The following is a 115,343-nucleotide window of genomic DNA, read 5'->3' as shown; positions in this document are numbered from 1 at the left end:
TCACCGATATCGGTGTCGGAGTTAGCTGAAATCGAACCGACTTGCGCGATTTCTTTGCTTGTTGTCGTTGGTTTAGCCAGGTTTTTGATTTCTGCAACGATGGCGACAACAGCTTTGTCGATACCGCGCTTCAGGTCAGTTGGGTTGAAACCAGCAGCAACGTATTTGAAGCCTTCGCGCACGATTGCTTGAGCCAATACTGTTGCAGTAGTTGTACCGTCACCAGCGTTGTCTGACGTTTTGGAAGCAACTTCTTTAACCAGTTGCGCACCCATGTTTTCCAGCTTGTCTTTCAGTTCGATTTCTTTCGCAACTGAAACACCGTCTTTAGTAACGGTAGGGGCACCGAAGCTGCGCTCCAGAACGACGTTACGGCCTTTAGGGCCCAGAGTGACTTTAACTGCATTTGCCAACACGTTAACGCCGTTGACGATCTTAGCGCGTGCGTCATCACCAAAAATTACTTGCTTTGCTGCCATGTTTATTCTCCTGAATACGGTTGAATATGATGTGTAGATCAGCTTAAAACTTGGTTAAACGCGCTATCGCATCTTGCCGAATCGCTTCAACCTGCCTACACAATGCACAATGAATTACTTGCTTTCGACGACGGCGAACAAATCTTCTTCGCGCATTACCAGCAGTTCTTCGCCTTCGATCTTCACAACTTGACCAGCATATTTGCCGAACAAAACGCGATCGCCGACTTTAACTGCCAATGGACGTACTTTGCCGTCTTCCAAAATTTTGCCGTTACCGATGGCCAGAACTTCACCTTGATCCGGTTTTTCAGCTGCTGCCTCTGGCAGAACGATACCTGATGCGGTTTTAGTTTCGATGTCGAGACGTTTAACGATGACGCGATCATGCAAAGGACGAAGATTCATGTGTGACTCCTTCAAATTCAACAAGTTATGATTTTTGCAGCAACATCGCAGCAAACAAGACTGCACCGATTAGTTTGGCTTTTACGATGCGCCGCACAGAAAAAGTGACTAGGCCAGGGAGATTGTTAGCACTCTCACCTAACGAGTGCTAAGTATAGGGGTGGTTAGTTGATTTTTCAAGAGTGGATATTTTTTACTTTTCTTTTTATTTTCCTACAATGCCGAATTGCCCTTGGCGGTGACACTTTTAGCCAACGCGGAATGAACGTCCGATCTCTTAATTGATTAATGACAACTACGTTGCAGTTGTTTTATATCTATATGAGCTGCTCAAAACTCAAGAGCGTACCCGCAGCCAAGCCGCTACAATTGCCAACCGATGCAATGATTGTCGGATTAACTCCTTTGCAAAAGTGTGAAATCTCCATTTTTTAAGGTCTCAGCATGAGCTTACGTTTTTTTTATAGTCTTAAAAATCTGCTTTTCCATACCCATCCGCGTCTGGTCATCGCTTTCATCTTCGGCATCGTCATTTGGGCCTTACAGCCGCACGGATCGCCGATTACGCGTGGGTTAATTAGCTGGAATGCCGGGGTTTGGGGTTATCTGATTACCGTCTGGTGGATGATGGTGCGGGCAGGATCGGAGCAAGTAAAATGCCGCGCCGCCATCGAGGATGAGAACGACACCACGATTTTGGTGTTGATTTGCATCGCCGCGAGTTCAAGCATCGTCGCGGTCGTTTTTGGGTTGTCTCAGGCGAAGGATTTTTTGCCGGGCCCGAAAGAAGTTCGCTATTTATTCACCGGACTGACCGTGCTCGGCTCATGGTTTTTAGTCGCAACCATGTTCACGTTGCATTACGCCCGGCTGTTTTACAGCGCGGATGAGGATAAGCTGCCGTTGCGTTTTCCTGATGAGGAAAAGAATCCGGATTACTGGGATTTTCTGTATTTCTCGTTCACGTTGGCGGTTGCGGTACAGACTTCAGATGTCAGCGTGATGACCCGCTCAATGCGCAAAGTAGTGCTGGTTCAGTCGGTGCTGACATTTTTGTTTAATTCGGCGATTTTGGGGCTATCGATCAATATCGCGGCGGGTTTGATTTCCTGATCTGAATAAACGTCAGGCTAAAAGTCAGGCGTTTTCTGCTGGTTCAACCTTTGTCTCATTATGATTAACGGCCATTTTCAGGCCGGTTCATATGAATACTTTTCCAAAAAAAACGGACAGCCGAGGCTGTCCGTTTTTGTGCGCTACATCTTGTTTTACGCAGAGGCTTTACTGCCAGCCATACCGCTTCGCATACCAACCCTTCATCATCTGCGTCAGCACTGCATACGCGCCCAAAATCAGCAACAACCAAGGGAAATAGCTCAGTGGCAGCGCTTGCAGCTTGAAGTAATGCGCTAGCGGCGACATCGGCAGTAAAATCCCTATCGCCATAATGATGACGGTCATGCTCATCAGCGCCCACGAAGCACGGCTTTGGAAGAACGGTATTTTTCTGGTCCGAATCATATGCACAATCAGGGTTTGCGATAGCAAGCCTTCGATGAACCAACCTGACTGAAACAGCGTTTGATGTTCGTTCGTATTGGCCCCAAAGATGTACCACAGCAACGCAAATGTCGCGATATCGAAGATCGAGCTGATCGGCCCGAAAAAGATCATAAAACGACCGATTTCCTTAGGATCCCAACGCTGCGGTTTTTCTAAAAATTCCTTATCCACGTTGTCGAACGGAATCGTGATTTGAGAAATATCGTAAAGCAGATTTTGTACGAGCAGATGCAAGGGCAGCATCGGCAGGAACGGCAGGAAGGCACTGGCAACCAGTACAGAAAAGACATTCCCAAAATTCGAGCTGGCCGTCATTTTGATGTACTTCAGCATGTTTGCGAACGTCTTGCGACCTTCTAAAACGCCTTCTTCCAGCACCATCAAACTTTTTTCCAGCAGGATGATATCGGCGGCTTCTTTAGCGATATCGACCGCTGTATCGACCGAAATACCGATGTCTGCTGCGCGTAACGCCGGGGCATCGTTAATGCCATCGCCCATGAACCCGACTACGTGACCATTGTCATGCAGCCTGCGGACGATGCGTTCTTTATGATCCGGGCTGAGCTTGGCAAATACCGTGGTTTTTTCAACCGCAATGGCGAGGTCCGCGTCGCTCATATTCTCGACATCGGAACCTAGCAGCATGCCATCGACAGTCAATCCGACCTGACGACAGATTTTGGCGGTGACCAGTTGGTTATCGCCGGTCAAAATTTTGACGGTAACGCCATGTTTTTTCAGTGCATCCAGCGCTGGTTTAGTCGATTCTTTCGGTGGATCGAGGAAGGCAATATAACCAATCAAGACCAGATCCGACTCATCGGCAACGCCATACACTTCCTTGGTCGGCGGCAAATCTTTGGCCGCAACCGCAACCACCCGTAAACCTTCCGCATTCAGGCTGGCGGTGGTCTCGTGAATTTCTTTGAGCAGCTCGGCAGTGAATGGCACGACAGTGCCATTGTGACGGGCATGCGTGCAGACAGAAACGATTTCCTCAACCGCGCCTTTGCAGATCAATTCATGATGATCCTCACGCTCGCTGACCACGACCGACATGCGGCGACGCTGAAAATCGAATGGAATTTCATCGACCTTGCGATAGGCCGAGGCCAAGGCCATTTCACGTTGGAGTTCTGCGTGGTCAAGGACGGCCACATCCAGCAGATTTTTCAGACCGGTTTGATAGTGGCTGTTCAGATAAGCGTATTCCAGCACTAGATCATCTGGCTTACCGAGAATATCGGTATGACGCTCAAGAAAAATTTTGTCCTGTGTCAGCGTGCCGGTTTTGTCGGTGCACAGCACGTCCATTGCGCCAAAATTTTGAATCGCATCCAGGCGTTTAACGATCACTTTTTTACGTGACAAGGCAACCGCACCCTTAGCCAGCGTCGAAGTGACAATCATCGGCAGCATTTCCGGCGTCAGGCCGACTGCTACGGAGAGACCGAATAAAAAGGCCTCAACCCAATCGCCCTTGGTAAAACCATTCAGAAAAAATACGATCGGCGTCATGACCATCATGAAACGGATCAATAGCCAGCTGACTTTATTTACGCCCAACTGAAACGCTGTCGGCGTGCGGTCGGTCGCGGTGACACGTTCGGCTAGTGCACCGAAATAGGTTTGATTGCCAGTGGTGACAACAATCGCGGTGGCCGATCCGCTGATAACGTTGGTGCCCATGAAGCACAGATTATCCAGCTCCAGCGGATTGCCGACATCCTCGCCGCGATGCACGATAAATTTTTCAACCGGCAGGGATTCGCCGGTCATTGCGGCCTGACTGATAAACAAGTCTTTGGCGGTCAACAAGCGCAAATCGGCCGGGATCATGTCGCCAGCAGAGAGTTGCACGATATCGCCGGGGACTAGTTTTTTAATCGCCAGTTCAATCCGTCGCGCGCCTTTGGGATGCAGCGTAACGTCAAAATAGCGCAACGCCTCATCCGCAATATCCGCAGTCAGATCGTGACGCAGAACCGTCGCGGTATTACTGACCATTTCCTTGAGTTTGTCGGCCGCATTGTTAGAGCGCGATTCCTGCACGAAGCGCATCAGCGTCGATAGCACAACCATCGTGCTGATGACGACCGTGGCTTTCATGTCTTCGGTCGCAAACGACACGGCGGCCAGCACGGTCAGCAGTAAATTAAACGGATTCTTGTAGCATTGCCACAAATGCGCCCACCAGGGCAGCGGCTTTTCGTGCTCGACCTCATTCGGGCCGACTACCAGCCGAATCGCATCTGCTTCGGCATCGGTCAGGCCGTCGCTCCGACTATGTAATTGCTCAAGCAATTCCGGCAGCTCAATCTGCGCCGCCTTCAGCAAATGCTGCGCGAGCGTTGCGGGCACTTCATTTGGCGTAGGTGTGCTGCTAAACATATCGCCACCAAAACGGCGAAAATGCCGATCCATGCCATGGGCGTGGACAAACCTGACGAAGGTATCTTTCAAGAGATTCAGATTCATGATGTTATTCTTTTTTCTATATATTTCGGCTGCCGCTGACCTGATCTGCTAATGCAATCCTGCATCCTGAAAGTCGTAGCACGTTCAATCAAGATGCCGGAAGGTCATCGCTAAAATCTCTATATCGCCAGTCAATGATGGAGGATCGATGCGCGCCTTATTCTGCGTGCCTGTATTCCATCGTTGTCTGGCCAGCCTTTTGCTCAGACGAAGATTTTAGGGATTCCCTTAACTGGACTAACTGCCAGGTTTAACGGCCTGTCATTGATGTGGATGACAGACATGTGTAATAAAGACAAAAGCCTTAAGACGCAAGGCTGCAAACTGAAAATCCGGGCAGTGATGTTTTAATGACAGAACAAGGGATTTCGACGCCTGCTATGCATGGCATAGACGAGTGCGTCGTCATCCTTTGTTTAAATAGTCCATGCAAGATTGCAATAGCCGTCTAATGACCAAGGGATAATACTCTCGTGGTTCAAAACAGCCATTTTTTGTTGCTGCACGTAAATGTTATGCAGCAGCGCTAATGCAGTCTTACAGCAATATTTAGGTGGAAATCTGTGATCAGCACGGTCTAAATAGCTTGATTAACCAGCTATTTGGCAACGTTGATCATTGGGATACCATCATTCGCCAACGGCGAGATGACGGCAGGGGAAGAAGCCTGCGTTATCTTGCCGAGACGTGGCCAGAGCGGATCTGGCAACAACTGTCACTCGAACAAGTGCCCATGAATGGGGCTCCATAAAATGAAAACAAGCGGATGTTAATACTGACGCAAACGGCGGTCAAGAAAAATTGTGCAGCACGGCATGGGAAAGCATCTGAACGTCTATGTCCGTGATTTTGTGTTGTTTTTAGTAAATTTATAAATGCCTGCAAGTATTTCATTTTCAGCAACACCGCGGATTAAAAGTAGTCCTGTTAATTATCTTTTTATTCGTCTTCTAATTCGGCCTCAACCTTATACAAAGGTAATCTAACCTTGCGTCTTGCTTATCGTTAACTATACTTAAAATATAAATCAAAAAGACGGAGACAGCCATGCAACATTTAATCGTCACGAACTTGATTTTTTTCGTCCCTATGGCGCTGTGTGGATTAGTACTCTTTTCCGAAGTGCCGGTGCATTCCAAAGTAGTTCATGGTGGTCTATGCACGGTGGGCCTGGCGGCTGGCGCATTACTGGCAATGTTTTTGCTTCAAGCCATCTCGGTATTGATTTGACGTGCAATTTGTTCGGCATTCGCTGCCTGTCAGCTGGAATTGCAAGCATACGTCATTGCTCATAGGCCTGTCGACCATGCTTTCTACCAAAGGCGGACTTTCCGTCCTTGCGCCTTGACGCTTTCAAAATAATCGTCTTTCCGTTCCGTTTAATAAGTCGCATTCTGGGCTTAGATTGATCACGTGGGATAATCCCTCACGATTTTCTTTCTACCTGATGCCCATGCCGAACAAATTCCAATCTGCCGTGATGCGTGCGCTCCTTGTTAGCGCTGCCTTTTTCTCCCCGTATTCGATTAGTCACGCGCAAGAATTGATGTCATCCTCGTCGCCGACGTTGCCTTTAGCGGTGACTGCAGCGCTACAAGAAGCGGCTATTCCTGCGCAAAACGTCGGTATATATGTGCAAGAAGCCTCAGCCGGAGGCAAAGTTGTCGCCGCCAACAGCATCAGTACACCTTTTAATCCCGCCTCGACCATGAAGCTCGTCACGACAGACGCCGCGCTAGAATTGTTGGGCCCAACCTATAGCTGGAAGACCACCGCCTATACGGATGGCCGACAAGTTGGTACGACGTTGCAAGGGAATTTGATCTTTAAAGGCGGCGGCGACCCAAAATTGGTATTAGAGAATTTCTGGCTATTTTTACGCCAGATTCGTGCTAAAGGTATACGCGATATCCGCGGCAACGTGGTCCTTGATCGCAGTATGTTTGACGAAAATGCCTATGACCCTGCGGCGTTTGACGGCGACCCTCTAAAGCCATACAACGCCGGTCCTGATGCTTTGTTGCTGAATTACAAAACGCTGACTTTCCAATTTGTGCCCGATGACGCGACTGGCCTGATCCGTGTCGTAGTCGATCCGCCGATGGCCGGTTATACCGTCATTCCTCCGCGTTCCGCCAAGGGCGCTTGTGGCGATTGGCAGGGGAAGTTGCAGGCAACATTTGATGAAAACGGCGCTAGTTTTAACGGCACGCTGCCTGCATCTTGCGGGGAAAAAATCTGGTACGTGAATCCCTACAAAATGAGTTCCTCGCAGTATTTTGGCAACGTATTCCGGCAAATGTGGACCGATCTTGGCGGTACGTTGAGCGGTACCGTCAAGTCTGGGGTCGTCCCGGTGGGCACGCGCTTTATTGCCGAATGGAGTTCAGTCACGCTGCCCGAGGTAATCCGCGACATCAATAAATACAGCAATAACGTGATGGCACGTCAGACTTTGCTGACGATTGCCGCCGATATCCTGAAACTTCCCGCGACGCCAGAACGAGGTGCCCGCGCCATCCAAAGCTGGCTTGCCAACAAGGGCATAGACGCCAGCGATCTGGTGATCGAAAACGGTTCGGGTTTGTCGCGTAATGAGCGCATCTCGGCCCGTACGATGGGACGCATTCTGGCGTCCGCCTATCAATCGCCGACGATGCCGGAATTCATGTCATCGATGCCGTTGGTGGGGTTTGACGGCACCATGCGCAATCGTTTGAAGGGGCAGGGGATCACGGGGCAGGCGCATATAAAAACCGGGACGCTCAACGATGTGCGCGCAATTGCCGGCTATGTGCTGGCGGCCTCGGGAAAATATTACGTTGTCGTGTGTTTGATCAATCATGCCAATGCCGCGCGCGGGCAGGGCGTGCAGGATGCTTTATTGCAATGGGTTTATGAGAATGGTTAATGTGAATGGTTAATGTAAATGGTTAATGTAAATGGTTAATACGGTCGGTTGCCACAAATGTCTAGTGTGAGCGCTTACGAAAGCGCATCTCACAGCATCAACGGCCGATCCGATATTTCATTGTGCTTGCCGTCTTTATCCGGAAAATGTGCGGTCAGCAAATGATTCATTTGCTCGATCGCCGCCAGCGTACTTTCATGAAACGACCCATTCGCAAATTCTTGCGTCATAGTCTGACATACGGCTAGCCAATCGGTGGACGGTATGGCACGGCCAACTGCCCGGTCTGTGATGATCTCAACTTTATGGTCGGCAAAGTTGACGTACAGCAGGACGCCGACATTTTCTTCGGTATCCCACATCCGGTAATGCGCAAAAAGCTCATGCGCGCGTTGTCGGGATGTGACGCCGTTCAGCACTGCTTGCAGATTCAACGACGCCTCCACGATCATTCTGGCCTCAGCTCTATGCATATGCTCACCTTCCGCAATTTTGGCTTGAACGGCTTTCAGCGTTGAGGCAGGAAATGCCTGCCGCACAGTATGCTTGGTAGTGATCAAATGTCGATACAGACGCGTGATGGTCTTTTTCATTACCAATTCCCCGAGGCGCCGCCGCCATCAAAACCACCCCCACCACCACTGAAACCGCCGCCGCTACTGCCGCCACCAAAACCGCCACTAAAACCACCTCCGCCGCCACGGCCGCCTTGACTTAATACGCTGCCGATAATCACGCCCGCCGCATTCCCCCAAACGTTGCTGTTCAGCGTGTTTCCTGAGCGCCCGCTGCCGCCACCTCTACGTGAAAGCAGCGTTATCAAGACTATAAATCCGATGAATAGCAAAGGCGCAATCGCGGCAAAGATACTCGATCCGGCTTCTTGTTGCTGCGCTTGCTTTTGTGCTGCTGGCGGCAAAGACTGCTGATCCAGAATCGTTGTCAGCGCCGTCACGCCAGCCGTCAAACCGGCATAAAAATCACCTTTTTGAAAGTAGGGCGCAATCACGTCTTGCAATACCCGCTTTGACTGCGCATCGGTTAATACGCCTTGCACGCCGCGTCCCGACTCAATGCGCAAGCGCCGCAAGTCGTTTGGATTGTCTTTCGCGACGATCAGAATCACGCCATCATCGAGACCTTTGCGGCCCAGCTTCCACGCATCGGCGACCCGTATGCTGTAATCCTGGATGGCCTCGGGTGCCGTGGAACTCATCAGCAGCACCGCGATCTGGCTGCCTGTGCGTGCCTCGTAATCGCTCAGCGTCGCCTCCAGCGTAGCGCGCTGCGCGGCCTGCAACATGCCAATTTGATCGGTAACGTGCCCTTGTAACGGTGGCACTGCCACCAGCTTACCCGTCTGAGCGTTGGCCGCCGTTCCCATCAATGTGAAAAGGATCAACCCCAGCATGACGAACAGATGCAAAAGCGGCGAGCGCAGTGTCCGGTTATGGCAAGCGCTGGTCGACGTTACCGACGGTGACATTATTTTTTACCGCCAAAATCAACATCGGGCGAAGTCGAAATCGCTTTTTCGTTATCGACCGTGAACGATGGTCGTACCGAATAACCCATCGCTTTCGCCGTCAGATTCGTTGGAAAACTGCGCGCCAAGACGTTGTACTCTTGCACCGCGACGATATAACGATTACGTGCGACTTTGATGCGATTTTCGATGCCTTCTAATTGCGACTGCGCATCGCGATAAAGCCCGTCAGCCTTCAACTGCGGATAGTTTTCAGAAACCGCCATCAAGCGCGACAACGCGGAAGATAATTGCCCCTGAACTTGCTGAAATTTTTCCAGCGCAGCCGGATCGTTGAGCACCTCCGGCGTTATCTGAAAACTTGTCGCTGCCGAGCGCGCCTTGGTGACGGCTTCAAAAGTAGCTTCTTCATGGGTTGCATAGGCTTTCACGATTTGCGCAATTTTCGGTACCAGATCGGCCCGGCCCTGATATTGATTCACCACCTCGCCCCAGGCAGCTTTCACGGCCTCATCTTTAGTCTGGAAATCGTTATAACCACACGCGCTGAGTAATGCCGCGATGGCGACTATCGCCAGCCACTTAACAGTTTTATGCATAACAACTTCCTTTGGAGAGTAAATTGGCGGAAAGGCCTTTGCTGCACGTTAGCAAACTATTGGTCAGTGCTCAAGCGTTAATAAAGCGTAAATATATATCGTAGACCGGTTGTAGCCTGAAGTTAGCGTTGATATGGCGAATCGGGGCGTTCATGCCCAAATGCTGTTATATCGACAGTCGTCGCAATGATAGAGCTAACTACTGCTAGCAAAGGGCGCAACAAGTTACAATGTCGACGTTCGTATTATTAGGGTTATACCGTGACTTTCATCGATAAATTATCCGCAGCCTGGACCGCCAATAATTCGCTACTTTGCGTCGGCCTGGATCCGGATGTTAATAAAATACCATCGCATTTGCAACATCAGCCGGATGCGATTTTTGCTTTCTGTAAAGCAATTATTGACGCAACCGCCGATACCGCTTGTGCATTCAAGCCGCAAATCGCCTATTTCTCTGCATTGCGTGCTGAAGATCAACTGGAAGCAATTTGCGACTATATCCGTAGCGCGCATCCGACTATTCCTATCGTGCTGGACGCCAAGCGCGGCGATATCGGTGCAACCGCCGAGCAATACGCCCGCGAAGCCTACGAACGCTATGGCGCAGACGCCGTCACGCTCAGCCCCTATATGGGATGGGATTCAGTCGCACCGTATATGGAATGGAAAGACCGTGGCGCGATAGTCCTGTGCCGCACCTCCAATCCGGGTGGTTCAGACCTGCAATTCATGACAGTCGACGGCAAACCGTTATATCAGCACGTTGCCCGCCTGGTGGCGGATAAATGGAATACCAATGGTCAATGCGCCTTGGTTGTCGGTGCAACGTTCCCGGACGAACTAGCGCAAGTGCGCAGTATTGTTGGCGGCATGCCTTTGTTAGTGCCTGGCATCGGCGCGCAGGGTGGCGATATTCAGGCGACCGTAAATGCAGGCAAAACAGCCAACGGCAGCGGTATGATGATCAATTCATCACGGGCAATTTTGTACGCAAAAGCGGATGAGGCTGCTGGCGAGGATTTTGCTGCTGCGGCGCGGCGTGTAGCAATCGAAACCCGAGACGCGATTAATCGCTTTCGTGTCTGAGTCTCGTTAAATATCGCTCAAACTAATATCTCAATAGTAAGTAAAAAAGCGGCGCTGGCATTCTCAACGAATGTCAGCGCCGCTTTCATTTTCTGCTCAGTTCCCTGTCAAATGGTCAGAAAATTGACCGCAGTTTAAAAGGTAACGTCAAAAATTATCTTTTAGTTACTTTAAGAAGCGCAACAAGCCTTGCAATGAATGCGCGACCGTTTGTTCACGAATTGCGTGACGATCTCCGTGAAACACCAGGCGTTCAGTATGGGTTTGGTGACCGAGCGTCCAGCCAAAACAGACCGTACCGACCGGCTTGCCCGGAACAGCGCCGCCCGGACCGGCAATGCCAGTGGTGGACAACGCAACATGCGCACCGCTATTGGCAAGTGCGCTTTCGGCCATCGCCGCTGCGATTTCTTCGCTGACAGCGCCATGCTGCGCTAGTAATGCCTCTGAAATATCCAATAGTTCAGTCTTCGAGGCGTTGGAATAGGTCACGAAACCACAATCGAACCATTCGGACGATCCGGCGATATCGGTAATCGCTTGAGAAACACCGCCGCCCGTGCACGATTCGGCGGTTGCCAGCAGCCAGCCTTTGGTTTGCAACGCCCGACCTACTTGTTCGGCGAGGTCCAATATTTGATTCACTTCCACGCTGGTGTCCATTGTTGTGCTCCTGTTTTTATCTAGTCGGTCAATACATACTGCCACTTGTCGCGGACAGATGCAATCGGTGACGTAACGAAATGGAGAACAGTTTGCTTTTTGTTCAGGCCCAAAAAATACGCCAGAAAGCGAATGCCAGCAGCGTATAAAATGCGGCCAGAATGTCATCCCACATGACGCCGAATCCACCCTTGAAATGTCGATCAAAATAGCCAATCGGCGGCGGTTTCACCATGTCAAAGAAGCGAAACACAATGAACGCCCAGAATTGCGTCCATAACGGCGCAGGCGTAACCACCACCAACACCAGCCAAAACGCAATAATCTCATCCCATACCATGCTGCCATGATCGGCCACACCAAGATTGCGGCCGGTGCGTTGACAAGTCCAGATCCCGACTACAAAACCTGCTGCAATAATCACCAGCCAGTTCAACGGCGTGAAGTACTGCGGCCAGCGTGTAGAGAGCACCACAAACGTCAGCCATGCAAACAAGGTCCCAAAAGTCCCCGGCATAATCGGCGACAAACCGCTACCAAAACCCTGTGCAATGAAATGGGCCGGATGAGAAAGCATAAATCTGGCAGTGGCTTTTACTTTGGTTGGACGCGCCGCAGAACTACTTGCGGGACTGTGCGGCGGCGCTGCTGATTGTGGATTCATGTTGTACGGAAGTGGTCAAAGGAAGTCAGTTGTAAATCAAGTAATGCGCCATTAGCATCGATAAAACGTAAGCCAGAGAGCGCTTCAATGCAGCCGATCCGGGTTACTTCGGTGCCAGCGCTACGCGCCGCCGCCAGAACGGCATCCCGTTGGTGCGCGGCAGCCGTAAAACATAACTCATAATCATCGCCGCCCGCCAACGTAAATTGGCGTTGAAATGCTTGCGCCTGGGTCAGAAGAACCGGGCCGGGCGGCAGGCTATCTACCGCCAGAGTAGCGCCGACGCCAGAGCGTTGCAAAATGTGGCCGAGATCGCCCACCAAGCCATCGGAAATATCGATCGCCGCATGGGCAATGCCGCGCAACGCCATACCCAGCGCGACGCGTGGTGTTGGCTGATGCATCCGCGTCGCTGCGCGGGCGTGATCGTCGCCAGTCATGTGAAGATCGGCCGAAAACTCATTGCGGTAACCCGCCAGCGCCAGCCGTGCATCACCCAGCGTGCCCGAGACCCAGATATCATCATCAACCTGCGCAGCATCTCTGCGCAACGCCTGTCCCGGCAAAGTTTCGCCAAAGATCGTGATACAGATATTCAATGGCCCTTTAGTCGTATCGCCGCCGATCAACTCACATGCATGCGCATCCGCCAGCGCCAGCAAACCGGCAGCAAACGGCGCTAACCATTCGGCACGGGCTTCTGGCAACGCCAGCGCCAACGTAAAACCCAGCGGTCGCGCGCCCATCGCTGCAAGATCGGACAGATTTACCGCCAGCGATTTATGGCCCAGCGTGTAGGGATCGACATCAGCAAAAAAATGCCGCCCGGCGACCAGCATGTCTGACGACACAGCCAGTTGCATACCCGCGGTCGGCATCAGCAATGCGCAGTCGTCACCGACGCCAAGCGCAATGGGACCATCGGCGCGAGGCGCACGGGTGAAATATTGAGAAATAAGATCGAATTCGGAGAGCATCTTGGGATTGTACCGAATGGCACGTTGAATGGAATATATTCTCATTCACACAGCAGAAGCTATGCGATTAGAAAGCGCCGCCGATTGATGTAATCGCAGAAGGGGCGGCGGATTGGGCTAAAGCGTAAAAAGTAATTCTCTGCGAGCGATTTAGTGTGTGATTGTGAAATGTGAGTGAGGTATTAATGTCATTATAATAACTATGGCAAGCAGCTAAGCGGCGCTCTAAACTGCAGAAATCGATGATTTAGACGCGACCACTTACATCACCACTGCGAATGGGAAAACAAAAGAACCCAAAGCATCACTGCAAATCGATTAGTTTTTGATGAACACCACATCCCACACGCCATGACCAAGTTTTATGCCGCGATTCTCGAATTTAGTCACAGGACGATAATCAGGACGCGGCGCATAAGTCTCCGCCGTGTTTTTCAGCGTAGGTTCAGCGCTCAAGACTTCCAGCATTTGCTCCGCATATTCTTCCCAGTCAGTAGCACAATGCAAATAGCCGCCCGGAACCAGTCGCGACGCAAGCAAACTCACCAGCGGACCTTGAATCAGGCGCCGTTTATTATGGCGCGCCTTGTGCCATGGGTCAGGGAAAAATACATGCGCCCCAGCCAGCGAGTTCGGCGCAATCATATGCGTCAATACCTCAACCGCGTCATGCTGAATGACGCGTTGATTAGTCAGCGCTTGCTCACCAATCAGCTTTAACAAGCTACCTACACCCGGCGTGTGCACTTCGACGCCGATAAAATTCTTCTCCGGCATGCCAGCCGAAATCTTCGCGCTGGTTTCCCCCATCCCAAAACCAATCTCAAAAATCGTTGGCGCAGAGCGCTCAAACGTCTTATCCAGATCCAGTATCGCCTTGTCATAAGGCACACAAAAGCGCGGCCCCAACTCCTCAATCGCCCGCGCCTGCGCAGTCGACAGCCGCCCGGCACGCGTCACAAAACTACGTATACGACGTTCCGTTGGATCATAAAAAAGGGGTTTGCGTGGAAAGTTTTCTGACATGCTGATGGGCGATTAAATATAGATGAGTAAGGCGGCGGATGCGGTGCCAAGCGCCAAATTATGGCTGGAATAGCCTAATACTAAAGCAACAACGATGACATTCAACAATAAAAACGGCACCTAAAATGCAGGTGCCAGTCATGACCTGGAGCGGGTGAAGGGGATCGAACCCTCGTCTAAAGCTTGGGAAGCTTTCGTTCTACCATTGAACTACACCCGCGATGGACGCATTTTACGCGGGATTTGACGGGGTTTGCAAACTTGAAAGATGTTTGAGGGGATGGGGAATGTGATGGCCGATTTCTTTGGGGTGTGATCGCATGGTTGTTCCCATAGGCAAAAAAATGGCGCTGCTACAACCTTAGGTAAGTCAGTCTTTTTTGAATCGAATGCTTGGAAGCACTTTTACTAGAAAATTAGCCATCATTCCTTTTGATCCCGGTTTGCAAACATCGCATCGACGCGTTCTTCAGCGCTCTTCATATCAAAAATTATTGAGGCGTTCACGAAATCATAAAATAACTTCCAATACATAGGAGACAAATTAATCCCTATCGAGAAATTTTTTCCTGTTTGAGCGCGTTGCGTGTAGTAGCCAAACATATAGAATGCTAATGAAGCGTCGATGTAATCGGAGCGTACTAAGAAAGCAATTTCTTCAAAAAAAGTTAAAAATTTTCGTTTTTTATCCCACATGGATTCATCCGCCAACTGTGGCGCGTCAGAATCGATAAGGCATAAAATTTCGTACAATTCTGGATTGTCAAATAATCTACGATGCTGATCGAGAAAAAAATCTGTTTTTTTTAGTTTCAAAGCCGATTTTTGATCAGAAATTTCTTTTTCGCGCTGTTCTTTAATACGCTTTAACTCAACAAATACTTTTTTAACTCCAATTAGTCCGATGGCGATAGTTACCGCAATTCCAAGACATTGCCAAAAATCTTTCCAATCGGACATTGGTCTGCAGATATTGGTGAAATAAACGCAGTATTCCATTGTTAGGCCTCATGTATCTCGGTAACATCGAGAACTATGTACCGCTTGACCTTCGACTGCGCGTTGGTGACTGCTCGGACCTGAAAGCTAAGTTTTCCCCCTTCGCCCTTGAGTCTCTGTTGCATGGATTTCACAAGAAGCGATTTCAATCGTTGACTTGGATCTTCTACTGCTTGAAATGAAACAGTATGTTTTAATTCGTCATCGTAAAGTCGGCCAAACCCACTAAGAATACTGAATTTTGTGACATTACCTGTAATATTTTGACTTTCCGATGCCTCCTTCAACGTCGACACATATAGCAGCGTATCGCTATCAAGTGTCATTATGTCGCCTATTCTGGGGCGTGCCAAAATCATTGTCATGTTTGAGTCAGTTTTGATAGGCCTTTGCAATTTGGCCATCGATGACTCAAGCGCATCGGCGATCTCGTAAATTATCGCATTATCGCTATTAACCAGCTTTTTTAAATAAGTACTTGATGGCTCGTACTCAACGCCCACGGCTGTTGACCAGCACCAAGTTAAATAATCCCAATAGTGATTAGTAATTACGCTATACCCTATTCGTTCGCACACGCTTCCTTCAAACTTAATATTTACCTGCTCCTCGAAACAACCTTTTTGGGACGCTTGGAGTTGGATCGAGACTCCGTTGGCATGATCGGCTTGCTTCCTTATCTCTTCCTCATTAGCGAAAGAATGTGAAACGATATTCAGTGAGCGAGCCAAGCCTGTTATCGCTGCGGCGGCATCGTAAATTGGTAAACGTCCTTCATCGGCATCTCCCCCCTCGAAACGGATAGTCAGACTCAATTCTTTCATTCACGATCACCTGTTATTGTTTTTTTCACATGTTAAGTGAATTTATTATATTAATATGTACAGCAGCGATACGCTGCCGATGTAACGGTAAAGAACCAAGATTTTGGATAACGTGTCGCTGCCACCGTTGAATTCAGCTCGATATAGGTGGCGAGGTTAGTGAATTACGAAGCAGTTTGTTTTCAGTCTATCAAAACCTTGTTGTAATTATGCAATTAATTTTTCGATCAGATATCTACGATGTGGCTGCAATTCCTGAATTTTCTCAGCTAGATTGATCAGTTCTGGTGGAGGGGGTATGCACCAAGCTTCGCATCATGCAGGGGGACCGTAATTTATCAAACTGATCTCGCTATCGCGTTTACGACGAAAGATTGACAAAGGTCAAAATTTGCAAGATCATGTGGTTGACAAATTCACTTATTTGCAAGGAATCCAATGATCGCGATGCAACCGTCAAGCTTTTACCCCGGACTTTCAGATGATCGACTGCGGACCATTGCGTCGCGCTTATTGGATGTGCGGTTTTCTACGATGCAGGAGTTGAATTCTCCATTTGATGATAATTACACGCGCGAATCAACGGTGTTTGGTCGATCTAGAAATATGCTCTTGCATTTGGGAAAACAGAAAATCCCTTGGTTGGATATCAAGCATTCCGGAATGGATGTCACGATTGGCATCGATTCTGTCCCTTGCAGGTTTTTTCGCGACTATGTCGATAATCCCGAAAAGCGTGGGTTTTTCAAACGTAACGCAGTCGATTGCCTTTTTGATATCGATGAAACCCAACCTGTCATGTGGCGTTTCGTAATTGAGCGAGCCCTTAACGAAGACGACGAAGATCGCGTGTTCTTTATCGGTTATAACGTTTATCACGAAAAAGTCGCCGAATGGATGTATCAGAATTCGACTCCTACACTCCATACCGTCGATAACCTGACGCCAGCACCCGCATTGTTGATGCCAGCAGAAATTGACATCCGTGACGACGAAGCTGCTGTGAAGACTTCAACCTCAATTTAGAAAAGAAGTGAAATTTAAGGTTAATGATGGAAAACTTCAACGGAGCAGAGCTTCGACTCGCCCGTATTTTCAATGGCTTTGCGTTAGAAGAAGTCGCCGAGCGAGTTGATAAAACACGTCAGTACATGCATCGCCTGGAAACTGGACAGGCGATGCCCACAGTACAACTTCTTGCACAGCTTGCGGCAGTACTTCAGGTCGAACCCCCCTTTTTAACTAATGTGCACACGTTAATGATCGAGGAAGACCAATTTCATTTTAGAAAGTTGTTCACGACTAGGGCTATGATTAAGCAGGTCGCGATGGCCAGAGGAGAACTTACGGGACGTCTCGTGACGTATCTCGATAAAGAGTTGAGACTGCCCGAGATTCGGATTCCCGATATTTCTGATATCTCAAGTGCCGATGATATTGAGCGTGCGGCAGAACAGTGTCGCCGCGAATGGGAGTTGGGACTGGGGCCCATCACCCACATGAATCGACTTGCGGAAAACGTGGGGGCGGTTATAACGAGCTTTGCTTCGGTTTCCAAAGAAATTGACGCGTTGTCTGTGGCTGTACGCCGCCCGATTATTGTTCGTAACGAAGCCAAAGAAAGCATTTGTCGCCAGCGATTTGATATTGGGCACGAGCTTGGACATTTCGTGTTGCATACGGGTGTTGTGACGGGTGATCGAATTACTGAGGGACAGGCAAATCGATTTTCGGGAGCCTTGCTTATTCCACGTGCAATGATGGCGAAACTGTTTCCGAAGCTTCGTGGTTCCCGCTTAGACTGGCAGGGGATTAGTGAATTTAAATTAACGTGGAAGGTTAGCAAGGCTGCGATTTTGTACCGAGCGCGCCAGCTAGACTTGATTAACGATGATCAATACCGAAGTGGTGCGATTACTTTGCGTCGCACCGGTGAAGCTAACGGTGAGCGCGAGGACCATTTAATTCCAGTTGAAGGTCCGGAAATGTTGTCACGTTCCTTAACTTTATTGGCGGATAAAAAGGGAATTTACGCTGAAGATATTGCTTGCGCGATGCAAGTGACGCCGTCATTTATTCGCTCGGTCGTCGGATTCGATATTCCAATGCGGCCGCAATTACAATCATCCAAAACTACCCCGCGCCCAGACTTGCGATTGGTTGGCTAAATTTTGAACGAAGTTATCGATATTATTGTGGCAAGCAAAGGGCGTTCATTTGGTTACTGCAGATTAGCCAATTACCCCGCTATCTAATTGCGTGGCTTTGTGCCAATAAATTGGTGATCCCGCTGTTCAAAAAATAGATTCAGCTCCGACTTGGCCAAAAAGCAGACAGATTGTCTGCGTAGACCTTTCGAATGCCGAATGGGCAAATAAACACTTTGGGCTATGAGGTTTCGTCATCCTGCGTTGGTTACCTCATTGATCTAGTGCAATGAGGTCAAATCTACCGACTGCATGCAGATGCGAAAATGTACAGCTAACGTAAATTACAAAATGGGGCCAAACGACGGAGCAATTTCACAACTTAGGCAGTAATGTTGTCAATGCCGCGCCCATTACAAAGAACACCAGATTCACTGCGATAGAAAGCCAGAAAGCTTTATTACCTTCTTTTTTTAATTCCCCCCTAAGCGTCTGAGCAACTGCCTCAACTTCAGAGCCTTTAAGTTTCGCAAGTTCCTCGTAACGCTCCACGTCGCCCCGGAGCTTTTCAACCACGCTGTGACGCTTTGCGATTTCACGTTCAATCTGGGACGTGAGTTCGCTGGCCTCTCTGAGCGAACGGGTCAGCCTTTCGATACGCTTCTGGGGAGTTTCACCAAATTTTTTCTTTAGTTTTTTTTCCAACTTTAGCAGTAGAAATTGGAAGCCAATCGCAACGGCCCCACCCACAATCGTGATTCCGAGTATGGGGGCAAAAATCAACGGCGAAAATGTTGTAGTCATGTGTTTAAGTAATGGTTGCGAATGGGCACTATAACGCAAACATAAAGGAAAAGTTTTTGCGGGAAAGACTCTGGACAGAAAAAACACGCGATTGAAGTTATATTTCAGCCGCCAGTTGTTTTGCCCTGGCGTAAGACGCCATTGATGGCACACGCACTACGTGCATGTGCGAATTTGATCAAAGCAATCACGCGTTGGAGCTACGCCAAGGCATGAATGCGTCGCTCAACTTCAGCTACCTTTCATCCCAGCTTCCCACCTAATTTCCAGACAACTATCTATTTGTTTTATTTAACTAATATCCAGGCGATGTTGTCCGGATCCGGAAACATGTCGATAGTTATCTTCCGTAAATCTCACGTATAACTGACTTGCTGTTTTTTTATAGTGATAGATGGAATTGCGTTGTCCGTGATGGCAGTTCAGCTGATGATAATTTTTCTTGGGAGTACTGAGCTGGCCGTCAACGGAAAGCGATTGAATGATGCTCTGCAAGCGCACCGTGGGACATTGTAGCAATCAGGAATTTTTAATCAAAACAGAACTATGGATCAAGACGATTTCGCAAATCACCCACTTTTACGGATGCTGAATAACCTGCTGAATATTCTTAGCATCATTCTCGTTGTTGTTGGCTTCGGCCTTTTGATCTGGTCAGTGCCGTGGATATGGAAACACCGTAAAAACGCATCGTCCGAAATAGAACGGATTTTTTGGACCTGGAAACTGTTATCCAGTTGGTTCATGATCTATGCGATTCTGTTGTTCGTGCTTCTGTGCATTGACAACAATATTCTGCATCGGAATCTTGAGAACTGGTGGCTAACTGTCAGTTGGATATTCACGGAGCCAGTTTCGCATTCCGGCTCAGTGTACCTGGACGTATTCTTGCTCTTGATTTTTGGCTTCGTGATGCTGATGACCGATGGCATGTTCGGCAAAGTAACTGACAGTGGTTATTACAATCCTCCGGCGCATGTTCAACGACTCCGGAATATTCGAGATTTAGAGAAACGCATTGCCGAAGAACAGGAAAAACCACCGAGCAAAGATTCCAGATTCAGTCAATGGAGTCCCGAAGAACGAGAAAAACGAACTAGGGGATGGGAGTTACTACTTGAACGCTTTCATGAGGCATTGGAGTACGAGAAAAATAACTAACTGTATAAATTGTAATTTGATCTGACGTAAGATTTCCAAACACGAAGGCCACCGATCAACTCAAAGCGGCGAGCGAATGGCCTGCTAAAAAACAGACGTTCGCCGGAAATTTTATGTTAACTCGATCACATAGGTCATCAGTGCGACCTAATGAATTAGCTTTAGAACTCATGTCGAGTCTTGTTTTAACAGGAGCATACTTTTATCTAACGCTGTCTCAGCCATCCTTTTTTCCTTGAGTTCGGCTTCAGTCATGGCTTCCGCTTCTAAACGATACAGTTCATTGACTAGCAGAAATTCCCTTAGCTCCGTATCAGATCCACATTCAATTTCGCGATGAGCTCTGGCATTGCGAAATGCCATAAAAGTTGCAATGAACAGATTGGCTCGTCCTTTCAATTCGGCCTCGTCAGGCACATCCCATCGAAGAGGAGAGTCGTCTGATAAAAAAACTTTGGAAAACAATTTTGTGCTTTCGCCAGTCAATCCAGTTCGCTTGCGAAGTGTGTCTTCCAAACGTCGATATGCCGAAATTATTGCTATGTCCGCGTTTTTATGAAAATTTACAGCCAGGTCAATGATGCGTTCATCAATTATGCCAAAGGGGATCGCGAATGGATAATGACGCGATAGATGTTTTCCGGGAGTCTCCAAATCTCGGCCTTGATCGTGCACATAGTCATACCATCTACTAGGGCGAACAGGATTTCGATTTCTAATAGAGTCGATGTCGCTTTGTAGTAGGCAGGAGTATCCTAGCCTTTCCATAAATGGGCCATCAACCGTGTACTCTTCAATTTCTACGTTATGCCGATATAGCAGCATTAGTGCAGAGGCTAAACCGCGTGGACCTTCGCCAGAATAACCTGAGCTAAACCCATCCTTGATGGCAATCATGGTGTCATATTCGTCAGCGAGTAGAAAAGCGTGATTTGAGTCGTAACTAATCAAGAATGCGTGAGTGATCAATTCACCGCCATTTATCAGCAGAGTGATGGCCTTAATGCAGGATAAGGTGATGCCGCTTAGGCCCAAATATTGGATGCCCGCAAGGTCGCTGCTCAAAAGACGCTGAGATTTCATTTTCGTTGTTTAAAGAAAGTGGATAACTCTGCCTCAAATAGCAGTTGTTTTTGTTAACGTTTGTTTACAAACAGGCCGTGAAATGGAGTGACACTACCACGAGGTAGAGCATTATGCCGCACCCCATGCATATTGAAGTCTTCATTCGCTTCGCTTGTGAAGGAATAGTGGACCGTGTCGTTTAGTCTTTACCGTTGCATATGAAAATATGCGTCAACATTCTTAGAATTTGTCAGCCCACGCGTCCCAGAATCCCGGTGCGTCGTGATGAGCGTTTCGCTGCAATGCTCAAGTGTGTAGCAGTGGATCCATATGCTCGGTAATTTTATCATTCCATCCGGATTTTCTCAAATTCGGTTTACTCATTTTTTATCTCTCCAGTTTTTATTGTTTGAGCGTTGAAATTTCAGATTCACGCCGTAGGACTACCAATAACAAAAAAAAAGAAACGTCAAGAGCAGAACGGCGAAATGCGTACTTATACGTTGAGGATAAATCTCTCAACGTGTGCTCAAAGCTGAATGCAAAAACAAAAAAAGACGTTCAAGGAGAGTAAAAATGGCGATATACCACCTGAGTGTAAAACTCATTACACGAACCGCCGGATGAAGTGCTACCGCCGCCGCCGCATATAGAGCTGGCGAGAAAATTCACGATAACCGCACTGGTCAAACCTTTGATTAAACCCGTAAAAAAGAGGTGTCATATTGTGCCGTATCTTCGCACCGCCTAATGCACCGCAATGGATGAAAGACCGTGAGCCGCTTTGGCATGCCGTAGAGCAGTCAGAAATCAGAAAGGATGCCGAAGTGGCCTGTGAAATCGAAGCCGCCTTACCGATTGAATTATCCCCCCCCACCGCACATTTTTTGCTTGAGCGATTTATGCATACTCAGCTCACCAGCAAAGGCATGATTACCGATGTCGTCATCCATAACAAAAAGGGAAATCCTCATGCTCGAATTTTGCTGAGTACTCGTGACATCAATATCACCAACGACGGTTTTGGAAAGAAAAATCGTGACTGGAATAGTAAAGAATAATTGGAGGAATGGCACGAGAAGTGGGCAAAACATTGCAACAGAAGACAATCCATTGCGTCCAGTAAAAACCGAATAGACCACCGTAGTTTACAAGACCAAAGACTAGACCAAATTCCGACCGTACATGTCGGCGCAAATTGTCATGGGATGGATAAACGAGGTGTGTCACCTCAAGACGAAAGGAACTCAATGCACTGATCAAGGAGAAAAATATGCGTAAGGAAAAAGTAAACAATTTATCGCTTCATTGAAATTGGAAAATGAAGCCAGCCCAATCTGGCAGGAAGTTGTCCAAGCAAAAAAATCCAGGTATTTATTTTTGAATCCGACCGATTTAAAGAGCAACAGAAAATACCGTGAAGCGATTTTTGCCAGAACCTACATTCCGATTCTGTTGGAAATATTTGCAGACGATTGCACTGGAGTGGACGAGATTGAGACCGAAATCGGCACATGCTTTCAAATCAACCTGAATGGCGGCGGAAAAATTTATGACTACGGTAGCCAAATAAAAATAGCGAGTGGTACAGAAGAAGAAAACAAGCTGGCGGTAGAAAAAGGATGGCCGGGACTTCACTTGACTGGTAGCGAAGAATTTAAATCACAAGTATTTCTGGAAGCAGTTTTGTCAGGTGCATTCTACCCCGAACAAATCACAGGTTATAGACTGAGCAAAGCCGATCTTGAAGTCGTACGCGATTGCAAACCAGCGTTGAAGATTGCCAACGACACCAATATCATTAAGAGTTATGTCGTTGAAAAAACGGACGAAAGCGGTGCTGATGGTGCTGAGCAGGTTCATCTTCCGTGATTAAAAATTTGATCGCTCCAAGTGGACTGAATATAGCCGCCACCGATTTCCAGACCCCGCTTGTTCAAGCCCTGACTAGTGATATAGGTCTTATGGATGGTGTTGGAGGTATCAAGGGGGCTGACCGAGTGCAACACGAACATAAAAGTCGCTTTTGTCAGCGTGAGCCATATTGATAGCAGAAAAGTCAGAGCAGCGACGTTTCGTCTCAGTACGGGCACATTGGTTGATTATAAAGAGCGCTAGTGCACCCTCAAAACAGGTGAGAAAAATGTCTCAGTTAACTGGGATGTTGCAACGCAAGATGCGAGCGCTGCATCAGCATGTTACAACGGCATATCAACTTTAGTTCTAGCCGTTTTCATGGCTGAAACAAGCTTCCTGGAGTGTCGTCATGCCATACGTTTCATTGACCAATCCGCAGACCAACCATTTTGAGCGGGTGCGTAAAGTAATCGAAGGCCGCAATATGAATCCGGGAGCGGATACGGCGCGGCTCGCTTTATCCTACCGACGCGCGTTAGAGGATTACCATCTCGATCCTGGCGCCGTCATCGGCCCCCGCATTCTGACCAGTCAGGAATTGCGTGATATCCGGCAAGGTGAGGAGGCGTTGCTTTTAGCGTCCGGTGAATGTCTGCCGCGTTTGCATGACATGATTCGTGAGGCTGGCTATTGCGTGCTGTTGAGCAATGCAGATGGTGTCACGATCGATTATTGTGTAGACCACGACCATCGGAATGAATTCAAACGCGCAGGCTTACATCTCGGCTCTTGCTGGTCAGAGGGCGAGGAGGGAACCTGTGGTATTGCGGTGACTCTTCTGGACAAGACACCCATCACGGTACATAAAACTGACCATTTTCGCGCTACTTTCACCGGGCTGACTTGCAGCGCTGCGCCCATCTTTGCGCCCGAGGGCGAATTGATTGGCGTGTTGGATGCATCGGCGGTGCTGTCACCCGATAGTCGCGACAGCCAGCGGCTGGTCAACCGATTGGTGCAGCAAAGCGCGATATGGATTGAAGATGCATACTTCCTGAAAACCAACATGCATTGCTGGATTCTGCTGGCGCACCACAATCGGCATTTTGTAGAAGCACAGCCTGAAATTCTCATCGCAGTGAATGGTGACGGCAACGTAGTAGCTGCCAATCGTTGCGCCAAAGCGCGCGTGCCGGAACTCGCTGGACTGGGAGGCCCACTGTCACGCGCATTGCCTCGTCATGTAAGTGAATTGTTCGACATCCGTGCGGAGCAGTTATTCGCTATGCGCCCTGGACAGAACCTGCTGTCACTGCGGCTTGCTGGCAATACGTATCTGTATGCACGTGTTCGTACGCCACTGCAACGCAACGTCGCCAAAAAACACAATTTAAATCCCAAAAATACAAACGTTGCCAGCGTGCTGCTCGACGAAGACGATATTGTCGAGCGGACCCGTATCGTCGCCGCACTGACGCAGACCCATTGGACGCCGGAATTGGCCGCAACACTGCTCGGCATCTCACGCGCGACTTTATACAGACGACTGGCATCACTTAATATCCGGCCGCCCCATCGGCAATAACGCATTTTGCGACTTCAGTAACTTTTAGTAATTTAGTTATTATTTTAATAACTACAACAAACTCGTCCATTTTCGTTCCAAACCAACCATTAACTTGAAGGAGATTGCATGACTACGGAAAAAAATAAGCAAACCATTGCGGCCATTCTGGAGCAACTTGAGACGGCGATGCGCGTTGGGGATAGCAGCGCTGCAGCAAATTTGTTCGAGACAAATGGCTACTGGCGCGATTTGGTGATGTTCACCTGGAACCTTAAAACCATGGAAGGCCGCGAGCAAATCAGCGCGATGCTCGATGCCCAGTTGGAGGCGGTAAAACCGGTAGCCTTGCGCTTGTCGGAAAATGACGATCCCACCGAAGCCGGTGGCGTGACACAGAGCTGGATCAGTATCGAGATTAATGTCGCACGCGGGGTTGGTTTCATACGTGTCAGGGACGGCAAGATATGGACCTTGCTCACGACCATGTCCGAGCTGAAGGGGCATGAAGAGGCGAAGGGCCATCAGCGACCAATGGGTGCGACCCACGGTGCAACTACCAACCGCAGGAGCTGGACAGAGGATCGCGAATCGGAGTTGAGCGAGTTAGGTTATTCGCGCCAACCCTATTGCCTGATCATCGGAGGTGGGCAGGGCGGGATTGCACTTGGCGCAAGGTTGCGGCAATTAAATGTTCCTACCATCATCATTGAAAAGAATGAAAAGCCCGGCGATAGCTGGCGCAAACGTTATAAATCGTTGTGTCTGCATGACCCGGTCTGGTACGACCACATGCCGTATATTCCTTTCCCTGAAAACTGGCCGGTATTTACGCCGAAAGACAAGGTTGGCGATTGGCTCGAGATGTACACCAAGGTGATGGAACTGAACTACTGGGGTTCAACCACCTGCGAATCGGCTAGCTATGATGAGGTCAGCGGTGAATGGACTGTACAAGTTAATCGTAAGGGCGAACAAATTACGCTGCGACCTAAGCAGTTGGTGTTGGCGACCGGGATGTCAGGCAAGCCCAATTTGCCGAAGTTTAAGGGTATGGATGTATTTAAAGGAGAGCAGCAGCATTCGTCAGCACATTCGGGACCAGATGCGTATGTCGGCAAAAAAGTGGTCGTGATCGGTGCCAACAATTCCTCGCATGATATTTGTGCAGCTTTGTGGGAGGCCGGTGTGGATGTGACTATGGTACAGCGCTCTTCGACCCATATCGTCAAGTCAAACTCATTGATGGATCTGGCACTGGGCGACCTGTATTCGGAGCGCGCAGTTGCTGCGGGCATGACGACATCAAAGGCCGACCTGACCTTTGCCTCGCTGCCGTACAAAATCTTGCACGAATTTCAGACGCCGATTTTCAAGGCGATCCGTGAGCGTGACGCAGAATTTTATGCGCGGCTGGAAAAAAGCGGCTTCATGCTTGATTTCGGGGATGACGACTCCGGTCTGTTCATGAAATATCTACGTCGTGGTTCAGGTTATTACATCGACGTGGGTGCATCGGAGTTGGTGGCCGATGGCAAGATCAAATTGAAAAGTGGCGTCGATGTCGTTGAGCTAAAAGCACATTCGGTATTACTCAGTGATGGCACCGAACTGGAAGCCGATCTGATCGTGTATGCCACTGGTTACGGCTCTATGAACGGCTGGGCTGCCGACCTGATTTCACCTGAGGTTGCCAATAAAGTAGGTAAGGTCTGGGGCCTCGGCTCTGCTACTACCAAAGACCCAGGACCGTGGGAAGGCGAGCAACGCAATATGTGGAAACCGACCCAGCAAGCGGCACTCTGGTTTCATGGCGGCAATCTGCACCAGTCGCGCCATTACTCACAGTATTTGTCGCTGCAATTGAAGGCGCGTATGGAAGGCTTATCTACGCCGGTATATGCGCTGCAAGATGTGCATCATTTGTCCTAGGATGCAGCTCCTCAAACTTCATCGAAACTGAAAAGGAAAATCGTATGAGTATTTTTGGAAAAGTAGCCCTCGTAACTGGTGCCGGCCAAGGTATCGGAAGAGCCATTGCCTTACGTTTAGCGAAGGATGGTGCCGATATTGCTTTGGTTGACGTCAACGAGGAAAAAATAGCGGCCGTCGCAAAGGAGGTCACCGCACTGGGACGAAAGGCTACAGTATTTGTGGCCGATGTATCTCAGCAAGATCAGGTGGCAAAGTCAGTCGATTACGCCTCGCAGGAGCTGGGCGGGTTCGACATCATTGTGAATAATGCCGGCATTGCTCAGATCGCCCCATTGCTTGATGTCACTCCCGCGCAAATCGACCACATCCTGAAAATTAACGTTCAGGGCGTGTTGTGGGGTATCCAGGCGGCCGCCAGGAAGTTCAAGGCATCGAATCAGCGCGGAAAGATTATCAATGCCTGTTCGATTGCCGGGCACGATGGTTTTGCCTTGCTTGGTGTTTATTCTGCCACCAAGTTCGCCGTGCGTGCGCTCACGCAAGCCGCCGCCAAAGAACTGGCTAGCGACGGCATCACCGTCAACGCTTATTGTCCAGGTGTGGTTGGCACCGACATGTGGGTTGAGATCGATAAACGTCTGGCTGAAATAACGGGTGCGGAAGTGGGAGCCACGTACAAAAAATATGTGAGTGGCATCGCCCTTGGGCGTGCCGAAACACCGGAGGATGTGGCTGGCTTTGTCTCGTACCTGGCGGGCCCAGATTCGGACTATATGACCGGGCAGTCGCCATTAATCGATGGTGGTTTGGTCTACCGTTGATCGCCCGCATCCCGAATTACCGAAACAGGTAATGGCGCGTGCCGATATCGATCATTTTTGCTGATAACTAATCGAATAGGTAATTCGTCAAAAGCTTGCACTACTTTCGTTACACCCCAAGAACTATTATGGAGACACAATTATGAGCAACGAAGCATTGATACATCAAGGCAGCATGAAGGCAGCGGTATGGCATGGACGGAACGATATTCGCGTCGAAGAGGTCCGTGTACCGGACCGGCCCGTCGCGGGATGGGTAACGATTCGAGTGCATTGGTGCGGAATCTGTGGATCGGATTTACATGAATATGTCGCAGGTCCAGTTTTTATTCCCGTCGACCATCCTCATCCTCTCACCGGTTTGATGGGGCAATGCATTCTCGGTCACGAGTTCAGTGGCGAGATTGCGGAACTAGGGGCTGGCGTTACGGGTTTCAAGGTGGGCGAACGCGTTACCGCCGACGCCTGCCAGCATTGCGGAAAATGCTATTACTGTACGCATGGTCTATATAACATCTGCGAAAATCTCGCATTCACCGGCTTGATGAACAATGGCGCGTTCGCCGAATATGTCAACGTCCCGGCGGAGTTGCTCTATAAGCTTCCAGACAATTTTCCGACCGAGGCGGGAGCGCTGATCGAACCCCTTGCGGTTGGCCTTCATGCTGTCAAGAAAGCCGGTAACATTGTCGGCCAGACGGTTGTGGTGGTTGGTGCGGGTACCATCGGACTATGTACGATCATGTGCGCGAAGGCCGCTGGCGCAGGGCGCATCATCGCACTCGAAATGTCGTCGGCGCGCAAGAAGAAGGCGCTGGAAGTTGGTGCCAGTATCGTTATTGATCCGAACGAGTGCGACGCAATCGCGGAGGTCAAGGCGTTGACCGGTGGTTATGGCGCAGACGTATCGTTTGAGTGCATCGGGAATAAATCCACCGCCAAGCTTGCAATTGACGTGATTCGCAAAGCCGGAAAATCCGTGATGGTGGGAATCTTTGAAGAACCAAGCGCTTTCAATTTCTTCGAAATCGTATCGACCGAGAAAGAGATCATTGGATCGCTCGCTTATAACGGCGAATTCGCGGATGTGATTCGTTTTATCGCTGACGGTCGAATCGATGTTCAGCCCCTCATCACGGGACGGATTTCCCTCGCTGATATTGTGACGCACGGCTTCGAAGAATTGGTCAACAATAAGGATGGCAACGTCAAGATCATCGTCAAACCAGTCGCCGACTGAGTACCTGACGCTCGTTCACTCCAATACGCCACGTCAATCGACGTGGTCACTTTCCTATTTTCCGGTCTGCAAGTATGCGCGAGGCGCAATCGCGTCTCTGGCATGCTTCGCGACCGGGTTTACATAGTACTGGACATGTCTGTCATGGAACCCATTAGCCCTAACATTGATGTACAAGAGAAAATCTCGTTTGTATCCACAGGATTAGTACTCCGGTCATTCACGTTTTCTCTGGCCGTATTTTTGATCGTGCATGCCATAAGCCTCGGCGTATGGCGTCTGTTTGTCGACTCCAGACTGGCAGTCTGGAAGTACTCACCTCAACCGTTTGGCATGTACCTTTTCTGGGGAATCCTGGTTCTGGTCTTCATCGGTTTCAACTTTAATATGGCAGGATTTTCAGCTTTGAAGCAGCCTGTTCGAGGCTGCGTCGCCACCGTTTTGACATTTGCGCTTGCCTTCCTCCTTCCCGCTACGCTCGTCTATGGCTACGGCGCATTGGATTCGGCATTCAGCGCAGTCGGGGGCACCGGCTATGGCGCAGTCGGCCTTATCGTGCTGATCGGTTTCTATGGATTCGGCATATTGGCGACAGGCATGGCGGGATGGCCATGGTCCGATAGTGGTTTGAGCCCGGTGCTGTCCGGTTTTGCGCAACTGGTCAGCGGATGTTGTCTTACAGGACTTGGCTATTTTCTGCTGATCTATCCCAGCATATCAACCGCTTCTGCGCCTCACGCGATACTGCTTCCTTTGCCTGTGGCTATCGGCTGGTTCTATTCCGTTATCGTCGCGTGGCTGACGACTTTCCTCATTTTTGACAACTGGCCGTGGAGTATGCTGAGGCGAAAAAGCCACATGGCGCTCGCCGCGTTGGTCGGCAATTTCCTGCTGGGAACGGCACTCTATGGCGTACATCTCGCGTTGCTCCGCTGGGTTCTCATTCCTCCTGATGCTATCGAAAAAATTGGTGAGATGTTCCCAAGTTGGCCAGCACAACTAGGCGTGTGGATCGCGTTCTGGTTGATTTTCTGGGCTAACGTTGCGGGCAACTGGCCGAACCGCTTCGGCATGGGGACAAACCGGGTTATACGCGCGGCATCGTGCTGGAGTCTTGGTTTGATCTCTTTTGTAGTCTATACGCGATGGTTTAGCGCAGCGGTACTACATGAAGCGGAAATTGTTCCCGGCTTTGGCGGTGATCCACTCACCTGGGTCGACCTTCTCAACTATGTCATGTTGATCTATGTCGTTTATTTCCAGTTTTACGGCCTATCCAGAAAGTAGTACTCTCTTAAGCCCAAAGTGCAACGTCCTCTAAAGCAGTGATGTGTGAACCTATTCACAGCATGACATAGACTACATTGGAAGTATTGAGCACAAGTTTCACGTGAAGGTTAATACGTTCGATGCTAAGACCATTGATTTGTGGGGGAAGAGGTGACAGGAAAGTTTATACCTTTTATGCAACTTTAAGCCCTCACTCTCAATTTCGTCCTGAGGCAAAAAAGGAAATAGCTGCAAGCACTCTGGTGGTGCATGTACGGCTTCAACTATAAATTCTACGTTAGATTTCCACCTAAATTTCCGGGCAACTATTTATCTGTTTTATTTAAACAATAGACGGCGACGGTTGTCATGAACCCGCACAATAAGCCGAAAACCATCTAATATAAATTGCACGTATAACAGTCCTGTTGTATTTGTATAGTGATGGATGAGCTCCATTATCCGGACTATGGGATTCGTATTAATTTATATGTGGTAGATCGAACTCGAGCTTACTTGCTCGAAGATAGACCTTAGATTGTGAGTCTTGAAGTAGTTTGTACTTACGATATGGGAAACGATGCGCCTTGTGATGTCTTGCGAAGAATAATCGCATCGCCTAGCGCTCCGAGTGCCTCTTGAATAGACGCAGCAATATTAGGAGTTGAAATCATTCCATCTTCATCGAGTTTGGCGCCGAGTAGTGGAATAGAGATTGATGCTGGTTCAACGATTATTGCGGCCATCGTCTTAAGCGTCTCGCGTAAGGCATCATCGGCATGATGCGCGCGCGGTGAGGTATTTAGCACGGCGACCAGTTTATAGGCAAAAGGCTCAAAACTCACGAGCCAATCAAGCGCGTTCTTAATAGCTCCGGTGACGCCATGTGCGTACTCAGGACTTGCGATCATCAAAGCGTCTGCAGTAGCTACGCTGGCGCGAAAATCCGTGACATTACTTGGCAGGCAGTCTTCGTGGTCGGGATTGAACAGAGGTAAATCCTTGATGCCGTTGAACACCGTCACAGACATATCGTGCGGAGCCAGCGCTGCTGCAGCGCTTAGTAGAGCTGAATTTATGGACATAGCACGTAGGCTGCCTGATAGCGCAAGTATTTTCATAACATCTTTGATTGGCAGGTAGTAAACGAAATCAGATAATGGGAAGGCAATCCGTAATATTATCTTTTTAGTGGCTTGATATTTGAAAGAAATTGCCAAGGATACCTAAAAATTTTCGATGTTGATTTCCCAGATTTGAGTCGTAAGTGCTAAACAGAATGTAATTATTTCTCACGGTGCTGTTAGCTATGAGACTGCTGGCCAATCCTCCAAATAACGTTCCCAGTGTTCGAGCTACGTCATCCTGTTTATTGGCTTCCTGAGTGATTGTTTGATGAATGTGCTGCTCATAGCTGTCTAGTTTTGGATTTGTAAATGCCAACAACCCTACAATCGATAGCACTACGATGGTTGATGATAGTTTCATTCTTCGCTCCTAGAATCATAAATTACGGCAATAGTTGTCCGGATCGCGTGTTATCCAACATCCTGTTGCAATTGTTTGACCAGTTCTTCGACAAGATAGCGACAATGCGGTGGTAACTCCAGAATTTTTACTGCCAGATTAATCACATCTATTGCTCCGCCATGCTGCCTAGTGAATTTGGAATCCCGCATATTGTGCTGCTTGCCGCAATGCAAAGCCACATAAAAGGCCGGAACATAAAAGGCGAGATATAGCTGCGTACTTAAATCGCGGCCCATATGTTTATTTGCTGGTGACATGGACCTATACTTTTGTGCGTGTCGGACCGTGTCAGGTCGTGATGCGCCATGTAAACCAACCAAAGGAATTTCTTGAAAACAAGCCTCTCCATCGATTTCGACGAAATAATCGGAAGACTGGATACTCAAATTCTGACGACCCTTAAACCCGAAATTGTCGAAAGCGGTGTCGTCCGAAGAGAGCCGATACTGATCGGCGTCCTGAATGAGAATGCCGCGCTTTACCGCATTATTGGCACCAAAGACGAGGCACAGTTTGTCGAGGTACGCGATCAACTGCTTAGTCTTGGTTTGTACAAGGACATTAAAGACAAGGTCTATCCAATGAATGGTTTTGATGCCATTTTCAGGACACCTTGACGCCAATTTTTTCATCTCAGTCTGATTTTTTTTGCGCCACATTCATCGTGCTTTTTATCGTGTTTTCCTTATTTCAGGGTGAGTAATTTCCGCCGGCCTGATATCAGGCATCGCGGGACCAACGTAGTTTGGCATTGCCCTGTACCTCGCCACGATGTTGCGGCGCGGACCGTATTTGTCGTCATGTCAGAACGCGCGCACGCCGGTGTAGCTGTCGCGTTCTGCTCTTTGATAACGGTGGCCGTCTCCTAGCTGGTGGTTGATGTAAGTGGTGGCCAGGTCTTACCGGAAATAGTTTGGATATGGCTGGCGGGGGCGAAGATCGGAGTGTCATTTTTAACGGTGGCTACAGCGTCGTATTTTTTGCCGGGCCGACGCAGGAAGGCGGCATCGATTTCGCGGGTCTGGTCGATGTGTTTGACGGCGACATTGCGCAAGGCGTCTGCGATCCCGGCTTTGAGTTCTTGTCGAAATGCGATCACTTCAATGATCGCGCCTAACGTGGTGTCGTGGAAGCTGTGTTCTTCTAATTGTCGGAAGGTGTCGATCAGGTTGGCGGTGCGGGCGCGGAGGGTGTCGGGTGCATGGCCAGCCCGGAACGAGCAAGGAATTGGTGATTGCTAATTGGGATGTGGGGAGTTGCGATCAGCTATTTTGAATGTTGTTCTTACGCAAATATTCGGTAGCCCAGTTTCTAGTCAGCTAACTCAAAGAATGTGACGAGGTTCCCATCTGGGTCAAGAATTGCAAACTCTGTGCTCCCCCAAGGAGTGGTTTTCAATGGCGCGTTTGGATGAACTATCTCTTGGCTGGAACATTGGGCATACAAGGATTTGATATTCCGAATATTTACGCGGCAACCGGTGGCCTCGGAAATTCGCTTGTCGGTACATGCCCAAAAGTGAATTTTCACATTACCGCGAGACACGATGCCATATTCCCCTTGAGATACATAGTGGGCGTCGAAACCTAGCTTGGAAACGAAGAAATTGACAGAACGTTGAATGTTTAGAGACGCCAGCACGGGGACCGCCGCAACGAAATCGATAACGCTGTTCATTTAGACCTTCCTTAATGGATGAAATGTTCGCGTATCTTTGCGTGTAAGCACGCGCTACACAACAGGAGGAAGCAGGGCTGTGCAAATGACCTTCTGGCCGATTGCTTACAGGTCGCTTTCGACTCAGCGCGGACGACCAATCTGTTTCGAATTTTATTCTTAGTCGTATCCCTTGAAATTTTGCCTTTGACAGTCGTGCGCCATATTCTGAGCTTGAGTGATTTGTTGCGTTGTCATTTGCTCCTCCACTCTGTCGAGATTCCTCCTAGAGTTGACAAAGCCGAGCACAACACCAAGATCGAACCACATATGTGCGCAAATCAATGCACTAAGTAAGAAGCTCGTGAAGTTGCTCTGGTATCGAGCTCATACGGTCTCACTGTCAAATAATTTAGTGCCATTTTAGCGACAACCATTCAGCGACCTCTCCTGGCCTAGTGCGGTGAACCAAGCAATTTAGCGAAAGCACGCAAAAAATTTGTTTTGGTTAATCTTATAGTTGATAATTGTAGCCATGAACGATACCCAAAACCGCCCCCCACTTCCTGATCGGCTCTCAGTCGATCCTCGTAGCCCTTACTATAATGCAGCTATATTTGAACATGAGATTGGTATTAAGCTCAACGACAAAGAGCACTTCAATGTTGAGGAATATTGCATCAGCGAGGGATGGATTAGAGTCCCGGCCGGAAAGGCGCTAGATCGGAAGGGCAACCCCTTAATGACTAAAGTAAAAGGCGCGGTCGAACCTTTCTATCGGTAGGTGCTATTCTTTGATTAACATTTCTTAACTTCTTTTATTGTATGCAAGGGCGTGTGCGCTAACGTTTTTTGGATAGCGATTACACGTCCGCTTTTGGTCCGGTTGTGGCTGTTCAAGCCACAACCGAGTAACGCTAGCGCATGATTGTTGCGGCAAATTTTTGATGATGGAAGGCAGCAAGTTCAATGCGAACATGAGCTCTTGCTACGTCAAAACATGATTACTTTAATCAACTTCAGCTCTCTCTCTTTCTTTAGATTTCTACCTGAATTTCCGGGCAACTATCTATTTTTTCAATCAATAGACGGGGACAGTGCCAGACGTGCGATATCTCTGGATTCCAGCACGAAACGGCCAGATCCGCGCCGCATCGCGTTGAGCATGGCCTGACCGACCTCTTCCGTAGTCACGACAAAGCTGGGAAATAAGCTTTTCATCACGGGCAACAAGGGTCTTGTCAATTTGTAGAAGCGCCGATAGCTTGACGTTTTCGATTGGATACCATGCAAGGGCTGAATGATGGCCGGGCGGAATAGGTATACACCGGCGAAAGGTAGTTTCTTTAGTGCATTCTCAGTCTGCCCTTTGACCCGCGCCCACATGCTGCGACCGAGTTCGGAGCTATCGGTGCCAGCACCGGATACATAGATAAAGGTCATCGCTGGATTCAGCTGGACCAATACGTTGGCAACAGTCAGCGTGAGGTCGAAAGTAACGTGCCGATAGGCTGCCTCGCTCATTCCAGACGAAGATACGCCCAGGCAGAAGAAGCAGGCATCAATCCCCCGCAACTCGGGTTCAAGCGAGGTCAAATCGAACAAATCGTCCCGGACCAACTGGCGGACCTTTTGGGACGCCGATTCGATTGTCGACCGAGCCAGCAAGATCACCTCCTCTACATCCGGCGCGGCAAGGCACTCCCGAAGCACACCCTGACCAACCATCCCGGAAGCGCCTACGATCAATACTCTCATTGCAATATCTCCTGATTTTGCTGCATGGTACGCCAACTGGACGGGGTCTTTCCCTAGTCTGCCAATCTGCTCCGCTCAGGCATACGGGCAAGGTGGATCAGAAGCCATTTCGTATACGCTGCGCCTCCCCTTGTGCCAGAGAGTTTACTTCTAAGTCATCACTAGCATTAAAGCCATCTCCGAAAACGGGGCGCAGGGTTTCTCAACCGAAACATCTATAGTGCCGAAGAGTAAATATATTAAACGCAGACATTGATTTTTCCAAAAGTTAATTACAGTGGTGTGACGAAGGGTTAACAACTAAATGCAGTCTCAGATTTGCCAGCCGAAACTGTCGCGTACTCCTTAACGGGCATCACTTCAAGACCTGACATTGTTCATTATCACAACGCATCACAAGGGCATCGCCGTCGTTGCAGGAGAGCGTATAAGTTCGAATTCTGGGCCTTTGCCGGTGAGGATGGCATGTGGTGCACGCGAGCAAGGTTGCGCTTGCGGAAGGTGTTTAGTCTGATAGGAGCATTGGCGATCTGTCCCTGAGCGCCATGTCGTGAAATTCATGATGCGGAAATTCTGGAACAGTTATTATTATTGTAGTAAGCGCCGGCGATATAAATTAGTACGCATACGCCACTGACTAATTTGATCCATTTTTTTGCACTTGGTCATGAACATAGCAAATGCAAAAATAGATCAAACGAAGATGCCATTTCAAAAAGGAAAAAATGAAGCTCCCCATCTATCAAATTGACGCTTTTACGAATGAGGTATTTAAAGGTAATTCTGCCGCAGTAGTACCTCTTGAAAGTTGGCTGCCAGACGCCGTGATGCAAGCGATAGCAGTTGAAAATAATCTCTCTGAAACAGTATTTTTTGTTCCTGGCGCTGAAGATACCTTCGCAATACGATGGTTTTCGCCACTCAAAGAAATTGATTTTTGTGGGCATGCAACGCTCGCGAGTGCGTATGTCATATTTGAAAAAAACAAAGATATGCCGGTCATTAAATTTTTGACTAAAGCAGTTGGCACCTTGTCTGCAGTCAAATTGCAAGATGGGTCGATAGAAATGAGTTTTCCGAAACGCAGCCCGGAACAATTGGAAACGATACCTTCAAGTCTGCTCGAAGGACTATCCATCAGACCGAAAGAAGTTTTGAAAAATCAGCAGGCTTACTTCGCGATTTATGAGAACGAACAAGAAGTAAAGGATGTTGTACCAGATCTGCGAAAGCTCATTGAACTTGGTCCGTTGGGCGTGGTGGTGACAGCTCCCGGGGACGATCATGATTTTGTTTCACGTTATTTTTGGCCTGCCAATGGTGGGGAAGAAGATCCAGTGACAGGCTCAATTCACGCCGGCCTTGCGCCGTTTTGGGGTAGCAGGTTAGGGAAAAATAATCTTGTAGCACTGCAAGTATCACGCCGTACCGGATTACTGAGATGCCGTATTGAAAGTGATCGTGTTTATGTTTCAGGGGCAGCGGTTCAATATATGGAGGGAGTGATTGACATCCCGTCAGCCTAATCGCGTACCCGGTGATTTTTAATCTGTCTGACCTGCTCGCTGAGGTGATGTGATTTAGTCGCTTTAAAGGCATCAGCAGGCGTTCACTGGCGTCGGTGGCGGAGACGCTGCGCGTGGTGCGCGTCAGCAGACGGATGGCCATCCGGGTTTCCAGCGCGCGTATGGTGTGGCTGAGCGCAGACTGCGACACGCCTAGTTGCGCGGCGGCGCGTGTAAAGCTGCCCTCGCGCGCGACGGTCACAAAGGCTAGTAAATCGTTGAAATTTTCACGTGCCATTCATGAATCCTTCTCATAAGTCCATGCCGATAATAGCATCTAATCACAACAGTTCTGGCGCGCTAAACTGCTTCCATACCTTCACAGAATGCAAAGGAAATGCAATGGAACTCAAACGCGTAGGCACGATTGCTTCGATGAAAGGCCCAGAGACTAACTTTACCGGGCAGGTTCGGGTAGAAATGCTGAATACGCCGCTCGCACCGGCCCGTACTTCCTGCGCCAGTGTCACCTTCGAGCCCGGCGCCCGCTCTGCCTGGCACACCCACCCACTGGGCCAGACGCTGATCGTCACCGCCGGTTGTGGCTGGACCCAGTGTGAGGGCGAACCGATCGTGGAAATTCGTGCTGGCGACGTGATTTGGTGCCCGCCTGGGCATAAGCACTGGCATGGAGCGACACCGACTACTCCTATGACGCATATCGCGGTGCAGGAGGCGCTTGATGGCGTCGCGGTGGTCTGGATGGAAAAAGTCAGCGACGAACAATATCTGGCGGGAACGGTTGCTGCATCCTGTTGAGCCGCAATCCTGGACATCCAGGTTAAATGGATCAGGCACGAAAGGGAATGTGAATGAAAGGCGTTATCGTAGTCATCGGATCGGGATCGATCGGGCAGGCTATCGCCCGTCGAGTCAGCGCAGGAAAGCACGTTATCCTGGCAGATTTGCGTGAAGAGCACGCTAACGCCGCCGCAAAAACTTTCAGCGAAGCCGGATTTGAGGTAAGCACAGCCGTCGTCGATGTCACTTCACGTGAGGCTGTCCACGCGCTCGTCGAAATGGCCGAGGCATTGGGTCCCATCACGGGTTTGATCCATGCCGCAGGTGTTTCTCCGACGCAGGCATTGCCCGCCCATATTCTGAAGGTCGACCTATATGGCACGGCACTCGTACTTGAGGAGTTTGGTAACGTGATCGCTCGCGGTGGCGCGGGGGTGGTGATCGCGTCGCAGTCTGGGCACCGTCTTCCAGCGTTGACCGCGGAGCAAAATAAGGTGCTGGCAATCACACCAGTTGACATAATGCCGGATAGCCGTAACTCAAGGATAAAGGGTAAGTGGGAGATCGTTTTAAAGTACGCGAGAAGGTGTATGCAGTTTTCGCTTGATTATGTTGCCCTTGAACTGTTTTCAATCAAGGAGATTTAATGGACGCATGTTTCCTTGCTCATGAATATAAATGGGCCAAATAGTACAGAAAGCAGCAATACTTCAGCGCTAAACACAAACCGCTTGCTTATCCTTCACCGATTCAATTTTAGGCTCCAGCCATCCTCTATATTTCACGATGGTGCCAGTAAGAGGATGTCGGATTTCTACATTGAAGCAAAATTTACCATCTTCGCAAAATTCATACGAATCTCCGCCAGGGGCCCAAGAGAGCGGAAGCAGTATGCCGAGAAAATTCCAGCTGCGGACGATGAAGCGCAATCGGTCTTCATCGATGACGATTGCTAATCCGAACGAGAGCGGGCCAAAGCGTTCGCGCAAAAGTTTATCTGATCTACCTTTGCCCAAAGAGAGTTTGCTGGCGAATGATCGTCCGCCGAATGTGCGTTTCCATACTTGCATATCGGGATGTGATATCGCTGTGAAATCGACTGCGATGTTGTGACCGGCATCAGGGAAGCCGAGCATTTTCGCCGCAAGTATGTCATCCATCTTGCCGCGCTCAACACTGGCTAATCTGGTGAGGTTGGATAGCTTGCCCGACATTACCGTCGAGAGCCGGTAATATGGGCAGCCTTTGTCAAGACGCGTCGAAATACTTCGCTTACTAGTTACCCCCAAACTAAAGGCGAATTAGCACTAAGGACAACGCTGGATCGTGCGCTAGGCCTGATCGTAGGTTAATGCCGGGCGCCAGTCAGTCCCGCGTCCTTCTGGCGTGAGATCTAACAAATTCCACAAAGGCCAGAACGCATCGACATGCCGGGGATCCTGACCGGGATTGCGTTGCGCGAAGAGAAGTTCGGTGCAGTAGGTGTGATAAATCTGGCCCTCACGCTTTACGAATACGTTGAGCACGGGGTTCTGCCCTCCGTTTGCGGTTTCGCCGTGATAATCAGTGTTGAAGCTATTGTGCGCTGAGGATAGGAGAGGGAGTTTTTGCCATCCGCGCTCTTGTGCAAATGCCTGAATGCGCTGAATTGGCGACTTCGCGACGACAGCAAAGTTAACGCGTTGGAGCACGTGCGGCATGGCCCCGTTTAAGCCGTCAAGAATAGATGTGCACGACGGACACGGACGCTGCATGTTCGGGCTGTACATGAAGCTGTAAATGAGAAGGCTATCTTTGCCTTCTTGAAATAGCGCAGATAATCGGACTTTTTTTCCTGTATCGGAAGAGTCGGGATCGATGCTGGCTTGCTCGAAAACATAATCCTCTTTTAGCAGGCCGCCAACGGGCATTTCTCTGCGCAACTCTGCAACTTTTTCTACTTGCTTGCGGAGATCCAGCTCCGCTTGCAATAGCGCATCGCGCGCTACCCGATACTCGTTGCTTTCGCCAGGGAAGCGGATTGAATGAAGTGAAGTTTCCATTGCGCACTCCTACGGATGAACGTTGCGGGGACAACCAGCTTCTGAGGTCTTTCCAAACCAGTATAAATCAGCGCAAGAGAAGAGCAACCCTACTATCTCGACACCAAATATCGGGCGTCGCAACAATAAATGTCTGTAGCAATCGCACTACATTGCCAACGGTAACCGTATGACTAAGCAGTACCCAACTCAATGTGATACAGCGCCCAAGGGCATAAGGAAAACCGTGCTGATAGCGGTCGCGACATCATGTCGGGAAAGCGATCTGGTGCATAAACCGCCCATAACGGCCCCAAACCTCCGAGGGGAATTGGTTGCCCATCGAGATGCGTGGCGACAATAAAACCATATTTTCGTATGTCTGCCAACGCGATTTGCACGACATACCCATCGACGGCACGTAATTTGACGGTTGTGTTGCCGGGTAACACGGCACCGGCAGCGGTTGCGATTACATCGTTTAACAGCGGACCTCGCAAGGCGTGCGCTTTAGCGTCGTATTCGAATGTCGGCGTTATTTCAACAGCGGGCAAGGACGTCAGGGCGGAGAAATTATAAACATAGGCCTTGTCGAACTGTATGTTTTGCTTGTGCATCATCTGATCCAACGCCGGATCTAATGCGCCGCGATTACCTTTACCGATTGCACCGCTGATTGTCAGTAATGTCGGGCCATTTTCTTTGCGTGATTCTGTTCTTTTTTTGGCAAAAGTCGGGACCGTGGCAACACTAAGTGCGGCGAAGATAAATTTTCTTTTTCTCACGCTGATCTTCCAATCGTCTGGTGGTTAGCTGGCGTTCGTCGCTACATTGCGCTAGGCCAAAGATAGAGGGATTTTACGCCACTTGAGGCGGGTTCTGTGGGATCGCTATAGCTACGATATAACTTCTAAAACGGTTAATCTTCAGCGTCGTCATGCCTTGGATTGACGCCGCAGGGCATCATATTTCGACCACTTTCTCGATCCGGCGATCCGGAATCAGCCACATGATCGCTACCAGAACATACATCGCCAGCGCGATCCAACGATTGACAAAAGAGAGTGGGATGGCGACAGCATAAGCCACGACTGATAACTTACCTTTTATGTCGTTGCCTATCGCTTTGGCGAGTGGTGAATCTGCTCCGTGAAGTCTAATCAGGCTGCGACTCAGGATGTAATAAGCAATACCAGCCATTAGTAGTACCACGCCATACAGCGCAGTGGGCACTTCGGAAAAGTGATTTTCGCCCATCCATCCGGTGGCAAACGGGATCAGGGACAACCAGAATAGAAGATGTAAATTCGCCCAAAGCACCGGGCCACTGATTTTTTGTGTCGCGTGAAGCATGTGGTGGTGATTATTCCAATAGATTCCGGTGTACACAAAACTGAGGATGTAACTGAAGAATACCGGGTAGATCAACCGGAGCGATGCCAGGTCGTCGCCGTGCGGGACTTTCATCTCAAGCACCATAATAGTGATGATGATCGCGATCACGCCATCGCTGAATGCTTCCAGGCGGCTTTTACCCATTCAAATTTCCTTCGTTAGTTTATAAACAACGCAGGAAACATACTAACCGATTGTGCCGGTGAGAAACCGGTCTATGCAATCGCAGTGAGAGAGGGACGCAAGCTATCTGATACGTGAGGAGTGTTCACCACGAAAGTAACTGCTATTGATCGTGCACATACAGCGTACGTGCACGACATTGACCAATGAACGCGGCTTTTGACGTAGCCGCAAATCACCATTTTTTTCCTAACTCTTCCAGTCCGGCATTTTTTAAATCATCCGGCGTCATGACTACTTTGAATTCCACGCTGGCGTTGAAGGTGAGAAACCATGGCTCAGCAAACATGGGAATTTTGGACGGGTCGTCGACATTCACGAACAATAGGCCTGATCGTTGCCCGTGCTGTTCGGTAAAGTAAGCAGCCTCTGGCTTTAGTTCGTCCATGATGCGTCCCATTTTTTTGCTGACGGAGCCGTCCTTGATCGCTGCATTAAATTCAGCATTGGGAAATTTGACATTTAATAGCATGCGCATAATTGCCTCCTTATAGATGGTGTAATTACCCTGATAAAGGTATCGATCAACCCATATAAAACTGATTTTCAGTTTAGGATTTCTGCGTAAATTTGCGACCTGTCATTTGAATTTTAGTGTGGTGAATCAATGCGGATGTAGAAGGCAGGACGATAGTGTCGTTGAACGGCTATCTGATCAACAATCGTGAACGCAATAAGATACCGTTGTCGCCAAAAGTTGAGCACGGTTGGTGGTATCAATTCTATTTTGCAACTGAGCGCGGTCGGGCGGGTTATGAGGCCAATCGACGCGAGTTTGGGGATCTAATCTGAAAGGCGCATTCGCCGAAATGGGACTTCAACGAAGCCACGTTTAATCGCTCGGCAGCGTCCGTCGACAATGCTGATTACATCAGCATTGTTAGCCATAGCGCGCGTGCAGACCCGCACCGTTAAAGTGCATCCCGTCTTGCTATGACGGTGAGAGTTTGTCGGTGTGAATGACGATGGTGGTAATAGGGCTGCTATCTGAATAGCAAAACTAACACCAAAATCAAAATAATTGTTCCGATACCTATATACATATGACCTCCGTACGTTGGTTAATTCATTTCCGGATATGCCACCAAAAACGTTGCGTTATATCTGCGAAAACGTCGTACTTACTATAACGTCTGAACTTCAACTGCGGAGTAGGATGACGACCTTTTACGTTGTAGGAAAGCGCGAGTGTTTCAGCGCGGCAATAGCTTAGATTTTTTCTTTGCAGACTCTTTTGAACAAGCACAAAGAATAATGTTGGTATTTGTTCTTGAAGCGTTGTTTCCAACGTTTTAAATACTCTTCTGTAGCTTGGTTTTCCTCCGATTGAATAAGACTTTTATTATTCAATATCCCGATCCTCCGAATTACATTTCTGCAAAATTCTTTGTCAATTTATTCTGGCTAAGCCAGTTTTGTCGTTTTATTGATTTTTTCTCTCAAATTAGCTATTCATGCCACTACTTATTTTCAGAAAAAATTGTGCGCGGTGTTGGTTGTATTCGTTATAGGGAAATAGGCATTAAATAGCCAAAAAAATCAAAAAATATAATCATTAAAGTTAATGTTGTTTGATAAGAAGTTGGGAATGGAAATCGATAAATATAACAATAGTTAACATAAATATTTAAATGAAAATAATTTCCGTGTGGTAAGGTCCACGCTAATTATAAAAATTGAATTTTAGGCAAGCTAGTTATTAGCGGGAAAATGGAATGTCGCTACGCTTTCAATTTAACCCAATCTTAATGCAATCTTAATGTTATATAACCCGTAGAGTAGGGCGTGTTTTTATGAGTATTAATTATTTTTCTCGTCGGTTTTTCCCCGCCATCGTTATCGGCCTAATTTTTCTGGCGGTATTGGCATCCAACATCAGCCATGCTGCCACCGTGACATTAGCTGGGCTGGCTTATTCGGGCGACAGTAAGTCGATTGCAACGCGCTTCCCCTATACCAAGCGTCTGGAACTGGCGCAGGCCACTGGCGGCAGTTCGCTTAATAAGCAACTAGCGCAAATGATGGCTAAAGCTAAACCGGCTAATTTCGAGCTTCAGCAGCTTGCTTTGTCCGAATTAAAAGGGCAAGACCAGACGATTGTGCTGGCGTTGGTGATTACGGGCGAAACCGTTTCTGCCGAGCGATTTGGTAATATTGCCAAGTTGTTAACGCAAGTACGCGCCCAAGCGATGTTTTTTGACTTTAAAAGTATGACGGTTTTACGTACTTATCCGTTTAGCTTTAGTCATTTGGACGTGATTGATCACTATCCGAGCAAGAATGAAATGAACGAACGGTTTCAAACCGTTTTTTATGGTGATCAAGGTAAGGCCGGGATTCTTGCCCGTTTCGCTGATGCGGTAAGCAGCGCAACCATTCCCACCAACGTGCCGCGTTTTATACAGGTCACCGACGTTAATATCGGGGCGGAAGCGCATCCGGTTTTATCCAAGTTGGTCAAAAATGCTAATGGCGAAGAAGAAACGCTAGTCGCTGATTTGTTTGCGGAGAGTTTATCCAGCAAGACCGGGATTCCGGTGCTGCCTTTCTCAAAAGGCTATGCGATTGGCAACGTGATGTCCATGCGGATTGCTGATGGCGATGTCTATAACCTTAAATTACCTGAGCCGGATTATGCGATTTCATTATCCGTGCCGCGCTTTAAGAAAATCAAAAGCGGTGAGGCGGCATCAGGTGCCAGTTATATTTTCGGCGCTTATAGCCATGTAACGATCAAAGAGCCGGTTTCTGGTCGCACTTATATGGATGCCGATTTCAAAAATGGCGAAGTCAAATTAGTCCCGGCCTCGCAAGACACGATCGACGATTCTCCCGCTTACTACGATGCATTAAAGGGGTTGTTTACCAAGCTATCGGGCAATCTGGCCGGTACACCTTCTGATTGGCTGAAATCCGCTACGGCTGCTTCAGATATTTCGCAACAAATTAAAACAACGCAAGAACTACTCAAATCATGCAAATAATCCGTTCGCTATTTTTATCTCTTCTGCTGCTGACAAGCACATCCGCCATGGCGGAAACCGCCAGCGCTAAAGGCCAGGCCACCGTCAAATACAACACTTCGTTGTTTAGTTCTAAAGTGAGTGCCGAAGACAAAAGCAAGGCGTTACTACAGGCGCAATTAAAAGCCGTGGATAAATATTATGCCGAAGCTGGCGATTCACAATCAGAAAATCTGGATGTGATTCGCGACAAAATCAAGGCTGATCCGGATCGTTACCTGTTGGAAACCGCGATTTTGAGCGAAGAAGATCGTCCTGATATGAAGCAATATTCGGTCACCGTTCGGGTCACGCTGAATGTATCGCAATTGCGCAATGCGGTGAAATCCAAATCTGCCGTTGCCAATTCGAGTAGCGGTGAGAAATCGAAATTAACCTTTATTTTCGTATCGCGCCAGACCGACAGCGCGCAAAGTTTCGATGACAAAGTTTATAAAGGCATCGAAGTGAAAGAGCAGTCTAAGGGGACGCGCAACTCTGGCCAATATCGCGCTTCTGTAGAAACAGGCGGCAGCACTACGCGCAAGGCGACTAAAAAAACTTACACCATTTTCCCAAGCAATTATCTGAAAAGTGTCTTCAACGGTGTATTCGCAAGCGCTGGTTTTAAAGTCGTTGACGCTGCCTATCTTGAGCCGTACAGCAAAGGTTTGTTGAAGATTAAAAGTGTAGAGAGCGATTTCAATTCAGGCAACGATCTGCAACCGCAAACCGAACGCAATGTCGCCATGGGCCTGCAAAACGCGCAAGTGCCTTACATCGCTTATGGAACGCTGGACGTGCGTTTGTCGGATACAGATCCTGCAACCGGTTTGTTCCGTGTATCCGTCGCCGCGACTGGCAAGGTATTGGATGCGCGTGAATCGATTCCTGTCACGGTCGCCGAAGTCGGCCCGATTCAAAGCGCTGGCTTGGGTCCTACGGAAGAAGAAGCCCAAACTAATGCACTGAAAAATGCCGCCGATAAAGTGGCGAAAGAATTGCTCAGCCAAATGACCGGCGCAGGAATTCGCTAACTGTATTCAATAAGACTGATCAATAAGCCTATCGTCAAACTGATTGATTAAGCTTATTGATCAAGCTTATTGATCAAGCTTATCAACACCATTTTTGAACTGGTTTGTATAACTAGTCGCTTCATTCTCACCCCTTATTTTTTCACCCAATAGGATCACCATGCAAAAAAATATCATTGCTTTAAGTTTGTCGTTGGCCGTTGCCCTTCCTTTGTCAGCGAGTGCATTTGATTTGTCGGGCGCTATCGGTAGTGTCACGGGCAGTAAGTCAGATTCCGGCTCTGGTGGTGACGCTGTGGCACAACAAGATGCTTTGGTAAATTCTTATGTCGCGGCGAATAAAGAAGTGCTGACCGCGCAATACAAGATGGCAAGTGCGCTGGGCGCAAGCGACGCGGCTGCGTTAGCCAAGGCGGAGGCGGCAGCGCTTGGCTCCGGTGCGACGGTGGATAGTTTGAGCAAAGCCGATAGCGTGCAAAGCGATGTGTCAAAAGCGATCACCGAACGTCAGAACGCCGTGGGTAACAACATGGATGCGGCGGCTAAGAAAGAGTACGCTTCCGGTCTGGCATCGCTAGGCAAAGGGGTCATTCAGTACGCCGCAATGACCACAAAATTTAATGCGTTTAAAAATGCTGTTTCATCGGTATCGCCGTTAGCGTTGACGAAATTGAGTGCCGGTGCTTACGTTGTTAAAACCTTCCCAAGCAATAGTTCAAATTTGCATAAAACGTTGACACAAGCTGTGAGCTTTGCAAAAAGCAATGCCATTCCTGTGCCTGCTGATGCGACTAGTGCGTTGTAAGAAGAAGATATTTTGAAGTAAGAAATGATCGAGTTGTTCGGGCAACCGTCCAATAATCAACATGAAGAGGTTGTACTGTATGAAGTTGCCTGAAATTCTCTGTGCAGCTGGCTTGATATTGTCAGTTGCTGCTTGCTCAAACGATGAAGCGCCTGCGCAGCCGGAGGCGGCTTCTGCAAGCGCCCAGGTTGCTGCTGCACCCGCGCCAACGGCACCAACCAACGCGATGCCGGATGCTGGCAAATTGACCAGCGTTGCTACTACCGCGACGGGAATTGGTCCTAGCCCTGCCGACGCGGTGGATGAGGCGATCAAGCTGGCGATTAAACAAGTCAATGGCGTGACGCTTGATATGAGTTCCGAACAGTTTCGTTCGGTGCTGGCGGTTGCCCTTGGACGTGATTCAGCGCAGCTGCAAGCAAAAGCTTTTTCTGATCACGTAGCGCAGCAATCGAACGGCGTCGTTACCAGTTTCAAAATTACGAAGATGGAAGAGCCGTTCTTAAAGGGCAGTCTTTCGTTCATAACAGGCGGCCAATTTAAGGCGACGATTGAAGCTAATATCGCCAAATTCGATGCGCCGGCGGATACCAAAAAACTTAAAATCGTAGTTGGTCCGATTCGTTTTGATGCGCAGTCTTTCAAGGTCGCTGGTGCTGCGGTGCCTTCTGAAAAAGTTGCCTCTGAGATTCGTCAGAAGATTCTGGACGCACTGACGAATACTGGGCGTTTTGCTGTTTTAGATCGTGAATTGGGCGGTGATATACAAAGCGAGCTTGATATGATCAGCGCCGGACAAGCGCCAGCCGCTGAGCTGTCAAAAATGCGGCAGTCCGTCAGTGCCGATTTGATCTGGACCGCAAAAATCGATGCTTTTTCTTATCAGAATAAGCAAGGAAATTGGGCGCTCTCTCAGCGCATTATTAACGTTGCGACGCGTCAAGTGCAATTGTCCAGCGTTTTGCAGGGCAACGTTAGCAATCCGCAGGCCGATAGCCAAGGTGCCGATAGTGCGGTTCAGACACTCGAAACAGGGATGGTCAGCAGTGTGGTCAGCGCCATTCTGATGCGCACATTCCCGATTACGGTGGCCTCGCGCGATGGTAATAATGTGGTGCTCAGCCAGGGTGGTCAATCGGTCCGGGAAGGTATGCGTTACCAGTTAGTCTCGATGGGGGCGGAAATCAAAGATCCGCAAACCGGCCAATCTTTGGGGCGTACTGAGTATGATTGTTGCGAAGTGGTGGTGGATAAAGTAGGGCCAACGATGGCGCAAGGCCGTTTGGAAAACATTCGTATGCCGCTTGAACAAATTCAGCCAGGCGGTTTGCAATTGCGTAATTTAAGCGTCGCCAAAGCTGCGGATGCGCCAGAAAAAACGGCTACCGGCACCACCGGTAAGAAGCCTGTAGCACGTAAGAAAGAAGTCGATATTTTTGCTAGTGATAAGAGTAAGTGGTAAAGCAAAAAGCCCGCTGTGTGAGCAGCGGGCTTTTTTTGCTTAAGATTTTGCAGCATCGCAGCGACTTAAGCTGACCTTGCGAATTGAGATTGTTACGTAAAACCGTAATGCGATTTCAAATCGACTACCTACATCCGCATCAATCTCTACATCCAGCGTTGATCCTGCAATGTCTTGCCGGGTCAACGTTCTGGCTGCCTTCTATTACATCGAATAACGCAAGGTCAATGCCATATTGCGCGGCGCTCCCGGCAAGCTCAGATTAGGGCTGCTGCCGTGGCCTGAAATGATGTAGCCAGCATTGAAAATATTATTCAGATTGAGTTGGACTTGATACTTTGTCGTTCTGTACGAAGCCATTGCATCGGCGGTGAAATAACCCGGTAACGATACGGTGTTACCCGGATTGGCAAACCTGCTGCCGACCGCATTGGCACCGCCGCCTAACGTGAAACCATTACCGATTTCTTTAGTCAGCCAAATGTTAGCGCTGTGAACCGGCGTTAAGGTGGCGCGCTTGCCTTTAAATGGAACGCTGCTGGCGACGCTCGGGCTGCCAGCAACGTTGACGCTGGAATCCACTGCGACTGAATCGGTGATTTTTGCATCCAGATACGCGTAGCCGGCAAGGACGTTCCAGCCTTGTTTCAAGTTTGCGTTCATGGTCAGCTCCATCCCATCCGTGCGCTGTTTACCGACAGGAATGATGAGTCTGGTCGTCGGATCGGTGACTTTAATATTGTCGCGCTCCAGACGAAATATCGATACGGTGCTGCTAACGTGGCCGTCAAAGAAATCGTATTTAGCGCCGATTTCGGTATTTCGGGTGGTCTCAGGAGACAAGTCGGCGTTGTTGGTCGCTAACGCAAAGTTCTCGCCAGTTGGCTGGAATGAGCGCGTCCACGATGCGTAGTAAGACTGCATCACGGTTGGTTGCCACACCAGTCCGGCGCGTGGGCTAAACGCTTTATCTGTGCGTGATAAATCGCCCGGCGCTGTGCCGCCAACGATCAGCGACTTTTGTTTGAAGCTGTCATAGCGCAAGCCTAGCAATGCTTTCCATTGGTCGTTAAAGGCGATCGTATCTTGTAAATAGGCGGCGGCCGTATCGTACTTGCCAAAGGTGGAAGTGGCAGCGCCGACGATCGATGGATTTACGCTAGGAATAACGGGATTGAAAATCGACACATTTCTTGCTACGGGTGTACTTGCATAACTTACGGCATCTTTGTTTTGATGACCGAATTCAACGCCGTACAAAATTTCATGTTTGGTGCCTGCAAGCGTTAGTTTTTGGGTCAATTCTGTCTGATTGATCCAGCCGTCTTCGTTGCGATCAAGTCGGGCATGCATGACGGTCATCGTCTGCGCAACTTCGTTCACATTGCCACTAATATTCGTGTTGTTTCGGCGCAGTTGGTAATCGTAGTAACGGAATCCGTTGCGCAACGACAGCGAGTCGTCGAAGCGGTGTGTCAAGGTAGCCGAGGTCGAGGTTACGCGTGACTGACTGTAGTCGGCATCGCGTGCGTTCGCTGCGCCGTAATAGGTGCCCGCGGCAACACTTACTGGCCGCCCTTGATAGGATGGAATGCCGAAGTCGGTCAGGCGGCGATCTTCCAGATAGTCTGCTTGCAACAGCAATTTTGTATCTGGCGATATACGGAAATCTACCGAAGGCGCAATCGCGGTGCGGTCTAGAAATTGTTGGTTGCGATAGCTGTCGGACTGCTCACGCGCGCCGGTCAAGCGCCATGAAACAACTTCGCCGCTGCGGCCCAGATCGATCTCGCCGCGTCGGCCTGCATTGCTGGTCAGGCTGATACTGGCGTCGGTAACATCGATGCCGGGCTTTTTGGTGACCCGATTAATCAAGCCGCCGGAAGAACCGCGACCGTATAGAACGGCGGCCGGGCCTTTGATGATTTCCAAGCGCTCGACATTCGACAAATCGCGGAAGTACAAAGCATCGTCGCGGAAACCGTCGACAAATTGATCGCCGATGGCGGTAAAGCCGCGAATAAACACTTGATCGCGCTGACCATCGCCGGTCGACAAGCCGACGCCGGGGATGTTTCTCATAATGTCTTGCAGGGATGTGGCGTGCTGGTCGCGGATGACTTCAGCAGGAACTACGTTGATGGTTTGCGGAATATCGCGTAACGGGGCTTCACTTTTGGTGGCGCTGACTGCCGATTGTGGAACGTAACCGTCGCTGCTTTTAGCGCCGCTGACCACGACCTCAGGCAGACTTTGATCGGTCTGCGCCGATGCGTTGAGGCTGGTGAGAGATGTTAATGACAAAGTGGTTAATACCGCCAGATATCCTGGTTTGAAACGCAACGTCATGCTGAATCCTATTGATAAGTGTTAGTACAAATGATAATGATTTCTATTAATATTAACAAATAAATGTAACTACTTGTAATTTTTTGTAACAATTTAGTCCCTAAAATAGCTAAATTAGTCCTTATGCGTGACGATGATAGGCGTGCGAATAGCTGCCATTTTGTTGCGTGTATGGCACAATTTTTAAACTCGTAGGGCATTCCGACGGGCTTGTCACAATTAATATTTATGCTGAGTTCGTCCCATTAAGGGACAAAAACAGTCATTTTTACCGTAAGGATCTGGCCGTCATGGATAAAGAAACATTGCGCGCTTACAACAGCGCTGCCGCCGAGTTTTCGAAAGAGTGGGGCGATCAACCAGCGCCCGACGATCTATATGATTTGTTGGTGCAGTATTTCAAACCGGGACTGACTGCCGATATCGGTTGCGGCTCTGGTCGCGATGCTGCGTGGCTTGCGGCGCGTGGTTACACGGTGCATGGCTATGATGCTTCGGAGGGGTTGTTGGGCGAAGCAAGGTCGTCGTATCCGCATTTGCTCTGGGATGTGGCGACGCTGCCTGCACTTGAAAACATCCCGCAAAATACGGTTGAAAATGTTCTGTGCGAGACGGTGATCATGCATCTCGCACCGGATACGATCACACAGGCTGTACAACGCCTGCGCGACATACTTTTTCCCGGCGGAACTTTGTATTTAAGCTGGCGTGTGACCGAAAACAATTCACAGCGGGATAAACATGGGCGCTTGTATGCCGCGTTCGACAAAGATTTGGTGCTGAAAGCGTTAAATGAACACGATAGCGTGCTGCTGGATCGGGAAGAGACTAGCGCCTCTTCGGGCAAGAAAATTCATCGCTTGATTGTGCGCAAGGCGGAATGAATTGGTGATCGCTACACGTTCTTAAAGACGCATTTTTTGCGTACGACGACCGTCAGACATGATCGCAAATGGATTAGTCTGATGGCGTAATACCAGTCTGCATTTATACGAGACTTATTGGCCCGAGCGGCAACCGCAATACCACCGTTGTCCCCACACCTGGTTCGCCGGAAATGTTCAGCTCTCCACCGAAATGGCGGGTACGCTCATGCATGCCGAGTATGCCCCACGATTCGCCATCAAGCAGTTGCTGCGCATCGATACCTTTACCATCATCCTTGATTTCAATACTGAGGGTGTGTTTATGGTAACCAACACTAATTTTCACATGGCTCGCCGCAGCATGGCGCACCACGTTGGTCAGCGCTTCCTGCACCACGCGGAACAGCATCGTGCTGCGCTCGGGATCGAGATTGATCGCCGCCGCACCGGTGCTGATGCTGCATCGGCATTGCAGGTCTGTGCGCTCTTCGATTTGCCCTGCATACCATTCCAGCGCAGCCCACACGCCTAGCTGATCGAGCACACTCGGGCGCAGTTCTGCAATCACGCGGCGCACTGTTTCGATGGCAGTGTCGGCCTGTTCCACCGCTTCCATCAGCAGCAAATCTTCGGGCTGTCCGGCGCGTAACGAGCGGTCGATAGAGACCGAGACATTGGCCTTGATTCCGGTAAGTACTGCGCCGAGGTCGTCGTGGATGTCGCGGGCGATGCGTTTGCGCTCGTCTTCCTTGATACTTTCCTGATGGTCGATAAGCTTGCGTAAGGTCGATCGCGAGAGATGCAATTCGGTTTGCGCCTCTTCCAGGCCATCTACTTTATCAGTCAATTTTTGATTAAGTCGGCGTAGCTCTAACCGTGCATGATGCTGTTCGGTGGTGTCGCTGCCGTCAACGAAAATGGCAGAAACATGGCCGTCTGCGTTTCGGATGGGCTGGAGCACAAAATCCAGATACCGTTGATTGCCCGGACCATCCAGCGTTTCTTGCAAATAAACCGGCATTTCGTAGGCCAAAAATGGCTTGCCAGAAAGGTAGACCTGATCCAGCAATTTCACTAATCCCTGACGCTCGAATTGCGGAATCGCCTGACGCACAGATTTTCCAAGTACGTCATAGCGTGGAAAAAGTCGCATGAAGGCCGCGTTCATAATGTCGAAAATATGCTCAGGTCCCTTCAACAAGGCCATAAAACTCGGCGCATGATCAAACATTTGCTGGAGTTGATCCGCCGCAAATCGTGTGGCTTTTAAAAGGGTGATATTTTCCCGCTCTGCCAGTACCCGACGCGTGGTTTCCGTCGCGACTATGTACACACCGCAAACCGATCCCGATTCATCTCTGGTCGGTGAATAAGTAATCGTGAAATAGCGGGTTTCGGAGATGCCCGACGGGACGATGACATATTCCTGATCTTCGAGATGGACACATTCTCCGGTACTCAGGACGCGGTTATAAATCAGCGTATTAAAGTGCCATACCTCAGGCCAGCAGTCTTGCGTGCGTTGTCCGAAAGCCACCGGATGACGCAGGCCCAGCAGCGGTCGATACGCGTCGTTGTAGATTTGGATTAGCTCCGTCCCCCACAGCACGATTGTCGGCAATGGCGAATCAAGGGCCATGGTGACGGCAATGCGCAGACTGGCGGGCCAGTCGCGGATCGGTCCCAGCGATGTTTTGGCCCAGTCGATTTGACGTACTAGCGCCCCCATTTCGTTGCCTTCGGGGGGCCAAACGGGCGAGGTATAGACCAATTTTCTTCCTATTGTTGACAACTATTTTATTGTGATTTGAATATCTTACGCACTTTAGCAGAGTTGTTCAGGATCGGATTTCACGATTGCCAGCAATGGTTGAGAAATGTGACATTCTGATAAATTAGGTAGAAAATTGCCTTAAATCTGCCCTTTTTGTCGTTTTTTATGCTGATTACTCATCCCATAAATGCAGGTTAAGCGATATCGCATGGATTGTAAGCATCGGGCGGAAATAGTGGGGAACACACGCGGCAAATGCCTGGTGCTAGTATTTAAAGATGCAGAATTTAAATCGAACCGCGTTCTCTGGACTTCTCCGCCTTTTAATTGCTCTGGCGGTATTGATATTTGTTCCTTTAGGCACGCTCAACTATTGGCAGGGGTGGGTTTTTTTGACGGTATTTTTTGTTGCGGCGCTGGCGATTACCGTCTACCTGATGAAAAAAGATCCTGCCCTGTTGGCGCGTCGCATGCGTGCTGGTGCACGTGCGGAGACGGAGAAAAATCAAAAGATTCTACTGAAGCTGGCCGAGGTCGTCTTTGTAGCGATATTCGTTTTATCGGCAATCGACACGCGGTTTGGTTGGTCTGTCGTGCCGCTATACGGCGTGATAGGTGGGGATGTTTTAGTAGCAACCGGCTTTTTCATCGTATTTTTGGTGTTTAAGGAAAACACTTTTGCATCTGCAACCATTGAGGTCGACACGCACCAAAAAATCATCTCAACCGGACCCTACGCGCTGGTGCGTCACCCAATGTATAGCGGTGCCATCATTATGTTGCTCGGCGTGCCGCTGGCACTTGGTTCATTGTGGGGCTTGGCACTAGTCGTTTTGATGACGGCATTAATCGTAAGGCGATTACGTCTTGAAGAAGATTTTTTGGTCGAGCATTTGTCAGGCTATCAAAGCTATCAACAGGCGGTTAAATATCGCTTGCTGCCATTGTGTTGGTAATTTGACGTACGCCGTTGAACCGATAATTTCAAAACCAAACTGGAATGGTCCTATAGCAAACGACATGTGCAACAAGTCGCTTTAGCGATTGGTCGGCATATTCAGGGCAAGTTGTGTCGTAGCGTTTTGCCTCTGACCATATTTCGCTTGTCGGGCAGCCTGCGCGTCATCGCGCGCCTTAGCCTCGGTCGGCTGCTCTAACATCAAATGGATTTGCTGGCCTTCTAGTCGGGCTTGCTCAGAATTTTTCCGTTGTCGGTCGGCTGCGTGCTGGTCATCCAATAGCTTCGCTTTTTGCAGTGAAGCCTTTTCCGCGTAAACCTTCAACAGCGCAGTTTTAGCGTCGGCCTTGGATTTTTCGGTCGCCAATGAGAATTGGTCGATACGGTCCTGGTTATCTTGCGTTTTATAAAAATACAGGGTGCCAACCACTAAAACGCTGCTTACCAGGCATATCGATAACCATGGCAGCGACCCTGACGCTGCAACTTCGTAGCTGACTTGTGTCGTTTTATTGAGTTTGGCATCGTAGGCCGCGCGCCGCGCCTCAGAAGAAAGCACGGCGTAAGCTTCTTTGATTGCCATCAATTGGGCTTTGTTGTGCTCCGGAGACGGACCTTCGGTTTCTAATTTTCGAGTCTGGGCAGTGTATGCCTGCTCAACCTGTTCAGCCGTGGCCCTTAGACTTAGCCCGAGGATTTCGTATAGCGTTGTCATAATTGCCAATCTGAAGGAAAGAACGTCATGTATAGCATGAAATGTTGTCGTTAGGCTATTTTCTTAGATCCCGTCGATCTGGCTAGAAAACCGATCCGAACACATACTTGGCAAGGGTTTAAAGAATGGCGCAATCTCGGCGGATTTTTTGCGACCTTAACCTTAAAAATCATTATTAGTAGAGCGGTATCGATCGATCAATTAGCCGTGACGGTCTCTGTTTAAGATTCCGATCTTAATCTTTGTTTTAATTTCTTATGCGAGTCCCAAATAGCTAAGCGGTATCTGGATGTGAGCGCTCGCTACTTCTATGGACAGCAGCTGTGCCGCTGTCAACCAGCGACGGTTAGCGGCGTTACTTACACAGCAAGTGACTAATTACCGCTGTTAGTTTAAGCAACGGTCACTGAATTTTTTAGCTTATCCGCGCAGAGTGAATAGATTTTCTATTTTCTTCCAACCGTCAGCCAGGGCAGGGATATGCAATAGTTTGTAACCTCTTATTCTCCCGATAATGTTACGTGATAATTTGCCGTCATTAACACCACTAATCGCGATTACTGTGAGTTCAAAATGCTAAATAACAAGAAGACACTTTCATTCATGCTCAGTACGACGTTGTGCGTAGCGCTGTTACCGCTGGCGGGCTGCGACAAAAAAGCGCCCGACCAACCGGTTGCGGCGGATGCGGCTAGTCCTGTTAAGCCTGCTTACGTCCCGCCGACAGCTGAACAGCTCTATCAGATGGTAGGGCCAATCGCATTATTTCCCGATAAATTAGTAGCGCAAGTGTTAGCAGGTTCGACTTATCCGGATCAAATTACGGCGGCCGACGGCTGGCTCGCGCAGAACAAGAATTTGAAGCCTGCGCAACTGCAGACCGCAGCCAATCAACAGCCTTGGGATGTCAGCGTCAAAGGCCTGACAACGTTCCCCAATGTACTCGATCAGATGGCGCAAAATATCCAGTGGACGACGGCATTGGGCGAGGCTTACGTCAATGATCCAACTGACGTGATGAATGCGATTCAGGTCATGCGCCAGCGTGCATCAACTAGCGGAAACCTTAAATCTACCAAACAGCAAAAAATAGCGGTGCGGCCACGCGCTGATCGGACGCCACCGCCATCCGGTTATGTACTGCAACCGGGCGAACCGCCAGTGTATTCAGGACCAGAGGTGATTCCTGCGCCGCCCGACATGATTGTTATCGAGCCAGCAGAACCAGATTATGTGTATGTGCCCACTTACGATCCGCGCGTGGTCTATGGCGAACCTTTGCCCGTCTATCCGAGTTATCGCTATCAGCCGCCACCGCCTGTCTATAGCACTGGCGAGGTGGTCACTACCGGCGCGATTTCATTCGGTCTGGGCGTTGCCGTCGGTGCGGTGATCAGTAATTCTAACTGGGGTTGGAATTCATGGGGCGTGCATTGGGGTGGCGATCGGGGCCGTGGTCCTGATGATGGTCGTGATCGTGACCGCGGCGGTCCTGATGGCGGTGGTGGAGGAGGTGGCTGGCATCGGCCAGCAGTGGTGTATAACAATTCGACCTATGTATCGCGTTCGACTACGGTCGTTAATCGGGTGACGAACAACTACAATAATTCGAATACCACTACTAACAACAATGCCAATATCACCAACAACAATAACAACAATAACAACAATAACAACAATAACAACAGTATTAACACGCGAAATAACACGAATAATAATGCGGTTCCGACCGGCAATAATGGTGCGCCAGCGATTGCTGCGCAAGCCGGTGGTGGAAATCCGAACAATCCGGCGCGACCAAATTTTGCGCCTCAAAATCCACAAAGAGTAGTCGTCCCGCCAGGTGCAAGGCCAGAAGGGGCCGGAGCAACGCAGCCGAATTTCGGCAACATGACCCGACCTCAGCCTAATCAAAACAGCGGTGGTGGTATTCGTCCGCCGGTTTCGTCGCCAAATTTTAATAACATGACCAAGCCCGACTTTAATCACGTCGCGCCAGGCGCCGGGAATAACCAGCCGCATTTGAATCCGAATCCCGCTGCGCCGACAGAGAACGGCAGGCCGCATCCTAATCAAGAACAACGCTTCGAAAATATGCCGCAAAACCGGCCCGCAGCGGCAGGTCAGACACGGCCAGAAATGACGCGTCCGCCACAAGCACCCGTTGCACCCGGCGCGCACACAGAAGTGCGGCCACCGGTGCAGCAGCAAGAACGTCCGCAAGTGCAGCCGCAGGTGCAGCAAGAGCGTCCGCAACCACAGCAGCAACCGCATCCGCAGGTGCAGCAAGAACGTCCGCAACCACAGCAGCAACCACAGCAGCAACCGCATCCGCAGGTGCAGCAAGAGCGTCCGCAACCACAGCAGCAACCGCATCCGCAGGTGCAGCAAGAGCGTCCGCAACCACAGCAGCAACCGCATCCGCAGGTGCAGCAAGAACGTCCGCAATCACAGCAGCAACCGCATCCGCAGGTGCAGCAAGAGCGTCCGCAGGTGCAACAGGAACGTCCGCAACCACAGCAGCCGCCGCATCCACAGGCACCGAATAATCATGCGGAGCCGCATGAAGGTGGTGGCGGCCATCCCCATCCGCCGAAGAAGGATGAAGGTAAACACGAGTAATTCGGCGATTGGTCGACGTACGATTTTGCGTGACATATAAATGTGCGCGTGAAGCCGTTGCGGCTAACGTGACGTGCCATTTAAATAAAAGCCTACCCTAAGATTTTTTCGGGTAGTTTTTTATTTTTGAAGCGTACGCTATCGGGATGGCAATTCTTGCTTTGAAATGTGCTAAAGGATCTAGCGATCCTTTACACTGTATTTTTAGAACACATGTTATTCGCTGAAAACTTATGAATGCATGGAGCACTTTCACCCATTTCGGCAACAGCACGGTAATGCTTTCCGTCGCGGTAATAATAACGATTTGGCTAATGACAGGATCTGCCTGGCGGATGGCGTTCTGGTGGTGCGTACTGTTTGGCGCAGGTCTTCTGATAGTGTTGGCGACTAAAATTGCTTTTGTCGGCTGGGGTATCGGCATACGAGATCTGGATTTCACCGGCATTAGCGGCCATGCCATGCGGGCTACGGCGGTGATGCCGGTGATGCTGTATCTGATGCTGCAAAATACGCGTCGACCGCTGCTTGTCGCTGGCGTTTTGCTTGGCCTTTTATTCGGTGTATTGATTGGTATTTCACGGCTGGTCGTCAACGTACATTCGATTTCGGAAGTGGTGGCGGGATGCTTACTTGGAGGGATTATCAGCATTGTGTTTTTGTTGATTGCTGCGCCTCTCCCAAAGCCTGCCATCCGTTGGTGGTATATCGGACTAAGCTTGATAGTCATGCTGGGAGCAAGCCGCGCAGAGCCAGTGCCAAGCCAGCGCTGGGTCAGAGATGTCAGCCTTTATCTTGCCGGGCACGACCGACCTTATATTCGCGCTACCTGGAAAATGGCCCCAGTACTACGCAAAGCGCCAATCGATGCGGACGTATAAAGATAGCGGTAAAACCTTCTCCTCATATTTCATTTTATTTTTTAACTAGGCGGCATTATGAACATTCACATCACCATGGTTCCATTGGTTTCTTTGATTGCTGGCATTCTTATTTTAGTCATGCCCAGATTGCTGAATTTTATTATTGCTATTTATCTTATCGTGATAGGCGTGATAGGTTTGTTTGGCGGAAGTCATTTTCATTTGTATTAAAAGATTGCATTAACATGGCATTCTTTTTTTATCGAAAGGGCGCATGTCCGACATAAAAAATGTCGTTGTTCACGCGTTACCGTACGGTACATAACGTATAAATTTAGCCGCCGTTTTACGTCAGTCCCGAATATCTGAGAATGCTCGCGTTACTGGTTGAAGTTGACCGGTAGCGTGAAAATGCCAGTATCTCCATCTACGCTTTTAAAGCGCATTCCAACCTTACTTCTTTACTGCTGTTGCCACCAATCAAGGCAACCAATCGCAGCATATCGGCATGCCTGGAAATTTTCAATGCACCTATATTTTGTGTAGATAAGGTCCTGTTATAGGACAAATCTTAATTGTTTGGCTCAGCTCCATTTTAGGAAAAATCCCAAACTTGCCGTGTTTTTCTTTAGAGATAATCGCTTCTCACAATGCGTCCAAACTATTTTCTTCCATCCCAAAAAATAGCGGGGAGTAGACGCAATGTCGGTCTTCAATTTGTTCACCCGGCTATTTTTTTATGGCTGCAAGGACCTAAAAGGCGTTACGAAATAAGGCACTCCATCGCCTTATTGTCCGTCACAGCAGATATGTGGATTCCTAAAACAGTTAGTCAACTAATAAAGAATATCAATGAAGAAATCACTCATTACACTGGCCATTCTCAGCGTAAGTGCAGGTGCAGTACAAGCGCACGGCTCTGTCAATATTTATGGGGTTGTCGATACAGGATTAACGTTCTCAAACAATATCGAAAAAAATGACGGTACTGGCAACGGCGGAAAATTCAGTATGAATTCCGGCGTGATTCAAGGCTCGCGTATTGGCTTCAAAGGCACCGAAGATTTAGGTGGCGGGTTAAATGCCGTATTTCAGTTAGAAAGCGGTTTTAGCAGCGACACTGGCGGTCAAAGCCGAACCAACAATGGTTTTAACCGTAAGTCAGTTGTCGGCTTGTCTGGCAACTTTGGTACTTTTTTGATGGGTAATCAAACAGATATGTTGGAAGACGCTGGCGATCTGACCTCAAATCAAGATTTTGGATCGATTGTCGGTTTATCTGCGCACAATTTTAATCGCCTTGGCGGTATTCAGGTACGCAATTCAATTCGGTATAACACCCCGAATCTAAACGGCTTTACCGGTAGCGTCATTTACGGTTTTGGCGAACAAGCTGGCAAAGCCAATGCCGGCCAGTCCTTCGGTCTCGGCGGTATTTATAAAAATGGACCTTTGGGTCTGTATCTGGGTTACTTTCAGGCCAAATTGGGAAGAACGCCTAGTGATGCTTTGGTCGGTACGATTGTCGATCTACTGCCAAAGAATTTGAAACCGACAGCTAAGGATGATGGCTTGACCGCTACTAAGACGGTCAGTCTGGGTGGTAGCTATCAAGCAGGGCCGGCGCGCTTGTACGGGAATTGGTCGCGCTTTAATGTGCCTACTCTAATTCGTCAGGACGTGTACGAAATTGGTTCTGACTTTGCTTTGTCGGCACCGCTGCATCTGCTCGCTAGCGTGCAACATGTGCGGTACACCACCGATGTTGAGATTACGAGCAAAAAGCCTAAGACAACGCAACTTAATCTAGGCGTTGATTATTGGCTGTCCAAGCGTACCGACGTGTATGGATTTATGTCGTATGCAAAAGGAAGCAACGGTTCTCCTGTAGGTGTGTGGGATTATGCTTCACAAGAGTCTGATGACAGCAGCAAGCAAGCTTCGATGAGCATTGGGATTCGCCACAAGTTTTAATGTAGAACTGTGGAATCCGTAACAGCATTACGGATGTGATGACATGCCAAAAATGGTGCACCTGTAAAAGCGGGTGCGCCATTTTTTATTGAAGAAATTGTTTCATGCAAACCGCTTGTCAGCAGGGCGTTAGGCGTATTCTTCTTCGCACAGCTGACGTGGCAGCAGGTGTGGGTAGTGCCTGTTCCCGCGGTAAAATGATCAAAAAAGGTCAGATCGCAATGGTTATGACAGCGATGGTGAGTGCGGTGAATACGACTATAACGGCGATTCGAATGTCGGAATTTGGCACTAAGAAAAATCTGATTTTTTTTGTACTCTGCCGTGCTCGCTATTATCCGTGATACTTTATTTGTCCATTCAAAGTCAGTCGTTTTAGATCTATTTCGTCAATATGGCACCATTTTTAGTTGCCGTTTCCTCCCTTAACATTCATCGTATCGCCTGATAATCCTCTCCTTCAACGCTTATGTTAGTAAAAATGTTCCTTGATATGTATGCCGAGGAGGTGGTTTTTGACCATTAAAAATATAAGAATTTTGGTCGCCGACGATCATCCTGTTGTGGCGGTGGGCGTGACGCAACAACTGGATCGACATCCCGGATTCAGCGTTTGTTCTCCTGTTGCTAATTCGACCGAATTGTTTGCTCAGCTAAGTGTTATCGAGATCGACGTTTTGGTTACCGACTATTCCATGCCGGGTGGCGACTTTGGAGACGGCTTGACCATGCTTAAGCGTGTCCGTTATAAATATCCGCATATTTGTATCGTTGTATTTACTGGGCTTGATAGCCCCGGAATTATCGCGGCGCTTAACTTCAACGGGATTCATGCCATCGTCAATAAGGCCGATGCCATCAGCGAACTTATCCTCGCAATCGATCGCGCAGCGCGTGGCGATGGTTATCACGCAAAGTGCGTACGCGAGATAGAACGCGCATCCAGAGCCTTCTATCCGCAGGGCGTTTCCGCATTATCGCGACGCGAAGCTGAAGTGCTAAGACTGTATCTTGCTGGCAGCAGAGTGAGCGAAATCGCCGACGTACTCAAGCGCAGCGCCAAGACAATTTACAATCAAAAGCGCGCTGCGATGACAAAACTGCGGTGTAAAACCGATGCGGAGTTATTCAACCTTCAGGCTGCTGGCGGTATCACTCAACAAAAGTTGAATGAGGATGACAATACTTGACTGTAAAGGCCAAATTGTCAGCGTAGGCAGAATATTGCGCGCCCCGTATTGTTGGATTTTCAAGCAGAAAATACACATGATGGCAGTACGATTTTTACGTAAATTTTACATTGCACCGCATCATTTTTAGAGAATCTTTACGTCCGATCTATTAACCTGTATCCATGATAATCACGGAAGAGGTTAGAGATGGGCAAGCTGATGCAACGCCATTCGGAACAGAGTCATTCTTATTTTTCGTTACCGGCATATCTTCTCGGCGCACGAAATCCTGACCTGCATGCAGACTTAAATCAATCTGTATTAGCCAACGATGGTATTTCCTTGTCGGCATCTGAACGGCATCCGCAGTATTCAACACAGAACATCGCCATCAGTGGCAATCTTGCAGCATTTCCTGCAACGACCCTCACCTTCAAAAAGCCAAACTCGGTACCGAGTGCGATCTCTTCTCATGGGTCGCCATCCAAAATAAATAATGTTACACAAATGACCGCTGTGCGGCGTACCGAACCGCGGGATTTACCCCGCGGCAATGCGGAAGATCATCAGTGCATCATGCATTTAACTATTAGTGCGGATAGTGTGACGCAACTCCGCCACATCGTGATGGGTGCGTGTGGTGACGTGGTGGCGTTCATTCGCATTCAGCCGATTGCGCATGCATCGCGTATGAAAGTATGGCTTGGCTTGAGCAAGCCGGAAGTCGGCCGCATCATGGCGGCCGTCATGCAGAATTTGTCGGGTGCCGAATTCGGTCAGATCAGGCCATGGTAATGATTCCTGCTCAGAACTACGCGGCCATTGTGTTATGTGGTGTTCCGGCATCAATCTATTTTAAGTGAGGCAATCATGTCTATCTTTAAAGGAATCTGGGTTCCTCTCATTACCCCATTTACCCGCTCTTCGGAGCAGCAACTTGATCTGCCAGCGGCCCAGAGACTGGCTGTGCAGATGGTCGATGCGGGGGTGCACGGCTTGGTGGTCGGCGGCACGACTGGTGAAGCTGCGGCCTTGTCGGAAGACGAACAAGCTACGCTGCTAGCGGCGATTATCGAGGCGGTAGACGGTCGCTGTCCGATTACGATGGGAATTGGCGGCAGCGACACGCGAGCATTAGCGGCGCGGGTAAAACGGTTGGATGCCTATGAATTGTCGGGGTATCTGGTGTCAGCGCCAGCGTATGTGCGGCCGTCCCAAGTCGGCATTTTGCGGCATTTTCAGGCAATCGCCAATGAAACGCTACGGCCGATTATTATCTACAATATTCCGGCACGCACGGGCGTCAACATCAGTTTGCGGACGATAGAAGCACTAGCGCAGCATCCGCAATTTGCGGCAGTCAAAGAAAGCAGCGGCGATGTTTTACAACTGACAGAGTTGATCGAAAATACAAAATTGCAGGTTTTCTGCGGCGACGACACGCTGATGTTGACGACATTTTTGCTGGGCGGACACGGTGCAATTTCAGCGGCTGCGCATATTCGACCAGACTTGTTTGTCCAACTGTACACGCTGATGGAAACGGGCGAAGTTACGCAGGCCCGGGCCATTTTCGATCATCTGTTACCGTTGATTCGCATCTTGTTTTCAGAGCCGAACCCCGGTCCGGTAAAAGCCGCGCTGGCAATGCAGAATCTGATTCGTGAAGAGTTGCGCTTGCCGATGACGGTAATGTCATCCTCCGGACGGCGACGACTGGACATCGCCCTAGAGCGTGTGATGCAATTGCCTGCCTATCCACCGCGCCCCGCCTATCCTGCATTGGTGAGCGAGGGGTTTATGGGCACGATGGGAGAAAAACAGCCGGTGGAACGAAAAATGGCGTCGGCATAAGCGTCTTCATGGCAGACTAAAATACGCGTCCCAATTGCAGGTAGAGATTCCATACGCCTTCGGGGGCTAATGCAAAGCCGAAATACAACGGACCGATCAAGCTATTGCCGCCCAAAAACATGCTGGCGCTTTTCTTGTAAGGTCCTTTGTTAAATCGGTCGCGGGTCTGCCAGACGTCGCCCATTTCCAGGGATGTGCCGAGTACGGGATTGTTAAGTCCCGGCAGCTTTAGCTCTCGTAAATTATTCAGATAAGTCACGCGCCCGTATAGCAAATAGTTGCCCGTAAACTGGTCAGGCGAATAGGCCGACAAATGCTGGAAGCCGCCCAGCGTAAAGCCCAGACCGCCGCTGCTGATGCTGCCGTTGCCATTATTTGTGCCATACACGCCAGCACCTTCTAACGCCAGATTGACCGTGTGACGCCCCTGACTGATTGCCCATAAAGCCTTCACCTGCGCATCGTTATAGCGGTTTGCTGCACCGCCAAATGCGACGTTGGTAACGGCTGATAAATAATAGCCTTTACGTGGAAATAAGGCATCGTCGAGCTGATCGATGGTCAGCTGTGCCCGCGCTGTAGGTTGGCGCACGTGTTGTTTCTGAAACAGCGTGCCGTTTTCCAGCGGAATGTCATAAAAAGGATAGCCGCTGAGGTCGCGATAGTTGATCCCCGCCCGGAACTCGCCCAGACGCCCAATCGGAATGCCCAGATCGACGCCCACTGTCGTGCTATCGATGACATAAGACGTCAGTGGCGTGCTGTTTGCATTCGCACCGTCATCCGGATAAATATCCACGTGCCTGCGGCGGTATTCGGCATACGGCGCAATATACAGACCCAGTGTATTCCAGATAGGTTGGCGCAATTCCGTATGCCAGTCGATTTGCTTGTCGCCCATCACGATATCGTTGCGCCACTCCAAACCGCTTTGGGTCAGCCATGGAAAGCGATGGCCAATCTGAAGATTGAATCCACCGCGCCCATCAAAGCTATTCGAAACGCCAAAGCCGAACAGCAGAAATTGCGGTCCCCAGGTTTTTGTCTCAGCATCAACCTTTAAGACGTTACGGCCATCTTCAATCACCATTTCCTGCGTGACGCCTTTGAAATCGCCGTTAGTCGTGAGTCGGCTCAGGTCCTGATTGAGTGAACTGGAATCGTACCGGTCACCTTCACGTACGCCAAGCTGACGCTGTACCACGTCCGCAGGCACGCGTCCTTTGGTCGTAATTAAAATCTTATCGATACGCGTGTCGGGGGTCAGCGCATGGGTTACTTGTCTGGCGGCCAGATAGGCTTGCCATTGCGGCTCCGGCAACGCCAACGGCGCAAGTTCTGTGCGCATTTGCTCGGTCGCTTCGGCACCTGCATTGATCCCATCCTTACCCCGAGAAAAGTCGGTAAACGACAAATCGCCGAGTTCCGGCTCAATCAGGATATCGCCGTCTTTTAAGAGTGCTTTCTGTGCTTTGACGTTCTGGCGGATCAGAATGGTCACCATTTGTTGCGCAACCGCTGTCGGGGATTCGATGTCTGAAGGGTCTTGTAACGGCGTGGCAATATTGACCGCGATGATGATGTCGGCACCCATATCGCGCGCCAGTTGCACTGGTAAATTGCTGACCAGACCGCCATCGACCAGAGTGTGACCATCGATCCGAAACGGCGCGAACAGACCGGGGACTGCCATGCTGGCACGAATAGCACGCGGTAACGAGCCTTGTTTCAGCACCACTTCTTCACCGGTGCCCAGATCGGTCGCGATAGCGCGGAACGGCGTCGGTAACTGATCAAACGCGATATTGGCCGGCAATTGCGGGGTCCAGTTCTGCAACACGCTCAGCAGGTGATTTCCTTGCACCAGCCCGGTCGCCATTTTTAACTTGCCATCGCCATAACCGGCGGCTAAGCCAATCGGATATTGAAAGTTATCCTCGCGTTGCGACTGCGGCAGTTTGGCGCGATCATTGCGGTCGAAAGCGATATCGCTCAGATTAATCTCGGATAATTTCTTTTCCAGCGCATCCGCTGATAAGCCGCTGGCATACAGGCCGCCGACCACTGCGCCCATGCTGGTGGCAGCGATGTAATCGATCGGTATATGCCACTTTTCCAACACCTTTAGCACGCCGAGATGGGCATAACCGCGTGCGCCGCCGCCAGATAACACAAGTCCGATACGCGGCCGTTTTGTCGTCTCTGTAGCAGTCTTGGACACCTGGTTTTGGAGCGGTGCGCCATTCACGTCTGGCGCTAATATCGCGCACAACAAGACCGGCGTTGAAAGCAGCAGTGTGCGAAGGTTAAACGTCAGGCGGGGGAGGGCGGAGAGGCGCATAAGCGAAAGGGTGAATTTGATCTATGTGCATACTACATGAACCGCTTGTCAGGTTACGTTGCGGAAACTACATAGTGGCTGGCTTTAAGGCAAAAAAATAAGAATTTTCTGCGATAGGAGACAACGGAAGGCTTTATATTAGACAGCGTGGGCGACAGCATTCTGGCTTGGTATTGTCCGAATGTTTTTGCCCGTCGTAATACAGCGTCACGCTGTTAACCATCGATACAGGAACACACTATGCCAAGCGCGCATCCACAACTCGTCAGCGTCAAGCTGGAAAAGCTGCATCCTACCCAGATCACGGTGGGCAAGGAAGAAGTGGCGCTAAAACGTAGGGAATGGGAAAAGCTGAGTAAAAAAGCCCGCACGACGGCGCTATCGCAGCATTGGTTTCCGGCGATTTCCGGTCCTGGCGGCCTGCATTACATCGTTGATCATCATCATTTTGGGCTGGCATTGATTGAGGAGGAGGTCAAACTGGTCTCATTGCTGGTGCTTAAAGATCTCTCTTTTATCGAGCCCGCCCATTTCTGGACCGTCATGGATCACCATCAGTGGGTCCACCCCTACGATGCCAACGGCCTGCGTTGCAACTTTGATGCGATCCCGCGCCGTCTGGAACAATTACAAGATGATCCCTACCGCAGCCTTGCTGGAGAATTGCGGCGCGCCGGAGGGTACGCCAAAGATGTCACGCCTTTCAGCGAGTTTCTCTGGGCCGATTTTTTTCGCAGCAGGATAACGCGTGAGATGCTGGAACAGCACTTTACCAAGGCGATGGCCAAAGCGATGAAACTGGCTGGCAGTCAGGATGCCCGCTATTTACCGGGCTGGACCGGTGTCATTGCGAGCTGACCGATGGGCACCGTTAATGCACAACCGGTGAATCCTGGCGCCGATGGTCCCGCCGGTCAGCCGGATCAGGCCGCCCGTACCACTCTGCAAAACGACGGCAAACAAGAAAATCGCTGGCAGGATGTGATCGCAGGGCTATCGATTGCGGGCTTATTGCTGCCTGAAGCCGTCGCTTATTCGAGTATCGGCAATCTGCCGCCGCAAGCTGGCGTGATCGCCTTATTCGCCGGATTGCTGTGTTACGGCATACTCGGGACCAGCCGTTTTGCCATCGTGTCTGCGACCTCTTCTTCGGCCGCGGTAATGGCGGCGGCGACGGCATCGATCGCCGGCGGCAATCAGGGCTTGAGACTGACGCTGGCGATTGGTCTCGTATTGGTGTCGGGGGTGTTCTTTTTGCTGGCGGCATTGGCGCGCATGGGCAGTGTCACTGATTTCATCGCCAAGCCGGTACTGCGTGGTTTTGCCTTTGGTCTGGCGATTGTGATTATTCTGAAGCAGTGCGCCAGCGTAGTGGGAACCCAGCCTGCGCACAGCGATTTGCCGCGCTTCGTACCAGAATTACTCGCACAGATCGGCCACTGGAACTGGGTCGGTGTGGGTGTGGCGGCTGTCGCGTTGGTATTGTTGTTTATCTTTGCCCGCTTCAAACATTTCCCGGGTGGTCTGATCGTTATTGCCCTGGGGATCGGAGCAGGTAAATGGCTGAACTTAACGCAATACGGGGTAGGTCTGGTCGGGTCTATTCATCTGGAATTGGCTGCACCGACATTGCCGCTGCTATCGCGCGCGGAATGGTTGCGCATCGGCGAGCTAGCATTTGCGATGGTGATGATTTTGTATGCCGAGTCGTATGGTTCGATTCGCAGTTTTGCCATGAAACATGGTGATAATGTCGCGCCGAATCGCGATTTGATGGCTTTGGGCGCATCAAATTTGCTCTCTGGGTTATTTCATGGAATGCCGGTCGGGGCGGGATATTCTGCCACCTCGGCGAATGAAGCGGCGGGGGCCACCTCACGCCTGGCGGGATGGGTAGCGGCTTTGGTCGTGCTGGCGATTGTGTTGACATTATTGCCAAGTATCGCACTGACACCGCAACCGGTTTTGGCGGCGATTGTCATTCATGCTGTCAGTCACACGTTAAATCCAGCCTTATTCCGTTCTTATTTTGTCTGGCGTCGTGATCGGGTGGTAGTCATCTCAGCCGTGATTGGGGTCTTGCTGCTAGGGGTATTGGATGGTTTGTTAGCCGCCATCGGGATTAGTCTTTTATTAATGCTGCGCCAGTTTTCGGCATCTTCGATGCTGGTGTTGGGACGCCTCGGCCTGAGCCACGATTTTGTGGATATGGCGGCTTATCCGCAAGCCAAAGCGGTGCCGGGAATATTGATTCTGCGCCCGAATGAGCCGATTTTCTTTGCCAATGCCGAGCGGATTTTAAGTCAGGCCCGGCTTGGCATTAAGGCCGCCGGAACCCAAATTCATACCGTCATTATTAGTCTGGAAGAATCCCCGGATCTGGATAGTTCCAGCATCGAGGCGTTGCAAGATTTTTATCGTTTCGTCGCCGCCGACGGCAAGCGGTTATTGTTGGCGCGCCTGAAAGGACCAGTGGTTACGCTGCTGAAAAGTCTTGATCCGACGGTGGTGCCGCCTTTGTCGCTGAACGGCCTGAGCGTCGATGACACGGTACGCATGGCGCAGATTGATGCTGACGGGAGTGATACTGAAGTCGATGGCAAAGATTGCGTCTGAGCGGAGAACGATCGGGCGAAGGACGGCATAGACGTTGAACTGATTCGACTAGCGCCACGCCAGACCAACGCCTGTAATCGCTCGTACCGCTTCGTAGCTTTATCGCCCCGTCACATTCTGGATACATTCATACAGCGTTTGCCATTTGAATGGTTTGAAAATATAGCCGTCGGCATCGGATTTCAGACCCTGCATGACGTATTCGTCGGTAATCTGAGAGGTCACCATGATGACGGCGATATGCCGTAACGCGGGATGATTACGGATGTATTCCAATACATGAAAGCCATCTTTTCCTGGCAATCCTGGCAGCATTACATCCAGCAATACCAAGTTTGGAAGTGGACCATTTTCTGGCACCGCTAGTTGGTTCAGCGTGATAATGGAATCCGGAATGTTGGACGCGATCTGGACCTCGTAACCTTTGTGTTTTAACAGTGTTTCAAGCAAATGGCTCAGCGACTGGTCATCTTCCACCACCATTACGCGCAAGCTCTCTTTGCGGGTTTCGGTATTGATATCAAGGGTTTTATCGTTGTACGTATAAAAGCCTCTTTTTTCCAGAATGTTTGCCCCGCGCTTTGCATCAGCCCACGCTTGCACACTTTCTTCTGCCGATAACTCGGTAACTTCAATCGTTGGCAGCGCATGGGTGAAATTGTGCGCGCTATCGCCGCTCACTTCCATTGGCTGCTGATCGTTTTCCTGCGCATAGCGGACATCCCACGCCGTGTTCACAAACACCCGAATCAAGCCCAGATGCAGTAGCGATTCCAGCGTTGGTATCAGTTTTTTTCCGGTAGACGCGTCTAGCATGCCAAGTAGATCGCCGACACTTGCGGTGCCATTAATCATTGTCAGAACGCGGGCGTCGTCTCGCGACATATTTTTCGCGCCGCCTTTGAGCTCGTTCATGCCTTTGGAAGTCTTGCTGTAAATAACCCGGTTATCCATTGTTTATTACTTTTCTCTGTTTTACCAATTCACGCCAGTATATTGCGTCTATGCTGCTTTTGGTCGTGCGACAGCGTCAGACGGCGAGGTATATCAACAATTATATTTTCTCTACACAGCACCCACCGTCATGTGTCGTGCCATTGATTCTGATCACGCATCCTGCTGCTGCGGATTCGCTATCGTCATGACCGGCAAATGCGCTTCAAGTTCAGATAAACCCACACGAAGTTCTGTTAAGGCTGATTCAGACCAGACATCAGCTGCCATGGTGGCTGTCATTTTGTGCTCTAGCTGGCGCGCTTGCGCCCCCAATGTGTTAAAGCCAAAACTGCCTGCGCTGCCGCTTAAGGAATGCAGCAGATGAAATAGTTCGCTGACGGCTTCCTTTCTTTTTAGTGCATTGTCCAGATTGTCACGCACGTTTTGTAGTGCTGCGAACATTTGGGCGAATTTGGCCGGGAGCTTATCTGCGTAGTCGCGCCCTAAAGCTTGTATCAACAATGCTAATTCAGCATCCGGTCCAGTATTTTCTTCGGCATTTTCCATCATGGTTTTTGCTCCCATACTTGTCGAATTTGTTGTGCCAGCAACATAGGATCAAATGGTTTCGCGATGACGTCCAACGCTCCCAACACTTTGAAATGTGCGATTTCATGCGGCTGTGCTTTCGCGGTCATGAATATCGTTGGGGTGGTTGCCGTTTGCGGCAGTTTTCGCAAAGCCGCTAAAGTTGTGGGGCCATCCATGTTCGGCATCATGACGTCAAGCAGAATCAAATCTGGCTGTATGCCGTTTTCAATCGCCTGCAGCGCCTCGCGCCCGGAACTACAGAGGGTCACGCTGAAGCCGCCTATCGATTCCAACGCCATGGTGGCGATGCTCTGGATATCCAGATCATCTTCCACATACATAATTGATTCGAGTGCTGCTGCACTCTTTGTGGCCGTTGGAAAGGTCATATTTTTGTTTCTGCGCTGCTAAGCGTGTCGGTAATGTTGGAAATATTTGAAGCAGTTACTGCCAGGTCGGAGCCATCCACACCGCCAGCATTGAGCGGTATTGCTGCTGCAACGCATGGCAGGCAAACGAAAAATTCGGTCGGAAGGCCAGCTTCACTAAAAAAATCAATCTCGCCGCCATGTTGCTCAATCAGGCTTTTGCTAATACTCAGCCCTAATCCAGTGCCATCCTTTTTTCGGGAATCAGCGGAGTCGGCCATCGCAAATTTTTGAAAGATCCGATTGCGAAATTCTTTCGCAATCCCACATCCATGATCAATCACGGCAATGCGTACCCAATTTTCCCCCGCCTTGCTGTAGGAGTGTATCTCCATGGTGACGGTGCCTTCAATCGGCGAAAACTTGATCCCATTCGACAGCAGGTTGATCAGTACCTGAATTAACTTGTCACGATCTGCCGAAACATGAATTTTGTCATCTTCCGGCACGATTTTTAAGACTAACTTCACATTAAATGTCGCCGCATAGCCTTCGGTCGCATCAATTGCTTGCTGCGCTAATGGCAGCAACGCTTGATTTGCCATCTCAAAGCGCATTTTGCCGGACTCGATTTTGTCGATGTCCAGCATATCGTTAATCATGCGCACTAGTCGCGCACAATTTTTACTCGCAATTTCCAATAACGTTTTAGCCTGAGGCGGCAAATCCCCGGCGACGCCGCCGACCAGCAGACCGATAGAGCCGCGCAAGGAAGTAAGCGGGGTCCGCAGTTCGTGCGATACCGTGGAAATGAAATCATTTTTCATGGCTTCAATTTCTTTTCGGTCCGAGATGTCATGCAAGAACGCGCTAAAGAAATAAGTGTGGTTATCTTTGACCAGACCCAGCGTCATTTCGACCGGGAATTCGTTATTTTGGCGGTCAATCACGATCCGTTCCATGCGACGATTGAATAGCCCCATTTCGCTCGGTTGCGCGCTTTCGGCCACACTCTTGATCATCATATCGAGAATAGGCTTGAATCTGGATGGCACAATCGTGCTCGACATTTCTCGACCAAGCACTTCTTTTCGACTCCATCCAAACATTTTTTCAGCTTGCGAGTTCCAGTCAATAATGTTGCCATGTAAATCGACCCCGACAAACGCTTCTTGCGCAGTTTCGACGATGCTTTGAATGCGATTTTCGCTGGCGGTGATTTTGGCCAATGCCTGGGCAAGCTCTGCGGTGCGCTGCTCGACGCGTTTTTCAAGCGTCTGATTCAGGTTTCTTAACGCAGACTCTTTGCTCAGCAGATTGCTGACTAGCGCATTAAGCGAAGCGGTCAGTGTTTGCACCTCAAAATAAGTATTCTTAGGCGGTGCCACGTTGGCGATCTCGCCGTTCTGTATGCGTTGTGCCGATTTAGCCAGGGCACGCAGCGGAAGCGTAATGCGCTGCGCAGCGATAAGTACCAATAGCGAGAACAGCAGTGCGGCTGCAATACCACTCCAAAATACTTTTATCTGAATTTGCTTTAGCGGTAAGAATGCATCTGTTTCGCTCTGCCGGACCAGCACGCTCCAGCCTATGCCAGGATAAGATTGATAGCCCTTGCTGCCGCTGTAACCGACCAGATAGCTTTTGCCATCGGGCCATGTTTCAATGGAATAGTCTCCTTTACCGCCGACGGAAGATGCGATTTGCGCCCGTTTCAGGCTGGGTAAAGAAAGCGTTTTGCCTTTGATCTCGGCGGGTCCCAACAGTACTTTGCCAGCCTTGTCGACGATCATCGACTCGATATTATGTTGCTGATCAAGCGGCGTAATAATCGATTCCTGAATATCGTTAGCCCAGCGCCACGACAGATGCGCAGCCAGTACGCCAGCGATGCGGTTGGTTTTATCCCGATAGGGGAAGGCGATGTCGACAAACCGTATTGGTTCGTTAGAAAGCTTTTTCTCCTCGGGCAATAACCTGGCTAATAACGCGGCCTCATGCACGTCGCCGACGTGGATATCATTCAGCGCATTGTGAAACCAGGGCCGTGCCGAAACATCGTTGCCTTCCAGTATTTTTTTGGTTGAAACGACAACTTTTCCGGTCGTATCCGTCATCCCTATCCACGCATAGTAAGGATAGGTGTTCTGCAACGCTTCTAGCTGCAAGCGGTCGTGCGCCGGATTTTTTTTGAGATCGAAATCATCGCGCGTTGTCATCAACTGCACTTCCCGATAGCGTTCAAACATTCCGCGATCGAGTTTGTCCGAGGTCTGGGCTGCCAGTTCTGCCAGGCTATTACCGATGCGCGTTTTCACCGAGTCGGTTGCAGCGAGTTCGATCACGCCGACCAGAATGAACGTCAGCAAGACGGAAAGGGTAGTGAACACCAGCGCCAGATAGACGCCAACGCCACGTGTGAAAACAATATTTTTTAGTCTGGGAGAGATCAATGCCATAGCGTCTTAAGGCGCAAAAAAAGAGATCGGCTTTTTGCCGCTGTTTGTTGTTGTTGTTGTTGTTGTTGTTGTTGTTGTTGTTGTTGTTGTTGTTGTTGTTGTATTGCCCGGAATGCGTTCATGCCCGGTTTGCCAGCTTCAGAAGTCAGTAGCGTCTCTGATAGAACTGAAAAAGCGACGACGAAAGCATGAAACTGTTTATCGTCGTCGCGTTTCTCACACCGAAAAGTATCGCATCTGCGCTCTGCTTAATGTTGCTCCACGGCGGTTTTTCTACTATTTATTTATCTATCTTTATCTATCTATTAACGAATAATAAACGACGATTACTTCGTTAATTGCACCCGGATTTCTCCGCCGGGATGCGCTGCACTATGTACATTGACGTACAGATTGCCTGCTAAATAGCTGGCATATTGCGGGTCGGTCAACATCGCGCCCGCTGGCACCGACCAGACGTTATCGCCCGTTTTGCTCAGCGGCACAATCACAGGACCATTGACACCTGCTGCGCCGATATGGATATGGGCAGCTTTGCCATCGATCCCGGTCGTCGTTACATTGCCGCTGACAGACTTATCGGCAGCCACTGTAATGTTGGTAATTCCGCTAGCTGTGGAGTCATTTGCGGGTACTTCATGCGCGCCATCCAGTTTGGCCTGCATGCTGTGTCCCATCATTCCCATCATTCCCATCGTGGCTTTTGGCGCTGGTGGAGCGGACGCTGTTGATGCGCAACCAGTTATCACCAGTGTCATCAGCAGTGCAGAGGCGAACAAATATGGCCGTAGTGCTTTATGTTGGGTAAACATCGTGATTTCCTTTTCGGTTATTGGTTATTTGTAGCGTCGCGGGAAACTAGTGTAGTCCGTTTTTAACTTCCGTACTGTGGTGACAAAACAACTAATAACGGGGTGCCAATAAGATTTATTTAGCGCTTATTTAGGGTGCGTTGAGCGGTTTTAACCAGCCTGCTTTGTTACAAAGGAGGGGGTGTTATTCGCCGTTGCCATAGAAAATCCAATTTGCGCCCGCTTCATGCGATATGGTTATCAATAAAGTCACATACTCGCATGTTATTTATTGTGTAAACAATAAATATTTCATCACCGGGTTTCAATTGACAATAAGAATCATTCGTAATAAATTTCTGTTTAATTAAGTAAAAGCAGATATTTCTCCAGAATGTTCTGTCTCCAGAATTGCACCACAATTTGTCGAGAAGTTTTGCGCTGTTTTTGCTACTGCGTCTGTTTTATTGTTCTTTGTAATCTTAGTCAGCCAACTGGGTTTGATCCCGGCCAGCCAGCCAAATGCTATATCGCTATGCCGTAATTAACTCCCCATTTGCTTGCTCGTATCGGGCACACACTGACTAAACAAGGAAGAAGTAATGAACCGACGTCTCACGCCATTGGCCGCAGCTTTGCTGGCAGCCTTTGCTGCGCCTGTTGCCATGCAACAAACTGCTTATGCACAAACGGTGCAAGTCCCCGCAGCACAAACTACGCAAGCTGAAGCCTCATTGCCTGAAGTAACGGTCAAGAGTCAAACCGATAGCAAAGATTACAATCCGGGCGTCAGCACCGTAGGCGGCAAAGTCGCCACGCCGATTCGTGATATTCCGCAATCCGTCAACGTCATCACGCGCGCAGTTTTAGAAGCGCAGGGCGCGGCGTCGTTGCAAGAAGCTTTGCGTAACGTGCCAGGTATCACCATCGGCGGCGCTGAAGGTGGACAAATCGGTAATAACTTTAATTTACGCGGTTTTAGCGCCCGTACCGATATGTATCTGGACGGTTCACGCGATCGCGGCCAGTATTATCGCGATACTTATTACCTGGAATCGGTCGAAGTCCTGAAAGGCCCTTCATCGATGTTGTTTGGTCGCGGTTCAACTGGCGGCGTCATCAATCAGGTTAGCAAAGCCCCGTTTCTGGCAGATGCCAATCAGGTTACTGCTAGCGCGGACACCAACGGTGGTGTGCGCTCCACTGGCGACTTCAACCGCAAATTGTCCGATACCTCGGCATTTCGCGTAGAGATGATGGCGCAAGATGCCAAGACCAATCGTGACCAGATGAGCAATCAGGATTTCGGTGTCGCGCCGTCGTTGCGCTTCGGGATCGGTACGCCAACTGAAGTGACTTTGTCGGCTTTGATTTCGCATAACCACGACATGCCGGATTACGGTATTTCGGCGGTGAACGGTCATCCTGTGAACGTTCCGCGCAATACTTTTTACGGTCTCAATGATGATCGTACGATTCAGGATGTCGCCATCCTCAGCGCCCGCGTTCAGCACAAGATCAACGACAATCTGACGTTCCGCAATCAGACGCAGTACAGCGATTACAGAACCGATGCGCGTGAGACTGCGCCAAATAACGTCGGCACAATGAACGGTGGTGTATTTGCCGCATTGCCAACCGTTGCGCAGGGCAATCTTACCAATTTGCCGCTGAATCAGTTGTTTATCAAACTGGCTAGCCATGATCGTACGATTCATGATCAGTCGCTCGATAATCAAACCGATTTGATTGCTAAATTTGAGACAGGGTCGATCAAGCACACGCTGATTGTCGGAACTGAAATCAGTCATGATGAATACGATAATGCCGGTTATACCCGTAATAATTTGCCGATTGTCACGCTGATTAATCCGGTGTATCAATCGCAGCCAGCTAACGTCACCACGACGGTTGGCAATCACGTTACATCTAGCGCCAATGCTTTGGCAGCGTATTTCAACGACACCATTGAATTGAATAAGCAATGGAAATTGGTCGGTGGCCTGCGTTGGGATCGTTATCAAGCCGCGTTGAACAACAGTATCGCTACTGGTACGCCACCGTTCACGCGTGCGGATCAAACTGTGAATTTCACTAGCGTTCGTGCTGGCGTGATTTATCAGCCGACTAGCGCGCAGTCTTACTACGCGTCATATGGCACGTCGTTCAATCCTTCGCTGGAGCAATTGACGGTGACGTCGGGTCAGCAGGGCGTTGCGCCAGAGACTAACAAATCGTACGAAGTCGGCGCGAAATGGGATTTGTTTAATGGTGATTTGTCGCTGACTTCGGCGATATTTGATATCGAGAAAACGAATGCCCGTTCGTTGGTAACGACAGGTGTTTATCAACTTGATGGTGATGTACGTGTGACCGGGTTTGAGCTTGGTGCGAGCGGTTACATTAACCCGCAATGGCAAGTTCTTGCTGGCTATACGCATTTGAATCCAACTGTGATCAAGGCATCGGCGGCGGATGGTACACAAGGTAAAACGCTGGCTAATACGCCACGCGATAATTTGACTTTGTGGTCAACTTATAACCTGAGCAAAATATGGGAAGTTGGTGGCGGCGCGGTGTATATGTCTAGTCGTTTTGCTAGCAATACTGACGTTGTTTCTGCTGGCGGTTATACCCGTTTTGATGCGACGGTGGCTTTTCATCAGCCTAAGTATGATGTCCGTTTGAATCTGCTCAATCTGACGAATAAGTATTATATTGATGCGTTGATTCCTTCAGATGGCGGTCGTTCGGTTCCTGGCGTTGGACGTACTTTGCTGGCGACTGTGACTTATCGTTTCTAATTACTTTTAATTGTTTTTCGTTGTTTTTCGTTGTTTTTTATTAAGGCTGTTTTCCCATGCTGTTAACTATCCCCAACGTATTGAGTGCCGAGCAACTTTCTTTGGTGCGAGATAAGCTCAATGCTGCCGGGGATGCATGGGTTGACGGTCGTGCTACAGCTGGTCATCAGGGTGCGCAGGTTAAGCGTAATCTGCAAATTAATGAGCATGCGCCGGTTGCTATTGAGCTGGGTGATCTTATTTTGGCTGAGTTGGAACGGCATCCGCTTTTTATTAGCGCTACGCTGCCGCATCATGTTTATCCGCCTATGTTTAATTTGTATCAGGGGGGGATGGAGTTTGGTAGCCATGTGGATGGGGCGGTGCGGTTGGTGCCTGGGAGTCGAGCCAAAATACGTACGGATATTTCGGTGACGTTATTTCTGAGTGAGCCGGATTCTTATGATGGTGGTGAGTTGCTGGTGGAGGATACGTATGGGGTGCATACGGTTAAGCTTCCCGCTGGGCATATGATTGTTTATCCGGCTAGTAGTTTGCATCAGGTTAAACCGGTTACGCGGGGGACGCGGTTGGCTTCATTCTTTTGGGTGCAAAGTATGATTCGGGATGATGCGCAAAGGACTTTGTTGTTTGATTTGGATAGTGCGATTCAGAGGCTGAATCAAAGCGGGGGGGATGCTCATGCTTTGGTGCAGTTGACTGGGAGTTATCATAATTTGTTGCGGATGTGGACTGATATATAGGGTTTAGTTTGGCTTAGTTACATTAGTCTGTTTTATTTATTAGGGTTTGCTCTCCGTGGATGCTTGCTGGTGGCGGCCCGGCAGCCGGTCACTTTGTTCTTGCTTCAGCTAGGCGCCCTCGCAGAAAACGCGACCAAAAAGAAGGCGACCGCCAAGACGCTGCCCTTCGGATTCCCAAACTTTTTAGCCATCCCGAGGGCCGAGAAACCAACTCGCTGCGCTCAAACGTGTTTCCCGCCTATTTCCGAGTGACAGCTAAAAAATTCGGCAGCGCCCCATGACGGCTAGGTCAACTGCCACTTCAACAGCAACCGCAGCTGCTACTTCAAAAACAATTTCAACTTTGGCTGCGCTTGTCGCATCTACTTCAACTGATTTAATCCGCTTTCGTTCCTAGCGCTGCTAGTAATGCTTGTCTTGCTTTGGCTTCTTGCGGGGCTACGCCAAAACCTACCATGATGTTTTCTGCGTTGAAGAAGCGGCAGATGGTTTTTTCGCCGTCTTGCTCTGTTTCCCAGCGGCCGCCTTCGATTGCGTGGCGTGGTGGTGGGACCAGTGCTAGTGGATAGCTTGGAGTTTTGACGATTACCGGGGCATCTTTTAGTTCTATTTGGGTGTTTTCGCCGGTGAGGGTTTTTGCTATGGCGCGGGCGGCGCTCATTATTGGGGCTATGTAGGGTAGGGGACTGGTGCGACCTTGGTTGTCTAGGCGGTATTCGGCGCAGTCGCCTAGGGCGTAGATGTCTGCTGCGCTGGTGCAGCCGTGGTCATCTACTAAGATGCCGCGGTCGGTTTTTAATTGGGCGGCTGTGGCTAGTCTTAGGTCTGGACGCAGGCCTACTGCGGTCAGGACTACGTCTGTGGTGATTGTTTCGCCGTTGGCTAGTGTTACTTGCAGGGCTTCGCCAGCGTGGTCGATGCGGGTGGCCGTTGTGCCTAGGTGCAGATTTATGCCGCGTGAGGTCAGGGCTTTTTGCAGGCCTTGGGATAATGCCGGGGCTGCCAGGGCTGCTAATGGCAGGGCGTTCGGGTCGATCAGGGTGATTGCGTGGCCGTGGGCTGCGAGGTCGTCGGCGAATTCGCAACCTATCAGGCCTGCGCCCAGAATGGTTACGCGGGCTGAGGCGCGGTGTTCCGGTAGTAGTTTGGTGCGGAATGTGGCGTAGTCGATGATGTGATTGACTGACAGTACGGTGTCGCTGGCGTCGCCGTCGATGTGTAGGCGGATCGGTTGTGCGCCTACGGCCAGGACTAGTTTGTCGTATTCGAACGGACCGGCGCTGGTGTCTAGTATCTTGGCGGTGCTGTCGATGTTGTTGACTTGCACGCCAGGGAGGACAGTGGCTTGTAGTTGCTCGGCCATTTGGGTGGCGCTTTGCGTGATCAGTTGCGCGGCGACTTTCTTTTGTGCGAACGCATTCGACAGCATCGGTTTTGAGTAATAACCGCCGTCGTCTGCGGTAATGATTGTCAATGGAATAACTTTGTCCAGACGGCGTAATTCGCGGGCTAGGGTATAGGCGGCCATGCCCGCGCCGATGATGATGATTGGTTTCATGATGGTTTCTGAGTGAGTCGGTTGGGCGTGATGATAATGCGGATTCGCGGAACCGGCTAGGGCGAATGCCTGTTCTTTAATCAATGTTCGCCATCGGTTAAATACGATGATGACACATTGTTGCTTGATAGATATTGATTATTTAGTATTTATTGATCATAGTTTTTTTCTTTGACTGCCGTGGTCCGCATACACAAAAATGGCGATGTGGATTGTACTTATGAGAGAGGCAGTTCATACCAAAAACGCATAAGTTGACGCGTGCAGTCTGCTAGAATTACCGTCCTTTCACATGAACTATTTGGGGACAGCAGCATGGATTCGATGATTGATACAAAAGAAGAACTTCGCCAACAATTGCGTCAAGCTGCACTTGAATATCATGAGTTCCCGACGCCGGGCAAGATCAGCGTTACTGCGACCAAGACATTGACCACGCAGCGCGATCTGGCGTTGGCCTACTCTCCCGGCGTTGCTGCCGCGTGCGAAGAAATCGTCGCCGACCCGGCCAATGCATTCCGCTATACAGCGCGTGGCAATCTGGTTGCCGTCATCACCAACGGCACTGCTGTTCTTGGCCTGGGTAATATCGGCCCGCTGGCATCGAAGCCAGTGATGGAAGGCAAGGGCGTTCTATTCAAGAAATTCGCCGGTATCGACGTTTTCGATATCGAAATTAACGAAACCGATCCAGACAAACTGTGCGACATCATCGCCTCGCTGGAGCCGACTTTCGGTGGTATTAACCTGGAAGACATCAAAGCGCCGGAATGCTTTGAAATTGAGCGTAAATTGCGCGATCGCATGAAGATCCCGGTCTTCCATGACGATCAGCACGGCACTGCGATTATTGTCGGCGCGGCGATTCTGAATGGTCTGAAAGTCGTCGGTAAAGATATCAAAAATTGCAAATTGGTTGTCTCCGGTGCGGGCGCTGCAGCGCTTGCCTGTCTTGACCTGATCGTTGATCTTGGCTTCCCGATTGAAAATATTTTCGTCACCGATCTGGCTGGCGTGGTCTACGAAGGCCGGGTCGAACTGATGGATCCGGACAAATTGCGTTTCGCCCGCAAAACCGATGCCCGCAAACTGGCTGATCTGATGCCGGGTGCAGATATTTTCCTTGGCCTGTCCGCTGGCGGCGTGCTTAAGCAAGATATGGTCAAGGTAATGGGACCGCGTCCTATCGTATTGGCGCTGGCAAATCCAAATCCTGAAATTCTTCCCGAAGATGTCAAAGAAGTACGCGATGACGTCATCATGGCAACCGGTCGTTCGGATTATCCAAACCAGGTTAATAACGTATTGTGTTTCCCGTACATTTTCCGTGGCGCGTTGGATTGCGGTGCAACCACTATTACGCGTGAGATGGAAATCGCGGTTGTCCACGCGATTGCAGAACTGGCGCAAGCCGAGCAGTCGGATGTTGTCGCGGCAACCTACGGTATCGCAAATATGTCATTCGGCCCGGATTACATTATTCCGAAGCCATTCGATCCACGTCTGATGATCAAGATCGCGCCAGCCGTTGCAAAAGCCGCTGAAGCATCTGGCGTGGCTTCGCGTCCGATTTCGGATATGGATGCCTATATCGGCCGCTTGCAACAGTTCGTGTATCACAGCGGTACTTTCATGCGTCCGCTGTTCCAGATTGCCAAGAAAGCACCGGCTGGGAAAAAACGGATTGTTTTTGCCGAAGGTGAAGAAGAGCGCGTACTGCGTGCGGTCCAAATCGTGGTCGATGAAGACCTGGCTAAACCGATTCTGGTCGGTCGTCCTGCCGTGTTGCAGCAGCGTATCGAGCGTTTCGGTTTACGCCTCAAAGTCGATGTCGATTTTGAAGTCATCAATCCTGACTTCGACGAGCGCTATCGCGATTACTGGCAGACATTCCTGGCAATGACCAAGCGTCAAGGCGTGACCGAGCAATACGCAAAGCTTGAAATGCGTCGCCGTCATACCCTGATCGGTTCGATGGCAATTCACAAGGGCCATGCTGACGGCATGATCTGCGGCACCTACGGAACGCATGATTTGCATTTGACCTACATCGACAAAGTATTAGGCCGTCGTGAGGGCGTTAATGTCTACGCAGCGATGAATGCATTGATTTTGTCGAATCGCCAATTGGTGATAGTCGATACGCACGTCAATGAAAATCCAACTGCTGAACAAATTGCAGAAATCACGATTCTGGCAGCGGAAGAAATGCAGCGTTTCGGTATCAAGCCACACGCAGCGTTGCTGTCGCATTCCAATTTCGGCTCCAGCAATAGTGCGTCTGCGCAAAAAATGCGTAAGGCGTTAGCGATTGTGCGTGAACGTGCGCCGGATCTGGAAATCGACGGTGAAATGCATGGCGATACAGCTTTGGATCGGGCTTTACTGAAAAAAGTAATGCCAGATTCAACCTTGACAGCAGACGCTAATTTGGTCGTGATGCCTAACATCGACGCTGCCAATATCGCCTATAACTTGCTGAAAACGACTTCCGGTAACGGTGTCGCAGTCGGTCCAATTCTGTTGGGTTGCGCCAAGCCGGTACACATTCTGACGCCATCGGCGACGGTCCGTCGTATCGTCAATATGACAGCGTTGTGTGTAGTGGATGCCATTTCTGAGCGTTGATTGTAAAGTGCTCAGGCTTGCGTAATCGCAGGCCGTAATAGTAGTTCTGTGTGCGGCAAGCTAAGTTTTCGCATACAGAACGGATAAAAAGCCCGGATTTTTCGCCTAAACGCGATAATCCGGGCTTTTTTTCGATCAAATATTCACCCTGCCGACGATTTAGCGATAGTGGACATGCAATTCTGCCTCACGCTATTCCTTAACATCAATGAGGCCACTGGCAAGTCCCAAACAAGCCGCCACAGCAACCCTATTTTTTCCTAGTGAAGTGGCGATAAGTCCTAGTAATATCAGTCTTGATCAAAATGTAAATGTGCTGACGGTTCAGCGCTGATTTTTCAGCGCTGCCGCAAATGTCGTTACCGGAGACGCAAATGTCAGAATATCTAAAGAGCCCTTTAATGGGCCAAATGATGCGTCAGCCTCTGCTGATTTCAAGCATTATCATCCACGCAGATCGCCATTTTGGCGATAACCAAATCGTCTCGCGCCGGGTTGAGGGCGATATCTACCGCTACACCTACCGGGATTGCCATCGGCGCGCACGGAAGCTGGCCAATGCGCTGAAGACGCTCGGCGTAAAAATGGGCGATCGGGTCGCCACACTGGCATGGAACGGCTATCGCCACATGGAAGCGTATTACGGCATTTCCGGTTCTGGCGCGGTGTTGCATACCATCAACCCGCGTCTGCATTTTGAGTTGATCGCCTACATCGCGAACCATGCTGAGGATGCGTATTTGCTGTTTGACGCCTGCTTTCTGCCCATCATTCAAGCCATCGCGCCGCTGACAAAAACCATCAAGGGTTATATCGTCCTCTGTGATCGCGACCAGATTCCGCAGGATCACAAAATCCCCAATTTGTTGTGCTACGAAGAATTGCTGGACGCCAGTTCCGACGACTATGCATGGCCGCTGTTCGATGAAAATTCTGCCTCCAGTTTGTGCTACACCTCCGGCACTACGGGCAATCCCAAAGGTGCACTGTATTCGCATCGCTCGACGCTGCTGCATTCTTACGCGTCGGTCATGCCGGATAGTCTGAATGTCTCCGGGCGCGATACGGTCTTGCCGGTGGTGCCGATGTTTCACGTCAATGCCTGGGGTTTGCCTTACGCCGTACCGCTGACGGGTGCCAAGCTGGTCTTGCCCGGCGCAGCGCTGGATGGTAAGTCGTTGTATGAATTGTTCGAGCAGGAAAAGGTCACTTTTTCCGCCGGAGTGCCGACAGTCTGGTTGGGTTTGCTGACGTATATGGCGCAGAATAAACTCACCTTTTCGACGTTTAAGCGCACCGTCATCGGCGGCTCGGCCTGTCCGCCTGCGATGATGAAAACCTTGCGCAATCAATACGGCATCGAAGTTATCCATGCGTGGGGCATGACCGAAATGTCGCCGCTCGGCACCAGCGGCACCTTACAAAACAAGCATTTGTTGTTGCCAGCCGAGCAGCAAGAAGCCATTCTGCAAAAGCAGGGGCACGCCATCTTTGGCGTCGATATGAAAATCGTCGATGACGATGGCAACGCTTTGCCGTGGGACGGCACAACCTACGGTAATTTGCTGGTGAAAGGGCCGTGGATCATCGACGCGTATTTTAAAGATGAAGGCGGCGATGTTTTGGAAGATGGCTGGTTTCCGACCGGCGACGTGGCAACCATAGATCACGATGGTTACATGCAGATCACCGACCGCAGTAAAGACGTGATCAAATCCGGCGGTGAATGGATCGGCACCATCGATCTGGAAAATATTGCGATGGCGCATCCCGCCGTGCAGATCGCCGCTTGCATCGGCGTGGTCCATCCGAAATGGGATGAGCGGCCATTGCTGCTGGTCGTCAGAAAACCGGACGCCGAAGTCACCAAAGAAGAATTATTGGCATTTTACGAGGGCAAAATCGCCAAATGGTGGACCCCGGACGATGTTGTCTTCGTCGAAGCATTGCCCATCGGCGCAACCGGTAAATTGTTGAAGAATAAGTTGCGTGAGCAGTTCAAGGATTACATCTTGCCCACTGCCTGATTGCGAGAAAATAGGCGCAGGCTAGTGTTATCAATCCGCTGCGTCTTTATTTTCTTGCCATTTAATCGGCACCCGGCCGGTCTGCACGTGCGGCGATGCGCGTTCGCAGTGACCGGGTTGATCGTCAAAAAACATGTGCGGTCTGAAGGCAGCCAGCACGTCTGATTTGGCGACGCCGCCCATGAAGAACGTTTCATCAATGGTGACATCCCAGGCGCGTAATGTGCGGATCACCCGTTCGTGGGCTGGCGACGAACGTGCCGTCACCAGCGCGGTACGGATCGGCGCAGCGCGGCCATCGGGATTTTTGAAATTGCTCTGAATAAACGATAACGCCATCAGCAATCGTGCGAAGGGACCTTTTGGCAGCGGTTTCAACGCGTTTTCACGCTCGTGCTGCTCAAAAGCTTCAATCCCTCTGGCTTGAAAAATGCGCTCTGATTCATCCGAAAAGATCACCGCATCGCCGTCAAATGCGATGCGAATCTGATCCAGCTCCTGAACGTCGCCGTCAGCACTTTGATGGATCGGCATTTGATACAGCAGCGCAGCGGGTGTATCCGAATTGATGGCCGCCTGCACGTCATCTTCATGCAGCGACAAAAATAGGCTGACATTAAAGGCATGCAGATAAGGTGCCAGCGACGCGCCGCCGGACAATACTGCCCGTGTGATATCCAGCTCGTAATGTTTGATTGCGTTAAAAATGCGCATCGACGTTTCGGACGAATTGCGCGACATAATCACGACTTCGACCAAACGTTGATCTGGGGTCAGTTTGTTTAACTTCAGCAACGCCTTGACCAGCGCAAACGCCGCGCCGGGTTTCAGAATCTGATTTTCATTCAGTAGTTGATGCTGCTGATACGCCGCTAACCCCTGCGTGCGAAAAATAGCTTCTTCCGCTTCCAGATCAAACAAGGCGCGGGAAGAAATACCGATGACGAGCAGTTTATCGAGAGAAAAGGGCATGGACGTTGGTCGAGCAAAGAAATTGATTGCTCATTATAGTCGGCTATCTGGTCTATCTATAGACAGCGGTCCGACTAGCCTCGTCTTCGCAATACCGCGCTGCTAATGACAGATCAATGATTCATCAATGGCTGACCTGCTGACGATTAAGCGCCATGCCAGCGGCGGCAGAGCGGGTTTCCACTCCCAGCTTAATAAAAATGTGCTCCAGATGTTTGTTCACCGTACGTGGGCTCATGCCCAGAATCTCCGCAATATCGCGATTGGTTTTACCCTTCGCCAACCAGTTCAGCACATCGGTTTCACGCGGGGTAAGCCGATATTGCTCCAACGCTGGTATCAATCCCGATGCCGAAAGGGTAGCTGGTTGCACAGCCATTTTTTCTTCCAGCGCATCGATCACGCCTTTGGCTTGCGCCATCATGCGCGCGGTCTTGATATGCGCACCGATACGGGCCACCACCTCTTGCGGGCGTATCGGTTTAGTCACGTAATCGATCCCGCCGACCTCAAAACCCTTTACCACGTGCTCGGTCTCGGTCAGCCCGGTCATAAACACAACCGGCACGTGATCGACATGTTTTAATAGTTTGATCCGACGGCAAGTCTCAAAGCCATCCATGCCCGGCATTACCGCGTCCAGCAGAATCAAATCCGGGGTAATACGTTGCAATCGTTCCAGCGCGCTGGCACCGTCGGTTGCGACCAACACGATATGCCCGCTTTCATCCAATGCATCCGACAACACCGCCAGATTGTCCGGCACGTCGTCGACGATCAGCACCACGTGTCTGTCAAACCTTGTCGACATCATCACGCATCATCTCCTTAATACGGTTATTAAAATCATTCAGCCGGAACCGCTTTACCAGGCCCCGCATCTCGTTGGTGAAGGGCAAATACGCCTGATCTTGTGCGGCGATCTCATCTAGCCGTTGCAAAATACCTTTGACATAGCCGATCTCTCCCAGCGCCAGCAACGCGTCGAGCTTTTCTTGCGACGGATAGAGAAACATTACTTTTGTCTGCACAGGCAACGGGGCTAGCGTCACTGGTGTCGGTGCTGGTCCTGCAATCCAATCCAGTTTCAGATGCAGCCGGATTTTATATAGCAGTTCATTAAACGATACCGGCTTCACGACAAAATCGGTATGCAGCGCCGTTTCCAGACGTTCCGGTCCGCCATCGATCGCGCTGGCCGATACCATGATCACCGGCAACTGCGCATGACCGCGCGCGCGTATCGTGCGGCAGACCGCCCAGCCATCCATGATCGGCATAGAAATATCCAGCAGCACCAAATCAGGCAATTGCGCCGCAATCGCTGCCAACCCTGCGGCTCCGCTATCAGCTTGCGCAATCACAAAACCCAATGGCGACAAAATGGCGTGCAACACCGCCCGCTGCGAGGCTTGGTCGTCAATGATCAGAATGCGTTTTCTAGCACCGCGATAGCCCGACATTTGATCTTCCAGTTTCAAGCGTGGACGCGGAACATTTACTTGCGGCAAGTAAATCTTTAGCTGAAACGTACTGCCGATGCCGATTTCACTCTTGACTGTAAGTTGGCCGCCCATGATATGGGTCAGCATGCTGCTGATCGCCAGACCCAGACCGGTGCCGATATCCTCACGCAGATTGGCCGCATCGCTGCGCTCAAACGGCAGAAATATCCGCGTCAGGTCTTCGGCGTTGATGCCGATGCCGCTATCGACGATATCGAAGTACGCCATTTCCCGCAGATAACGCACTCGTAATGTCACGCTTCCGCTATCAGTAAACTTGACGGCATTGCCCAGCAGATTAATCAGAATCTGACGCAAACGTTTTTGATCGGCGTGCACCACCTCTGGCATGCGTTCGCCTTTATCGAACTGAAACTGCAAGCCTTTCTCGGCAGCTTGTGGTGCGATCATATCCACGATCTGATCCAAAAATTCGTTCAGCGGCACCTCGTCGGATGCCAGTCGCATTTTGCCTGCTTCTATCCGTGCAATATCGAGCAGGCCGTCAATCAGACTCAACAAATGTTCGCCGCTGCTACGAATCACGCCAACCGCATCGCGCCTGCCTGCTGGCAACGCCGCGTCCAGTTGCAAAATTTGCGCGTAACCCAGAATGCTATTCAACGGCGTGCGTAATTCGTGACTCATCCCTGTCACGAAGCGACTTTTTGCTAAATTTGCCGCCTCTGCCGCTTCTTTGGCGCGTTGCAATTCGCTATCGGTTTGTTTATGCGCTTCGATCTCTTGCAGCAGCAGATTGGTCTGGCGCTCGGATTCTTCATGTGCCACTTTGCGGCTTTCATTGGTCAGAATCAACCACCATGTGCCGACGCCAGTAACCACAATTAATACCGCAAACAATTTAATAAAAACCTCGGACATCGATGCGGGCGTGGACGCAACTCCGGCCACCGGCACGACTTGCTGGTAATACAACGTCCATAAAATCAGGGCCAGTCCTGCTGACAGCAGGCCGAAGACGATCAGATAGTGCCCTATCCGCGTATTTAATTTGCGGGTAAACCGTACCGGCAATATCCGGCGCAATGCATTAAAAATTTGATCCGGCATCCGCGCATCGGTCTTGCAGCGGTCATTACAACGCGCATCCAGCGAGCAGCATAGCGAACAAATCGCGCCTTGATAGGCTGGGCAATGCGCCATATCCGGCGTCTCAAATTGCTTTTCGCAAATCACGCACTCTAATTGTGCGTGCGTGTTTTCGTTAAGCGCCGTATCGGTCTCATCCATCAACGTATTCGGGCGCGCAATATAATAGCGGCCCTTCGTCAGCCACGCGATGATCGGCGCAATCAGCAACGCACTGCCCAACGCAATAAACGGCGACATCGCTTTGGCGACGACGCCAAACACGCCCGCCATCGCAATCCCCGACAACACCGACGCTAACAGCATTGCGCCGACGCCGACCGGATTAATGTCATACAAATGCGCACGTTTAAATTCAATATGCGGCGGACTTAAGCCTAGCGGTTTGTTGATCACCAGATCAGAGACCACCGCGCCGATCCACGAAATCGCGACCAGCGAATACAGGCCCAATACATGTTCCAGTGCATTAAATACGCCCAACTCCATCAGCAACACGGCGATCAAAACATTGAAGACCAACCAGACCACGCGCCCGGGATGGCTATGTGTCAGACGCGCAAAGAAATTCGACCATGCCAGCGAACCGGCGTAAGCATTGGTGACATTAATTTTGATTTGCGATACCACCACAAATGCCGCCACCGCAGCCAATCCCCAGGCCGGGTCGGAAAATACATAGCGATAGCCGATCAGATACATTTGCGTCGGCTCGATTGCCTTTTCCATCGGTACTTCGTGCTGAATTGCCAGATACGCCAATAAAGCGCCGCCTAGCATTTTAGCTGCGCCGATTAAAATCCAGCCGGGACCAGCCAGCAATAATGCGCTCCACCAGCGGACCCGATTTGCGGGCGTTTTCTCCGGCAAAAAGCGCAGAAAATCGACTTGTTCACCGATTTGCGCGATCAACGAAAATGCCACTGTCGCAGCCGAGCCAAACAGCACGACGTTAAATGCCGTGCCATCCTCAGCCCGTCCGGCAAAAGACATTAAGTTAGCGACCGCATCCGGTTCTTTATGCAAGACCGCGATGTACGGCAGCAGCAGCAACACAATCCATACTGGCTGAGTCCACATCTGCAAGCGATTAATCAGTGTGATCCCGTAAGTCACCATCGGAATCACGATCAACGAGCAAATAATGTAGCCCAGCACTAACGGCAAGCCGAAATACAGCTCGACCGCCTGCGCCATGATCGACGCCTCCAGTGCAAAAAAGATAAATGTAAATGACGCATAAATCAGCGACGTAATGGTCGAGCCGATATAGCCGAATCCCGCGCCGCGTGTCAGCAAATCCATATCCACGCCGTATTTCGCCGCGTAATAACTGATCGGCAAGCCCGTCAGAAAAAACAGCAGCGTCACACAAATGATGGCCCAGAAAGCGTTAGTGAAGCCATAACTCAGCGTAATCGCGCCGCTGATCGCCTCCAGCGCCAGAAACGACACCGCGCCCAAGGCGGTATTCGCCAGTCGAAACTCTGACCATTTGCGGAAGGAGCGTGGTGTAAACCGCAGCGCGTAGTCTTCCAGCGTCTCGTTGGCGACCCAGGTGTTGTAATCGCGCCGGACTTTGACGATGCGCTGGGTGGCAGGGGCTTTCACGGAATTCGGTCCTCTTTTGCTACGGCTAAATGGCGTTGTTTTGTCTCTACACTTAAGCAATTTCCACACCAGTGAGCGGCCTCGCTTATACGTCATTTGACGTAGGCCGCATGCGTATTTCAGCCATTTTTTGGCTTTGCATGCCTCTCACCACCCCAATTTCACGCCATTGGCGCACCGATTCAGTGCGGGCTTCTTACGTCAAATAACGTATTGCTGCACTGCGGCGCAAAACTTACTCTCCAATCCAACGCGTTCCGATTAGCGCAAATTCAAAACGCCAACCGATTTCTTTAGTCCATCGTTCTCAAGGAGCACTGCATGTCGCACCGTTCATCTCACTCTTTAACGTCATTCCGCCGTCGCAAAATGTTGATGGGAATGGCGGCCAGCGCTGCCATGCTGCTGCCACTGACGGTTTTTGCGCAACAATTTCCGACCGCCAAAGTCAATACCACCAAGCTGGCGATCACTGATACTGAAGTAACAGTCGGTCAGTTGCATTCGGCTACCGGCACGATGGCGATCAGTGAAACAGGTTCGATTCAGGCCGAGCGTCTGGCGATTGAACAGATCAACGCTGCTGGCGGTATTTTGGGTCGCAAGATCAAGATTATTCAAGAAGATGGCGCCAGTGACTGGCCAACTTTTGCTGAAAAAGCCAAGAAATTGCTACAGAACGATCACGTTGCCGCCGTCTTCGGTTGCTGGACATCGGCCTCACGCAAAGCGGTATTGCCGATCTTTGAAAAAGAAAACGGCTTGCTCTACTATCCAACTTTTTACGAAGGTCTGGAGCAATCGAAGAACGTTTTCTATACCGGACAAGAAGCCACGCAGCAGGTGTTGGCTGGCCTGAACTGGGTCGCCAAAGAAAAGAAAGCCAAAACGTTCTTTCTGGTCGGCTCTGACTACATCTGGCCACGCACGTCAAATAAAATTGCGCGCAAACATATCGAAAACGTCCTGAAAGGTTCCGTCGTCGGCGAAGAGTACTACCCACTCGGCAACACGCAATTCGGTTCTTTGATCAACAAAATCAAACTGAAAAAACCAGACGTAATTTTTGCTGACGTGGTTGGCGGCAGTAACGTGGCGTTCTACAAGCAATTGAAGGCCGCTGGCGTCACTGCTAAGACCCAGAACCTGCTGACTATTTCAGTTACGGAAGATGAAATGCTTGGCATCGGCGGTGAAAACGTCGAAGGTTTCTACGCTTCGATGAAATATTTCCAAAGTCTGGACAACCCAGCTAACAAGAAATTCGTCGCCGAATTCAAAGCCAAATACGGCGCGAATGCCGTCATCGGCGATGTTACCCAAGCCGCCTATCTGGGACCTTGGTTGTGGAAAGCAGCTGTTGAAAAAGCCGGTAGTTTTGACGTCGATAAAGTCGTTGCCGCTTCGCCAGGAATCGAGCTGAAAACATCCCCTGAAGGCGATGTAAAAATTCATCCGAATCATCATCTGTGGAGCAAAACCGTCATCGGTGAAGCGCAAAAAGACGGCCAGTTCAAAGTTGTTTATACGTCGGACATGATCGAACCTAATCCTTTCCCTAAGGGTTACCAATAATAGTTTTGCAGTCGTAAAAGTCAGGCGTGCAGCACCATCGCCTGACTTTTTTTCTTACACATTTTTCGTCCAGTTTCCTTTTTTGTGCCGTCAGGAGTCACCATGGTTTCGCTATCCGAATTCGGTGCCGTTTTTGTCATGCAGGGCTTCAATGGCCTGTCTGTTTTCTGTGTGTTGTTGTTGATGGCATTGGGTCTTGCGATCATCTTCGGACAAATGGGCGTCATCAATATGGCGCACGGTGAATTCCTGACTATCGGCGCATATGTCACGTATTTGTTATCGCAACTGACCACCCAATATGCACCCAGTTTGCAACCGTATTATTTCTTCGCCGCCATCGTTTTATCGTTCGTCGTCGCCTATGGCGTCGGCTATCTGGCCGAATGGCTGATGATCAGCCGCCTGTACAAACGACCGCTTGATACGCTGCTGGCAACCTGGGGACTGAGCCTGGCGATGCAGCAAACTTTCCGTTCCGTTTTCGGTGCAAAAGAAGTCAGCGCAACCCTCCCTGAATGGCTGATGGGTTCATTCAAACTGACTTCGAATATCGATATTCCGATCAACGGTGTGTTCATCATGGGACTAACCCTGATCCTGACCGGCGGCATCTTTCTATTACTGTTTCGTTCGCGCTGGGGTTTGCAAGTTCGCGCCACCGTGCAAAACCGAGTAATGAGCGGCGCCGTCGGTATCAATACGCGCAAAGTTGATCGCAGCACGTTTGCCCTCGGTTGCGGCGTCGCTGGTATCGCTGGCGCAGCATTTACCACCATCGGTTCGACCGGCCCAACCAGCGGTTCGCTGTATATCGTGGATACCTTTTTAGTCGTCGTATTTGGCGGCGCGCAAAGTCTGATCGGCACCATCGCCTCGGCCTTTACCATAGCCCAGACCCAATCCACGGCAGAGTTTTTCTTGACCGGTTCGATGGCAAAGGTGCTTACCTTATCCGCCGTGATCCTGATCCTGATGCTGCGTCCGCAAGGTCTGTTTTCGGCAAAGCTACGCAAATGAGCGCTCTCTTCGTGCTACACCAACCGTCGATTAAAGGCGCACTATGAATTTCGCATACGAAAAATGTTTAGGCGGGCGATCCGGTGCGATTGGCATGCTGATACTGGGCGTGTTGTTACTGGTGGTATTCCCGCTGCTGTTCGATAGCTTTCGACTGAATCTGGTCGGCAAATATCTGACTTACGCGTTCGTCGCAGTCGGACTGGTGCTGTGCTGGGGTTATGGCGGCATTCTCAGCTTGGGGCAGGGCGTGTTCTTTGGCCTGGGCGGCTATTGCATGGCAATGTTTCTGAAGCTGGAAGCATCAGACCCGATCAGTACCAAAATCCAATCCACGCCGGGAATTCCAGACTTCATGGACTGGAATCAGATCACGCAATTGCCGATGATGTGGCGGCCATTTCACAGCCTCACTTTCACTATTCTCGCCGTGCTGGCAGTGCCGACATTAATCGCTTTGGTTATTGGCATTGCGATGTTCAAACGGCGGGTGGGCGATGTTTATTTTTCTATCGTCACGCAGGCTATCGCTGCGATTCTGTCAATCCTGATTATCGGTCAACAAGGTCTGACGGGCGGTGTCAATGGCATCACTGATTTGAAGACGATGCTGGGGTGGGATATTCGCACCGATTCCGCCAAGCTGATTTTGTATTTCATCAATGCTGGATTGTTGCTGAGTTGCGTCGTATTTGGTCGCATCATCCTGACCTCCAAATTAGGTCGCTTGTTGATGGCGATGCGCGATAAAGAAGAGCGGGTACGTTTCTCTGGCTATGACGTCGCCAGTTTCAAGATATTTGTGTATTGCGTCGCAGCGTTATTTTCCGCGATTGGTGGCGCGATGTTCACGTTGCAAGTCGGCTTTATGTCGCCGTCGTTTGTCGGCATAGTGCCTTCCATCGAAATGGTCATTTTTGCAGCAGTGGGCGGCCGTATGTCCTTGCTGGGAGCGGTGTACGGAACATTGCTGGTCAATTTCGGCAAGACTTTTTTCTCCGAGACATTCCCGGAACTATGGCTATTTTTGATGGGCGGTTTGTTCATCGTAGTGGTGATGTATTTCCCGAACGGTCTGGCTGGCTTATACGACAGTCATGGCAAAAAATTGCTGGCAAAGTTTAAGCGTAAAGCAACACCGGTTATCCCTGAAGCACCTGTTAAAAAGCAACCCGTAACAGCGTCACCATCTATCGTAAATAGCAGCAATCTGGAGGTGTCGAAATGAGCGGCCCGATAGGATTTGAATCCACCGAACATCCAGTGCTGGCGATTGAAGATTTGACCGTTTCATTCGATGGCTTTACTGCTGTAGATAAGCTGAATTTATACGTTCAGCGCAACGAAGTGCGTGTCGTGATCGGTCCTAACGGTGCAGGTAAAACGACGGTGTTGGATTTGATTTGTGGAAAGACGCAGGCGACTTCGGGCAGCATTCAGTTTAAGAATCGTGAACTGACAAAAATGCGCGAGCACGAAATTGTGCAAGCGGGCGTTGGCCGTAAATTTCAGACACCGTCGATCTATGAAAATCTCTCTGTCTTTGAAAATCTGGAGATTTCTTTTCCACGCGGTCGGAAGGTCTTTGGTGCGCTGGTATTCAAGCGCAGTCCCGACGTGATCGAACGCGTAGAGATGGTCGCCAAAGAAATTTTTCTGGAACAACATCTGACCATGCAAGCCGACTTGCTATCGCACGGCCAAAAGCAATGGCTGGAAATCGGCATGTTGCTGATGCAGGAGCCAGAGTTGTTAATGCTGGATGAGCCGGTTGCGGGGATGAGCGTTTCAGAGCGCGAAAAGACCGCTGAATTACTGGGGCGTATCAGCAAAGGCCGTTCGGTGCTGGTCATTGAGCACGACATGGAATTCGTTAAAAGTATTGCGCACAAAGTGACCGTGCTGCATCAGGGAAAAATTCTGGCCGAAGGCAGCATGGATCAGGTGCAGGCCGATCCAAAGGTCATCGAAGTCTATCTCGGGCACTAAGTCCTCATTCAAGGAATGCATATGTTTAATGTTGCGCACCTCGCCTCCGGTTACGGTCAGAGCCAAGTCATTCATGACATTAATTTGAACGTTGCCAAGCAGGAAATCGTCGCCGTCATGGGCCGCAACGGCATGGGGAAAACCACGCTGTTTAAAACCTTGATGGGCATCCTGCCAACCCGTGACGGCAGCATCACTATCGATGGCATCGAACTGGCAAAAATGGAAAGCCATCAGCGTGTCGCCAGTGGCGTGGCCTATGTTCCACAGGGCCGCATGATTTTTCCGAGTATGACAGTACTGGAGAATATTCAAACCGGCTTGCCGGCTGCGGCGCAGGGGCGTGTGCCCGAAGAACTTTATGCCTTATTCCCGGTGCTGTTCGATATGCGTAGTCGGCGCGGCGGCAATCTGTCCGGCGGTCAGCAACAGCAACTGGCGATTGCCCGCGCCTTAGCGACTAATCCCAAAGTGCTGCTGCTGGATGAACCGACCGAAGGTATTCAGCCATCGATCATCAAAGACATTGCGCGCAGTCTGAAAGAGATCCGCAAAATCCGCGAACTGACGATCATCGTGTCCGAACAGGTGCTCAGTTTTACGATGGAAATTGCAGACCGTTTTCTAGTTATCGACAAGGGGCGCTTCGTCTATGAAGACACCAAAGATCGAGTCGATGCAGCGACGATCAGTCGTTATTTATCGGTGTAGTTGACTTAATAAATCCGAACAACCCACGAGAGAATAACGAGAAAGTAACGGGAGAGAAGCGATGAGACATGGTGATATTTCGGGCAGCAAAGACGCGGTTGGTGTTGCGGTGGTGAACTACAAAATGCCACGCTTGCATACCAAGGCAGAGGTGTTGGACAACGTGCGCAAGATCGCCGCGATGGTAGTCGGCATGAAGCAGGGCTTGCCCGGTATGGATCTGGTGATTTTCCCCGAGTATTCCAGCCATGGGATTATGTACGACCCGACTGAAATGATGGAAACGGCCTCCACGATTCCCGGTGAAGAGACGGATATTTTTGCCAATGCCTGCCGCACCGCCAATGTCTGGGGCGTGTTTTCACTGACCGGCGAGCGCCATGAAGATCATCCAAACAATGTGCCGTACAACACGCTTATTCTGATGAATAACCTCGGCGAAATCGTGCAGAAATATCGCAAGATCATGCCTTGGACGCCGATTGAAGGGTGGTATCCCGGTGAGCAGACGTATGTCTCGGATGGCCCTAAAGGGTTGAAGATCAGCCTGATTATTTGCGATGACGGTAACTACCCCGAAATCTGGCGCGACTGCGCGATGAAAGGGGCCGAATTGGTGGTGCGCTGTCAGGGCTATATGTACCCCGCCAAAGAACAGCAAGTCATGGTCTCTAAATGCATGGCGTGGATGAACAATATTTATGTCGCGGTCGCCAATGCCACCGGCTTTGACGGCGTGTATTCGTATTTCGGCCATTCCGCCATCGTCGGCTTCGATGGCCGCACGCTGGGCGAATGCGGGACTGAAGAAATGGGGATTCAATACGCCGAATTATCGGTCAGTCAAATCCGCGATGCGCGCCGCAACTGGCAATCGCAGAACCATTTGTACAAGCTGCTGCATCGTGGCTATACCGGCAAGATTAACTCCGGCGAAGCACCGGAAGGCGTTGCCGACTGTCCGTTCGATTTCTATAAAACCTGGATCAACGATCCACAAGCGGCACGCCTGCAAGTCGAGGCTTTGACGCGTAGCACTGCCGGAACGCCGGAATGCCCGATTGACGGCATTCCGAATGCCTGACCTTTTGCCCTCATTTTTCGTCACTCATTAGGAGATACGTATGCAACATTTCAAGATTAAACCCGGCGTACCATTGGCAGAACAAGCAGAACTAGGTCATAACCGCTGGCATCCGGATATTCCATTTTTGTCGTCGGTAAAACCGGGCGAATCGATCATGATTGAGTCACTGGATTTTCTGGATGCGCAGATTAAAGATAACGACGATGTATCCGATGTGCAAAATGTTGACCTGACCCGCGCTCATCCGCTGACAGGGCCGTTTTATGTCGAGGGCGCAGAGCCGGGCGATTTGCTGGTGATTGATTTGCTGGACATCAAACCGATCACACCAGTCGGATTTTCTGGCGTGTTTGCGAAAGAGAATGGCGGCGGTTTTCTGGCCGATATGTTTCCTAATGCAGATAAAGCAATCTGGGATTTGAAAGGTTTGTACGCCACCTCGCGTCATATTCCCGGCGTGCGGATTGCTGGATTGACGCATCCCGGTTTGATGGGTTGTTTGCCTTCGCATGATTTGCTGGCTGAATGGAACCGTCGCGAAGCGCCGCTGGCTGCCAAAGGTCTGGCCAAACCGCCTGATCCAAGCACGGCAGTTTTGCGCGGTCTGCGCGGCCCACAATTTGACTCCATGGCGCGGGAAGCGGCGCGCACAGTGCCGCCACGCGAACACGGCGGCAATACCGATATCAAGGATTTGTCGGCTGGCACGCGGATTTTCTTCCCGGTGTATGTCAAAGGCGCGGGCTTTTCGATGGGTGATTTACATTTCTCACAGGGCGATGGCGAGATCGGTTTTTGCGGCGCGATTGAAATGGATGGCGTCAGTCATGTCGGTTTCGATCTGATCAAAGGTGGCATGGCGAAATACAATATTACATCGCCGATTTTTATGCCTAGTATCGTCAAACCGCATTACGAGCAATGGCTGACCTTTGAAGGTATCAGCGTTGAGAATGGCGTTAATTATTATCTTGATGCGACCGTCGCCTACCGTCAGGCTTGCCTTAAAGCCATCGATTATCTGACCCACTTCGGCTATACCGGCAGTCAGGCGTATATGCTGCTGACCGCTGCGCCAGTGGAAGGGCGGATCGGCGGGATTGTCGATATTCCAAACTGCGCGTGTACGGTATCGTTGCCGACGTCGATCTTCGATCAGGACATCACGCCTAAAGGCATGTTGAACGATAAAGCGTATTGGGGCCGTTAGGCGCGATAGCAATTAGTCAGTCATGCGAATCAGTGCCGCATACGATGCAACGCGGCGCTGATCGGTTCGATGTTATTTTGGGATGGAAATACGATGCCTCTTTACGATATCCGCTGTAGTCATTGCGATGGCATATTCGAAAAGCTGTTGCGCCTGCACGCTTTGCATACCGATATTACTTGCCCTTATTGCGTGCAAGAAACGGCTGCCGCGCCTTTGTTGGGGGCCAGTCATGTCGCGGTGAAAGTCAATCAGCGCTGGAAGCCGCGCAATGGGGCAGAGCAGTTGGCAGGTATGGGCGCGGGCGGTCCGGGCGCGCATACCGGTTCTGCGCGTAGTAGCGTGCTGCACAATTGCAAAGGCTTTAATTGCAGTATGTGCGATACCTGAGCATTGTTTGTTGACCTGCGCTCCGAGAGCCATCTACAGCCTTTCTCGGAGCAGGCGGTTCGCATCAACACTTGCCAATGTGTTGTAAATATCAAGCCTTAGCGTTTTGCAGCGACACGTCATTAGCCGCATTATTGTCATCAAATGCCAGATCACGTATCGCGATTTTTTCGCTGCGGTTGGCTGGCAAGGATACGTCGACAATCTCAGACAATTTTCTGCCGATCAACGCCATGCCGATTGGCGTGACCACCGAAATCATCCCACGGCCCGGATCAGCATCCGCTGGCGTCACAATTTTCACCGAGTGACTATCTTTCGCCCCCGGTGCGCTATACGTGACCGTCGTGTGCAATGCGACGTAACTTTCATCGCGTACACCGGCGGGCAAAATAAAGGCGGTGGCGATCAGGTCTTGTAACTGATCGGCCCATTCGCATTCAACTTCGCTGCCGCGTTCTAAATAGTCGGAAAGATGGGCTAGGGCGGAAGCATCCGCCTGCGTGACACAACGTTGGTTATTCATCGGAAAAGCTCCTGTCTCGGCGGTGATTGCCGAAAAATGCATGGCGTAGCAGTACAGATGCATTGCAGCATCGGCACAACGATTTTTTGTGAGATTGTGAGAGAGGCCCGGGAGCTGTTTCAGAGAACGCTAATCGTTCTCTTGATGCTCACCGAGCCAAAGTAAGGCAGGCAAGGTCTTTGGTAGAAATGGATCGCGCATGGCGTTTTAATGGCGCGCGTATTGCCAGAAAACGTTGCGTAAGATGAAATGGAAACACGCGCCAGTCTTCCTTGCTCGACGCTGAACGAATGCGATTCGATGGAAAAGTGGGCGTGGTCATGAAAAGAGGGCTGGACGTTTTAATGGTTAATGCGCTTGAGTATAGTCGTTTAGAAATTTCCGTCAACCGGCCAAATATGCGCTACTTCAGGCATGGATGAAATCGGCGGATAGGCATGAGGTCAGCCGCACCGCATCTATATTTAGCTGAAGTTAGCTGAATGCCTTCACCACAATCCGGGCTGCCGATGCCAGCACATCCTCGCGCGATTTTGCTTCTTTCTCGCGCTGGGTAAAGTAAAGCGCGACGATAATCGGGGGCTTACCCGGTGGCCATAGCACAGCAACATCGTTGGTAGCGCCGTAATCGCCGCTGCCGGTTTTATCACCAACCTGCCAATCGGCCGGGACACCTGCGCGTATTCTTTTCGCACCCGTCGTATTGCCCTGCAGCCACTGCTGTAATTGCGCTCGCTGAGGCGGTGCAAGGCCATCGCCGAGGGCCAGCCGTTGCAGGCTGTGCGCCATTGCAGCGGGGGTCGTCGTATCTCGTGGGTCGCCGGGAATAGCGCTGTTGAGCGCGGTCTCCCAGCGATCCAGACGGAAGGTGTTGTCGCCTATTGTGCGCGCAAACGCCGTGACAGAAGCCGGGCTGCCTAACGCTTTTATCAACAAATTCGCCGCAGTATTGTCGCTGTATTGCAGCGCTGCGGCGCAGAGTTCGGCAATCGTCATACCGTCCGCGACGTGCCGTTCTGTGATCGGTGAATACGACACCATTTCGCTCGGTGAGTAGTGAATGCGCTGTTGAAGCAATCCGTCTTCGTGCGCGCTGCGTGCCAAAATCGCCGATATTGCTAGCACTTTGAACGTGCTGCAAAACGGGAACCGTTCATCTGCACGGTGGCCTAATTGGCCTCCATCAGCGGTGTTGATGGCGTGGACACCTAGTCGGTCGCCAGTTTGTGTTTCAAGGGCTGCTAATTGCATCTGCGCGGATGATTGATTGCCAGTGCCAGTCTTCAACAACGGCGAACATACGCCCGTCAATGGCAGGGTGGCAATGGCGAGTAGCAAACTACGGCGGTAGGGAACATGCATCGATGAGAAATCCATTAGTATCGGGAAGGTTGGGATTGTGGATAGTTGAATTGGTTCGGCAAAGCCTGTCATTCAGTACATAAAACCAATTTTTTAGCAGGAAAGTGAACGTTCATGCCATATCACTGAATTAACCGAACTGTTCGTTGCCAGTTGAGTCCAAGTCAGACTCCCCACATAATGCGTCCACGCCATGCCACCTGAAATGTCTTCGATGAAACTGTTTTTTTCACCATTGTGCAAACTCGCTGCGCTGTCCGGTATCTTGTTTTTAGCTGGCTGTGCAGGCACTTCGCCAGCTTCCGGCGGCGGTTCATCGGTGCAGGTGTATGGCACTATCGATACCGGTGTGACAATGCAATCGCGCTAGTCATTGAGTAATCTGCAATCCACTCAGATGACGAAGAACTTATGTACATTTACATCGTTTATTTCATGATCCGGGTGTTTTCGCGGGCGGCGTCTCGGTCTGGATGGCGCGGCCGTTACACCAAATCGGCCTGATGTCGGGTTGATCGCAACTGAAATTGCTGGGCGATACGCAACCGGATAGCAGGGAACACGTCATCAAAATGGCGAACACTGTTTTCATGGATTCGACCTTCGTAAATAGCTGCAAGCGCGTGGTCGATTACCATTTTTACCAGCTCCACGCCCGGAGTCAACTTTAGCTTACTCTTTTGTTGCGTTTAAGATTAAATATCGCGCGGCAATGATACATCCTCACTTTGCCCAGATATAATTCTTGGAACGTTTCCGCATTATCCAGCAATAATTATCATAATAAGTGCTGTTTTGTTATCGCTTTTCCGCGCTATTCGCCACTCATCATGTTGAGTCGTTATTTGTCATAGTATTCGTGGAAACGAGTAGACATAAAGTTGCTGTATGGCTATTCTTCGGCATTGACAAAAAAATAAGTGAACTATCTGTCATTGTCGATCGTAGCGATCAACAAAATGACTGAATAAATGCTACTTTTTTGGCGATTGCCGCACTCACCTGAGGCCGCACATCGCACCCTCTCACTATAGAAGTACCTTGCTAAAAGGAAATTCGATGGTGGCTAAAACCGCTAACTCTCTGGCAAAAAAGTTTGCTGGCGCAAGCATAGGCATGACTTCGCGCATTAAGCCAGAAGCCGCCGGATCTTTCCGTATTGTCGGCATCGGTGCTTCAGCGGGAGGTTTAGAAGCATTCGAACAGTTTTTTCGGCCTTGTCCGGATGATTCCGGGATGGCTTTCATACTGATATCGCATCTTGATCCCGATCACGCCAGTCTGCTGACTGAAATTTTGCAACGTAGTACGGCGATGCGCGTATCCGAGGCGCAGGATAACGAGCAAGTGTTGCCGAATTGCGTCTACGTCATTCCGCCCAACCGTGATTTAACCATTCTCGATGGCGCACTGCATTTAAGCGTTCCCGTTGTTCCCCGCGGGCAACGGATGGCGATTGATATGTTCATGTCTTCATTGGCGCAGGATCAGGGTAAAGCGGCGGTCGGGATTGTTCTTTCCGGGACCGGCACCGATGGCACCAATGGACTAAACGCTATTCTTGAAGCAGGCGGTGTTTCTCTGGTGCAAGATCCCACCTTGGCAAAATACGATGGCATGCCGCGCAGCGCGATTAACGCTGGGTATGCCAGTTTTACGTTACCTGCCGAAAAAATGGCAGCACGCTTGCTTGACCATCACTTTAAATCGACTGTGCCCATCATAAAACCAGCACCGGCAGCTATCACCGCCGTGACGGCCAGCAGCATCTCGCGGATACTTCAGTTACTGCAAGCTGGCACGGGTCACGATTTCTCGTTGTACAAAGTAAACACGATTTTCCGTCGCATCCAGCGGCGAATGACCATGCACAGCATCCATGACATAGAAGTCTATGCGCGCTATCTCGGCGAGCATCCGCCTGAGGTGCAGATATTATTTAAGGAACTACTGATTAACGTTACCCGCTTCTTTCGTGATCCCGACACTTTTAGCATTTTGAAGAAAGAAATTCTGGCACCGTTGCTGGCAGAAGTGCCAGATCGGTATATCTTGCGTGCATGGATCGCTGGTTGCGCCACCGGTGAAGAAGCGTATTCCATCGCCATCATTCTGCGTGAACTGATGAACGAAAGCGGCCGCGAATGCAAGGTGCAACTGTATAGCACCGATCTGGATGACGAAGCGATTGCGGTCGCCCGCGCCGGTCTGTATGCGCAAGCTATTGCCGACGACGTCGGGCCAGAGCGTCTGCAACGTTTTTTTCTGAAGGAAGATGCCGGTTACCGGATAAAAAAAGAAATCCGCGAGATGGTCGTCTTTGCGGTCCATAACATGCTCAAAGATCCGCCGTTTACCAAGCTCGATTTGCTGAGCTGTCGCAATGTCATGATTTACCTTGAGCCGGAGCTGCAAAATCGCCTTATCCCCTCTTTTCATTACGCTCTTAAGCCAAATGGCACATTGCTGTTGTCGCCGTCCGAAGGTGTTGGTACGCATACAGAATTGTTCACGCCGATAAATCGCAAGTGGAAATTGTATCGGTCAGTGCCATCCTCTACGCCGACACGCCTGGTGCAGGCACGCGATCTATCGTGGACCGCTGATATACGTAGGAAAACTCCGGAGGACATTATCAAGAAAACCAAAGAAACGAACTTTGCCGAGCTGACTAAGCGGGTGTTGCTGCAAACCTTTGCCCCTGCTTCGGTCATTACCGATGCCAAGGGAGATATTTTGTATGTGCATGGCGATACCGGAAAATATTTGCGCCCGGCACCCGGTCAAGCCTCGCTGAATGTCATCGAAATGGCGCGTGACGGCCTGCAAACGGAATTACGCGTTGCCATTTATGCCGCCGCCAATTTAGGGACTTCGACGCTGAATCAAGAATTGACACTCAAAGCGAACGATACCTCGCAATTGATGACTGTCAGCGTCCGGCCGCTATTGGAAACGAATACTAAACAAGATTTATTGCTAGTCAGTTTTAAAGATGTTGCACCGCCAAGGCCGATGGAACCCGGCGCTGATGCGCATCCTGCCAGCACGGAAGAATTACGGCAGATCGAAGAATTGCAACGCGAACTGACCTACACCAAAGAAAGCCTCCACAGCACGATTGAAGAGCAGCAAAATTTCAATGAAGAACTCAAGTGCGTCAACGAGGAAATGCAATCGACTAACGAAGAATTGCAATCGACCAACGAAGAATTAGAGACCTCTAAAGAAGAATTGCAATCGGTGAATGAAGAACTGGTCACCGTTAATGCCGAGCTAGAAGCCAAAATCGAGCAGCTGGCCGACATGCAAAACGACATGAAAAACTTGCTCGAAAATATTCACGTCGGCACGATTTTCCTTGATCAGCACATGCACGTGCGCCGTTTTACCCGCGACGCTGTGCGGATTTATCGGCTGGCCCCATCTGACATGGGACGTGCACTGGGCGATATCAAATCCGAGCTCAGAGGCGAAGACCTGCTAGGCGAAGCGCAAGTCGTGCTCGATACGCTGATCCCGCTGGAGCGTGAAGTCAGCACCTTAAGCGGTGACTGGTATCTGGCCCGCATCCAGCCATACCGCACGCTCGATAACGTGATCGACGGCGTCGTGCTGACCTTTACCGATATCACCGAACACATCAAGGCAATGGAAGCGCGCGAAGCGCAGCAGCTGGCCGAAGGCATTATCAACACCGTGCGTGAACCGCTGCTGGTGTTGGATAACGCCTTCAGAATTATCTCCGCTAGTCATTCGTTTTACCGTGAATTCAAAGTGCAACCGCAAGACACCGTGGGCTGCTTGATTTATGAAGTTGGCAATCGCCAGTGGGATATTCCCGCGCTGCGTCAATTGCTGGAAAGTGTGCGCCAGCATAACCAGACTTTTGAAGACTATCCGGTAGAGCAGGATTTCCCGATCATAGGCCGCCGAAAAATGCTGCTTAATGCGCGTCGCATAGTCAGCAAAACCGGCGAATCGAATTTGATTTTATTGGCGCTTGCGGCGGCTGTATGACAAAAAAATCAATCAATGCCGACAGGCAGCGTTCAGAGGCTGAACGTCAGCTGGCGGGCACGCCGGTGGGCAACCTGCCAGTGCTGCCAGACCGTTCTACAGAAGAAATTCTGCATGAGTTGCGGGTGCATCAGATTGAATTGGAAATGCAGAACGAAGAATTGCGGCGCGCGCAAATCAATCTGGAAGAATCGCGTGACCGCTATGTTGACCTGTATGACTTCGCGCCGGTCGGTTATCTGACCATCACTCCCGAAGGCATGATTGTAGAGATTAACCTGACCGCCGCAGCGCTGTTGGGTGTGGAGAGAACCAAACTGCTGCAACGACGCTTCACCCGTTTTATCGCATCAGACGACAAGGATCGCTGGCACCGTCACTTTATCAACGTCCTGCGACACAATCGCCAGCATCAATGCGAGCTGCTGCTACAACGCAATGATGGTTCACAGCTTGACGTGCAGCTGGATTGCCTACGCATAGACGTGAATAGTGCTGCGCATAATGGCAGGGTCAACGGCGCAATGGGTTGTGCCAATAATGCAGCAAAACATGGTGAGAATGCGCAGTTAATGCGCATCACATTGACCGATATTCACGCCCGTAAACAGGCCGAAGCCAAGCTGCATCTGATCGCCAAAGTATTTGAGCAAAGCGGCGAAGCGATCATGGTGACAGACGCCAGCCGCACCATCATCATGGTCAATCAGGCGTTTAGTGTCATCAGTGGTTTTAGCGAAGCTGAAACGCTAGGGCAAAATCAAAGCATGCTGCAGTCTGATTATCAGAGTCAGGACTTCTATCACAACATGTGGATGACCATCAATATAGAAGGTCATTGGCAGGGCGAAATGGCATTTCGGCGCAAGGATGGCCGTGAGTATATGGGATGGCTGTTGATCAGCCGGGTTCTCGATGATAACAATAAACTATCCAACTACATCGCCATATTTAGCGACATCACCGAGCATAAAGAAGCGCAGGCGCACATTCATCGACTAGCGCATTTCGATCCGCTGACCGGATTGCCAAATCGTGAGTTACTGAAGAACCGTTTCCGCCACGACCTCTCCGTTGCGCAGCGTACTCAAGGCGCGCTGACGCTGATGTTTCTCGACCTCGATCACTTTAAAAACGTTAACGATTCCCTCGGCCATCAGGTAGGAGATCAATTGTTGATCGCGTGGGCTGACCGTCTGACGGAAACGATACGCGGGCAAGATACGGTTTCGCGTCTCGGCGGCGACGAATTTATTCTGGTGTTGCCGGAGACCGATGCTGCCGGTGCCGCGCATGTCGTCGAAAAACTGTTGGAATTGTCGCACAAACCTTACCAGATAGCGCAATATGAATTGGTCGTTACGCCCTCCATCGGGATTGCAGTTTATCCTGGCGACGGCACCGATTTTGAAGCCTTGTCCAGATCTGCCGATGTCGCCATGTATCGCGCTAAGCAGGCAGGACGCAACGGCTATCGTTTTTTTACCACCGAAATGCAGGCCAACTCAGCCCGCGTAATGCAGCTCGAAAATGCTTTAAGGCATGCGCTGGAACGCAACGAATTCGAACTGTTTTACCAGCCTCAGATACAACTGAGCGATCAGCGCATGGTAGGGATTGAAGCGCTGCTGCGATGGCATCATCCCGAATTTGGCGCGTTATTACCGGCTGAATTTATACCGATCGCCGAAGATAGCGGACAGATTTTGCAAATCGGTGAGTGGATATTACGCAGCGCGATCCGCCAGTGCAAAGACTGGATTAATAGCGGCTTTCCACCGACAACGATAGCGGTGAATCTCTCCGCTGTGCAATTCCGCGATCCACGCTTGCCCGAACTTGTGATGCAGATGCTGCACGAGGCCCAATTGCCAGCGCACTATCTGGAACTGGAACTGACCGAAGGCGTCGCGATGGATAATCCATTGAAAGTCATCGCCACGATGGACCGCTTGCATGCTAATGGTATCCGGATTGCAATTGACGATTTCGGCACCGGTTATTCGTCCCTTAGCTATCTACGGAAATTCAAGGTCTATAAGCTGAAGATCGATCAGTCTTTTGTGCGCGACATTCACGATAGCAGTGAAAACCGCGCCATCATCATGGCGATCATCAGCATCGCCAAAAGCCTTGGCCTGCAAACCATCGGTGAGGGTGTTGAGTCTGAAGAACAGCTGGATTTTTTGAAGGAAAAAGGGTGCGACGAGGCGCAAGGATTTTATCTCGGCAAGCCATTGCCAGCAGCGCAGTTTGAAGAATATTTTGAGACACTCGAACTGAAATACAAGCCTTGATAAAGCTTTAGAAAGTACTCAGTTTCATAGCTTGCTGAAGTGACGAAATGCGTTTAGTCTGCGCCAAAAATTGGTACCCGCGCTACTGCTGAATCTTTCGAATAGCAATAGCACGGGCCTCACCAAATGTCGCTAAACGCAGTCTGCATCAAGATGCATAAGCAGGCATCGCCTGATCGCGCAGATGCGGAATATCCAGTTCTCGCAACTTCCGATATAGCGATGCGCGGCACATTCCTAATTGCCGCGACGCGGCAGAAATATTCCAACGGCTGCCATTTAAAGCGTCAATCACGCGTGAGCGTTCATCGCGCGATGGCGTGCTGGAGTGACTTTGACGTGGGAAAATTGGTAGCGCTGTGATGCGGCGCACATTCTCGACCGGGCTGCTTTCCACCTGAAATTGCATCAAATCCTCAGGCAAATCGCTGACTTCAATCCGCGTTCCATTCATGACGGCGCAGCAATAGCGGACGACCGCATGCATTTGTCGCAGATTGCCCGGCCATGGATACGCCAGCATGTGCTGTAACGCAGCCGGGGCAAGAATCTGATCGGGTGCCTGTATTAGCGATAACTCATCCGCGATCATTTGCATGATCAACTGGTATTTATCGGCGCGTGCGCGCAATGTCGGCAGACGCAGTACACCGCCGGCAATCCGATAATACAAATCCTCGCGGAACGTGCCTTGCGCCACCAATGTTTTTAAATCCTGATGCGTTGCGCAGATCAAATGCACATCTACGCTGACCGGATGCGGCGCACCCAATGGCATGACTTCGCGTTCGGACAACACGCGCAATAATCGGGTTTGCAGAGAAAATGGCATATCGCCGATTTCATCTAAAAATAAAGTACCGCCATCAGCTTGCTGGATTTTGCCTTTCATGCCGCCCGGCAATGCGCCGGAAAATGCGCCTTTGCAATAGCCGAACAATTCGCTTTCGGCCAGACTTTCGGGGATAGATGCGCAATTGACGGCGACTAGATTGCCGTTGCGACGGGCGCTGAAGGCATGCAATGCGCGAGAGAGAAATTCTTTGCCGGTGCCAGTTTCACCAAGGATCAAAATCGGGATGCCGCGGTCGATCAACAACTTGCCGCGTGTAATCAGTTCTTGCATCTGGGGATCGCCGCCGCAGAGTTCTTCCAGTGAGCGATAAGGCGTTGTTCTGACATGGCTTTTATGCGTGGATAAAGCTACCGTTGGTGTCGGCATCATTGTCTCCTGTTAGGAACTAATTATTTTTATAAGTGGCGTTCATTCTGGCTTATGGCTGAATGCGCTTTTTAAAACTCGTCAGGATATGTTGCTGGCAACAAGTCTTGCGTGTTTTTATGAGACAGCGGTAAAAGTCTTGGATCAGAACGCTATCTCTGGAACTAAGAATAGCTAGCTTAGTTGATTACTTCCAATACAATATAGTCACCCAATTAATACCTTAAAGGTATCAGATGATCGAGTTGCGCCATTTAACGTATTTCAGAACCGTTGCTGAAACCTTGCATTTTGGGCGTGCAGCGGGGTTGCTGCATATTTCGCAACCGCCGTTGACGCGGCAAATTGCGGCCCTGGAAAGGGAGTTGGGCGTCATGCTGTTTGACCGCAGCAGACGCAATGTGCAGCTGACGCAAGCGGGGCAGAATTTTTATAAAGATACGGCCGAAATTTTCAACGCGCTGGATCGGGCAAAACGCAACGCCGTGTCTACCAGCGCGGGTAAGAGCGGTGCGCTGATGGTGGGTTTTATGATGTCATCGGCGTATAACATTTTGCCTTCGGTGACGCGGCATTACTCTGCTGCGTATCCTGAAGTGGATATGCAATTGACGGAATATGTGCCGAATTTGTTGGCGATCGATATTAAGGAAAATAAGTGTGATGTGGGGATTATGTATCGGCCGGAGGACTGTGCCGGGTTGGATAGTCGGACTATTTATTGCGAGCCGTTGGTGTTGGTTTTGCCGAAAAATCACCGTTTGGCTTCAAGTGAAATGATTTCACCTAAAGACCTGGCAAGTGAATCTTTTATCAGCATTCCGCGCACGATAGCGCCGGTTGTCTATGATTTGATCGTGGATTATTGTCGGGTGAATGGTTTTAGTCCGCGGATTAAGTTGGCGACTAATTTGCAGCAGACGATTGTTAATCTGGTCGGCGAGGGGTTGGGGGTGGCGATGGTGCCTAGTTCGATGCAGGCGATGCATTTGGAGACGACAGTGTTTAAGCGGATGACGGATGCCCCGATGGTTGAGGTGGCGGTGATCTGGAATAAAGAAAACCGCAACCCTTGTCTTCGGACTTTTGTGGAGACGGCAGAGGAGGTATGGGGGAAACTTGCCGAGTCGATGCAAAGTGCGGAAAAAGGTGCGGTGAAGAAATCGTCGAAATTGGTTAAAACAGAGTGACGAAATAACGTCGGCCGGGATGTTATTTAGTGTGGATTGAGAGGGCCTTTTGCGGCGCTTTTTCAGTTTTAAATACCAACCATCAGAATAAAACCATCAGCAAAAAATACGCAATAAGTTGATCGTGAATTGGGCAGCAAATCCAGGACACCCCCCTTCCATTATTTGTTATAATTTTTTGGCGAAATCACTTTTTTAACGCAAAAAGTTATAATTTCTCGATAAAAGTTAAAAGAATTCAATATCCAGTGACCCCAATCGGCTACGCCCATCTCATTAGTGTCCTAAACCTCAACGTGTTGCCTTTGGCAAGACCAGCGTTTGCCAATCCTTCAGTAAATCGTCGTACCGAGAGCGACGCGCGCATTCTGTTTCCAACTGGCGTCGCCATCGAGAACACACTTGTAGGCCATCTGGAATTTGCACTACGACACGAGGGCGTCAATCTGGAAGTCATCGACGCCGTATTTGAACATCTGCCGCCGCACGATTTAATTGCCCGACTAAAGGCAACCCCCACCGGCGAGCACATCCGCCGGGCCTGCTTTCTCTGGGAATGGCTGACCGGCAAGGACCTGAATGCAGGCATAGCAGTTAAAGGTGGCTACGTAGACCTTTTCCCTGAAGACATCTATTTCACCGCCACCAAATCCACCCGTGCCCAGAATTTTCGAGTTCGCAACAACGCCTTAGGCACACCCGATTTTTGTCCGATAGTGCGCCGCGCAGCCATCCCGAAAGACGCGCCTTTACCAGAATTGCTGCAAGAAGCGCAGAGAACCCTAGATGCAGTAGACAACCCAGAAATTTATAGCCGGGCGCTGGCCTACCTGTATCTGTCAGAAACGCGCGGTAGCTATGCAATCGAATCGGAGACCCCCAGCTTCAGCAAGCAAGAGCGGTTCGTGCAGCTTTTGAAGCATGCGGGAGAGCACGTCAACATGAGCGAAGAATGGCTGGTGAAATTACAAAACGTCATCGTGCGTGACGTCTACAGCCAGGAAGCCTCCTATCGTACTAAGCAAAACTGGCTGGAAGACAGCATTAGTCGCATCTCATTCATCCCGGCACCGATCGAAGACCTGACACGCGTCATGCGCGGTTGGGAAGCCTTCATTAACGATGATGAACGTTGTACCGATGTGCTAGTCAAGGCCGCCTGCGCCGCCTTTGGCTTCGTCTATCTGCATCCTTTTCTGGATGGCAACGGTCGCTTGCACCGCTTTCTTATCCAGCATGTGCTGGCACGCTCGGCGCTTATGGGACCAGAAACAGTTATTCCCGTCTCTGCGGTTATCGAGCAGAACATCCCGCAATATCACGCTGTTCTAAGTGCCTTTTCGCGACCCGTGACGGCACTTTGGGATTACCACCGCGGCGACATCGATCCTATTATTTTGCGCGCGCCGGGCAGTCGCTCTTACCGTTTCTTTGAGGCGGACCGGGAGGTGGCGTTTCTTCATGCCGTTATCAAGCAAGCCGTTCAGGAGGAAATTCCGCGTGAACTCGCTTGGTTAAAGGGGTATGACCTAGCATTTTCAACACTCGATCGTGAGCTGGACGTACCCCAGAAAGACCTTTCAGCCCTCATCCGGATGATTCAGTCCAACAAAGGGATGCTCTCGGCTAATCGCAGGAAAAAGTATGTTTATATCCCAGAAAAGGTCCTCAACCGAATCGAGGAAGTGGTTCGGGAGACGTTCAAAGCCTTAGAGGATCAAGAGTAATCATCAAAAATTTAAGATTTTTCGATAAAAACTGAATATTTAGCAAAAAAGTTATAATTTTTCGATAGAAGTTAGAAGATTTCGATACCTTGGCGACATTTTGGTAAAGCCCCACCCCGAGCTAATTTTGAACAAGCTACCCCGGAGCGCAAACCGTTCCAACGACTAAACCGGGTTTAATCACACTTAAGTGACAACCCGCCATCCACAATTAAATCCACTCCAGTAATATACCGCGCCGCATCCGAAGCCAAAAACAACGCCGCATGTGCCACATCCCAGGCATCCCCCATGTGCCCCATCGGGCACTGCGCATCCCGTTTCTGCCGCATCTCCTCAATATCCCCACCATAAGAAGCCTTCAGCGGCTCCCGAATCATCGGCGTATCCATCATCCCCGGCAAAACACAATTCGCCCGAATTCCCGATCCGGCATACTGCATAGCGACATTCTTTGTGAACGCTAACATCGCCGCCTTAGTCGCCGAATAAGCAACATAAGGAAACCCAATCCAACGCAACGCCGCCACGGAGGAAATATTCACAATCGCGCCTTTGCGCTGGCTCTCCATCACCGGCAAAACATATTTACAGGTCAAAAATAAGCTAGTCTGATTCACCGCCACGACCCGATTCCAACTCTCTTCGCTAGTCTCAACTGGGCCGCCAACTTCGGCAATCCCAACATTGTTATGCAACACATCAATCCGTCCAAAACGCGCCATTACAGCCGCCACCATCGCCTGCACATCTTCGCGTTTAGCAACGTCTACCGCCATGACTTCGCAAATCCCGCCTTCAGACCGAATCACATCGCGCGTCTCTTCAGCGGCCTCTAAATTGCGATCCACCGCAAACACTTTCGCACCTTCTCGTGCGTACAACGCAGCGGCAGCTTTACCGTTACCCCAACCCGGCCCAGCGGACCCCGCGCCAGTAACGATAACAATTTTGCCTTCCATGATGGGCTTCATATATTTCCTAGCGACCAGTGAAATGTTTAATTAAATCCGACGAACTTCAACCCAATGCGTTTAAACGGCCAACACGCCAGCGGCGATAAATCCTCCATCCACAGGCACAACATGGCCCGTGATAAATGACGCATCCGGTGCTGCCAAAAATGCCACCGCAGCAGCGATCTCAGCCGGTGTGCCATAGCGTTTCATCGGAATCCCATTCGTAAAACTGACCCGCGTTTCCGCTGAATGCATTGCCTGCGTCAACGGCGTATCCACCGGGCCGGGCGCAACACTATTCACCGTAATGCCATGTTCGGCCAACTCAATCGCCATCTGCTTGGTCAAGCCAATTACCGCAGCCTTCGAAGTCCCATACGCGGTCCGTCCAGTTCCGGCACGCAGCCCTGAAACCGAAGAAATATTGATAATCCGTCCCCATTGATTGCGTAACATCAAACGCGCCGCATGCTGACCGCACAGCATCACGCTGGTCAGATTAGTTGTCAGAATCTGCATCCAGCCATCCAGTTGCACGTCCAGGAAAGAACACATTTTGGCGATCCCGGCATTGTTCACCAGTACGTCGCAACGGCCATAGTCCTTCTCGATAGTCGTAAATGCCTGCGCAATCGCCGCAGCATTGCTGACATCCATTTGCAGCGGTGCTGCCATCCCACCCGCCGCATTAATCTTCGCCGCCGTTGCCGCCGCAGCATCGTGATTGATGTCCGCTACCAAAACCATCAGCCCATCGGCCGCCAGACGTTCAGAAATTGCAGCACCGATGCCCATGGCTCCGCCCGTCACGAGCGCCACTTTGTGGACGCCGCTATCATAATGAGGCATTTTGTATCTCCGAGATGGGGGCGATCTGTCGTGTCTGTCAGAAGTTCGTAGACCCTACAGACCGCCTTTTTTGATTTGAATTAAGCCAATGGATTAATTAATTTATTGAATGAATGAATGAAGAATTATTTTGGAAGAAAGCCAATTGAAATCCAAGGTATGGCAACCACTACCAACAACGCCAGCACCAGCGCTGCCAGATATCCCCAGACCCGATTGAACACACGATCCGGCGAAACCTTACCGATAGCGCAAGCAGCATAGAAGCCCACCCCAAACGGCGGAGCAAACAAGCCTATCCCCATCGACAAAATCACCACCATCGCATAATGCACGTCATGGATGCCGAGCGAACGTGCTACCGGAAACAGTAACGGACCAAACAACACGATCGCCGGAATGCCTTCCAAGATGCTGCCCAACACAATGAAGATCGCGACCGAAATCAGCAAGAACCCGGTTCCACCGCCCGGCACGCCTTGCATCAACTGTACCAACTTGGCCGAGAAACCAGACTGGGTCAGCGCCCAAGCCATCGACGTCGCCATACCGATGATCAGCAAAATTGCGCCCGACAAAGTCGCCGCTTCAATTAGCATCGGATACAGCCGCTTGAAGTTCAGATGACGCATAAATATGTGCATCACCAGACCGACGACGATGGTGTAAGCCACGCCGATAGTCGCTACTTCGGTTGCTGTCGCGACACCTTCAATCACTGCGACACGGATCAGGATCGGCAACGCCAATGCTGGCAACGCCACGATCAACGTTTTGCCGATAACTGCTAACGTTGCGCGTTTGACGTCGGGCATTGGCTCGCGCCGTGCACGGAACCAGCAAACGATACCGATAGCGATGGTTGCAATCACCGCTGGCATCAAACCACCGATGAACAACGCCGTGATCGATACGCCGCAGACTGCGCCGATGGTGATCAGTACCAGACTAGGCGGAATCGTTTCGGTCATTGCGCCGGAGGATGACAGCAGGGCCACCAATTCTTCCGGTTTAGCGCCACGTTTTTTCATCTCAGGGAATAGTGCCGGCGCAATTGCCGCCATATCCGCTGCCTTGGAGCCAGAAATACCGGACACCAAAAACATCGCCCCCAACAAAACGTATTGCAAGCCGCCGCGTACATGGCCCAGTAATGACGCCATGAAATCAATCAACGTGCGCGCCAGACCGCTGATTTCCAGCAATGCTCCCAGCAATACAAACAGCGGTACCGACAGCAAAATCAGGCTCGACATGCCTTCGTCCATGCGGCTAACCACGATCATCATTGGCGCGTTAGTCGCCAGTGCCAGATAGGCCATCGTCGCGGTGCCGAAAGCAAACGCAATCGGAATACCGCCCGCCACGCACGCCCCGATCAACACGACAAAGAAGATGATCAGGTTGTAATTGCCCATCGCGATCAACATCGGTTTGCCCAACCACAGCGCAAGGGCGATGATGCCCACTACGCCGACGGCAGAGCCGACCTGTTTAAACGTCGCATGGCTAGCCATTTTTGCAATCGCCGCCAGCAACATCAGAATTGCACCAACCGGTAACGCCGCTGCCCGCAGACCATCAGGGATTTCGAGGGCCGGGGTAGTAATCGCCATCTGTTCGGTAGCGTGGGTAACTGCAGGATGAATGATCATCAGCACGAAGATGCAGACGACCAGCGCCGCCACCGTCTCAAACCAGATGCGCCATTTTTCTGAGAGTTTGTTGACGATGGCAGTCAGCCGCATATGTTCGCCACGGTCCAGAGCCAACACCGCACCCAGCATCGATAGCCAGATGAAGAGTGTGGATGCCAGTTCGTCCGACCATATCAGCGGATCGTGCAATGCGTAGCGGTAAGTGACGCCGATGAACAGCACCAGCGTTTCGACCACAACCAGCAGTGCCGCCACCGCGGCGACTACGTGCATGACGCCGCGGTTGATGGTCGCCAGCAACCTAGCCAGAAAGTGGCTTTGCACCGGTACAGGATAGGTGGCAGAGGTCATAGCAACGCTCATTACGCCAGTTTTCCGGTGTATTTCTCAAGCACTGCCCAAGCTTCTGGACCGAACTTCTTATGCCATTGCTCATAGAAACCAGCGCTGCGCAGCTTGGTACGGAAGGCTTCGTTATCGGTGGTATTGAAGACCAGACCTTTAGTTTTCATGTCGGCGACTAATGAATCGTTCAGTGCTTTCGTGTCGACGCGTTGCTTGAGACCAGCTTCATTGACGTTGCGCGTCACGATATCTTGCAGATCCTTAGGCAGTTTTTCAAACGATGCTTTGTTGCCCAGACACCAGAAACCGTCCCACATATGATTGGTGACGGAACAGTATTTTTGGACTTCGTACAGCTTGGCAGTGGCGATGATGGCCAGTGGATTTTCCTGACCTTCGACGATCTTGGTTTGCAGGGCGGAATACACCTCGGCAAAGTTAATGCTGGTCGGTGCGGCATCAAAAGCGCGGAACATCGATGTCCAGAGTGGGCTAGGCGGCACGCGCAGCTTCATTCCTTTCAGGTCTTCCGGCTTATTGATAGGACGGGTGCTATTGGTGATCTGGCGATAGCCGTTGTCCCAAATTTTGTCGAAAGCGAACAAGGTGGACTTGGCAGCAATTTGCTTGCGGACGAAAGCACCCAGATCGCCATCCATCGCAGCCCAGACCTGGTTGTAATCCTTGAAAGCAAAGCCGATGCCGCTGATCTGCGCATCTGCAACCAGCGTTCCCAGAATCAGCGGAGACAACATAAAGTAATCGATCGCACCGGCACGGATTTGCGACAGCATGTCGGTATCGGTACCAAGTTGACTGTTTGGATACACCTGCATGTCGACGCGACCTTTGGAGTCGGTCGCGATTTTGGCAGCCATTTCTTTGGCGCGCACATTCATCGGATGGGTGATCGGTAGATTATTAGCGAATTTCAAAGTGAATTCCGCAGCAGCATGGGCTTGTGTTGAATACAGACCGAGACCGCTGGCGGCAACCGCCGATGTAGCAGAAATGGTTTTCAAAAAACGGCGGCGTGAAATATTACCCATCTGTTTGTCTCCTGGATTTAAGTATGAAAAATGCTATCTGCATCTGTATCGATGCTGTATCGATGCTTCCTGATAACGGATAGAGCAATTTAGATGCCAAGCCCGGGCTTACCTTTTGAGATTGCCCTGATGCATGGCCGTATGCCTTAGCGGCATTGCTATTCTCGTCTAAAACGGGGGATTCAAGGTGACTTCTATGGTGGATGTCATGTGTTTAATTTGTGCGACAGGTGTCGCATGGAATAAACACCTGTATATCCCGCAGTGCAGCAAATTTGGCGAGTGGGAAACGGTCATGTAAAGGGTGTAAATTGACCTCTATGTGCTTGCCTGCATGCTGATCCAAATGGCGCGATGTTGTGCGTGCTTTCCTTTGTAATTACTTATGTCCGACCATGAAATAGCTGTGGCATCGTTTTTGCATAGCGTCTTGTGAAAACTCTTTTAAGGAAACCTTATGACTACTTCCGCACCCTGTATTACCGGCTGGAACCATTCGAAGTTCGGTAAGTTAGATGGCATCGATCCTGAAATTTTAATTTCCGAAGCGGCGAAGGCGGCGATCGCACACGCGGGTTTGACCCCGGCGGATATTTCGTCGATTCACATCGGCACTTTCAATGGTGGTTTTTTGTACCAGGATTTCCCTTCGTCGTTGGTGTTCAATCAGATTCCTGAGTTACGTTTTACGCCTTCTGTGCGGGTGGAGAATGCTTGCGCTACCGGTTCGGCGGCGATTCATTCAGGTTTGCAAGCGGTGTTGTCAGGGCAATCGAAGCATGCGTTGGTGATTGGGTTTGAAAAAATGTCGGAGCTGGCAACGGCGGCGGTGGGGGATGTTTTGTTGAAATGTTCTTATGCCAAAGAAGAGGCGAGTATTCCCGGCGGATTTGCAGGTGTATTTGGGAAGATTGCGCAAGCTTATTTTGAACGCTATGGCGATCAATCGGATGCGCTGGCGGCGATTGCTGCGAAGAATCACAAGAATGGTATGTCGAATCCGTACGCGCATATGCATAAAGATTTTGGGTTTGATTTTTGTCGCAATGTATCGGAGAAAAATCCGTTTGTGGCTGGCCCGCTGAAGCGGACGGATTGCTCGCTGATTTCGGATGGTGCTGCAGCGATGATTATCAGTGACGCTGATGTGGCGAAGGGCATGACCCGCGCAGTGCAGTTCCGCTCAGCCGTGCAGGTGAATGATTTTCTGCCGCTGAGTCGGCGCGATCCTACGCGGTTTGAAGGCGGGATGCTGGCTTGGCAGAAGGCGCTGGGACAGGCTAAGTTGACGTTGAATGATTTGTCGCTGGTTGAGACGCATGACTGTTTTACGATTGCTGAGTTGCTGGAATATGAGGCGATGGGGTTGGCTGAGCCGGGGCAGGGCGCGCGGGCGATTCTGGATGGCGTTACCAGTAAAGAGGGACGGTTGCCGATTAATCCTTCTGGTGGGTTGAAGTCTAAGGGGCATCCTATTGGGGCAACGGGGGTTTCTATGCATGTTATGGCGGCTATGCAGGCTTGTCATGATGCTGGAGACATGCAGATTCCTGATGCGCGGTTTGTGGGGGTGTTCAATATGGGTGGGGCGGCGGTGGCTAATTATGTGAGTATTTTGGAGAGAGTTAGGTAATTGGGGTTTGCGAGAGGGTTTTGGTAATTTGAACGGTTGGTGCTCCGTTGCTGCAAGCCGGGGGCGGGCCGGCAGCAAGTCACTTTGTTCTTGCTTCGGCTAGGCGCCCCACAGAAAACGCAACCAAAAAGAAGGCGATCGCAGATATCGCTGCCCTTCCGGGCCTCAAATGTCTCAGAAGTTTGCCGGGTCGAAAAAGCAGCTCGCTGCACTCAAACATGTTTTCCGACCAACCCCGTCAACCCCCAAACATTTGGTAGCGCTACATAACACCACCATCGAACACCACCACCGAACACTAATAACAACCCTATCCCTTTGAACAGATTCTAAAGAAAACCACCATCATGTTAAAAAAAGTTATGAATCTGGGACGACTTCTATCCGACGTCGCCCGACGGTTCCCAGACCAACCCGGTCTGATCATAGGTGAACACATCTCCACCTGGCAGCAAATCAACAATCGCGTCGACGCCGTATCCCACGCCTTCCAAAAGCTAGGCGTAAAAAAAGGCGACAAGTTTCTCGTCCACTCCCGCAATAATCTACAAATCTTCGAAAGCGCCTGGATAGCATTCAAGCTAGGCATGGTCTGGGTCCCCACAAACGTCCGTATCACCCCACCAGAAGCCGCCTATCTGGGCGAGTCAAGCGGCGCGAGCATCATGCTATATGACCACGGCATGGCCAATTACGTCGATGCAGTCAGAGCAGTCTCCCCAGCCCTAACCCACGTAATAGCGCTGAGTAACCCGCGCGAAGGCGAACTAGATTACGAAGCGCTGGCAACAGACCCGGCGAACAGCCACCCATTCGAGGAAGTTGAAGTCGACTACGAAGATCCCCTATGGTTCTTCTACACATCAGGCACCACCGGCCATCCCAAAGCAGGCATGCTATCGCACGGACAAATGGCCTTTGTCGTCACCAATCATCTAGCCGATTTGCTACCTGGCCTGTCACATAAATCACGTTCATTAGTCGTCGCCCCACTATCCCACGGCGCAGGCATCCACGCCATCGTCAATACCGCCCGCGGCGCAGCAAGCATCCTGCCCGCAACAGAAAAACTCATCCCCGAGGACGTCTGGCAATTAGTCGAAAAGCACCGCATCGACAACATGTTCACC

At 50.3% G+C, this 115,343-nt stretch carries 100 protein-coding genes, 1 tRNA gene, 4 pseudogenes and 1 CRISPR repeat array (2 of these 106 only partly in view); of the genes and pseudogenes, 56 read left to right on the top strand and 49 right to left on the bottom strand.

The genetic code is table 11. From position 1 onward, the window contains the following. Both groL and groES read right to left on the bottom strand, forming a co-directional pair. A protein-coding gene (groL, locus tag C7W93_RS14855) for a chaperonin GroEL (protein ID WP_108440963.1) crosses the window boundary here: on the bottom strand, positions 1-479 show its beginning. The gene continues 1,177 nt to the left of window position 1, outside the view; 479 of the gene's 1,656 nt are visible here — the first part of the coding sequence; it begins with the start codon at positions 477-479; its stop codon lies off the left edge, out of view. A 114-nt stretch (positions 480-593) separates the two neighbouring features. Continuing rightward, on the bottom strand, positions 594-887 hold the full coding sequence (gene groES / locus C7W93_RS14850) for a co-chaperone GroES (RefSeq protein ID WP_108440962.1): 294 nt from the start codon (positions 885-887) through the stop codon (positions 594-596). A gap of 444 nt (positions 888-1,331) precedes the next feature. Between groES and C7W93_RS14845 the strand changes: the two genes are divergently transcribed. After that, positions 1,332-2,000 (top strand): DUF1345 domain-containing protein, encoded by a 669-nt coding sequence (locus C7W93_RS14845; RefSeq protein WP_108440961.1) that lies wholly within the window; start codon positions 1,332-1,334, stop codon positions 1,998-2,000. Between the two features lie 168 nt (positions 2,001-2,168). Here C7W93_RS14845 and mgtA read toward each other — a convergent pair whose 3' ends face one another. Further along, positions 2,169-4,931: a magnesium-translocating P-type ATPase gene (gene mgtA / locus C7W93_RS14840; protein WP_108440960.1), complete on the bottom strand. Its 2,763-nt coding sequence runs from the start codon at positions 4,929-4,931 to the stop codon at positions 2,169-2,171. Between the two features lie 1,047 nt (positions 4,932-5,978). Here mgtA and C7W93_RS14835 point away from each other — a divergent pair. Both C7W93_RS14835 and dacB read left to right on the top strand, forming a co-directional pair. Further along, a complete protein-coding gene (locus C7W93_RS14835) occupies positions 5,979-6,161 on the top strand; it encodes a hypothetical protein (RefSeq protein WP_108440959.1) in 183 nt (60 codons plus the stop codon). A 223-nt stretch (positions 6,162-6,384) separates the two neighbouring features. Then, positions 6,385-7,842, top strand: coding sequence for a D-alanyl-D-alanine carboxypeptidase/D-alanyl-D-alanine-endopeptidase (dacB, locus tag C7W93_RS14830; RefSeq protein ID WP_225869895.1), 1,458 nt, complete (start codon positions 6,385-6,387; stop codon positions 7,840-7,842). A gap of 89 nt (positions 7,843-7,931) precedes the next feature. On the opposite strand, the gene C7W93_RS14825 is transcribed toward dacB, so the two are convergent. The 3 genes from C7W93_RS14825 to C7W93_RS14815 form a co-directional block, all read right to left on the bottom strand. After that, on the bottom strand, positions 7,932-8,435 hold the full coding sequence (locus C7W93_RS14825) for a TPM domain-containing protein (protein WP_108440958.1): 504 nt from the start codon (positions 8,433-8,435) through the stop codon (positions 7,932-7,934). Continuing rightward, positions 8,435-9,253 (bottom strand): YgcG family protein, encoded by an 819-nt coding sequence (locus tag C7W93_RS14820; protein ID WP_108442138.1) that lies wholly within the window; start codon positions 9,251-9,253, stop codon positions 8,435-8,437. The genes C7W93_RS14825 and C7W93_RS14820 overlap by 1 nt, the downstream gene beginning before the upstream one ends. A 74-nt stretch (positions 9,254-9,327) precedes the next feature. Beyond that, positions 9,328-9,927: a LemA family protein gene (locus tag C7W93_RS14815; protein ID WP_108440957.1), complete on the bottom strand. Its 600-nt coding sequence runs from the start codon at positions 9,925-9,927 to the stop codon at positions 9,328-9,330. 261 nt (positions 9,928-10,188) lie between these two features. On the opposite strand from C7W93_RS14815, the gene pyrF reads away from it, so the two are divergent. Then, complete coding sequence (gene pyrF / locus C7W93_RS14810; RefSeq protein WP_108440956.1) at positions 10,189-11,016, top strand: orotidine-5'-phosphate decarboxylase; 828 nt, start codon at positions 10,189-10,191, stop codon at positions 11,014-11,016. Between the two features lie 165 nt (positions 11,017-11,181). On the opposite strand, the gene C7W93_RS14805 is transcribed toward pyrF, so the two are convergent. The 7 genes from C7W93_RS14805 to C7W93_RS14775 all read right to left on the bottom strand — a co-directional run bounded on the left by C7W93_RS14805 (position 11,182) and on the right by C7W93_RS14775 (position 16,169). Continuing rightward, positions 11,182-11,679 (bottom strand): CinA family protein, encoded by a 498-nt coding sequence (locus tag C7W93_RS14805; protein ID WP_370446464.1) that lies wholly within the window; start codon positions 11,677-11,679, stop codon positions 11,182-11,184. Between the two features lie 103 nt (positions 11,680-11,782). Continuing rightward, positions 11,783-12,256 (bottom strand): phosphatidylglycerophosphatase A, encoded by a 474-nt coding sequence (locus C7W93_RS14800; protein ID WP_225869962.1) that lies wholly within the window; start codon positions 12,254-12,256, stop codon positions 11,783-11,785. Between the two features lie 83 nt (positions 12,257-12,339). Beyond that, positions 12,340-13,320 (bottom strand): thiamine-phosphate kinase, encoded by a 981-nt coding sequence (thiL, locus tag C7W93_RS14795; RefSeq protein WP_108440954.1) that lies wholly within the window; start codon positions 13,318-13,320, stop codon positions 12,340-12,342. A 318-nt stretch (positions 13,321-13,638) separates the two neighbouring features. Beyond that, positions 13,639-14,346, bottom strand: a complete 708-nt coding sequence (trmB, locus tag C7W93_RS14790; RefSeq protein WP_108440953.1) for a tRNA (guanosine(46)-N7)-methyltransferase TrmB — start codon at positions 14,344-14,346, stop codon at positions 13,639-13,641. A gap of 146 nt (positions 14,347-14,492) precedes the next feature. Then, a tRNA-Gly gene (locus tag C7W93_RS14785) sits at positions 14,493-14,566 on the bottom strand. A gap of 203 nt (positions 14,567-14,769) precedes the next feature. Then, entirely contained in the window at positions 14,770-15,306 is a 537-nt protein-coding gene (locus C7W93_RS14780) for a hypothetical protein (protein ID WP_201747267.1), read from the bottom strand. 41 nt (positions 15,307-15,347) lie between these two features. Then, positions 15,348-16,169 (bottom strand): hypothetical protein, encoded by an 822-nt coding sequence (locus tag C7W93_RS14775; RefSeq protein ID WP_108440951.1) that lies wholly within the window; start codon positions 16,167-16,169, stop codon positions 15,348-15,350. A 438-nt stretch (positions 16,170-16,607) separates the two neighbouring features. Between C7W93_RS14775 and C7W93_RS14770 the strand changes: the two genes are divergently transcribed. Both C7W93_RS14770 and C7W93_RS14765 read left to right on the top strand, forming a co-directional pair. Next, entirely contained in the window at positions 16,608-17,195 is a 588-nt protein-coding gene (locus C7W93_RS14770; RefSeq protein WP_201747266.1) for a hypothetical protein, read from the top strand. A 23-nt stretch (positions 17,196-17,218) separates the two neighbouring features. After that, positions 17,219-18,337 (top strand): ImmA/IrrE family metallo-endopeptidase, encoded by a 1,119-nt coding sequence (locus C7W93_RS14765; RefSeq protein ID WP_108440950.1) that lies wholly within the window; start codon positions 17,219-17,221, stop codon positions 18,335-18,337. Between the two features lie 354 nt (positions 18,338-18,691). Here C7W93_RS14765 and C7W93_RS14760 read toward each other — a convergent pair whose 3' ends face one another. Next, positions 18,692-19,120, bottom strand: coding sequence for a hypothetical protein (locus C7W93_RS14760; protein WP_108440949.1), 429 nt, complete (start codon positions 19,118-19,120; stop codon positions 18,692-18,694). A gap of 546 nt (positions 19,121-19,666) precedes the next feature. Here C7W93_RS14760 and C7W93_RS14755 point away from each other — a divergent pair. After that, positions 19,667-20,281 carry a hypothetical protein gene (locus C7W93_RS14755; protein WP_108440948.1) on the top strand — a complete coding sequence of 205 codons (615 nt, stop codon included), beginning with the start codon at positions 19,667-19,669 and terminating at the stop codon, positions 20,279-20,281. Between the two features lie 168 nt (positions 20,282-20,449). On the opposite strand, the gene C7W93_RS14750 is transcribed toward C7W93_RS14755, so the two are convergent. Beyond that, entirely contained in the window at positions 20,450-21,364 is a 915-nt protein-coding gene (locus C7W93_RS14750; protein ID WP_108440947.1) for a TIGR02391 family protein, read from the bottom strand. A gap of 704 nt (positions 21,365-22,068) precedes the next feature. On the opposite strand from C7W93_RS14750, the pseudogene C7W93_RS25125 reads away from it, so the two are divergent. Further along, a pseudogene (locus tag C7W93_RS25125) lies at positions 22,069-22,605 on the top strand (MobA/MobL family protein). 55 nt (positions 22,606-22,660) lie between these two features. After that, positions 22,661-23,218 carry an LPD7 domain-containing protein gene (locus tag C7W93_RS14735; RefSeq protein ID WP_146177560.1) on the top strand — a complete coding sequence of 186 codons (558 nt, stop codon included), beginning with the start codon at positions 22,661-22,663 and terminating at the stop codon, positions 23,216-23,218. Here C7W93_RS14735 and C7W93_RS24645 read toward each other — a convergent pair. Next, on the bottom strand, positions 23,206-23,361 hold the full coding sequence (locus tag C7W93_RS24645; protein ID WP_161539943.1) for a hypothetical protein: 156 nt from the start codon (positions 23,359-23,361) through the stop codon (positions 23,206-23,208). The genes C7W93_RS14735 and C7W93_RS24645 overlap by 13 nt on opposite strands. A 251-nt stretch (positions 23,362-23,612) precedes the next feature. Between C7W93_RS24645 and C7W93_RS14730 the strand changes: the two genes are divergently transcribed. The 5 genes from C7W93_RS14730 (at position 23,613) to C7W93_RS14710 (ending at position 30,050) form a co-directional block, all read left to right on the top strand. Beyond that, positions 23,613-24,788: a sigma-54-dependent Fis family transcriptional regulator gene (locus C7W93_RS14730; protein ID WP_108440943.1), complete on the top strand. Its 1,176-nt coding sequence runs from the start codon at positions 23,613-23,615 to the stop codon at positions 24,786-24,788. A 108-nt stretch (positions 24,789-24,896) separates the two neighbouring features. After that, positions 24,897-26,699 carry an NAD(P)/FAD-dependent oxidoreductase gene (locus C7W93_RS14725; protein WP_108440942.1) on the top strand — a complete coding sequence of 601 codons (1,803 nt, stop codon included), beginning with the start codon at positions 24,897-24,899 and terminating at the stop codon, positions 26,697-26,699. A gap of 44 nt (positions 26,700-26,743) precedes the next feature. Next, a complete protein-coding gene (locus C7W93_RS14720) occupies positions 26,744-27,523 on the top strand; it encodes an acetoin reductase (RefSeq protein WP_108440941.1) in 780 nt (259 codons plus the stop codon). A 175-nt stretch (positions 27,524-27,698) separates the two neighbouring features. Continuing rightward, positions 27,699-28,763, top strand: a complete 1,065-nt coding sequence (locus C7W93_RS14715) for a 2,3-butanediol dehydrogenase (protein ID WP_108442135.1) — start codon at positions 27,699-27,701, stop codon at positions 28,761-28,763. 144 nt (positions 28,764-28,907) lie between these two features. Then, positions 28,908-30,050, top strand: coding sequence for a hypothetical protein (locus C7W93_RS14710; protein ID WP_225869894.1), 1,143 nt, complete (start codon positions 28,908-28,910; stop codon positions 30,048-30,050). A 545-nt stretch (positions 30,051-30,595) separates the two neighbouring features. Here C7W93_RS14710 and C7W93_RS14705 read toward each other — a convergent pair. From C7W93_RS14705 to C7W93_RS14695, 3 genes are all read right to left on the bottom strand, one after another. Next, positions 30,596-31,153 (bottom strand): NADPH-dependent FMN reductase, encoded by a 558-nt coding sequence (locus tag C7W93_RS14705; protein ID WP_108440940.1) that lies wholly within the window; start codon positions 31,151-31,153, stop codon positions 30,596-30,598. Positions 31,154-31,220: 67 nt separating this feature from the next. Continuing rightward, positions 31,221-31,520, bottom strand: a complete 300-nt coding sequence (locus C7W93_RS14700; protein ID WP_108440939.1) for a DUF4359 domain-containing protein — start codon at positions 31,518-31,520, stop codon at positions 31,221-31,223. A 50-nt stretch (positions 31,521-31,570) separates the two neighbouring features. After that, the gene (locus tag C7W93_RS14695) at positions 31,571-32,221 is read right to left on the bottom strand and encodes a hypothetical protein (protein WP_108440938.1); all 651 of its coding nucleotides are present in this window, start codon (positions 32,219-32,221) and stop codon (positions 31,571-31,573) included. Between the two features lie 254 nt (positions 32,222-32,475). Here C7W93_RS14695 and C7W93_RS14690 point away from each other — a divergent pair, with 254 nt between their 5' ends. Continuing rightward, positions 32,476-32,679 carry a hypothetical protein gene (locus C7W93_RS14690; RefSeq protein WP_146177558.1) on the top strand — a complete coding sequence of 68 codons (204 nt, stop codon included), beginning with the start codon at positions 32,476-32,478 and terminating at the stop codon, positions 32,677-32,679. A 194-nt stretch (positions 32,680-32,873) separates the two neighbouring features. Here C7W93_RS14690 and C7W93_RS14685 read toward each other — a convergent pair whose 3' ends face one another. Then, positions 32,874-33,239: a VOC family protein gene (locus C7W93_RS14685; protein ID WP_108440936.1), complete on the bottom strand. Its 366-nt coding sequence runs from the start codon at positions 33,237-33,239 to the stop codon at positions 32,874-32,876. Positions 33,240-33,753: 514 nt separating this feature from the next. Between C7W93_RS14685 and C7W93_RS14680 the strand changes: the two genes are divergently transcribed. Then, on the top strand, positions 33,754-34,002 hold the full coding sequence (locus C7W93_RS14680; protein ID WP_108440935.1) for a DUF3297 family protein: 249 nt from the start codon (positions 33,754-33,756) through the stop codon (positions 34,000-34,002). 293 nt (positions 34,003-34,295) lie between these two features. Here the strand turns inward: C7W93_RS14680 and C7W93_RS14675 are convergent, their stop codons facing one another. Beyond that, positions 34,296-34,976, bottom strand: coding sequence for an NAD-dependent epimerase/dehydratase family protein (locus C7W93_RS14675; RefSeq protein ID WP_108440934.1), 681 nt, complete (start codon positions 34,974-34,976; stop codon positions 34,296-34,298). A gap of 725 nt (positions 34,977-35,701) precedes the next feature. Here C7W93_RS14675 and C7W93_RS14670 point away from each other — a divergent pair. Next, complete coding sequence (locus C7W93_RS14670) at positions 35,702-36,502, top strand: PhzF family phenazine biosynthesis protein (protein WP_108440933.1); 801 nt, start codon at positions 35,702-35,704, stop codon at positions 36,500-36,502. Between the two features lie 73 nt (positions 36,503-36,575). Here C7W93_RS14670 and C7W93_RS14665 read toward each other — a convergent pair. Next, positions 36,576-36,779 (bottom strand): annotated as a pseudogene (locus C7W93_RS14665) (LysR family transcriptional regulator); the annotation flags it as partial. Positions 36,780-36,883: 104 nt separating this feature from the next. Here C7W93_RS14665 and C7W93_RS14660 point away from each other — a divergent pair. Next, positions 36,884-37,300, top strand: coding sequence for a cupin domain-containing protein (locus C7W93_RS14660; protein WP_108440932.1), 417 nt, complete (start codon positions 36,884-36,886; stop codon positions 37,298-37,300). Between the two features lie 53 nt (positions 37,301-37,353). Further along, positions 37,354-37,806 (top strand): annotated as a pseudogene (locus tag C7W93_RS14655) (SDR family NAD(P)-dependent oxidoreductase); the annotation flags it as partial. Positions 37,807-37,998: 192 nt separating this feature from the next. Here the strand turns inward: C7W93_RS14655 and C7W93_RS14650 are convergent. The 5 genes from C7W93_RS14650 to C7W93_RS14630 all read right to left on the bottom strand — a co-directional run bounded on the left by C7W93_RS14650 (position 37,999) and on the right by C7W93_RS14630 (position 41,359). Further along, a complete protein-coding gene (locus C7W93_RS14650) occupies positions 37,999-38,496 on the bottom strand; it encodes a DUF4166 domain-containing protein (RefSeq protein WP_108440931.1) in 498 nt (165 codons plus the stop codon). Positions 38,497-38,613: 117 nt separating this feature from the next. Beyond that, entirely contained in the window at positions 38,614-39,324 is a 711-nt protein-coding gene (locus C7W93_RS14645) for a DUF899 family protein (RefSeq protein WP_108440930.1), read from the bottom strand. A 173-nt stretch (positions 39,325-39,497) separates the two neighbouring features. Further along, positions 39,498-40,088: a molybdopterin-dependent oxidoreductase gene (locus C7W93_RS14640; protein WP_108440929.1), complete on the bottom strand. Its 591-nt coding sequence runs from the start codon at positions 40,086-40,088 to the stop codon at positions 39,498-39,500. Positions 40,089-40,266: 178 nt separating this feature from the next. Further along, complete coding sequence (locus tag C7W93_RS14635; RefSeq protein ID WP_108440928.1) at positions 40,267-40,842, bottom strand: TMEM175 family protein; 576 nt, start codon at positions 40,840-40,842, stop codon at positions 40,267-40,269. A gap of 214 nt (positions 40,843-41,056) precedes the next feature. After that, positions 41,057-41,359, bottom strand: coding sequence for a panthothenate synthetase (locus tag C7W93_RS14630; RefSeq protein ID WP_108440927.1), 303 nt, complete (start codon positions 41,357-41,359; stop codon positions 41,057-41,059). 1,315 nt (positions 41,360-42,674) lie between these two features. Here C7W93_RS14630 and C7W93_RS14620 point away from each other — a divergent pair. The 4 genes from C7W93_RS14620 (at position 42,675) to C7W93_RS14605 (ending at position 47,187) form a co-directional block, all read left to right on the top strand. Continuing rightward, on the top strand, positions 42,675-43,865 hold the full coding sequence (locus tag C7W93_RS14620) for a hypothetical protein (RefSeq protein ID WP_108440926.1): 1,191 nt from the start codon (positions 42,675-42,677) through the stop codon (positions 43,863-43,865). Between the two features lie 47 nt (positions 43,866-43,912). Next, positions 43,913-44,920 (top strand): hypothetical protein, encoded by a 1,008-nt coding sequence (locus C7W93_RS14615; RefSeq protein ID WP_225869893.1) that lies wholly within the window; start codon positions 43,913-43,915, stop codon positions 44,918-44,920. Positions 44,921-45,080: 160 nt separating this feature from the next. Beyond that, the gene (locus tag C7W93_RS14610; RefSeq protein WP_108440924.1) at positions 45,081-45,725 is read left to right on the top strand and encodes a hypothetical protein; all 645 of its coding nucleotides are present in this window, start codon (positions 45,081-45,083) and stop codon (positions 45,723-45,725) included. Between the two features lie 79 nt (positions 45,726-45,804). Then, a complete protein-coding gene (locus C7W93_RS14605; RefSeq protein WP_161539942.1) occupies positions 45,805-47,187 on the top strand; it encodes a CsgG/HfaB family protein in 1,383 nt (460 codons plus the stop codon). Positions 47,188-47,391: 204 nt separating this feature from the next. Here C7W93_RS14605 and C7W93_RS14600 read toward each other — a convergent pair whose 3' ends face one another. Further along, positions 47,392-49,536, bottom strand: a complete 2,145-nt coding sequence (locus C7W93_RS14600; protein WP_108440922.1) for a TonB-dependent siderophore receptor — start codon at positions 49,534-49,536, stop codon at positions 47,392-47,394. Between the two features lie 290 nt (positions 49,537-49,826). On the opposite strand from C7W93_RS14600, the gene C7W93_RS14595 reads away from it, so the two are divergent. Continuing rightward, positions 49,827-50,420 carry a bifunctional 2-polyprenyl-6-hydroxyphenol methylase/3-demethylubiquinol 3-O-methyltransferase UbiG gene (locus tag C7W93_RS14595; RefSeq protein WP_108440921.1) on the top strand — a complete coding sequence of 198 codons (594 nt, stop codon included), beginning with the start codon at positions 49,827-49,829 and terminating at the stop codon, positions 50,418-50,420. Positions 50,421-50,523: 103 nt separating this feature from the next. Here the strand turns inward: C7W93_RS14595 and C7W93_RS14590 are convergent, their stop codons facing one another. Then, complete coding sequence (locus C7W93_RS14590) at positions 50,524-52,131, bottom strand: ATP-binding protein (protein ID WP_108440920.1); 1,608 nt, start codon at positions 52,129-52,131, stop codon at positions 50,524-50,526. 437 nt (positions 52,132-52,568) lie between these two features. Between C7W93_RS14590 and C7W93_RS14585 the strand changes: the two genes are divergently transcribed. Beyond that, positions 52,569-53,132 (top strand): isoprenylcysteine carboxylmethyltransferase family protein, encoded by a 564-nt coding sequence (locus C7W93_RS14585; protein ID WP_201747265.1) that lies wholly within the window; start codon positions 52,569-52,571, stop codon positions 53,130-53,132. An 81-nt stretch (positions 53,133-53,213) separates the two neighbouring features. Here the strand turns inward: C7W93_RS14585 and C7W93_RS14580 are convergent, their stop codons facing one another. Continuing rightward, positions 53,214-53,849 carry a DnaJ domain-containing protein gene (locus C7W93_RS14580; RefSeq protein WP_108440918.1) on the bottom strand — a complete coding sequence of 212 codons (636 nt, stop codon included), beginning with the start codon at positions 53,847-53,849 and terminating at the stop codon, positions 53,214-53,216. Between the two features lie 573 nt (positions 53,850-54,422). Here C7W93_RS14580 and C7W93_RS14575 point away from each other — a divergent pair. Beyond that, a pseudogene (locus C7W93_RS14575) lies at positions 54,423-55,220 on the top strand (DUF3300 domain-containing protein); the annotation flags it as partial. A 48-nt stretch (positions 55,221-55,268) separates the two neighbouring features. Here C7W93_RS14575 and C7W93_RS25495 read toward each other — a convergent pair. Then, entirely contained in the window at positions 55,269-55,871 is a 603-nt protein-coding gene (locus tag C7W93_RS25495; RefSeq protein WP_370446462.1) for a hypothetical protein, read from the bottom strand. A 196-nt stretch (positions 55,872-56,067) separates the two neighbouring features. After that, positions 56,068-56,330: a CRISPR direct-repeat array (repeat unit 26 nt; unit sequence AGCAACCGCATCCGCAGGTGCAGCAA). A gap of 12 nt (positions 56,331-56,342) precedes the next feature. Between C7W93_RS25495 and C7W93_RS25280 the strand changes: the two genes are divergently transcribed. From C7W93_RS25280 to dapA, 8 genes are all read left to right on the top strand, one after another. Continuing rightward, entirely contained in the window at positions 56,343-56,471 is a 129-nt protein-coding gene (locus C7W93_RS25280; RefSeq protein ID WP_255419180.1) for a hypothetical protein, read from the top strand. Between the two features lie 314 nt (positions 56,472-56,785). Further along, entirely contained in the window at positions 56,786-57,352 is a 567-nt protein-coding gene (locus C7W93_RS14565) for a phosphatase PAP2 family protein (protein WP_225869892.1), read from the top strand. A gap of 57 nt (positions 57,353-57,409) precedes the next feature. Continuing rightward, positions 57,410-57,565 (top strand): DUF3096 domain-containing protein, encoded by a 156-nt coding sequence (locus C7W93_RS14560; RefSeq protein ID WP_108440915.1) that lies wholly within the window; start codon positions 57,410-57,412, stop codon positions 57,563-57,565. A 621-nt stretch (positions 57,566-58,186) separates the two neighbouring features. Next, a complete protein-coding gene (locus C7W93_RS14555; RefSeq protein ID WP_108440914.1) occupies positions 58,187-59,308 on the top strand; it encodes a porin in 1,122 nt (373 codons plus the stop codon). 104 nt (positions 59,309-59,412) lie between these two features. Further along, positions 59,413-59,652: a hypothetical protein gene (locus C7W93_RS14550; RefSeq protein ID WP_108440913.1), complete on the top strand. Its 240-nt coding sequence runs from the start codon at positions 59,413-59,415 to the stop codon at positions 59,650-59,652. Between the two features lie 171 nt (positions 59,653-59,823). Continuing rightward, positions 59,824-60,498: a response regulator gene (locus C7W93_RS14545; RefSeq protein WP_161539941.1), complete on the top strand. Its 675-nt coding sequence runs from the start codon at positions 59,824-59,826 to the stop codon at positions 60,496-60,498. 189 nt (positions 60,499-60,687) lie between these two features. Next, positions 60,688-61,275: a hypothetical protein gene (locus C7W93_RS25120; RefSeq protein WP_225869891.1), complete on the top strand. Its 588-nt coding sequence runs from the start codon at positions 60,688-60,690 to the stop codon at positions 61,273-61,275. Between the two features lie 75 nt (positions 61,276-61,350). Further along, positions 61,351-62,334, top strand: coding sequence for a 4-hydroxy-tetrahydrodipicolinate synthase (gene dapA / locus C7W93_RS14535; protein ID WP_108440911.1), 984 nt, complete (start codon positions 61,351-61,353; stop codon positions 62,332-62,334). Positions 62,335-62,350: 16 nt separating this feature from the next. Here dapA and C7W93_RS14530 read toward each other — a convergent pair whose 3' ends face one another. Continuing rightward, positions 62,351-64,675 (bottom strand): patatin-like phospholipase family protein, encoded by a 2,325-nt coding sequence (locus C7W93_RS14530; protein WP_108440910.1) that lies wholly within the window; start codon positions 64,673-64,675, stop codon positions 62,351-62,353. A gap of 240 nt (positions 64,676-64,915) precedes the next feature. On the opposite strand from C7W93_RS14530, the gene C7W93_RS14525 reads away from it, so the two are divergent. Beyond that, positions 64,916-65,533 (top strand): ParB-like protein, encoded by a 618-nt coding sequence (locus tag C7W93_RS14525; RefSeq protein ID WP_108440909.1) that lies wholly within the window; start codon positions 64,916-64,918, stop codon positions 65,531-65,533. Between the two features lie 3 nt (positions 65,534-65,536). Then, positions 65,537-67,291, top strand: a complete 1,755-nt coding sequence (locus C7W93_RS14520; protein WP_108440908.1) for a SulP family inorganic anion transporter — start codon at positions 65,537-65,539, stop codon at positions 67,289-67,291. A 99-nt stretch (positions 67,292-67,390) separates the two neighbouring features. Here the strand turns inward: C7W93_RS14520 and C7W93_RS14515 are convergent, their stop codons facing one another. The 4 genes from C7W93_RS14515 to C7W93_RS14500 form a co-directional block, all read right to left on the bottom strand. Continuing rightward, positions 67,391-68,206 (bottom strand): PleD family two-component system response regulator, encoded by an 816-nt coding sequence (locus tag C7W93_RS14515; protein WP_161539940.1) that lies wholly within the window; start codon positions 68,204-68,206, stop codon positions 67,391-67,393. A gap of 192 nt (positions 68,207-68,398) precedes the next feature. Beyond that, positions 68,399-68,797 (bottom strand): Hpt domain-containing protein, encoded by a 399-nt coding sequence (locus tag C7W93_RS14510; protein ID WP_161539939.1) that lies wholly within the window; start codon positions 68,795-68,797, stop codon positions 68,399-68,401. Then, positions 68,794-69,207, bottom strand: a complete 414-nt coding sequence (locus C7W93_RS14505; protein WP_108440905.1) for a response regulator — start codon at positions 69,205-69,207, stop codon at positions 68,794-68,796. The genes C7W93_RS14510 and C7W93_RS14505 overlap by 4 nt, the downstream gene beginning before the upstream one ends. Further along, complete coding sequence (locus C7W93_RS14500) at positions 69,204-71,645, bottom strand: sensor histidine kinase (RefSeq protein ID WP_108440904.1); 2,442 nt, start codon at positions 71,643-71,645, stop codon at positions 69,204-69,206. The genes C7W93_RS14505 and C7W93_RS14500 overlap by 4 nt, the downstream gene beginning before the upstream one ends. A 34-nt stretch (positions 71,646-71,679) precedes the next feature. On the opposite strand from C7W93_RS14500, the gene C7W93_RS24640 reads away from it, so the two are divergent. Further along, the gene (locus C7W93_RS24640) at positions 71,680-71,961 is read left to right on the top strand and encodes a hypothetical protein (protein ID WP_161539938.1); all 282 of its coding nucleotides are present in this window, start codon (positions 71,680-71,682) and stop codon (positions 71,959-71,961) included. Between the two features lie 10 nt (positions 71,962-71,971). Here C7W93_RS24640 and C7W93_RS14495 read toward each other — a convergent pair whose 3' ends face one another. Next, positions 71,972-72,457 (bottom strand): CHRD domain-containing protein, encoded by a 486-nt coding sequence (locus C7W93_RS14495; RefSeq protein ID WP_370446461.1) that lies wholly within the window; start codon positions 72,455-72,457, stop codon positions 71,972-71,974. 581 nt (positions 72,458-73,038) lie between these two features. Here C7W93_RS14495 and C7W93_RS14490 point away from each other — a divergent pair. Further along, positions 73,039-75,240: a TonB-dependent siderophore receptor gene (locus C7W93_RS14490; RefSeq protein ID WP_108440903.1), complete on the top strand. Its 2,202-nt coding sequence runs from the start codon at positions 73,039-73,041 to the stop codon at positions 75,238-75,240. Between the two features lie 56 nt (positions 75,241-75,296). Further along, positions 75,297-75,983, top strand: a complete 687-nt coding sequence (locus C7W93_RS14485; protein WP_108440902.1) for a Fe2+-dependent dioxygenase — start codon at positions 75,297-75,299, stop codon at positions 75,981-75,983. Between the two features lie 376 nt (positions 75,984-76,359). Here the strand turns inward: C7W93_RS14485 and C7W93_RS14480 are convergent, their stop codons facing one another. Beyond that, a complete protein-coding gene (locus C7W93_RS14480; protein ID WP_108442131.1) occupies positions 76,360-77,541 on the bottom strand; it encodes an FAD-dependent oxidoreductase in 1,182 nt (393 codons plus the stop codon). A gap of 315 nt (positions 77,542-77,856) precedes the next feature. Between C7W93_RS14480 and C7W93_RS14475 the strand changes: the two genes are divergently transcribed. Continuing rightward, on the top strand, positions 77,857-80,169 hold the full coding sequence (locus C7W93_RS14475; protein WP_108440901.1) for an NADP-dependent malic enzyme: 2,313 nt from the start codon (positions 77,857-77,859) through the stop codon (positions 80,167-80,169). A gap of 374 nt (positions 80,170-80,543) precedes the next feature. Then, entirely contained in the window at positions 80,544-82,196 is a 1,653-nt protein-coding gene (locus C7W93_RS14470; protein WP_108440900.1) for a 3-(methylthio)propionyl-CoA ligase, read from the top strand. Positions 82,197-82,226: 30 nt separating this feature from the next. Here the strand turns inward: C7W93_RS14470 and C7W93_RS14465 are convergent, their stop codons facing one another. The 3 genes from C7W93_RS14465 to C7W93_RS14455 all read right to left on the bottom strand — a co-directional run bounded on the left by C7W93_RS14465 (position 82,227) and on the right by C7W93_RS14455 (position 87,394). After that, a complete protein-coding gene (locus C7W93_RS14465; RefSeq protein WP_108440899.1) occupies positions 82,227-83,168 on the bottom strand; it encodes a 5'-nucleotidase in 942 nt (313 codons plus the stop codon). A 124-nt stretch (positions 83,169-83,292) separates the two neighbouring features. Further along, complete coding sequence (locus C7W93_RS14460; RefSeq protein WP_108440898.1) at positions 83,293-83,982, bottom strand: response regulator transcription factor; 690 nt, start codon at positions 83,980-83,982, stop codon at positions 83,293-83,295. Next, complete coding sequence (locus tag C7W93_RS14455; RefSeq protein ID WP_108440897.1) at positions 83,963-87,394, bottom strand: ATP-binding protein; 3,432 nt, start codon at positions 87,392-87,394, stop codon at positions 83,963-83,965. Before C7W93_RS14455 ends, C7W93_RS14460 begins: the two co-directional genes overlap by 20 nt. 321 nt (positions 87,395-87,715) lie before the next feature. Between C7W93_RS14455 and urtA the strand changes: the two genes are divergently transcribed. The 8 genes from urtA (at position 87,716) to C7W93_RS14415 (ending at position 95,376) form a co-directional block, all read left to right on the top strand. Further along, a complete protein-coding gene (gene urtA / locus C7W93_RS14450; RefSeq protein ID WP_108440896.1) occupies positions 87,716-88,969 on the top strand; it encodes an urea ABC transporter substrate-binding protein in 1,254 nt (417 codons plus the stop codon). Between the two features lie 102 nt (positions 88,970-89,071). After that, positions 89,072-89,989 (top strand): urea ABC transporter permease subunit UrtB, encoded by a 918-nt coding sequence (urtB, locus tag C7W93_RS14445; protein WP_108440895.1) that lies wholly within the window; start codon positions 89,072-89,074, stop codon positions 89,987-89,989. 43 nt (positions 89,990-90,032) lie between these two features. Further along, a complete protein-coding gene (gene urtC, locus C7W93_RS14440) occupies positions 90,033-91,217 on the top strand; it encodes an urea ABC transporter permease subunit UrtC (RefSeq protein WP_108440894.1) in 1,185 nt (394 codons plus the stop codon). Continuing rightward, entirely contained in the window at positions 91,214-91,978 is a 765-nt protein-coding gene (gene urtD / locus C7W93_RS14435; RefSeq protein ID WP_108440893.1) for an urea ABC transporter ATP-binding protein UrtD, read from the top strand. The genes urtC and urtD overlap by 4 nt, the downstream gene beginning before the upstream one ends. A 21-nt stretch (positions 91,979-91,999) precedes the next feature. Beyond that, positions 92,000-92,689, top strand: coding sequence for an urea ABC transporter ATP-binding subunit UrtE (urtE, locus tag C7W93_RS14430; RefSeq protein WP_108440892.1), 690 nt, complete (start codon positions 92,000-92,002; stop codon positions 92,687-92,689). Between the two features lie 61 nt (positions 92,690-92,750). Then, positions 92,751-93,773 carry an aliphatic amidase gene (locus C7W93_RS14425; protein WP_108440891.1) on the top strand — a complete coding sequence of 341 codons (1,023 nt, stop codon included), beginning with the start codon at positions 92,751-92,753 and terminating at the stop codon, positions 93,771-93,773. A 40-nt stretch (positions 93,774-93,813) separates the two neighbouring features. Further along, a complete protein-coding gene (gene fmdA / locus C7W93_RS14420; protein WP_108440890.1) occupies positions 93,814-94,986 on the top strand; it encodes a formamidase in 1,173 nt (390 codons plus the stop codon). Positions 94,987-95,079: 93 nt separating this feature from the next. Further along, a complete protein-coding gene (locus C7W93_RS14415) occupies positions 95,080-95,376 on the top strand; it encodes an FmdB family zinc ribbon protein (RefSeq protein ID WP_108440889.1) in 297 nt (98 codons plus the stop codon). A 91-nt stretch (positions 95,377-95,467) separates the two neighbouring features. Here C7W93_RS14415 and C7W93_RS14410 read toward each other — a convergent pair whose 3' ends face one another. Then, positions 95,468-95,902 (bottom strand): GreA/GreB family elongation factor, encoded by a 435-nt coding sequence (locus tag C7W93_RS14410; RefSeq protein WP_161539937.1) that lies wholly within the window; start codon positions 95,900-95,902, stop codon positions 95,468-95,470. Positions 95,903-96,376: 474 nt separating this feature from the next. Beyond that, positions 96,377-97,264 carry a class A beta-lactamase gene (bla, locus tag C7W93_RS14405; protein ID WP_108440887.1) on the bottom strand — a complete coding sequence of 296 codons (888 nt, stop codon included), beginning with the start codon at positions 97,262-97,264 and terminating at the stop codon, positions 96,377-96,379. 214 nt (positions 97,265-97,478) lie between these two features. Between bla and C7W93_RS24845 the strand changes: the two genes are divergently transcribed. Continuing rightward, complete coding sequence (locus C7W93_RS24845) at positions 97,479-97,634, top strand: hypothetical protein (protein ID WP_201747264.1); 156 nt, start codon at positions 97,479-97,481, stop codon at positions 97,632-97,634. 115 nt (positions 97,635-97,749) lie between these two features. Here C7W93_RS24845 and C7W93_RS24635 read toward each other — a convergent pair whose 3' ends face one another. Continuing rightward, positions 97,750-97,902: a hypothetical protein gene (locus C7W93_RS24635; protein ID WP_161539936.1), complete on the bottom strand. Its 153-nt coding sequence runs from the start codon at positions 97,900-97,902 to the stop codon at positions 97,750-97,752. A gap of 421 nt (positions 97,903-98,323) precedes the next feature. Here C7W93_RS24635 and C7W93_RS14400 point away from each other — a divergent pair, with 421 nt between their 5' ends. Continuing rightward, positions 98,324-101,284: a chemotaxis protein CheB gene (locus C7W93_RS14400; protein WP_201747263.1), complete on the top strand. Its 2,961-nt coding sequence runs from the start codon at positions 98,324-98,326 to the stop codon at positions 101,282-101,284. Further along, complete coding sequence (locus tag C7W93_RS14395; protein ID WP_108440886.1) at positions 101,281-103,581, top strand: EAL domain-containing protein; 2,301 nt, start codon at positions 101,281-101,283, stop codon at positions 103,579-103,581. Before C7W93_RS14400 ends, C7W93_RS14395 begins: the two co-directional genes overlap by 4 nt. A gap of 148 nt (positions 103,582-103,729) precedes the next feature. On the opposite strand, the gene C7W93_RS14390 is transcribed toward C7W93_RS14395, so the two are convergent. Continuing rightward, positions 103,730-104,806 (bottom strand): sigma-54-dependent Fis family transcriptional regulator, encoded by a 1,077-nt coding sequence (locus C7W93_RS14390; protein ID WP_370446460.1) that lies wholly within the window; start codon positions 104,804-104,806, stop codon positions 103,730-103,732. Between the two features lie 233 nt (positions 104,807-105,039). Between C7W93_RS14390 and C7W93_RS14385 the strand changes: the two genes are divergently transcribed. Together C7W93_RS14385 and C7W93_RS14380 are read left to right on the top strand one after the other, a co-directional pair. Then, complete coding sequence (locus C7W93_RS14385; protein ID WP_108440884.1) at positions 105,040-105,993, top strand: LysR family transcriptional regulator; 954 nt, start codon at positions 105,040-105,042, stop codon at positions 105,991-105,993. A 248-nt stretch (positions 105,994-106,241) separates the two neighbouring features. Continuing rightward, entirely contained in the window at positions 106,242-107,720 is a 1,479-nt protein-coding gene (locus C7W93_RS14380; protein WP_108440883.1) for a Fic family protein, read from the top strand. Between the two features lie 176 nt (positions 107,721-107,896). Here the strand turns inward: C7W93_RS14380 and C7W93_RS14375 are convergent, their stop codons facing one another. The 4 genes from C7W93_RS14375 to C7W93_RS14360 all read right to left on the bottom strand — a co-directional run bounded on the left by C7W93_RS14375 (position 107,897) and on the right by C7W93_RS14360 (position 112,580). Then, positions 107,897-108,694 carry an SDR family NAD(P)-dependent oxidoreductase gene (locus C7W93_RS14375; protein ID WP_108440882.1) on the bottom strand — a complete coding sequence of 266 codons (798 nt, stop codon included), beginning with the start codon at positions 108,692-108,694 and terminating at the stop codon, positions 107,897-107,899. A gap of 60 nt (positions 108,695-108,754) precedes the next feature. Beyond that, on the bottom strand, positions 108,755-109,528 hold the full coding sequence (locus tag C7W93_RS14370; protein WP_108440881.1) for an SDR family NAD(P)-dependent oxidoreductase: 774 nt from the start codon (positions 109,526-109,528) through the stop codon (positions 108,755-108,757). 125 nt (positions 109,529-109,653) lie between these two features. After that, a complete protein-coding gene (locus C7W93_RS14365; RefSeq protein WP_108442129.1) occupies positions 109,654-111,537 on the bottom strand; it encodes a TRAP transporter large permease subunit in 1,884 nt (627 codons plus the stop codon). Positions 111,538-111,548: 11 nt separating this feature from the next. Next, complete coding sequence (locus tag C7W93_RS14360; RefSeq protein WP_108440880.1) at positions 111,549-112,580, bottom strand: TRAP transporter substrate-binding protein; 1,032 nt, start codon at positions 112,578-112,580, stop codon at positions 111,549-111,551. Between the two features lie 457 nt (positions 112,581-113,037). On the opposite strand from C7W93_RS14360, the gene C7W93_RS14355 reads away from it, so the two are divergent. Both C7W93_RS14355 and C7W93_RS14350 read left to right on the top strand, forming a co-directional pair. After that, positions 113,038-114,213 (top strand): acetyl-CoA acetyltransferase, encoded by a 1,176-nt coding sequence (locus C7W93_RS14355; protein WP_108440879.1) that lies wholly within the window; start codon positions 113,038-113,040, stop codon positions 114,211-114,213. Positions 114,214-114,560: 347 nt separating this feature from the next. Next, a protein-coding gene (locus C7W93_RS14350; protein WP_108440878.1) for an acyl-CoA synthetase crosses the window boundary here: on the top strand, positions 114,561-115,343 show its start. The gene runs 798 nt beyond the window's last position; only the first 783 of its 1,581 coding nucleotides appear in the window; the start codon lies at positions 114,561-114,563; the stop codon falls past the right edge of the window.

The organism is Glaciimonas sp. PCH181 (genome assembly GCF_003056055.1).
GTDB lineage: Bacteria > Pseudomonadota > Gammaproteobacteria > Burkholderiales > Burkholderiaceae_D > Glaciimonas.
Note: the sequence above shows the minus strand (reverse complement) of the source record. Positions and strands in the feature narration are given on the sequence as shown.

What these genes read in the sequence shown, in the direction of transcription:
- C7W93_RS14645 (WP_108440930.1), bottom strand. Translation starts at nt 39,324, where the DNA reads ATGGAAACTTCACTTCATTCAATCCGCTTCCCTGGCGAAAGCAACGAG.
- dapA (WP_108440911.1), top strand. Translation starts at nt 61,351, where the DNA reads ATGTCTATCTTTAAAGGAATCTGGGTTCCTCTCATTACCCCATTTACC.
- C7W93_RS14720 (WP_108440941.1), top strand. Translation starts at nt 26,744, where the DNA reads ATGAGTATTTTTGGAAAAGTAGCCCTCGTAACTGGTGCCGGCCAAGGT.
- C7W93_RS14675 (WP_108440934.1), bottom strand. Translation starts at nt 34,976, where the DNA reads ATGAGAGTATTGATCGTAGGCGCTTCCGGGATGGTTGGTCAGGGTGTG.
- C7W93_RS24645 (WP_161539943.1), bottom strand. Translation starts at nt 23,361, where the DNA reads ATGTTCGTGTTGCACTCGGTCAGCCCCCTTGATACCTCCAACACCATC.
- C7W93_RS14460 (WP_108440898.1), bottom strand. Translation starts at nt 83,982, where the DNA reads ATGATGTCGACAAGGTTTGACAGACACGTGGTGCTGATCGTCGACGAC.
- C7W93_RS14425 (WP_108440891.1), top strand. Translation starts at nt 92,751, where the DNA reads ATGAGACATGGTGATATTTCGGGCAGCAAAGACGCGGTTGGTGTTGCG.
- C7W93_RS14395 (WP_108440886.1), top strand. Translation starts at nt 101,281, where the DNA reads ATGACAAAAAAATCAATCAATGCCGACAGGCAGCGTTCAGAGGCTGAA.
- C7W93_RS14520 (WP_108440908.1), top strand. Translation starts at nt 65,537, where the DNA reads ATGGGCACCGTTAATGCACAACCGGTGAATCCTGGCGCCGATGGTCCC.
- C7W93_RS14500 (WP_108440904.1), bottom strand. Translation starts at nt 71,645, where the DNA reads ATGGCATTGATCTCTCCCAGACTAAAAAATATTGTTTTCACACGTGGC.
- trmB (WP_108440953.1), bottom strand. Translation starts at nt 14,346, where the DNA reads ATGTCAGAAAACTTTCCACGCAAACCCCTTTTTTATGATCCAACGGAA.
- C7W93_RS14475 (WP_108440901.1), top strand. Translation starts at nt 77,857, where the DNA reads ATGGATTCGATGATTGATACAAAAGAAGAACTTCGCCAACAATTGCGT.
- C7W93_RS14375 (WP_108440882.1), bottom strand. Translation starts at nt 108,694, where the DNA reads ATGAAGCCCATCATGGAAGGCAAAATTGTTATCGTTACTGGCGCGGGG.
- C7W93_RS14620 (WP_108440926.1), top strand. Translation starts at nt 42,675, where the DNA reads ATGAGTATTAATTATTTTTCTCGTCGGTTTTTCCCCGCCATCGTTATC.
- C7W93_RS14480 (WP_108442131.1), bottom strand. Translation starts at nt 77,541, where the DNA reads ATGAAACCAATCATCATCATCGGCGCGGGCATGGCCGCCTATACCCTA.
- C7W93_RS14700 (WP_108440939.1), bottom strand. Translation starts at nt 31,520, where the DNA reads ATGAAACTATCATCAACCATCGTAGTGCTATCGATTGTAGGGTTGTTG.
- C7W93_RS14555 (WP_108440914.1), top strand. Translation starts at nt 58,187, where the DNA reads ATGAAGAAATCACTCATTACACTGGCCATTCTCAGCGTAAGTGCAGGT.
- urtC (WP_108440894.1), top strand. Translation starts at nt 90,033, where the DNA reads ATGAATTTCGCATACGAAAAATGTTTAGGCGGGCGATCCGGTGCGATT.
- C7W93_RS14685 (WP_108440936.1), bottom strand. Translation starts at nt 33,239, where the DNA reads ATGAACAGCGTTATCGATTTCGTTGCGGCGGTCCCCGTGCTGGCGTCT.
- C7W93_RS14615 (WP_225869893.1), top strand. Translation starts at nt 43,913, where the DNA reads ATGGCGGAAACCGCCAGCGCTAAAGGCCAGGCCACCGTCAAATACAAC.
- C7W93_RS24635 (WP_161539936.1), bottom strand. Translation starts at nt 97,902, where the DNA reads ATGGTAATCGACCACGCGCTTGCAGCTATTTACGAAGGTCGAATCCAT.
- C7W93_RS14725 (WP_108440942.1), top strand. Translation starts at nt 24,897, where the DNA reads ATGACTACGGAAAAAAATAAGCAAACCATTGCGGCCATTCTGGAGCAA.
- C7W93_RS14670 (WP_108440933.1), top strand. Translation starts at nt 35,702, where the DNA reads ATGAAGCTCCCCATCTATCAAATTGACGCTTTTACGAATGAGGTATTT.
- C7W93_RS14355 (WP_108440879.1), top strand. Translation starts at nt 113,038, where the DNA reads ATGACTACTTCCGCACCCTGTATTACCGGCTGGAACCATTCGAAGTTC.
- C7W93_RS14650 (WP_108440931.1), bottom strand. Translation starts at nt 38,496, where the DNA reads ATGTCGGGCAAGCTATCCAACCTCACCAGATTAGCCAGTGTTGAGCGC.
- C7W93_RS14805 (WP_370446464.1), bottom strand. Translation starts at nt 11,679, where the DNA reads ATGGACACCAGCGTGGAAGTGAATCAAATATTGGACCTCGCCGAACAA.
- C7W93_RS14485 (WP_108440902.1), top strand. Translation starts at nt 75,297, where the DNA reads ATGCTGTTAACTATCCCCAACGTATTGAGTGCCGAGCAACTTTCTTTG.
- dacB (WP_225869895.1), top strand. Translation starts at nt 6,385, where the DNA reads ATGCCGAACAAATTCCAATCTGCCGTGATGCGTGCGCTCCTTGTTAGC.
- C7W93_RS14410 (WP_161539937.1), bottom strand. Translation starts at nt 95,902, where the DNA reads ATGAATAACCAACGTTGTGTCACGCAGGCGGATGCTTCCGCCCTAGCC.
- C7W93_RS14560 (WP_108440915.1), top strand. Translation starts at nt 57,410, where the DNA reads ATGAACATTCACATCACCATGGTTCCATTGGTTTCTTTGATTGCTGGC.
- fmdA (WP_108440890.1), top strand. Translation starts at nt 93,814, where the DNA reads ATGCAACATTTCAAGATTAAACCCGGCGTACCATTGGCAGAACAAGCA.
- C7W93_RS14755 (WP_108440948.1), top strand. Translation starts at nt 19,667, where the DNA reads ATGGATCAAGACGATTTCGCAAATCACCCACTTTTACGGATGCTGAAT.
- C7W93_RS14595 (WP_108440921.1), top strand. Translation starts at nt 49,827, where the DNA reads ATGGATAAAGAAACATTGCGCGCTTACAACAGCGCTGCCGCCGAGTTT.
- C7W93_RS14515 (WP_161539940.1), bottom strand. Translation starts at nt 68,206, where the DNA reads ATGAACGAGCTCAAAGGCGGCGCGAAAAATATGTCGCGAGACGACGCC.
- C7W93_RS14385 (WP_108440884.1), top strand. Translation starts at nt 105,040, where the DNA reads ATGATCGAGTTGCGCCATTTAACGTATTTCAGAACCGTTGCTGAAACC.
- C7W93_RS14845 (WP_108440961.1), top strand. Translation starts at nt 1,332, where the DNA reads ATGAGCTTACGTTTTTTTTATAGTCTTAAAAATCTGCTTTTCCATACC.
- C7W93_RS14390 (WP_370446460.1), bottom strand. Translation starts at nt 104,806, where the DNA reads ATGATGCCGACACCAACGGTAGCTTTATCCACGCATAAAAGCCATGTC.
- C7W93_RS14525 (WP_108440909.1), top strand. Translation starts at nt 64,916, where the DNA reads ATGCCAAGCGCGCATCCACAACTCGTCAGCGTCAAGCTGGAAAAGCTG.
- C7W93_RS14775 (WP_108440951.1), bottom strand. Translation starts at nt 16,169, where the DNA reads ATGAAAGAATTGAGTCTGACTATCCGTTTCGAGGGGGGAGATGCCGAT.
- C7W93_RS14465 (WP_108440899.1), bottom strand. Translation starts at nt 83,168, where the DNA reads ATGCCCTTTTCTCTCGATAAACTGCTCGTCATCGGTATTTCTTCCCGC.
- urtD (WP_108440893.1), top strand. Translation starts at nt 91,214, where the DNA reads ATGAGCGGCCCGATAGGATTTGAATCCACCGAACATCCAGTGCTGGCG.
- C7W93_RS14680 (WP_108440935.1), top strand. Translation starts at nt 33,754, where the DNA reads ATGAACGATACCCAAAACCGCCCCCCACTTCCTGATCGGCTCTCAGTC.
- C7W93_RS14605 (WP_161539942.1), top strand. Translation starts at nt 45,805, where the DNA reads ATGAAGTTGCCTGAAATTCTCTGTGCAGCTGGCTTGATATTGTCAGTT.
- C7W93_RS14660 (WP_108440932.1), top strand. Translation starts at nt 36,884, where the DNA reads ATGGAACTCAAACGCGTAGGCACGATTGCTTCGATGAAAGGCCCAGAG.
- C7W93_RS14550 (WP_108440913.1), top strand. Translation starts at nt 59,413, where the DNA reads ATGCAAACCGCTTGTCAGCAGGGCGTTAGGCGTATTCTTCTTCGCACA.
- C7W93_RS14705 (WP_108440940.1), bottom strand. Translation starts at nt 31,153, where the DNA reads ATGAAAATACTTGCGCTATCAGGCAGCCTACGTGCTATGTCCATAAAT.
- groES (WP_108440962.1), bottom strand. Translation starts at nt 887, where the DNA reads ATGAATCTTCGTCCTTTGCATGATCGCGTCATCGTTAAACGTCTCGAC.
- C7W93_RS14415 (WP_108440889.1), top strand. Translation starts at nt 95,080, where the DNA reads ATGCCTCTTTACGATATCCGCTGTAGTCATTGCGATGGCATATTCGAA.
- C7W93_RS14820 (WP_108442138.1), bottom strand. Translation starts at nt 9,253, where the DNA reads ATGCTGGGGTTGATCCTTTTCACATTGATGGGAACGGCGGCCAACGCT.
- C7W93_RS25120 (WP_225869891.1), top strand. Translation starts at nt 60,688, where the DNA reads ATGGGCAAGCTGATGCAACGCCATTCGGAACAGAGTCATTCTTATTTT.
- C7W93_RS14800 (WP_225869962.1), bottom strand. Translation starts at nt 12,256, where the DNA reads ATGCTTTCTCATCCGGCCCATTTCATTGCACAGGGTTTTGGTAGCGGT.
- urtA (WP_108440896.1), top strand. Translation starts at nt 87,716, where the DNA reads ATGTCGCACCGTTCATCTCACTCTTTAACGTCATTCCGCCGTCGCAAA.
- C7W93_RS14710 (WP_225869894.1), top strand. Translation starts at nt 28,908, where the DNA reads ATGGAACCCATTAGCCCTAACATTGATGTACAAGAGAAAATCTCGTTT.
- C7W93_RS24845 (WP_201747264.1), top strand. Translation starts at nt 97,479, where the DNA reads ATGAAACTGTTTTTTTCACCATTGTGCAAACTCGCTGCGCTGTCCGGT.
- C7W93_RS14490 (WP_108440903.1), top strand. Translation starts at nt 73,039, where the DNA reads ATGAACCGACGTCTCACGCCATTGGCCGCAGCTTTGCTGGCAGCCTTT.
- C7W93_RS14495 (WP_370446461.1), bottom strand. Translation starts at nt 72,457, where the DNA reads ATGTTTACCCAACATAAAGCACTACGGCCATATTTGTTCGCCTCTGCA.
- C7W93_RS14610 (WP_108440924.1), top strand. Translation starts at nt 45,081, where the DNA reads ATGCAAAAAAATATCATTGCTTTAAGTTTGTCGTTGGCCGTTGCCCTT.
- C7W93_RS14780 (WP_201747267.1), bottom strand. Translation starts at nt 15,306, where the DNA reads ATGTCCGATTGGAAAGATTTTTGGCAATGTCTTGGAATTGCGGTAACT.
- C7W93_RS14590 (WP_108440920.1), bottom strand. Translation starts at nt 52,131, where the DNA reads ATGGGGGCGCTAGTACGTCAAATCGACTGGGCCAAAACATCGCTGGGA.
- C7W93_RS14565 (WP_225869892.1), top strand. Translation starts at nt 56,786, where the DNA reads ATGACAGGATCTGCCTGGCGGATGGCGTTCTGGTGGTGCGTACTGTTT.
- C7W93_RS14760 (WP_108440949.1), bottom strand. Translation starts at nt 19,120, where the DNA reads ATGACTACAACATTTTCGCCGTTGATTTTTGCCCCCATACTCGGAATC.
- urtB (WP_108440895.1), top strand. Translation starts at nt 89,072, where the DNA reads ATGGTTTCGCTATCCGAATTCGGTGCCGTTTTTGTCATGCAGGGCTTC.
- C7W93_RS14770 (WP_201747266.1), top strand. Translation starts at nt 16,608, where the DNA reads ATGATCGCGATGCAACCGTCAAGCTTTTACCCCGGACTTTCAGATGAT.
- mgtA (WP_108440960.1), bottom strand. Translation starts at nt 4,931, where the DNA reads ATGAATCTGAATCTCTTGAAAGATACCTTCGTCAGGTTTGTCCACGCC.
- C7W93_RS14530 (WP_108440910.1), bottom strand. Translation starts at nt 64,675, where the DNA reads ATGCGCCTCTCCGCCCTCCCCCGCCTGACGTTTAACCTTCGCACACTG.
- bla (WP_108440887.1), bottom strand. Translation starts at nt 97,264, where the DNA reads ATGCATGTTCCCTACCGCCGTAGTTTGCTACTCGCCATTGCCACCCTG.
- C7W93_RS14715 (WP_108442135.1), top strand. Translation starts at nt 27,699, where the DNA reads ATGAAGGCAGCGGTATGGCATGGACGGAACGATATTCGCGTCGAAGAG.
- C7W93_RS14730 (WP_108440943.1), top strand. Translation starts at nt 23,613, where the DNA reads ATGCCATACGTTTCATTGACCAATCCGCAGACCAACCATTTTGAGCGG.
- C7W93_RS14635 (WP_108440928.1), bottom strand. Translation starts at nt 40,842, where the DNA reads ATGGGTAAAAGCCGCCTGGAAGCATTCAGCGATGGCGTGATCGCGATC.
- urtE (WP_108440892.1), top strand. Translation starts at nt 92,000, where the DNA reads ATGTTTAATGTTGCGCACCTCGCCTCCGGTTACGGTCAGAGCCAAGTC.
- C7W93_RS14600 (WP_108440922.1), bottom strand. Translation starts at nt 49,536, where the DNA reads ATGACGTTGCGTTTCAAACCAGGATATCTGGCGGTATTAACCACTTTG.
- C7W93_RS14365 (WP_108442129.1), bottom strand. Translation starts at nt 111,537, where the DNA reads ATGACCTCTGCCACCTATCCTGTACCGGTGCAAAGCCACTTTCTGGCT.
- C7W93_RS14750 (WP_108440947.1), bottom strand. Translation starts at nt 21,364, where the DNA reads ATGAAATCTCAGCGTCTTTTGAGCAGCGACCTTGCGGGCATCCAATAT.
- C7W93_RS14695 (WP_108440938.1), bottom strand. Translation starts at nt 32,221, where the DNA reads ATGTGGCGCAAAAAAAATCAGACTGAGATGAAAAAATTGGCGTCAAGG.
- C7W93_RS14360 (WP_108440880.1), bottom strand. Translation starts at nt 112,580, where the DNA reads ATGGGTAATATTTCACGCCGCCGTTTTTTGAAAACCATTTCTGCTACA.
- C7W93_RS14815 (WP_108440957.1), bottom strand. Translation starts at nt 9,927, where the DNA reads ATGCATAAAACTGTTAAGTGGCTGGCGATAGTCGCCATCGCGGCATTA.
- C7W93_RS14470 (WP_108440900.1), top strand. Translation starts at nt 80,544, where the DNA reads ATGTCAGAATATCTAAAGAGCCCTTTAATGGGCCAAATGATGCGTCAG.
- C7W93_RS14370 (WP_108440881.1), bottom strand. Translation starts at nt 109,528, where the DNA reads ATGCCTCATTATGATAGCGGCGTCCACAAAGTGGCGCTCGTGACGGGC.
- C7W93_RS14835 (WP_108440959.1), top strand. Translation starts at nt 5,979, where the DNA reads ATGCAACATTTAATCGTCACGAACTTGATTTTTTTCGTCCCTATGGCG.
- C7W93_RS25495 (WP_370446462.1), bottom strand. Translation starts at nt 55,871, where the DNA reads ATGCGGCTGGTTATTCCCGGCGCCTGGCGCGACGTGATTAAAGTCGGG.
- C7W93_RS14630 (WP_108440927.1), bottom strand. Translation starts at nt 41,359, where the DNA reads ATGCGCATGCTATTAAATGTCAAATTTCCCAATGCTGAATTTAATGCA.
- thiL (WP_108440954.1), bottom strand. Translation starts at nt 13,320, where the DNA reads ATGCTCTCCGAATTCGATCTTATTTCTCAATATTTCACCCGTGCGCCT.
- C7W93_RS14580 (WP_108440918.1), bottom strand. Translation starts at nt 53,849, where the DNA reads ATGACAACGCTATACGAAATCCTCGGGCTAAGTCTAAGGGCCACGGCT.
- C7W93_RS14765 (WP_108440950.1), top strand. Translation starts at nt 17,219, where the DNA reads ATGATGGAAAACTTCAACGGAGCAGAGCTTCGACTCGCCCGTATTTTC.
- C7W93_RS14510 (WP_161539939.1), bottom strand. Translation starts at nt 68,797, where the DNA reads ATGATGGAAAATGCCGAAGAAAATACTGGACCGGATGCTGAATTAGCA.
- C7W93_RS14505 (WP_108440905.1), bottom strand. Translation starts at nt 69,207, where the DNA reads ATGACCTTTCCAACGGCCACAAAGAGTGCAGCAGCACTCGAATCAATT.
- C7W93_RS14825 (WP_108440958.1), bottom strand. Translation starts at nt 8,435, where the DNA reads ATGAAAAAGACCATCACGCGTCTGTATCGACATTTGATCACTACCAAG.
- C7W93_RS14400 (WP_201747263.1), top strand. Translation starts at nt 98,324, where the DNA reads ATGGTGGCTAAAACCGCTAACTCTCTGGCAAAAAAGTTTGCTGGCGCA.